The following is a 115,343-nucleotide window of genomic DNA, read 5'->3' as shown; positions in this document are numbered from 1 at the left end:
TTTTGCCTGTGTAACGAGAAGAGTGCTATTTTTGGCAACAGCATCAATCATTTTTGCAAGCTCTTGGCTATCAAGTTCTTTCTGCTGCATCACTTTAACGGCACCTGTTGCCGCGAGCCTCGCAGCATTGGCTGCCTGATCGTGATCAAGTGCGTAAGGATAAGGAACAAGCAAAGCGGGTCGACCGATTGCTGCTATTTCCGACACTGTAGAAGCGCCCGACCGTGAGATAATAAAATGTGCATCGGCAATACGCTTCGGCATATCCTCGAAAAATTCTTTAACTTCGGCTTCGACTTGGAGATTCCGATAGGTTTCCAGGAGTTTCTTATCGTCGCCCCTGACCTGCTGGACAATATGAAGGCGTTTTTTGACATCATTGCCAAGTAGTTTTACCGCCGCCGGTACAACTTCGTTGAAAAATGAAGCTCCCTGACTGCCGCCGAAAATCAAAAGATTGAAAACATCATTGCCATCAGATGGGTGATATGGCTGATTTGAGGCTTCAATCACCGCGTCGCGCACCGGATTGCCGGTTACAACAATCTTGTCTTTATACGGCCCTTCATCTTCAAGAAAACCACCGGCAATCGCATCAACCCGTGCAGCTAAAGCTTTATTGGCGCGCCCCATCACTGCATTTTGCTCGTGGATAAAAGCACGCAAACCGATCGACTTTGCGGCATAAAGCGGTGGCAATGTGGGATAACCGCCAAATCCGACGACAAGAACCGGCCGCAATTTCCTGAATAGTCGCCGTGATGCGCGCACACCTTTCAAGAGTTGCCAGAGCGTTCGTGCAACTGCGAAAGGATTTTTGCTCGTTATGGTTGCCGAGGGAATGACATGCACATGATCATCGTCAAATGTGCGTACAAAGCGTCTCGCCCTGTCATCGGTAATCAAATGCACATCATAGCCCCGCCGGACGAGTTCGCCTTTTAAAGCTTCAGCAGGAAAAAGATGGCCACCGGTGCCGCCTGCAACCAGAACAATTGTTTTTTTATCAGTCATCTCACACCGCCGGCATAATTGTCGGTAACGACGCGGAAAGCCTTGCTTCAGGGCGTCTGCGCGTCAAGCTCAACAAGATTCCCATGGAAATCGCAATGGCCACCATAGACGAACCGCCATAAGAGATAAATGGCAAAGTCATGCCTTTTGGCGGCATCAAGTGCAGGTTCACTGCCATATTGATCATGGATTGGCAACCGAACAGAATAGCCATGCCGGCAATGGCAAAGCGTGTAAACGAATCCCGTTCATTCATGGCAATTTTCATGGATCTGATAACAATGAAGGCGAAAAGTGCAACAATCAGCAGGCAAAGAACAATGCCATATTCTTCCGCAGCCACCGAAAATACAAAGTCGGTGTGACTGTCGGGAACAATCCGTTTGACAGTCCCCTCGCCCGGCCCTTGCCCGAACCAGCCGCCGTGAAGAATGGCTTCACGCCCGACATCCACCTGAAAAGTATCGCCTTCTCCGGTCAAAAACCCGTTGACACGTTCCTGAACGTGGTGAACGAAGAGATAGGCACCAAAACCGCCAACAATTGCAAGCCCGATGAACAGAATGATGATGAAAATCGGCACACCGGCAAGGAAGAACAGGCCGCCCCAGGTGGCACTGATCAGCATTGTCTGCCCGATATCGGGTTCAAGCACCAGAAGGCATGCGCATGTTGCATAAAGAATAATGGCAAGCAAAAAGCCGGGAATGCCATTTTTACGGGTCTGATCGGAAAAAAGCCATGCCGACATAACGACGAAAGCCGGTTTCATGAATTCGGATGCCTGCACAGAAACGCCGAGTACGGAAATCCACCGCCTCGACCCCTTGACTTCAGCTCCGAATAATAAGGTTGCGACCAATAGAACAAGCGTTACAAGCAATAGCAGTGCACAAAACCGGCGAATGTTGCGCGGAGTAAAAAAGGAAACAAAAATCATCGTAAAAAGTGCGGGGAAGCTGAAAATGATGTGCCAACGCACAAAATAGAAGCTGTCTGCAATACCGATTTTGCTGGCGACAGTGGGACTTGCAGCAAAGGAAAGCATAATGCCAAGCCCCATTAACATGAGACAGGCTGCCAAAATTGGCCGGTCTATTGTCCACCACCAATTGGCTATCGGTCCACGGTCGGCACGAGAAACCATTTCAACCCCTTTGTCACTATCATCCAGTCAAGTACAACTTTTGCTCATTCGCCCATGGAAATTACGCCGAAAAGGATTCCGGTTGGTTAACGTCGGCTAAACTTTTTAATTATTGGAGAAAAAAAATGGCTTCAGCGTTCTTAAACCGAAGCCATAAAATATAGGAGAAACAAAAATGGAGATTACAACGCTTTTACAAAAGCCTTGAAGGCATCACCGCGAGCGCCGTAATTTTTAAACTGGTCATAGCTTGCACAAGCAGGCGAAAGCAGAACGGCTACTTCTTCGGCTTTGTCTGCCCCCGCATCCTGATGGGCTTCCTGAACAGCTTTTTCCAGTGTTCCCGACATTGAAATCGGAAATGCTCCGTTGATAGTGCGGGCAAAATCTTCCGCGGCATCACCAATGAGATAGGCTTTACGGATTTTTGGAAAATAATCTTTCAAAGCGGTAATGCCGCCTTCTTTTGCAAGACCACCGATAATCCAGTAAATATGGTCAAAAGTGGCTAGTGCCGGTGCACTGGCCTCGGCATTGGTTGCCTTGCTATCGTCGACATAAAGAGCATGGCCGATTTTTCTGACCTGCTGCATACGGTGCGGCAGCCCGACATAGGAGGCAAAGATCCGCTGCAATTCAACCGGTTTTATTTTCAAAATATCAAGGGTGGCGAGTGCCATTAACGCATTCTGGGCATTGTGGCTGCCACGAAGCGAGGAAATTCCGGAAAGTGACAAACGTGCTTCCGGTTTGCCATTCTTCACACTGAAAAGCTCGTCTTTAACAGCATAATATCCGCTCTTCAATACCTTGTCTTTTGATACCGGCAAAACGTTATGATGGGCGTTTAAAAGCTCTTCATAGATTTTTGTCGAATTTTCATCATCAACGGCAACCAATGCCGTTTTCGCGCCGTTTACCAGCCGTTTCTTGATTTCGCTATAATGCGCAAATGTCCCGTGCCGGTCGATATGATCGGGCGAGATATTAAGAAGAATGCCGACTGTCGGATTGATGGACGGGGTGAGATCAATCTGGAAAGACGAGCATTCGATCACATAAAAACGATTTTTTTCAAACGGCTCGAGCGACAAAATAGCGGTGCCGATATTGCCCCCCATTTCCGACAATTTTCCGCTCTCGTTCAATAGGTGATTGATGAGTGCTGTTGTGGTCGATTTGCCATTGGTGCCAGTAATTGCAATGAATGGCATATCCTCGTCGGAAAGTTTATGATGTTTGAGATAAGCGTTGCGCTCGCGAATAAATAGTTCGATGTCGCCGATAATTTCGACACCGGCAGCTTTTGCAAGTTTGACTGTCCAATGGGGTTCCGGATTGGTGAGCGGCACTCCGGGAGCTAGAACGAGAGCCGAAATTTTTGACCAATCAACGTTATGAAGATCGCTCACCGGTATATTCTGGCCCCGCGTTTTTTCGACGGTCTCCATCTTGTCGTCCCATGCGAGAACTTCCGCACCACCGGCAAGAAGCGATTTTGCTGTTGCAACACCCGAACCACCGAGTCCGAAGAGTGCTACTTTTTTATTTTTGAAAGAATTGACTATAATCATTTTGCTTATCTCAGTTTGAGAGTTGAAAGACCGATCAGGGCAAGTACAATCGAAATAATCCAGAAGCGTATTACAACCTGGCTTTCAGTCCAGCCTTTTTTCTCGAAATGATGATGAATCGGTGCCATGAGGAAAACGCGTTTTCCTGTCAATTTGAACCAGAACACCTGAATGATGACGGAGAGTGCTTCCATAACAAATAATCCGCCGATGACAGCAAGAACGATTTCATGTTTGGTTGCAACCGCAACAGCACCCAACATGCCGCCAAGTGCAAGCGAGCCGGTGTCGCCCATAAAAATCGCAGCCGGCGGCGCATTAAACCACAAAAAGCCTAGTCCCGCTCCGACAACAGCGCCGAGAAGAACGGTAAGTTCCCCCGAACCCGCAACATAATGGATTTGCAGGTAATCGGCAAAATTGATATTGCCGGACAAATAGGCGATGAGCGCAAATGACGAAGCGGCAACCATGACCGGAACAATAGCAAGTCCATCAAGACCATCGGTGAAGTTGACCGCGTTACCGGATCCCACCATGACAAAAGCAGCAAAGGGTATGAAAAACCAACCAAGATTGAGCAAATAATCTTTGACAAAAGGAAGTGCGAGACCTGTTGATTCTGTATGCATAATGACGCCGGAGGCAACAATAGCAATGATAAATTCCAGTGTCAGACGGGCTTTTCCCGAAAAGCCTTTTTCGCTTTGTTTGGTAACTTTGAGATAATCATCATAAAAGCCGATTGCCCCGAACGCCAACATGACGAGAAGCACAACCCAAAAATAGATATTGGCAAGGTTACACCATAAAAGTGCAGAAACCACCGTGCCGCTTAAAATCATCAAACCGCCCATTGTCGGTGTACCGGCTTTTTTGAAGTGGGTTTGCGGGCCATCGGCACGGATTGGCTGGCCTTTGCCCTGACGCACTTTCAACGAAGCAATAATGCTTGGTCCGAACAGAAAAACAATAAGTCCCGACGTTAGCAAAGCCGCACCGGTGCGGAATGTGATATAGCGGAACACACCGACACCGGGCAGAATATCGGTCAGTGATGAAAAATACATCAACATGGAAGCTTGGCCTTTTTAACTTTCAATTGGCTTTCTTATAACGTTCGAGCAAAGCCGACACAACACGCGAAGAGCGAATAGAATTCGATGATTTGACCATGATGACATCACCATCATGAATGTCTTTGAGAATGAGAGGGATAATCTCTTCGACATTTTCTTTCAAATAGACTTTGAGCTTTTTGGTAAGCTCCTCTTTTAGAGGTTCGATTTCACGACCGATGAGATAAACCGGATTGGCACCCGAGGCAAAAACCGGTTCGGCAAGTTCGCGGTGAAGTTTTTCACTATATTTGCCAAGTTCGAGCATATCGCCAAGCACGGCAATGCGCCGCCCGCGTGCACCGGTTTTTGCTTGTTTCAAAAGTTCAAGACTTGCCCGCATGGAAGCGGGATTGGCGTTATAGCTTTCGTCAATCAGCGTAAATGTACCGCTCGATGGCAGTTCCAGATGATAACGTGCACCACGCCCGTTTTCGGCGCTAAAAGTTGCCATTGCCATCACAATATGTGCCATATCGGCACCAACGCAATCACACGCGCCGAGCACTGCCAGACAGTCCTGCACGATATGGCGCCCGGGAGCGGCTACTTTCACCATGGCTTCATCGTTGCCAATCTTCACACTCATACTTGAACAGTCGGCCAACATATGGAGTTTTTCCAAACGGTAATCAGCAAAATCGGCTTCGCCGAAACTCAATATATTTTCAATCCCGCACGCTTTCGCTTTATCGGAAAGAAAGTAGAAAAAATCATCATCGGCATTAAGAAGAGCTGTCCCGCCTTTTACGACACCTTCGAAAATTTCCGCTTTGGCAGTTGCAATTTCCTCGATACTTGAAAAGAATCCCAGATGCACCGCCGCAACCTTGGTGATAATGGCTAAGTGAGGCCGCACCATTTTTACCAATGGACGGATTTCACCAGAATGGTTCATGCCGATTTCAAACACACCATAATCTGTGTCTGCTGGCATACGGGCAAGGGTTAGCGGTACCCCCCACTGATTATTGAAGGAGGCCGGATTGGCATGAACTTTTCCGACAGCTCCAAGACAGTGGCGCAATGCTTCTTTCGTCGTCGTTTTGCCGACAGATCCGGTCACAGCAATAATTTTTGCGCTTGATCTTGCCCGCGCTGCCACTGCAAGCTCATCCAATGCCTTCAGCGCATCATTAACCGCTATCATTGGTACGCCAAGCTTTTGGAGATCCGCTTTGTGGGCTTTTTCGATAATCAACAAGCCTGCGCCGGCCTCGGCAGCTTTCGCCGCAAAATCATGGCCGTCGAGTTTTTCGCCCTTGATACAGAAAAAGATTTCGTTAGGCTTTACGGTGCGGCTGTCTATCGAAACGCCTGACAACTCATCCGGCAAATTGCCGATAACCTCGCCATAAATTGCTTTTTGTAACTCGGCTTTCGTCCATAATGGCATCATTTATGCTGTCCTTCCAAGGCCTCCGTTATTTCCTGATGGTCAGAAAAAGGATGGACTTCGGTTCCGATAATCTGGCCCTTTTCATGCCCTTTTCCGGCAACGACCAATGTATCGCCGCTCTGAAGCAGAGAAATGGCATAACGGATGGCTTCGCGTCTATCCCCGATCTCCTTGGCACCACTTGCTGCTGCCATAATTTCTCTACGGATTTCGGCAGCATTTTCAGTGCGCGGATTATCATCGGTCACAATAACAATATCGGCATATTTGGTAGCGATTCTTCCCATAATCGGGCGTTTACCCTTGTCACGGTCACCGCCACAGCCGAACACCACAATCACTCTTCCGGTGGTGAATGCTTTTACAGCAAGCAAAACCTGTTCCAGCGCTTCCGGTTTATGGGCATAATCAACATAGATTGCCGCTTTATCTTTTGTTGTACCGACAAGTTCAAGACGCCCCGGTGCTCCCTGCAACCGTTCAATTGCACGGAATACTGCTGCAGCAGAAACACCGGTTGCAAGGGCAAGCCCGCCGGCAACCAGCGCGTTGGAAACCTGAAAATCGCCTGCAAGTGGCAAGGTGAACTCGAAAACCTCTCCATCGACAATACAATCGACAAACTGACGTGAACGTTGATGCTCGACATGACGGAGTTTGATAAAATCGCCCTTGCGACCGACGGTCAGAACTTTCCGTTTTGCACGTTTGACATGTTCAATTGCCGCTTCCGAAAACTTGTCATCGGCAAAAATGACGGCCGGTGCATCTTTCGGCAAAAGTGTGTCGAACAAACGCATTTTTGCCCTGAAATAATCCTCGACAGTCGGGTGATAATCCATATGGTCACGACCGAGATTGGTAAAGGCTGCTGCTTTCAATTTCACCCCGTCAAGCCGGCATTGATCTATGCCATGGGAAGACGCTTCCATGGCCACATGGGTCACACCTTCGTCAACAAGTTCGGCCATTGTTTCTTGCAGTCTCACAGGATCGGGCGTCGTGAGTGAGCCATATTCGTTTCTTGTCGGTGTAATAACACCTATAGTGCCGATCGTTGCTGCTGCAAAACCGGCATCCTTCCAGATCTGGCGTGTAAATGAAGCCACTGATGTTTTGCCGCTGGTGCCGGTAACGGCCACAACTGTGTCGGGTTGCTTGCCAAAAAACCGTGCAGCAACAATGGCAAGCTCGTGACGTGCATCGGGAACACGCAAAACCGGCACTTTTTTCGACTTCAGTTTAAAATCATGGTCGGTTAGAATTGCAACTGCGCCCCGTTTTGCTGCATCCTCCGCATAAACGCCGCCATCTCCCTTATTGCCTTTAAGTGCAACAAACAGAAATCCGGGTAATACTTTTCGTGAATCGGCTGTAACACCCTTGATTTCAACCGAAGAAAGGGATGAATCCCATGCTTTTCCCAAAAGTTGATCAAGTTTCATGCGTTATCCCCTTTCGGCCTAATCATTGAACGACGTCTCAGGCAATTTTTGGTTGCCGGAAGAAGCGAGAACAGGCGCATATTCTTCTTTGAAATCCGGTCTTACACCAAGGAAAGTTGCAGACCGGTGAATGATCTTTTCAACCATCGGGGCTGCGTTAAAACCGGCCGTTGCGCCAAACTTTCCTTCTTCCGCCTTTGGTTCATCAATAATTGTCAAAACAACATATTGCGGGTCGTCAATCGGGAAAGACGCAAGGAAGGCGTTAAACCGTTTGGTTTTTGAGTATTTGCCGTTTTCGACTTTTTCGGCAGTACCGGTTTTGCCACCAACACGATAACCTTCAACCTTGGCTCTGCGCCCCGAACCGATATCTCCATTCAATTTATAAAGATAACGCATGTCACGGCTCGTTTCCGGTGAAACAACCTGTTTGGAGTGTTCTTCCGCCTCTTCGGCTGTGCGTTTTAAAAATGTCGGTTCGATAAGCCTGCCGCCATTCATCAAGGCGCTTGCGCCGACCGCGGTTTGTAGAGGTGTTGTCATCATGCCATGGCCAAACGCAATGGTCATGGAATTGACAGTTTTCCAACGTCTCGGCTCGACCGGACGGGCAACTTCGGGAAGTTCTGTCGTCATACGGTCAAGAAGCCCCATTCTTTTTAAAAATTCGCGGTGCCCGTCAATGCCGATTGTCAGTGCTTCTTTTGCCGAACCGATATTGGAAGAAAAGATGAAAATTTCCCAAGCTGTTAACGGACGATATTTACCGTGGAAGTCACGGATGAAATGTCCACGTCCGGCAGCAAGCGGCTTTGACGCGTCAATAACGCTATTCAGCTGGAATTTTCCCGAGTCGAGAGCCATTGCGGTGGTAAAACTTTTAATTGTCGACCCCATTTCGAAAGTACCGGCTGTCATCCGGTTAAGGCGATCTTTTTTAAGTGCATCGACCGGATTGTTGGGATCGAAATCGGGCATGGAAGCCATGGCAAGCACCTCGCCAGTGTGGATATTGATAACCACTGCACCGGCGGCAATTGCCTGATATCTTTGCATGGCGTCTGCCAATACATCACGCATAATGGCCTGAACACGGATATCGATTGAAAGTTTTACCGGTTCAAGTGACGTTTCGTCGGCAAGTCCGGCTGCACGCAAATCGCTTAAACCCGCATTGTCGATATATTTTTCCATACCGGCCGTGCCCTGATTGTCGACATTGACCATACCGAGAATATGGGAAGCCGTTGGTCCACCCGGATAGAAGCGGCGCACTTCCGTGCGAAACCCGACACCGGGAATACCAAGAGCCATAATTTGCTCTTTCTGACTTGGCGTAAGCCCGCGCTGAATCCACGCAAAACCGGTTTTCTTTTTAAGCTTTTTATAGGTTTCCTGCCAATCAAGATTGGGCAGAACCGTTGAAATCAATTCGATTGTTTCATCAACGTCAATGATGCGGCGCGGTTCGGCAAAAAGTGAATAAGTTTTCAAATCGGTTGCAAGAAGCCGTCCGTTACGGTCAAGAATATCTGGACGGGCTGCCGATTGTTCGACCGCCGGCCCTGACGCCTCTTCTATCTCGCCACCTTTGATACCGAAATAGATAAGACGGGCAAAAATAACTGCATAAACACATAGGAAACAGCTCACCACCACCATCAGTCGGCGGCGGGTTCTACGTGAACGATATTCGGCCTTTTGCAACTCTTCATAACGATTGAGAGGTGCCTTCGGTTTACGCTTCAAAAACGGAATAAACTTCATGGCCGGACACTTCCTGTTGCGATATTATCGATATTCGCGTTGCCGTTGCGGGCAAGCAGCGAATTCTTTTCTTCAAGCTCGTCATCCTTAATGAGATTTTCGATCTGGTCTGGCAGCCGTTCCGGTATATCCTGCAACTTGATAATCTGGCGGGGTTCGGTTACCTGCAATCCGAGTTGATCCTGATAACGGGTGGCCAATACCTGCATACGTTCCGGCTCTATCATCATTGCCCATTCGGCATGCAGCAGGTTGATGGTGTTTTTTTCGGCAACAATTTGTCGTTCGATACGCTGGACTTCACCAATGCGTTTCAGTGCGTCGTACTTCACCTTGTAGGTGATACCGGCTGCACAAATCATAATAGCCACCAAGATCATATCAAATGTACGAAAAACTGTCATTTTCTATTACCATCATTTCGGGCATCAGTTCGGGCATTAAATCGGGCTAGTTCAGGAAGTCCGAATATTGATTTATCAAGAGGTGCAATGTCGGCATCTGTGCGGATGCCAAAACGGAAGCGCGCGGAGCGTGAACGGGGGTTGAATTCGAGCTCCGCTTCATTTGCGGTAATGCCACTTTTGACTTTAAGCGTAAATGTCGGCTTTTCTGTTTGTTGAACCGGCAGATAACGCGATTGTGCGTGAGCTTTTGACCGGAGAGCAAAAAACTTTTTGACCATGCGGTCTTCAAGTGAATGGAAGGTTACAACACCAAGCCGCCCGCCTGGCTTCAACACCGCTTCGCCAGCTTCAAGCGCTTTTGCCAATTCCTGAAGCTCGTCATTGACGTAAATGCGCAAGGCCTGAAAAATTCTTGTTGCCGGATGGATATGATCGCCGGATTTCCGCCCCACCAATGTCTCGACAGCATCTGCAAGATCAGACGTCCGCAAAAACGGCTTTTTCTCACGCCTTTCGACAATCATTCTGGCAATGCGTGCTGCATGGCGTTCTTCCCCGAGAATACCGAAAATACGTGTAAGGTCTTTCACCTTCATAGTGTTCACAACATCGGCTGCGCTAAAGCCCGATTCCGACATACGCATGTCAAGGGGGCCATCTTTCTGGAACGAGAAGCCGCGCGCTGCCTCGTCAATCTGCATGGACGAAACGCCGATATCAAGAATAACACCGTCAACTTTATCTTCTGTCACATGACCGAGATTGGAAAATTCTGTATGAACGAGTTTCAATCGCGGACGATACTCTTCAACCAGAGCTTCGCCATCACGGATAGCTTCAGGATCCCGATCAAGTGCAATGACATTGGCACCTTTATCAAGAAGTGCGCGCGAATAACCACCTGCACCAAAGGTACCGTCGATAATTGTTTTACCGGCACAAGCATCCATTCCCGCAAGAACAGGTTCAAGTAAAACAGGGATATGACGTTTAAAAACAGTATCCTTAACAGTTGGCATCGTTATCTTTTAACAGTACGTTTAAAAATCGATTGGCGCATTCCGACTTTTCAATTGGTCAAAATGCGTCAATCTTCTTTATCGCACAGTTATGCTTAACGAAGTGTTAGGATTGGGCTCATCAATCACGAAATTTCCGGTATCAAACCGAATGTCATGAAGAGCAATACAAAATTCAGTATCAAAACAACAATTGCCGAAAGAATGGCAACGATCTGGGTAACAATACCGTTGGAAAATTGCCCCATAATGGATTTGCGACCACTAAAGTAGAGAAGCGCAATCATGGGGACAGGTAGTGATATTGAAAGAATAACCTGACTGACAACCAGCGCTTCGGTCGAGTTGACGCCAAGCGCCACAACGATAAAGGCAGGAATCATTGTAACAAGACGGCGAACCCATATCGGTATGTAGAAGCCGACAAACCCTTGCATAACCATTTGTCCTGCCATCGTGCCGACAACCGAACTTGAAATACCCGAAACAATCAGCGAAACGAGGAAAACGCCTGCTGCACCGATACCGAGAAGCGGTGTCAATGTGTAATAGGCCTGATCGATTTCGGCAATGTCGTTATGCGCACCATGAAACGTACTTGCCGCCATAATAACCATGGCCATATTGACCATACCAGCAATAGCAAGAGCAACAATAACTTCGCGGTTGGAATAGCGCACAAGCTGGCGACGATCCTTGTCACTCTGGACTTTGGCACGTGCCTGCGTGAGGCCGGAGTGAAGGTAAAGCGCATGCGGCATAACCGTGGCACCAATAATGCCGACGGAAATAAGCAAAGCATTGGCATCAGGCATTTCCGGAGTAAAAAGATGCAACCCCGCAGCTTCCCAATCAACCGGCGCGATCACCATTTCAATAAGATAACAAAGACCAATAATCGAAACCAGAATACCGATCAGAATTTCCGTCGGGCGGAAACCGCGGCTATCAATCATCAGAAGCGCATAGGTAACAATCGCGGTGATAATCATACCGACGATGAGCGGCAAATTGAACAACAAGGCAAGGCCAATAGCACCGCCGAGAAATTCGGCAAGGTCGGTTGCCATTGCAGCGATTTCGCTGATAATCCACATTGCCACAACAACAGGTTTTGACAGATTGTCGCGGCAAAGTTCGGCAAGGTTGCGGCCGGTTACAATGCCGACTTTAGCCGACAGTGCCTGAAACAGCATAGCTATAAGATTGGCGAGCAGCACAACCCACAATAATGTATAGCCATAGCCCGATCCGGCCTGAATATTGGTCGCAAAATTACCGGGATCCATATAGGCGATTGAGGCGATAACGGCAGGCCCAACCATGAGAAGAAATGTACGTCCGCCCTTTCGCTTGCCGGCAAGCATTGCAGAAATGCCTTCCGACGTCCGTTCGGTGAGCGAGGACTTACGGGAGAATTTATCATCTTGAAGAGACATGCAACAAAACTTTCTAATTGCGAATGCTTTGCATTAGCTCTAAAGGCATTATTCCGTCAATCGGTTTTAGACAAAAATGTTGTGATTATTCATTCTATAACAAAATAATGAAAAATGTCAGTCGGTCTGTAAGCCGGGTTCTGTATGGCGAAATTTGATTAAAAATTCCGCGTGACAGCCATTCATCTAGTACGGATGTTACCACCCGTCTCGTGCAACCTACCCGAATGACAGGCCCGGAAATCGGCTGCAAGCAAAGCTCGCGTGTCACTCCTATTCGGTCTTGCTCCCGGTGGGGTTTACCTTGCCACATCCATTACTGGATGCGCGGTGGGCTCTTACCCCGCCTTTTCACCCTTACCTGTTTGAACAGGCGGTATATTTCTGTGGCACTTTCCCTGAGGTTGCCCTCGCCGGACGTTATCCGGCACCGTTATTCCGTGGAGCCCGGACTTTCCTCACCTTTCACCTTTCGGTATTGAGAAGGCGCGGCTGCCCGACCAACTGACGGGCTCTTTATAAAACAAAAACAATCGGCTGCAAACCAATAAAAGCTGCTTCATTGCCAAACTCTCCGCGAACTGCTCAAGACACAAAAGCCTACCCCGTTTTATGAAAAGCCCGCAAAAACAGAAATCCCCAAAAACCGAAAGCAATAAAATGGAATTCGGTTTTTTAAAATGCCATGACTTGCAAATGCCATAACGCAGGTTTCCCACGCGAAATAACGACTTATGACATGACAAAAGCTAACCGTTTCTTCCCTTGAACGTCCACTATATATTTTAAAATTTGGCCTGAATATTGGTTAAGCTGTTTTTCCAACTCCGCCAAGGAAGACCGGCTTAAAGAAATTAAAACCATTGATCGTTTTTCGGACAATTGCGCGACCAAGATAAAGCCCGGAGAGCCGTCACCGGACGAATCTCGCCCATATAAAAATCTTAGAAGTACAAAACTTTAAAAATTTTCCGTAAATGGCGCCTTTCTGGAACAATCAGGACAAATCTATTTTCTATGAAAAAAAGACCATCAATCTGAACAGCCAAGATCAGAAACAATTGGACAAGGAAAAGAGCAAAAAGCGCTGCATTTTTTAAAAAATATAGTCAGGCTGCCTACTTCCATTGAAGCATAGCCATTCAATTGTTCCGGCTATATTTTTAAGAACCTTACGCTTCAGGTGAGGCTTTTCAACGTGCCAAGCAGGCGATGAAGTGTGTCAATCGTCGAGACATCCGCAACACCGTCAACCTTTTGTGGTCTGAAATGGCGTTGAAAGGCTTTGGTCACCAGTTGCGTGCGTTCGTCGAAAGAACCGGTGATATCAATGCCATAACCGTAAAGCGCAAGCATTGATTGATAAGCTTCAACAGGTCTGCCACTTTCACCATTGGTCATGAAGCGTCCACCGGAAATTGCGGACGGACGCACAAAATGGCCAATACCGGCCTTAAAAAGGTTTTCCCATGGAAATTTTTCACCCGGGTCACTTTTGCGATGCGGTGCAATATCGGAATGGCCAAGCACATTCCGTTTTTCAATTGAATATTTTTTGATAATCGATTTGCAAAGTTTGATGACCGATTCAATCTGTTTTTCCGGATAATCGGGAAAGTTCAACAAAGGTCCACCATTGACAATCTCAATACCGATAGAATGGGAATTCACATCTGTGACACCGCGCCAGAAACTTTCACCGGCATGCCACGCGCGATAAGCCTCTTGAACCAGTTGCACAACTTTCCCGTCTTCTTCCACGACATAATGTGCTGAAACCTTTGCTTCCGGCGAACATAAAAGGCGTTCGGCACTTTCGGCATTTTCCATGCCCGTATAATGAAGAACAAGAAATTGCGGTTTGGCGCCATCTTTGCGCTCTTCAAAATTAGGCGAAGGGCGCACAGTTGCTCCCTGATAATCCGCTTTGAAAGTTTCTGCACTCATACTGTAACAAACTCCTCACGCACGATAGCCCATGCGTTATTAATAGCCGCCAGACGCTCATTGGCAATAGCCAGGAATTCCTTTGGTAAACCGCGTGCCATAACCCTGTCAGGATGGTGTTCGCGCACGAGATCATGGTAGTGTTTGCGTGCTTCTTCGAAGCTTATGCCTTTTTTGAGGCCCAAAACCAGCCACGGATCACTTTCACCGACAACAGCATGACGTGCGCTGATTACCCTGAACTGCTCACGAGAAAAGCCGAAAATATCGGAAACCTCTCGCAAAAAAAAGAGCTCGTCCTGATGGATTACACCGTCCGATTTGGCAATATAGAAAAGGCCTTCCAGAACATCTTCCAATAATTGTCCCTGACAGTCGGATTCCTGACAAAGCCGAAACAGGCGACGCGCATAAACATCAAAGCCGGCAATGTCCTGCTTGGCGAGATTATAAAGGCGTTCGACATTATGAAACTCGTGGTCGGGAACCGAAAAAATTTCATAAAATGCTTTGACCTCGGCATCGCTTACAACACCATCAGCTTTTGCCATTTTTGCCGATAAAGCAATCATGGCAACAGAAAATGCAACTTGTCTGCGTGTTTCAGGATCCCCTTCAAAGAAGGTACGTACACGTTCAACAATAGCATTCAATGCGTCGCCAGCAATGTTGCTGATAAGCTCGCCAATACGTGTCCATAATGAAGGCATTCCGTTTTCCTGAATTTGAAGTTAATAAGACTGTTCTGTTTGATCGGGCGCCTTAACAACTATTTGGCCAAGGCCGATAATTGATAGTGCGAAGCGATATGAATGAAGTCGACTGTTATTGTTCTTTATCCCCGTCAACCGTGGAAGGACGGTTCATTGCCTGACGGGCAACTTCACCCGCTTCACGTGCAAAATTTTCCGCCTGTTCTTCACTCTGACCACTTTTCAAGGCAGATGCTTTTGCGTCTTCCATCAATTTATTGATGACATCCTGTTTTTGTGCTTGCGTCATATCCGATGGTGTAAGCGGCACTTTTGGCAAACTTATGGCTGAACCTTCAGGAAGGCCCTTTTCCCCATTTATTTCACCGGAATCCTTGAAAAAATATGAATATCCCCACCACAAGCCGGCAATGACGAGGATGAGGAGAATAACAAGACCGATGATGCGGCGCCAACGAAGTTTCTTCATATTTTTTCCAAAAGTTTTTATTTATATGCCATTCTTTTACTATTTTTAGCAATGGTGAACAGTGATTTTAGAGCCCGATAGGTGTCGAATTGTTGTTTAAAGATAATTTAAAAAAAATGGCGCGCACATTACTGGCGTCAATTGCTTCGGCTCTGTTGCTTACAAGCTGCACTTCCTTGTCTTATGATCTTGGCGATATCGTGCCACCATCCGGCACAACACCCAAGGGACCAATCAACGCTCCCCGCTTTGATGATCGCAAGCCTCATGACTGGGCCGAGCTTACCCCATGGCATTACCCCATTCACGGAACCGATGTTTCGAAATATCAACAGGCAGTTGACTGGGCAGCAGTCAAACATAGCGGTATTTCTTTTGCTTTTATCAAAGCAACAGAAGGCGGCGACCGTGTAGACGACAATTTTCTCCACAATTGGGATGGGACAAAAGAAATCGGTATGCCGCGCGGCGCCTATCACTTCTTCTATTATTGTCGGCCCGCTTCCGAACAGGCCAAATGGTATATCAGAAATGTACCGAAGGACCCGACAGCCCTGCCGCCGGTTCTTGATATGGAGTGGAACGATTCTTCACCGACGTGTAAAATCCGGCCACCAGCAGAGACTGTTCGTAGTGAAATGAAGGTCTTCCTATCCATTGTTGAAAAATATTATGGCAAGAAACCCATCATCTATACGACGGTCGATTTCTTCGATCGGAACGGCCTGTCGCAAATCAAAGGTTATTCGTTCTGGCTCCGGTCAGTCGCCGGCCATCCGCAAGAAAAATATGGCACCCATCCGTGGACATTCTGGCAATATACCGGAACGGGGCGTGTTCCCGGTATCAAGGGTGATGCCGACATCAACGTCTTTTATGGCAGCCGCGACGAATGGCAAAAATATGTTTCCGGAAACATAATACCAATTAGATAATAGGCAAACATCGTGTTACTCAAGTGGGCAAATATCGCTTTGACTTGCGAGCGAATTACGCATGCCTCTTTATTTCTGATAAAAAATGGTACAAGACATTTTAAACGTCATAAAGTGCAGGAATGAGAATAAATGTTCAAGACAAGACAAGCAATTCTGGCAGCTTCGACATTCTTGTTTGCGACAGTTTTCTGCCCGCTTTCACAAGCTGAAGAACCTGAAGCGGCAACCCAGACTGATGATGTCGCAACCAAAGTAGCACGCGAGGCCTGCGGCACGCCAATCGAAACATTCAGAGAGAATGTGGCCGATGAAGCTCGCAAAGCAGGTGTAAGCGAACACGCGATCGATGAACTCAAAAAAGCAACGATTGATCAGAAGGTTATTGACCGTGACAACGGGCAGGCCATTTTCAATCTCACATTTGCAGAATTTTCAAAACGCGTCATCCCTGAAGCGCGTTTGAAAAAGGGTAAGGAAAATTTACAAAAATATTCCGACGTTTTTGCCAAGGCCGAGGAAAAATATGGGGTTCCTGGCCCCGTTATTGCAGCCTTTTGGGGGCTCGAAACCGATTATGGTGCGGTGCAAGGCAATTTCGATACTTTGAATGCCCTTTTCACCCTTTCCCATGATTGCAGACGGCCGGAACTCTTCCGCCCGCAATTGATTGCACTTTTAAAACTTTTCGATCAGGGAGTCGTCAATGCCAATACGACCGGCGCATGGGCTGGTGAAATCGGTCAAATGCAACTTTTGCCGAAGGACTATCTGGAACGGGGGGTTGACGGCGATGGCGATGGTAAAATCGACCTTAAAGGGTCTGTTGCCGATGCTGTCATGACGGCCGCCCATATGCTAAGCGATCTTGGATGGCGGCGCGGTGAACCGTGGCTTGAAGAGGTGCGCCTCACCCGTGACGATCTCCCCTGGCAAGAAGCAATCAGGCAAAATCGCAAACCCCATTCACAATGGACCAGTTGGGGCGTTACCGGCATTAACGGCCCGCTAGGGCCTGATAATGGAGATGCGTCACTTATGTTGCCAATGGGCCGAAAGGGGCCCGCATTTCTGGCCTATGACAATTTCGATATTTTTGTCGAATGGAACAAATCGATTGTCTATGCAACAACCGTTGCCTATTTCGCCTCGCGGCTCGCCGGTGCACCGGCTTTTGACATCGGCCATCCCGAACCTGGGTTGAACACCGAAGAAATGAAGCAATTGCAACAAAAGCTTGCAGACCGTGGTTATGATATGGGCAAAGTGGATGGCGTTTACGGTATATTGACACGCGACGCAGTGCGAACCGAACAGCTCCGCTTGGGACTTCCTGCCGATTCCTGGCCGACGAAAGAATTGCTCGACCGGCTTTAGAACTGCATTCCATGTGGTCAAAAAAAGAGTGTACTTAACTCATCGCAAGACGGGTATTTTTGCCCGTTTTTGTTATGACATTTGTTTTTTTGGGGATAGCATTTATACGATTGTCAGTTGAAGGCTTTATGTATTCATTTCCGGAACTATACGGTTCCCCCCTGCTCTTTTCATCTTACAAGCATCTTTGCCGCTAATTGTAATTTCCATGATTCTTCAATAGATGCATTTTGCGTTTTTCGCGTGCTGGACGATATTTTACGTTAAACGACTTTACCTTCTAGTGCCTTTAATGCTCCTTTTGTCAGCTTTGCAAAAAGTAAATTTTCGTCGTCGTCGCATAAAGGCTTGAACCCAATCACTTTTCCCATGGGGCATGATTCCAGCACTTTCACAGCGCTTGCAAAATCGGGTTTTGAATTCGCCGAAATCGATGCCAATAAACTGTCAAATGCCACGAAAAATGCGACACCGGAGGAAAGGAAAAAGCGTCAGCACTTATCCACTTATCGGGAACATTGGCTGCAATAATGACACCTGAAACGCCCTGAACCATTTTAAAGACAAATTCAAAGCTCCGAGAGGATCATTCAAAGAGCAAACAGAATAATTCCGGGTGCCGGGAGCATGAACTTTTTAGCTCAGAATACTTAAAATAAAACCCGACCGGAGCAAGCTCCAGTCGGGCCTCAACCAAGGGAAATCCGTTGCGGGGGGTCTCGGTCTCCCTGGTTGTTAACCAATTTGTTGCACTTTTATAACAGCGCAGGATTGATATGACTGATACAGCGTCCGATAGCAAGAAAGCAGCAAAAATTATCTCTTCATTTTAAGAATTTTTTACTCGTTTTATATCCATTATGATAAAATCATGTCTAAAATGTATTATAATGAAGCAATTTTGTTTAATATAACTCTTTTGATAGAAAATTATCCCATTTAAGCAACAAGGTTCCGGGTTAAACATTGCCATTCGGATGCAACAATCCGGAATGCGAATTTAAAAACCGTTTGAAAAACACTCTTGTGCCTGCAACAGCGAGAAAGCCGAAATACTAACCAAAGTGGTTCGCCGAAATCCGTCCATGCCAAGCAACAACGTGCCAATAAACCCGACACCAGCGGATGAAAACTTGAAAACTGCCGCTGTTATCATGAAATCAGGCAACCGTCATTTTACTGCACCGGCTTTCATTCAATCAAACAGGTGGGGACGGGCGTGCGTCCGCGCCCGACGTTACCGGTTTGCAATAAACGTTTAAACCATGCTTCACTACTTGGCGTTATTTGCCTTAAGCGCAGCTTCAGGCCGTATGCCGATGAGATAACATATAGCATAAACGAGATCGGCACGGTTGAGCGTGTAGAAGTGGAAATCTTCAACACCGTGTTCGACAAGATCAAGAACCTGTTCGGCAGCAACGGCGGCTGCAACAAGATCATGTGTTTTCTGGTCGTTCTCTAGCCCCTCGAAACGTTGTGCCAGCCAATCAGGAATATGCGTGCCATTGCGCGAACAAAAGTTTTTAACCTGCCAAAAATTATGGATTGGCAATATGCCGGGTAAAATCGGAATATAGATACCGGCTTTACGCACTCTTTCTATGTAATCTACATAAAAGTGGTTATCAAAAAAACATTGGGTAATGGCTTTGGTTGCGCCATTGTCGATTTTGCGTTTCAAAAGATCAATATCGGTTGCAAAATCGGGACTTTCGGGATGTTTTTCGGGATATGCCGAAACGGTGATTTCAAAATCCGGATTAATTGCTTTCAAGCCGGCAACGAGTTCAACCGCATTGGCATAACCTCCCGGAGTGGGATGATAGCGCCCGCCTGCTCCGTTGCTTGGATCACCACGAAGCGCAACAAAATGATGAATTCCCATGGAAGCAAATTGCCGTGCCACGCCGTCGACTTCTTCGCGTGTTGCATCAACACATGTCAAATGCGCAGCTGCATTAAGGTGTGTTTCTTTAATGATACGTTCAACAGTTCTGCCGGTCCTCTCCCTAGTCGAGCCGCCTGCCCCGTAAGTTACCGAAACAAATTCCGGCTTTAATGGTGCAAGACGTTTGACCGTTTGCCAAAGCATTTCTTCCATTTTCTCCGTTTTTGGCGGGAAAAATTCAAATGAAACCTTCAGCTTGTCGCCCAAGTCGGGGCGGCGGGAAAGTGATGGGGCAGACATTAAACGGTCTCCGTTAGAAATGTTGTTTTTCTGGCAATCAACAAACGTGGATCACGGGCAAGCCACAGCTTGAGTGTGAGCCCTTTTGTATTGCCATTTTGTTGGGGTTGAAAACTCAAAGTTTTTTCCAATGTCAAGCCGGCCTTATCAAGCCAGTATTCCATTTGGGAATCGGAAAATCCCATACGCACATGAGCATATTTTTCGCGTAAGTATTCAAGTTCATGCGGAGCATAGTCGACAATAATGAGCCGCGCCCCCGGTCGCATGACGCGCGCCGCTTCAAAGATTGCAACTTCAGGATCCGATAGGAAATGTAGAACCTGATAAATAGTAACGAGATTGAACGTTTCTTTCTCGACCGGCAAATTGGCCACATCTCCCAACCTGACCTGAGCGTTCGAAACGCCTGCCTTATCCAGATTGACGCGTGCAACAGCCAGCATATCGCGATTATTATCAATGCCGATCGCCCGTGTATAAAGGGGCGCAAAAAGTTTCAACAAAGATCCGGTACCTGTGCCGATATCGAGCATGGATTGGAACGGCGTTGTTCCGACAAGTTCTACCATGGTTTGTTCGACAGTGTTGTCGGGCACATGGAGCAATCTGAGTTTATCCCAGTCGTGCGCATTTTTGGAAAAATAGGCAGCCGCAGCGCGGCTTCGCTCTTTCTTGACTTCACCAAGCCGCATCAAATCCGCGTTAATAAGATTGTCTTCAACATCAATATGTTGAAGCACTATTTTCAGCATTTCCCGACGTAACGAACAAGAAGATAAAGAAAAATAGGCCCATGCACCTTCCTGATAACGCTCGATCAAACGGGCTTCCGTTAAAAGCCGTAAATGACGCGATACACGTGGCTGCGATTGACCCAGAATTTTTGTAATGTCGGAAACCGTCAGATCGCCCTTATCCAACAAAAACAGAATGCGCAAACGTGTTGTTTCAGCAACCGCCTTTAATACGTCTACCATTTCATTCAACGCCAATTGGCGAACCATGACTCTTCTCCGCTCTTATAGACATAAAGATATCTTTATATATTTCACAAATGTCAAGCAGAGAGATGACTTATGCCCACAAACACCGGAAAATTCCCCTTCAACATATATCTTTTTGCGTCGGGACATGTTTTCTCCGAAGCCGATTTTGCTTGATAAGCGGAATATCAACATGCGATGCAACCCGAGATAATCTTCGCGAAAAAAGAGTCTATACACCTATAAAAAGAAGTTATTCAGCACCGTTTTTTCAATTGTTTTTCTTACCCTGTTTCGGGAAGCGCTCACCGATGTGCTCATAGATACGAAAAAATCCGTTTTAGTACTGTTCGGGCTGTTGATTGGCCCAACATTGTTTTTCAAAAAAGCTTTATCTTAAAAGTAGGAATTGCTTTTCGGGAGTATTGAGAGCAGCAAATCTTCCCTTTGATCAATGGAAAATTGTAACCTGGTTAGCGGGTGCAACTGTTTTTATATTTTGACGTATAAGCTTATATAAACGCAAATGACAAAAATCTGTTTGACAAGAAAACAAGTTCAATTTTTTATTTGTCCATGACAACGAAGAGACAACGCGCTGTTGCAAAAGAATTGACGCTACTGATACCGCAAGCCCCCTATGCCGATAGCGAACCGATCAGGTCTGCATCGTTAAGCCCGCATATGAAGCATCTTCCCCCCTCTATTGCCGTTTGGTTGTCGATTGTTGCTTATATCCGACACACTTACACAAATTATGATGAATTGCGTGACGAGGGATATGATAAAGACTCGGCACGGTTTTTTGTCATTGACGATATTAACGAAAAACTGACAGAATGGCGGGCAACCCGTTTTGTCGACGTAGAAGACAAATTGTAACACACGCTTGAACGACTTCAGCGATATTAGCCAATCGCATAGAGAAAATATGCGATTACACGAAAATCGGCACCAATTCGGACTTTATTCTGTTCGCATCGTGATTTTTCAATCACCTCATCGAAGATAATAAATGCGGCTATCAAAGCTTAAAAATCCGGCCTCATGATTTCATAAGCAAAAATATAAGCCTGCGAACCGATGAGACATGTTTTAAAAAAACAATCGACGTAGGAAAAGAAAAAGGGCGGGAAAACCGCCCTTTCAAATGAACCACTTATGAGGAAAAATTAACGAACAATCACTTTTGAGCCGATCTGTACGCGCTCGAAAAGATCAACAACATCCTTGTTCAACATACGGATGCAGCCTGCTGACACATTTTTGCCGATGCTTGAAGGTTGTGTTGTGCCATGAATACGGAAATAAGTGTCGGTATTCCCCTGGAAGAGATAGAGCGCGCGGGCGCCAAGCGGGCTATGCAAGCCACCGGGAACACCATCGGCAAAACGCTTATATTGCTGGGGTTTACGCTGAACCATATCGGCAGTCGGAATCCAGCGCGGCCATTTACGCTTGAATTGAACCCTCGCTTCACCATGGAAGCCAAGACCGGAAGCACCGACACCGACGCCATAGCGAATAGCCTGACCGTCGCCCGTTATAAGGTAAAGATAGTGATTTTCCGGTTCGACAATAATGGTTCCGGGAATCTCGGTGGTCGGATAAGGAACAACCGTGCGCTCGTATTGTTCAGGAATCTTCACTGTAACCGGTGGAATTTTAAATGGCTCGTCAGGAGTTTGCTCATAACGGTCATAAACCGATTGGGTGCCAAGCAAAGTTGACGTGACAACCGGTTTTGCCGGTGCAACGTTTACATTGTCGTTCGGCACTACTGTTGGAGCAGGTGTCGTTGCACAGCCGACAAGCCCAAAGCCCAAAATGCCGAGAGCCGCTGCAAGCCCCGTTTTTTGTTGCCAGAAGTATTTCATTTGATGTCTAGAAACCTCGTTATTGCGATACGTTTGACCGCTGGTATTTTTCTCGTACAACGTGGTTAATAGAAGGTTAATTAAATGGAAAGTATTTTTAACTTCAAATGCGTTATTAAAAGCTTCTGGCGCGCATTCGGGATAATTTTTCTGTGCAGAAAGACAATTATGCAACAGTAACAGAATCTTTTTTTGCCTTTTCTATCCATATTCCCGTTAAAAATATAAATGCCCCAAGCAATAAATTCCGAATCAATTAGTAGTTGATAAAAAACAATCAACAACGCTTTCACATTATTTTCTCATTTGTTTTATGCGTTTTGTCTTTTTCAGTGCCGAGTAAGCGTCTTTGTTTGATAAAAGTATAATTTTATAAAAATGATTTATTAAATTTCAAGTGGATGCGCTTGGAATAATAGATCATTATTTAATTCTCATATTGTTTATTAAAGCAATTTGTTGAGACAATATATTTCAGCTATTGTCAACTATAGACTTAATTACAAAGGCTGACCGGTTTCCACCACTCTTTTGTGTTGCGATCTTCTTGTTTTAGGTTTTGACCTTTTTGACGGTAAACATTTCAATCTGACCGACGAATAATTTGCCCCACACTTTCAATAAAATATTATCACATTTAATTAGCCGAATAAATAATTCCCCTAAAATGGAAGCTTCATTCGCGGAATTAGGTCTGCTGAGCAACAAAAAAGAGCCATAAATGTTTATGGCTCTTCCATTTCCAAACTTCACTGACCTGGCGGGATCACTCCGGTTGAAGAACAATCGCGATTGTTTTTATTTCACCAGCACCAGAAACAGGCGCGGAAAACGCAAAAGCACTTTACCGTCATATTGTGTCGGATAAAGCTTTTTGATGCGTTCAAGATAAAGAGCAAGGTAGTCCTGCTTTTCCTCGTCGTTCAATGGAGCCAGAAACGGCCGCAAAGCTGCACCTTTCACCCAATCGACAATCGCTTCGTGATTTTCCATAATCGGGTTATAGATTGTCTGCCAAATATCAATATAGCGCACAAGCGGCTTCAAAGCATCGTAATACACAGAGACATTGGGGAGTTTTTCCCGTGCTACAGCACCGATACGATCATTCCAACGTTTGTCTTCGGCAACGTGAATCATTGCCCGATGAAGTGGCTCGAACAGGTTATCCGGCATTTGTACGGCCAGTGCTGCACCGCTTTTCATGGCAGAGACCAACCGTTTCATCTCATCAATATGATCTGGCAGCCATTGGAACACAGCGTTCGAGAATAATAGATCGACATCGCTGTCCGGAGACCATTTTTCAATATCCTGAACCGTAAATTCGATTTTTGGCAACCGCTTCTTCGCACTGGCGATCATCTCGGCAGAAGAGTCAAAGCCCGAAACCTTGGCTCTTGGCCAATGCTCGCACAGAACTTCGGTTGAAGTTCCCGGGCCGCAACCAAGATCGACAATGGTTTTTACCTCTTTCAGAGGAACAGCATTGGCAAGGTCATGTACCGGTCTTAAACGTTCATCCTCGAATTTCAAATAATCTTGTGCTGACCAATCTTGCATAAATTTTCTCCATTGTCTTATCGGGCAGTGAAACCAGTTTACCACTTTTTGCGGTCAAGACACCCATAAAGTCAAAAATTCCCCATATAGTCCGAATTTCTCTTCAAACGTAAAAAACGCTTCGCTTTACACCTCCACCGTTTGTGTTCTTCCGCATCATCTATCTGAAAAAGACCACATCGGGTTGCGCATGTTCTTTCACCGTTCGTCGGGATGGATAGATGTACTTCGAGTGCCTCAACCGCTTTTTTTCACGGCTGTTTTTTAAAACCTTTATCCTGCTTTTAATTGGCTGGTACAGCTTCAATTTTGACGAAACTTATTTCCATCTAACTCATCTCTCATAACCGAGTTTCCAGCCTTCTCTTCGTCGGTTTTAATCAAATAGATTTTTTCATTTTAAAGGAATGGATAAAGCCTGAACGACCGGAAAGCCTGCTGATTTATTTTAACCGGAAAAATTGTTGCCGATCTTTATCGGGATTATATCCGGTTTTTATTCTATGGTTTCGTCTCGCGGTTGAAAATCACACAGGTAAAAATGTTAGCAAAATGGCCGACACCGACATTGGCAGCAATCGATCAAACAGGGAAAAATGAAAAAAGCGGGGAAAACCCGCTTCTTCTCTCATAAAAATCGAAACCCGACGATAATGTTTCTTGAAAGCGTGACGAACCTCAGCGTGTCAAACGTTTGTAAGTGACCCGTTTCGGATTGACGGATTCCGGTCCAAGACGGCGTACTTTATCGGCCTCGTATTCTTCAAAATTGCCTTCAAACCATTCCACATGACTGTCACCCTCGAAAGCCAGCATATGTGTCGCCAAGCGATCAAGGAACATACGATCGTGGCTGATAACAACGGCACAGCCGGCAAAGTTTTCGAGAGCTTCCTCCAAAGCTGCCAGCGTTTCGGTATCAAGATCGTTGGTCGGCTCGTCGAGCAACAAAACATTGCCGCCCTCTTTCAAAAGTTTGGCAAGATGCACACGGTTTCTCTGACCGCCCGAAAGGTTGCCAACCTTTTGCTGCTGGTCACCACCCTTGAAGTTGAACGCACCGCAATAGGCGCGGCTATTCATTTCATATTTGCCTAGTTTGATAATATCGTTGCCACCGGAAATTTCTTCCCAGACTGTTTTATTCGGGTCGAGTGCATCACGACTTTGATCGACATAGCTCATTTTGACTGTGTCACCAATACGGATTGTCCCAGAATCCGGCCTCTCCTGCCCTGTCAACATTTTGAACAATGTTGTTTTACCGGCACCGTTAGGACCGATAACACCGACGATACCGCCTGCCGGTAATTTGAAAGACAGGTCGTCGATCAACATGTGATCGCCAAAACCTTTGCTTAAATGTTCAACTTCAATGACAACCTGTCCCAATCTTTCGCCAACCGGAATGATGATTTGCGCTTCACCGGGACGGCGGTCATTGGCAGCCTTGACCAATTCGTCATAAGCCTTGATACGCGCTTTCGATTTTGCCTGCCGAGCCTTCGGACTTGATGCAATCCATTCCTGTTCACGTGTCAAAGCCTTCTGGCGGGCAGCTTCTTCACGTCCTTCCTGTGCAAGACGTTTGGCTTTGGCTTCCAGATAGGCTGAATAATTGCCCTCGTAAGGTATGCCATGGCCACGATCAAGCTCCAGAATCCAGCCGGTTACGTGATCAAGGAAATAGCGATCGTGGGTGATGATGAGAACTGCACCCGGGTATTCACGCAAATGCTTTTCAAGCCATGCTGTGGTTTCGGCATCAAGATGGTTGGTCGGTTCGTCAAGCAATAACAGATCGGGCTGTTGCAACAATAATTTACATAAAGCAACGCGACGTTTTTCACCACCCGATAATTTGGAAACGTCGGCATCTGCGGGCGGGCAGCTGAGCGCATCCATTGCCATTTCCACCTGTGAATCGAGATCCCACAGGTTGCGGCTGTCGATAATATCCTGAAGTTTTGCACCTTCTTCGGCGGTTTCGTCAGAATAGTTCATCATCAATTCATTATAGCGGTCAAGAATTGCCTTTTTATCGGCAACGCCTTCCATCACATTTCCACGAACATCTTTTGTCGCATCGAGAACCGGCTCTTGTGGCAAATATCCGCAAGTAGCACCTTCGGCAAGCCAGGCTTCACCCGTGAATTCTTTGTCAATGCCGGCCATAATCCGCAAAATCGTCGACTTACCAGCGCCGTTTGGCCCCAGAATACCTATTTTTGCATCGGGATAGAAAGACAGATTGATATTGTCCAAAATTTTTTTATTGCCGTAGGATTTGCTAAGACCAGCCATATGATAGATAAATTGCCGCGCCATATATATTCTTCCATTCCTTGATAGAGGGGGGTTAAAATGCTTTTTTCGCATTTTCCCTTTACAAGCGTTTTATTGAAAACACTGTGTCAAAACCATGTTGTTTCTGTCTTTTAACCGAAAGAGTGGAGGTCGGCAATCTATAGTCAAGGCAAAAAGGTTCGAAATCGCTTATCCTCTTTTATCTTGGGCGGGTATAATACCCCTCTTCCCCCCGACCCGAATAAATCTGCTGTTATTGTTACCTTTTAAAACCAGGCGGATGTGGAACGCGTCTCCCTATTTTCTGTTTTTCAAAAGGGATTTAATGCGCTGCTATCCCCCTCTTTTAAATCGGGTGCTACAATGAAGCTTAGAAAGCTTCGAAACAAAACTTTGCATTATTCGCCCGGCAAGCCGGAATTTTTAAATAATGGCATTGTTTTTTCAAGTTCGACAAATAAGAATATAAAACACAAATTTGATGTTTCGATATCTCCAGCAAAGTGAATGAAAACACGTTGAAAAATGCTTAAGGTCCAGAACCAGCTAACGCTTGGAAAAAACCTGATGCCGCCGGTCGTTTTCGATCGCGATGGCAAGACAGGAAGCTCGGCCGAAAGCGACAATCTCCTTCTTGTGCCCGACAGTTTGTTTGAAATACCTTCAGCATTTTCTGAACAAGAAAAGAAACAGTACAGGATTGGTCGCAATATCTTTCTTGAAAAGGCAAGGCCACAAAACAATTTCATTGTTTACGCACCGTTTCCCTTGGGATTTTGGGCTATCCCCGCACTTGCTCAAGGCCGGTTTGCGAAACTTGTTCTTGATAGGCCGGAAGATTATAGCAACTGGCGATACTTTGCGACACGGCTTTGGTTAAAAAATGAAAAGCGGCGCATGGGGTCGGATGTATACAGTCCACGTCTGATGAGACAATTGCATAAAGTCCTTTCAGTTGCGGATTATTTTTCGCTTACAATCGGGGATTGGCTTTATCTTGCAGAAAAATCGAAACAATATTTGCCTCGATTGGCGAATATGGTTTTGTGGCTCGACGAGAAAACACCGCAGCAGGAAATCTCGACTTTTTTGGGTAGCGGACGGAAAAGTGCCTCTTGACATGACTATTCTTAACTTCATCAGCTGGATAAAATGTTTTTCAAGTTCATATGTCGTTTCAAACGGAACCCCGCTTTCGATCAGGAGACTTTGATGCGTTTTGCTAGCGTCTTTTTTGTATTTGTTCTTTTTCCACTAACTGCTTTTTCACAGGAAACCGACATTCCCTGCAAAGATGTTGCAGAGGTCGGCCGCTCGGTCATGATGGTTCGTCAAAGCGGTGTGCCGATAGAAAAGGCCATGGGGCTTGTTCTTAACGGTTTGAAAGAACAATCTCCCGAGCATCAGAAAATGCTTGAGCCGGTTTACAGAAAAATTGTTACCCTTGCCTATCAGGAACAACAATATTCAACGAATCGCGATCGTATTGACGCAACAGACAAATTCGTCAAAAGCATCTTCAACCGCTGCGCAAGGCGCCTGCCAAGAAGTTGAAATTGTAAAAAAAGTTTTAACCGGAATATCAGCTTTTGAGTGGAACGAGTTGAGGGCATCACCTTTCGAACTTATAGCCCGTTATCATCGAGCTATTCGAGACATCGTCTTACCAAAAAGACATGAGATAAAATTCTATTGTTGTTTCAAACTCTGATGCCAAAAACTGCCCTCTCCTTTTTTGAATTGGAGCACCTTACAAACTTCAACAGGAGGAATGATAAAATATCCTGATTTCACGCCGATTATGCAAATGGGTCGATGAGCCTGAACTATCCTTAATAATCCGGTATGTTTGAAAACAGCTCATCAACAACGAGGTTTCGTCACCGAGCGCTCATTTTCAGCAAGTGGCAATTTCCGATTTTGAAAAACAGACACTTGCCCGATAGACTTAAGCTGACCCGAACAGAATTGCATTATCACGACGATAAGTCAGTGCACTTTACTGAATAAGGAAACTCCACCCCTTGGTCTAAAGTGCACCCATTAGCAGCTCGACACCAGAATCATTCATCGTCTTAAGCATCAGGTCGAGAGAACCGTTAAGATCAATTCCGGCACAGGCGGCAAGAGCGACCGACACTTCAAAGCCGCAATTTTTAGCGTCAAGTGCCGAATAGGCTACACAAAAGTCGGTTGCCAAACCGCAGAATGTAAGCTTGTTCAAACTACGCTCTTTGAGGTAGCCACGTAACCCTGTCGGGGTTTTTCGATCATTTTCAAAAAATGCCGAATAGCTGTCTATTTCCGGATCCATTCCCTTGCGGATAATCATTTCAGCCTTATCAACGGGCAGCGAACCATGGAGAGCCGCGCCATTAGAACCTTGTACACAGTGATCCGGCCAAAGTGTTTGCGGACCATAATCAACGGTAATTGTATCATATGGAGAAAATCCCTGATGGTTGGAGGCAAAACTTTGATGATTTTGCGGATGCCAATCTTGAGTAAGAATGACATGGTCAAAGCGCATCATCAGTGCATAAACCGTCGGAAGAATGAGATCACCATCCGGAACTGCCAGCGCGCCGCCGGGTAGAAAATCGTTTTGCACATCCACAACAATCAGTGCCTCACCAGCCATTTTTTCTCCCCTTATTTCCCCTGGTCGACGGTTGCAGTCACATAAAAACAGTCATATCAAATACCAAGATTAATTTGCAAGGAAGACTTTAATGAAAATTACCATGATCGGTAGCGGATATGTCGGGCTGGTTTCTGGTGTGTGTTTTGCCGAATTCGGTTTTGATGTTACATGTGTTGATACTAATGCTGACATAATCGCGCGACTGAACAGAGGCGAAGTCACAATTTTCGAACCTGGCCTTGACGAAATGATGCTGAGAAACATCAAGGAACAACGCCTATCTTTCTCGACTGATCTCGAAAACAGTGTCAAAGAAGCCGATGTAATTTTTCTTGCTGTCGGCACGCCTTCACGCCGCGGCGATGGTGAAGCCGACCTGCACTTTATCGAGCAAGCTGCCGATCAGGTGGCGGGAGCCATGAAGGATGGCGCCGTTGTCGTTATCAAATCCACTGTTGTCGTTGGAACCAATTCCCGTATACGCAAGCGTATGGAAAAAATTCGTCCGGATATCCATTTTTCTATGGTTTCCAATCCCGAATTTTTGCGCGAAGGTTCGGCAATTGAAGACTTTATGCGTCCGGACAGAGTCGTTGTCGGTGTCGAGGACGAGCGCGGAAGAGACACAATGCGCAAACTTTATCGGCCGCTTTATTTGCGCGAAACCCCGCTTGTCATCACCTCGCTTGAAAATGCCGAGCTCATTAAATATGCAGCCAACGCTTTCCTTGCAATGAAAGTTACCTTTATTAATCAGGTTGCCGATTTATGCGAAAAAACCGGTGGCAATATTCAGGAAGTTGCCCAGGCTATCGGAATGGATAAACGCATCGGTTCCAAATTTTTGCATGCCGGACCGGGCTTCGGCGGCTCGTGTTTTCCGAAAGATACGCGCGCTTTTGCCGCAACCGGTCTTCATTACAACGCCCCCCAGCAATTGATCGAAACCGTTATTTCAATCAATGAAGAGCGCAAAGTAAAAATGGGCGAGCGTATCATAAAAGCGGCAAAAGAAAGAAATGCCGACACTGTTGCTGTGCTGGGCGTTACTTTCAAGCCCAATACCGACGATGTTCGCGAGTCCCCTGCTTTGACGATTATCAAGGTTTTACAGGAGGCGGGCTTGACCGTCCGCGCGCATGATCCCGAAGGTGAAGAGCAAGCCAAAAAGGTTCTCGACAATATTGTCTGGTGTTCTTCTCCTTATGAAGCGGCAAAAGGTGCTGCCGTCTTGACAATTATCACCGAATGGAACGCCTATCGCGCTCTTGATTTGAAAAAACTTGCAAAACTGATGCCAGGTGGAAAAATCATTGATCTTCGCAATATTTACAAAAAGGAAGAATTCGAGGATATAGACCTCGACTATATGTCAATCGGGCGTTGATTAAGGCAAAGATAACCAAAAGAACGGTGCGCACGCCCGTTTATTTGCTGGTATTGTCCAACGATAACGCGTTAATTGATATGCTGCCAAGCAAATTAAGGATGGTGTGATGGCAAATAATAAACCGGATTACGGCACGATTGCTGTTTGCTTCATCATTCTTTATTTTGCGTTCGAAGCACTGTTCGTTACTCTTTTATCGCAAGGTGCCGGTCTTGATGACGCGGAGCTTGCTTCCAATATCAGTTTCTGGAATTGGGGCTATGGCGGCTCCCAACCGCCACTTTATACATGGATTGCCTTCGGCGTCGAACAGCTCTTCGGGCTACATTTTTATTGCTTGCAAATTATCAAATTCGGCCTTCTTGCAACGACATTTCTTTCCGTCTATCTCGGTTTGCGCCTTCTTCATGTGCGTCCTGTCGTTGCCGGTGCATCCATGCTTGCAATGTTTTTGCTACCCCAGATTGGATGGGAATCGCAACGTGCACTTACCCATTCCATCATGGGAACAGCCGGTTCTGCCTATACATTTCTGGCATTCTGTTTTTTTGCGCGGAAGCCTTCCTGGGCACGGGCAATTCTTCTCGGACTTGCATGCGCAACTGCCATTTTAGGCAAATATAACGGTACGCTTTTTCTCGTTGCTCTTTTCGGCGGCACAGCGTTGACAGTCGAATTTCGCAGCACATTGAAAAACCGCTACTTCCCGGCGGCTATTCTGACAACCCTGATCGCGATAGCACCGGCTTTCATTTACATGTTCGCCCATCCGGCAAGTGTTGTTGCACGGGCAAACAAGCTTGCAATGGGTAAAACCGGCAATTTCTTTTCCGACCGGCTTGCGGGACTTGCCGATTTTTTTGTTGCCAGTCTGGGCTTTGTTTCTGTTGCCCTCATTATTGCGCTGATCCTTGCAGGCATCCACACCTTTTCCAATGCAAAAGTTTCACAATTGACCACGAGGCAAGAAAACAAGGCAGAGCATCTCCTTTATCATATTCTGCTTTTCGGAATTCTAGTCATTATCGGCCTTGTAATTGTTTTAGGTATTACCAATGTCAAAGACCGCTGGTTACAGCCATTGCTTTTTCTTGCACCGGCCTATTTTGCCCTCGTTCTTTCGCGGCTTTGCTATTCATTGAAATATGTGCGTGCTTTCGGCATAGCCGGTGCGATTGCGGCACTTGTTGTCCCCTTTGTGCTTTATCTCAATATAGCGACTGCCTATAACCGGTTTGACCCGCCCGAACAGCTATTTGATTATCCAAAACTTGACCGACAACTTCGTGCCGCAGGACCATTTTCAATGGTGTTTGCACGTCATCCGCAATTGCCCGGAAATTTGCGCTTGTTGGACCCGACATTGAAAACAATCCATATAGGTTCACCATTTGTGGCAGAACGGCTTGAAACCCCGCTTATGGTGCTCTGGTCAGGAAACGGTAAGCTGCCGGACGATTTACGCAATGTTCTTGAAAAAGCAGGCTTGCCAACCGAAGGGAAAACCGGACAAATAGAAATCGGCTTTGGTGGCGGAAGCGATGTCAAACGTATTGTTTCTTATCTTTACCTGCCTTGACGATGCTTTAAAAACGGCTTTCCGGATGAAAGAGTCCCTCTCCTCATGCAAATGCTCTATGCATAAAGCATTTAGCACAAGAACCGTTTTCATTTGTTAACGAACATGATCTCGTTTGCTCGTGCTGCAGGTGTAACCGGTATTATGTACCGGCCTGATTTTTTAGGAATTTGCCTGTTTGTGTTTCTTTTCCCGATAAATCAAACAGAGATTACGGATATAAACAATCAGCCCCAAGCCTTGACCGGCGATAAAGACAGGGTCTTTTTGCCGGATTGCATATATGAGCAGAAGCGTGCCGCCGCCAAGTGAAAAAAACCAGAAGGCAACCGGCATAACACTTTTTTTGGCTTTCTCGGAAGCAAGCCATTGCACAACAAAGCGCATCATAAAAAGTGCCTGAGCAATAAAGCCAAGCACAATCCAGCCATCCCATTGCGCAACAAAGACATCATGCAACCATTGGGTAAATTGTGAGAAAATACCGCTCATTTTTCGCCCTTTGCCTTTATTTCTGTCACCTTGGGAACCACTTTGCGCCGCCGACGCAACCACCAGACGCCATAGAGATCAAGAATGCCGCGCAGTCCGCGATCAAGAATGCCGTAATTGGAATGGCCATGGACACGCTGGCGATCAACCACATCAATATGCGTGGTTTTAAAACCTTCACGCAAAACCAGCGCTGGCAAATAACGGTGCCAACCGTCAAAAAAAGGCAATTGTCGAAAAAGCTCTGTACGGATTGCTTTGAGCCCGCACCCTGAATCACGAGTATTATCTTTCAAAATTGCCTGCCGCAATTTATTGGCAAGCTTGGAGGAAAGCTGTTTCAACTTAGTATCGGTGCGTTTCAAACGTTGGCCGGCCGCCAGCCCGTATTCCGGCCCTGCTGCAATAAGTGCATCGGCGAGCTTCGGCAAATAAACGGGATTGTTCTGCCCATCGCCATCGATCGTCAGAACAATATCACCGGAGGCTGCAAAGACACCCGAACGCACGGCAGCACTTTGCCCGGCCGAGCGGTCATGGCGTATATGGCGCAAAGGTTTACCTTCGCTCATACGTTCAAATAACACCTTGGGTGTGTCGTCGGTCGAACCGTCATCTACAACGAGAATCTCGTAATCGCGTTCTTTCATGGCATTATCGACTTCATCAAGCAGAAAGGCCAAATTTTCAGCTTCATTACGACAAGGAATGACGACAGATAGTTTCATTTAAATAACTTTGTTCTAATGCTACGCGAGATTGAATAGCATTGAAAACCGCAAGTGTCCATGAAACGCATCATCACCGGTTGCTGAAACTGTTAAAAAACCTATTTCCCCTGTTTTCCATTCGGGAATTTTATCCTTTCCGGTAAAATTACAGTTTTAAAGATTTTTGCGGGCAAACACCCTTTTCGCCAGCGGAAACGAAGTCTTAAGAGAATTTCCCATAAAACAGAGGCAGGCAAAGACATCATAGCGTGATTGGCACCAATATCCGTTATCCCGATCAACAACTGCAACAAAACAGCGTTTTTCTCGTGGGCTGTTATTTTTCTGCTGTTTATATAAAGTTTTCAAATTGCGACCTTTTACGTAGGGACTACACGTTTTTCAATACGGGTTTTGTCAAGTGCGTTTTCTTTCTCTTGAAGTATGAATTCAGTTTTATGAGCATCAAACAAATAAAAAATATTCAAAGAAGCAATTTTCGATTATTCAAATAGATCCCGAATTGTTCTTGTATATCGATCAATTTTATAGACACAATCCAAAACCTTTCTATATTCTTTTTAAAGTTCATTATAGAGAGGGATACCTAAAATGGCTCTAATATTTTTGATATTAGGTTTTATTGCATCAATTGTGCTTATATATTTCTTCTATTCACTCGTAAGCACCCAGTCACTCTCCGGTCAAAGCCAGTCGCGGCCAACATTATCGAACCTGTCATTTACATTGATACGGCAGAGATTTACCGGCCTGGGTTGGGTCGGCGTTGTGTTGGTGTTTCTCGCTCCACTTGCGACGGCAATCATTGTTTCGGCCAATCTAAAAGCAATTGCCGAAGCCACATTTTTTGACACGCCTATTCCCGATTTCACACTCCTTTACCTTTCCCTAGGCTTTTTGGGACTGATCGGTTTTGTTTTCATTATCATCGGACGTGAATTTTATAGTTTTGTGCCTGCAAATGGCGGTTTAGAAGCCGAAACCGATAGACCCGCACCTCATCCGGCGCCACATCATCCGGCGACCCATAAGCATGCACCCGACCATTCTGTCCATAAACCGGCTCACCCTCAGCCACCTTTGCCGCAAAATCCGGCTCCTCTACCGGAAGCAGAGCCCGTTCCGCGCCCTGAATTTGTGACCACAATGAAGGATGATGTACCTCCGTCAACCAAACTTTAAAGGCAAAAAACTTCGGAACGATATTGCATTTGCAAACCATCGCTTGGATTTTAAAATTGGAGTCGTTCAATATCCACCAACCAAAAAAGTCAAAACGGGGCAATCATAAAATTGTCCCGTTAAAGACTTCGGCAATACCAAAGAGCGTGCCAAGGAGTTTTAGAGTTGGTTACGTTCCGTTCTGTTGTTTTATATTTTTCACCTTCCCACGTTTTTTAAATTTATAGCGCTCTTTGTTGGCCTAAAAACTCGAAGACAGTCCGGAAAAACATAGGTAATGGATTAATATCGGGGGAAGAATATCCATTTGTCTGATCTCTCTTCACCCAATCATCACTTGCTTAAGTTTTACCTCTCACTTTTCAAGATCTATTGCACGTAAGCCTGTTTTAAACCACTTTATAATCTTCATTCTGCCCTCAGCGGTCGTAACTGTTCGAGAGTGTCAAAAACAACCAATTACAGTTATTGGTAATTACCGACGATATCAGAAATCGTTTTGCCTGCTTGTTCGTAAAGTTCAGGTGCAAAGCCACAATACCCCATAAGCAGGCCGTTTTCATGTGCATTCCGGAACAAAAGTAACGGCGCGCCTGTCAACGAGATTACGAATTGACGTAGCGGCAGCAAAGAGGCGCGCATCAGGCACTAATGACGACGAGGAAGATTATACCGCCCCGATTTGGGCAGGCGTTATTCCGGTTACAACAATTATCGGCAGCTTTCAGCCTGACGATCGCCTTAAAAGGTTTAACTTCTTCAAAATCATTGAATGTCTGGTAGCCCGGAAAAGGCGTGACGATGTTTTAAGCGAAACGCACCAACTTTATATGGATCACTTGAAACAGACGAAAGACAAATGAAGCTAATTAATCACCAACAACGGCATTACGAATGCGGGTAACGCCGTTGAACTTTTTTCTCTCGTCTAATCTTTCGGAATATTCAGATGCCAATCAGGATGATTGCGATTGAACCGGATAGAAGAATAAAGTGCGGACAAAATGAACACCATTCCGATAACGCCGGTAACGACTTCCGGTATGTGAATAATAGTCTGCAAATACATAATGAAAGCCAACACCAGAATGGCGTAAAAAGCCCCGTGTTCAAGGTAGCGGTATTGCGCAAGTGTCCCTTTATCAACAAGAAGCACTGTCATTGAACGGACATAGAAGGCACCAATCCCGAGACCGATTGCAATAACAAAAAGATTGGTGGAAAGCGCAAAGGCGCCAATCACACCATCAAAAGAAAAGCTTGCATCCAACACTTCCAGATAGATAAACGCGCCAACACCTCCCTTGTAGACATTTTCCATCGTGTGTTTTCTGGCATCCATCAACACGCCCAAGCCTTCGACAGCAATAAACGCAAGTAAGCCATAAATTGCCGAGACCAGAAATGTATGGTCGTCTTCCGGTTTTACGAGGCTGGAAAAAATGAGCACAAGAACAAGTGTAATGGCAATCTGGATACCGTGGATGGACGCATATTTCTTGGCGCGCCCTTCAAGAAATAAAATCCAATGCGTATCCTTTTCGGGATCAAAGAAATATTTAAGCCCAACCATAAAAAGAAAAGTACCACCGAATGCGGCTATACCGACATGTGCGTTTGTCATGATGTCGGCATAATGTTGTGGTTCCCAAATAGCAAGCTTTAGCGCTTCCCACGGACTTATCCATGCCGCACACGCCACCACAATGAGCGGAAAAACGACGCGCATCCCGAAAACCGCAATGACAATGCCCCAAGTAAGAAAGCGATGTTCCCAAACCGGGCTCATATCACGCAAAATGCGTGCATTGATAATGGAATTGTCAAATGACAGCGAAATTTCAAGAACACCAAGGACACAGCAAATGAACAGATATTCAAATATGCCACTTGTCGAACCTGTTTCGACATAGCCAAGCCACATACCGAGGCTCAGACCGACAACTGTAAAAATAAAAGCGCCGGTAAAATAGCGTAAAACGCTCATTATAATCCCTCTTGTCAGCAGCCTTTTAAAGGCTATTGGCGTTTACCGGTTCATGACTTAAGATCCACAAACAATGTGTATATGGAAACATAACAAACAAAACGCAAGGGGCTTTTTCCCTCAATATCGGTGAAGGTTAACAGCTTGTCTCAAACAACCTACGGTTATTTTCTGTCTTGTTTAAAAAATTTTAAAATATTGCACGCGACAGTACTTTTTAAATGAGCTGCCATCCTTCCCCCCGACTTTCATGAAACGGCTCTCGCCAGGTGGTATTTTTTAAAGATGAATTGTGAAAAAACAGTTTTACCAACAAATTAAATCGAAATTTGCTTCAATATATCATTGATATCGTATATAGTTATTCCATAGGGATATTAATTTAAATGTATTTATAATTGAATGTTAAAAAATTGATATGAAATTTTATATACATTCATATATATTTATTAATTATTTACATAAAAATATCTATGCAAACAAAAATTGAATATGATTAATTTTAAATAGTTTTTATAATAAATATATATCATATTATAATAATTGAATTTTTGATGAAATATTATATTGTCAATGAAACAAAAACATTCTGTCGTAAGTGTTGACACTTCCAACATGTTTCAAAACGGCTAAGCTATCTAAAATAAAAATTTACATATTTACGGAGGCGATATTATGTTTATCAATAAAACAAAAATTGCGGCTGCAATGATTATTCCCGGTATTTTATTTGCAAGCCCTGCAGCAAATGCAGCCAAGCTTGATATTCCGGGCGGTGCCTATGTTTTCGATGCAGCACACACAAATTTATTGTGGAGCGTCAAACATTTCGGCCTGTCCAATTATTATGGGCGCTTTGACAAAATTGAAGCAAAACTTGATCTTGATGCAAATGATGTTGAAAAATCGGTTTTGCATGTCACAATAGACCCGAAATCGGTCGATACAAACTATCCCAAGACTCCGAATGAATTTAATGATGAAATTGCCGGAGAGATGTTTTTCGATGCCGATAAATTCAACAGCATCACCTTCCAGTCGACTGCGATCGAGCTAACGAGCGAAAAAACCGGTAAAGTTACCGGAAATCTGACATTTCACGGTGTTACAAAACCGGTTGTGCTTGATGTGACCTTGAACGGCACGATTGCCTCGCACCCGATAACCAAAAAACCGGCACTCGGCTTTTCTGCAAAAACCGTAATCAAACGCAGTGACTTTGGTGTGAACGAGCTTGAAGGGCCGTTGAGTGACGACGTTAATCTGATTATCGAGGCCGAATTCAAGCCTGCGGAATAAAGGGCTTTCTTCTCTTGATAAAAAGATAAGACTTCCGGTAAATTTGATTGAAACCGGTTGACAGAGAATGGTTGGCTGCCAGCCGGTTCAAGTGAGTAAGATAATTCCTGCAAAGAGAATTGTCACTCAAAGAACAGTCGATTTCTTCACTCGTTATCAGCGAGCGTGAAAGAACCCGACAAACAAAAGCGTCGTTATTTTTAAAAAATTTATAGCTGATACAAAAAATAATACCTATCTAACATGAACGGGGAATGACAAGCGAATTTGAAGGAAAATAAAATGACAATCCGCTCGCGTGCAATTATCGAGACAGAAAATGCCAGTAAATATCTTCAACAACTTGCAAAACACTGGAGTCACAAATTTCCGGATATGACATCTTCTGAAAAGGAAGCCCATATTCCTTTTTCCGACGATGTCACGATTGACATGTTTGCTGAAAAATCCTCTCTTGTGGTGCAAATCATGTCGCCTAACGAGTTTGAAGCGATTAAAGCCGAGGGCATTTTCGATCAGCATATTTTGCGTTTTGCATTCAAGGAAAAGCTGGCAATCGACTGGCACCGCGAAACATTGCCATGATTGCCGAAGCCATATTATTGGATAAAGATAGATCTTCTTCAAAAGAGTGGGCTTTATAAGCCCGCTCTTTTTTGTTGGGAACGTGATGGAAAATCATTGCGCCGTAAGTTTTAAACTTCGGGCAGTTTGTTTTGCCCTTTGATCAAAACTCATGAACACTGATAAACATTACGAAGGCCATATGTTTAGCCTCACCCTTTTATAGGCAATGTGTGTGACGGGGCGTGAGACAAACAACAAATATCTCTGTGACAAGTTGAAGTGTCGCTCCCACCCCTAACGCGGTTTTCGAGGCTTAAAACCGGCCACAATCAGGAAACCGGTTTTTGCTTCTTCAAACATTATCTCCCGGAGAACCGCGGCATCAGTTTTTCCTGTCGCGACCGGAAAGGCGACGCTGCTCATAAGCTTTAACATTTGTGTAAGCCAATGAAAGAAGCGGATGGTTGATACCGAAGTGCTGGGCACGGTTTAACAGATCACCCAGTATGTGATCTCCTTCCGTCTGATGTCCGGCTTCAATATCGCGCAACATAGATGCAGTTGCCAAAGACTGTTTATCCTTGAAAAAAATGCCGATATCGTTGCTTGCACCCTCATGCAGAGGGAAACCGGCCGCCTTCGCTATTTCGCTATTTTTTTCCAGAAATTCTGTCATAGCTTCTTGTCCGCCCGGAGCACGGTTGATTTCTCCAACATTTGCACGCATCAGGCATGTCATTCCGGCGAGCGTAGCAAGGCGAACCCATTTATTCCACATGCGTTGCATTGCATTTTCAACAGCACGCACTTGCACTCCTTTTGCACCGTCAAAAAGATTTGCAAAAATAATTGCCCGTTCGTCCTTTCCCCCTTGTTGGCAGCCGAACAACCCGATTGCATCATCATTCAAATGCAAAACAATTCCGTCTAGCGTCAGTGTCGACTGGATGATAACCGAGCCCGCCAGCACATTTTTCCTGTCAAACTCTTTATTCAGTCGATCAATATGCGCAAGACCATTGAGTGCCGGAACGAGAACAGTGTCTTTGCCCATAGCCGGGCGTATTGAATTGATTGCACTATCAAGATCATAGGCTTTTGCTGTGAGAAAAACATAATCATAGGTTTCACCTTGAGAAACCCTGTTTACGAGTTCTTCATTGGTCAGCGTTTTGACCGGCGTTTTCAAATTTCCGGCCGGACTTTCAATACGCAATCCATGTTCGAGAAGTATTTTTTGCCGTCTTGGACGCACAAGAAAAGTTACATCTTTTCCCGCCTCTACCAAGCGACCGCCAAAATAGCCACCGATCCCGCCTGCACCCAATACCAGAACTTTTGTCATAATCCCATTTTCTCCCGTTTTTCCGGTTCTATGAATGCGACTTTAAAAGCCATAATCAAAAATCGCAAACAAAAACCCGGAGGTGAAACCTCCGGGTTTTCAAGAATCGCAGCAATGATGAAATTACATATTATTGTTTACTGGCGAACCATCACCAAAGTTATGCATTTCCTGATCACTCACACCATGCCGGGAAACAGGAGAGTTCAGATGACGCCCCGGATAGTAGGAGTCTTCAACCGAACCATCGCCACGATAGAAATAGGCCTTGTCTTTCCCTTTGAACTGTTCATTCGCAACATTTGCAGAATGACCTGGAACATATTGGTTAACCCGGCTACCATCACCAAAACCATTGGCAGCAAAAGCACTGCTGACACCTAACAGCAAAGCGGATGCGACAAGCATTAATCTTTTCATTTTAAACTCTCCTTTTTATTCCGGATAGCTCTCATCTGATCAGGCTATCCGGCTTTTATAGAGATCATCCGATTTTGACATCTGAACATCTCTTGGTTTTCACTTATGAAAAGCGGTAGCAGGATACCAATCACATATGCGTTTTATGTTCACGAACATGTGATCTCAGTACAATATCCGTTTCATGATGACGTTTATACAATGTGCAAAGGCCAACCATTTACGATTATTGCGACGGAAATAGTCGTGTATCCGGTTCTGCACGTATTTTCACCTGAATTGCCATACGAACTTTCCAATCAAAAGCCATAAGAGATAATGACGCTGTTTTGTTTATTTGAACCACCCGATATTTCTCTAACGAACCGGCTGACGGCAAGCCCCTCCTCTTCGGCAGAAAATTCGAGGATTTTTTTCGACACCGCATTAAACATGCGATTAGTTATTTGCTTAAAAATCCGGCTTCATGAAAAGACGATTTTACGACAGTTAAAAAGCATTAAAAAATAGCAAGCCTTTAAAACGATTATTCGCTGTCCCGAACGGCGATCAAGTGATCTCTTTTAAAGTTACTTCATTCTAAAATACATGCGTAATGCCTGAAACCTTTAAAACATAATTTATGCTAACCTCAATTGACGTTTACTTTTGTAAATTACGAAACATCAACTCATAACCGCCAAAATAAACCCTGTTTATTATTATTTTCTCTTTTCATCAGTTAATTTCGCGTGCATTATACAGGTTCTGGAAGATGCCCGATGTTCAGGGGGATACATGAATGGGTACACAGCAAATTGAACCGAACGAAGTTATAGAGTTCTGGTTGGATGCCGGACGAAACAAATGGTTCGGTCAAGACGACAGTTTTGGCAAAAATATTCACGAAAAATTTTTCCGGCTTTGGCAAACGGCACTTTCAGGCCGATTGAGAGAATGGCAAAAAACCGATGAAGGTCTTTTGGCTCTCGCCCTCATCTTCGACCAGTTTCCACGCAAAATGTTTCACAATGACCCCCGCGCTTTTTGTAGTGATCATGATGCGCTAAAAATTGCACGGCTTGCTGTCGAGAATGACGCTGACAAGCGTATAGAAAAAGACCTGCGAGGTTTTTTTTATATGCCTTTTGAACATTCCGAAAAGCTTTCCGATCAGGAACAAAGTATTAAATTGTTCAAGTCTCTTAATGATCAAGATTTACTGACTGAAGCGGAAATCCATCATAACATTATCAAGCGTTTCGGTCGCTTTCCACAACGCAATAAAATTGTTGGACGCAAAACAAAGCCGGATGAACAAGCGTTTCTCGATGACAATGATATTGATAGCTGATAGATGGCTTCACCACGCAAATCGAAAAATCGAGTAAACTGGAAATTTTCAATTTCGCTTAAAAAATTTACAAACCGTCATTATTAGAACAATGAGCACGTCTTTCGTCAAGATGACCGGGTCGGCAGTTCATTAAGAACAATATGATGGGAAAAAATGGTTTTCAAAAACCCGTTCCGCCTTCAGTATTTTGCCAAATCAAAACAGCTTCGTTGTTAGACCGTTTTTGTTTCAACTACATCATTGGTTCTGACACCGTAAACATCGCAAGCGTCAAAAGTACGGTCTTCAAACTTTTAAAAAACGGCCAGCGATGAATGAAGTTCTCACCTCATTCATCGCAACTCTTTTGAGCGAAAAAATATGCGGTGCGCAAAAGATCAGAAAGCCTTTGCCACCTCAAACCTGTCACCAAAAATTAAAAATCTGTGATCACAAATGGCGTAAAAACAAGGCTTGTCTCTGCTCATCAGGCTCGGTCGGCCTGTTTAACCGGTTTTCCTGATAAGGCCTTGATATCGGAGCTTTCGCCGCAGTGCTTAAACAAAGTTTTAAGAAACAGTTAATTTCTATGGTTAACAATAAGTTAATAAGAAAACCTGAATCATTTTATCAATTAAGAGTTTACTAAAAAAATATTTCCTTTCAATAAGTTAGAATAATATCTTAAAAATCCCCGCAAAGCGCCGTCAAAAGATACAAATCCCCCCTCCTGTTTTTCTGCATTCAAACCTGAATGAATACATAAGGAGAAAAACAGAAGAGAGAAAAGTTGGTAGAGAAAAATTATTCGGATCGCTTTAATGCAAAGCCTACTAAAGGACTTCAGCCGAGGCTGTGCCCGAGAAAGTAATTGTGTGAACGGATAACACTTTCTCATGTGGAAAAACGAGTTTTCTTGGCGGGTTGAATTGCTCGAGTACCAGTTCTTTATCTGTATGGTGAGAGAACATTTTTACAAATGCTTTCGGTGCCGCCGAATGATCATCTGCAATAACTTGTGCCACCACAAAATCACCTTTTTTCACGCGGCGTGTCGGGTCGCAATAGACGATCTCTCCATCTTGATACCGTGGCCACATGGTTTCGCCCGATACTTCCAAAGCATAAGCGTTAACCGCATGGTTGAGTTGGGGTGGGCATGCAACCTCGTATAATATATTTCCGTCAAGGTCGAACTCGCCATGTTCACCGGCAACAGTCTGTCCATAAACCGGCAAAATGCGGTTTTGTTCGAAATCTACAAGGTTGTCTTCAACATTGTTGAAACGGCTGTCGTTTACAGCCTCGAACGGCGCATCGACAACAAGCGGTTGGTAATGTGTTTTCATAGCATTTTCTTTCGACTGGCTGAATTTTTGTTGTTCATTCGGCTTCCTGTCACTCTTCGGACTATCGGCATTGTCGCCATTTTTTCGGCGGTTCTTGGGGCAAGATTTAGCCGTTTTTTCATTCCGCTTTTTTGAAGCCTTCAGCTTTCCGGTAGATTCCGCATTTTCAGCCGCCAATTCCATAATATTGGCCGCCAATTGGCCGGTTACTATTTCCGGTGGAATACGCACGGTCACGCTTTCATTGTAAGCTTCCTTGCGATTGGCAAGTAACCTTGTGCGCGCGTCCGGCATGGACAAGGCCCAGACTTCATCCGAACGAATAGCTGGCTTGCCGAGGCCGATGAGAATGCGAGCCATTTTTTCTGTAAGTGCGATGGAAAAGTAATCAATTGTATCTTCTTCTTCATCTTCATACTCCTCAAGCTCTTCGGCACTTTGTAGCCCGAGGCTTTTTGCCAATTCTTCCAATGACAAACCGGCGCGCTCACGTAGCTCACGCAATTGCGTGGGCGCAGAAAATAGATCACGTCCCATAAAAACGCCCATTGTTTCCCTTTCTCGGTTGTATTTCGCGCTAACTTGTTTCGCCACATAGGATATTTGTGGAGTGGCAATCGTCGATTGCAGGTTTGCTATCTAAACGGGAAGCGGCAAAATATGTTCCAAACGAGATTATCGTTGGCAACAGCTAAGCTTTTCGAGGCCGAACAGGAAAAGTCAAAACGGCATAACTTTAAAAACAGAATTTTAAAAAACTTTTGTAAAAAATTTCCTAAAAAACCGTTTATAAAGACGGCGGAAAAACACATTTCAACGTCGCTTCTTTGCCGAAAAATTTTAACTACGAGAAGAACAGCCTTCTCTACCCTGTTCAAAGCGAAAGAAAATATAGAAAAATTATAAAAGAAGCGCCGAAAACCGCTTTCCGGTACACCGGCCTTTTAACAGAAAAATTCAAAATCATCATGAAAAAGCGCGATGATGGCACAAGTTGTCCAGTCACAACTATTCCAATGACAACAGTAAAGATAGCGGTGGGAAAATGGGGGAAAGAAAAAAGAGCAACTTCGTGCGCGGCGCATTGTTAAAACCTGCTGCTATCAGACAATGCCGCCTAGAATAAACAAAAAGGCTCCATTATCAGGAGCCTTTTGGATAATTAAAATTAGCGGATAACACCACAGGCGAAACGGGCGCCGCCACCACCCATTGGTTCCGGCTGATCGGCATAATTGTCGTGACCGACATGGATCATCAATGAATGCCCACGCACATCCGAAAGTTTTTTCAACTTTGGTGCGAGAACCGGCAATTTGGCATCGCCTTTTTCGTCAACATAAAGTGGCGGCAAATCACCAAGATGCCCGCTGTCATCCCAAGGTGCGGAGTGATGTTCGGTCTTTTGGGGATCCAGATGCCCGCCGGCTAAACCGGCAACAACAACTTTGCCGTCTTTCTCGCCCAGTCCACAATCCGGATTGGTGTGAACGTGGAAACCGTAAAGCCCCGGCTTCAATTCTTTAAGATCAGGAGTAAACACCAGACCATAGCGATTTTCGGTAATTGTGACTTGCCCTATTTGATGACCAAGCCCGTTTTCTGTGGCTCTGTAAATCTCGACCGATAAAGATTGCGGTTCTTGGGGGGAAGCCTTTTCGCTACTTGCAGCAAAAGCAGCCGTCGATAGCGCGAAAGCTGTCAGTGGCAATGACAGAGCCAAGACAGACATACATCTTTTCATTGAAAAATTTCCTTACACGACTAAAACACCCGAAGGCAGAGAAAAAAATGTAAAATATCTTCAACGCCGCAAAGGGTTCGCGCACTAACACCCCCAGCGCAAGCTTACACAACGTTTTAGCTATATTACTTTCCATCATCATACGAATTATACGTCTAGCGAACAACGTAATCTGACATCTGTTTTATAACGCTTAACGCTATTCATTTCAAATGGCATACAGTCACAACTGCGATATTTTCAACAAAAGTTTTGGATTTCATATTAAAACATGAGCCTGAAAACGTAGTCGATCAGGCAATTTTTTTGTCAAAAACTTTCGAAACCTACTATTTTATTCCGGTATTGTTAGCTTTCTACGTTACATTTTAACTGTCGTATTTTTATAAAACTTTATTTATTTCAAACAGTTAGTTAATTCGCTTGAATCATTTTCATAAATCTTGCCTCTTAGATGGATAACAAAGGAGAATTCCCATTAATCCGCTTTTCCTTTGTGTGAGGCTCAAGACATTTTTTGCGAACCGGAAAATTTGTTTCCAAGAATTTTGCCGATTGTTAAATCGCCTGAAACTCTCTGAAGAAAGATGATGTTTCGCGTTTGTGTTGTACCTTCATGATTTTACGACGAACCTACTCTTAAAACCGAAAGACCGGATGCAGCACTTAATCTTCTCATTTAATCCGGCGCCCCCTACCCCATTTTTCAAAAATTTCCCCCTACCCCGACCGACTGATTTTCATTCAACCGACTGCTAAATAAAAACGGGGAATGCGCGTGAAAGCGATTTGTTTAAAAGCTTATTTGATAAAGATAAAGTTTTTGGCGACGGGATGAAAATAACCGGATTGAAAGCCCGCATACCTCTCCGGCAGGACAGCGGTTTTTTTCAACGCCGGCTTTTATTTCAGAAAAAAGCTTTTCGGTTGTTGATCTGAAAGCCATTCATTTGTCATTAAATGCGGCGATGAGTATCTGCATCAAAAAGCCGATTATAATTGTGCCGCGAGAAGAGATTGATGGAGCGCATTTTTCTTGCCCGGAATTGCGGCAATCAGATCTCTCGTATAGGGGTCGCGGGGGCGCACAAATATCTCTTCCACATCACCACCTTCAATCTCGCGGCCATGTTGTAGCACTGTCACGCTGTCGGATATCTGGCGAACAACCGACAAATCGTGACTGACAAAAACATAAGTCAATGTATGTTCCCGCTGCAACCGGTCGAGAAGCGACAATATTTGTGCTTGCACGGTGACATCCAATGCAGACACTGCTTCATCAAGAACGACAATATCGGGATTAAGAACCAACGCACGGGCAATGGACACACGTTGGCGTTGCCCGCCGGAAAGCCCCCTTGGTAGTCTGTCAAATACGCTTTTTGGCAATTCCACCTGATCAAGAAGCTCCATAACGCGGGCGCGCCTCTTCGACTTATCCTCATGGGGATAGTTCAGCAAAGGTTCTTCGATAATTTTGCCAATCGTGTAATGGGGGTCAAGCGAGCCGAACGGGTTTTGCGAGACAAGCTGGATACGGCGGCGGAAATGGCGCAGTTCCTCACCTTTGAGATGAACCATATCGCTTCCGTCAATTGTAATCGTCCCGCTTGCCGGTTTGATAAAGCCACAAAGCGCGCGAATTGTGCTGGTTTTTCCCGAACCGGATTCGCCAACAATTGCGTGTGTCGTGCCGCGTTTTACGCTGAAAGATAAATTTTCCACTGCGCGGAATGATTGTTTACCCGGATATTCGATTACAAGGTTTTTAACTTCGACGATGGTTTTGTCATTGTTTGTTTTTTTAGAATGTGCCGGAACAAGCGTCAAAGATGGGTCATTGGCGACCAGCTTTTTTGTGTAATCGGCTTTCGGCGATGACAGGACAATCTGGCTTTCACCTGCTTCTTCAACACGGCCACTTTTCATAACAACAATTTTATCAGCCCGGTCGGATGCCACGCCAAGATCGTGCGTGACGATGAGAAGCGATGCACCGGAATTGACACGGATATCATCGATAAGGTCGAGAATACGTTTCTGCACTGTGACATCAAGTGCCGAAGTGGGTTCATCAGCAATAATGAGTTGGGGTTTTAGTGCAATTGCTATAGCAATTAAAACACGTTGCCGCATTCCACCAGACAATTCATGCGGATATTGTTCTGCACGCCGTTCCGGTTCATCAAGCCCGACTTCGCTTAAAAGTTCAACCACGCGCGACTTTATAAGATAAGACGGGCAAGCTTTATGAATGCGAAATATTTCGCCGATCTGCTTGCCTATCTTCATCAACGGGTCGAGCGAAGAAGACGGATCCTGCGGAATAAGGCTCATAACTTTCCCGCGTAAAGCTTGAAGACGGGATTTTGAAAAGCATCCGAGATCCTCGCCGTTCAGAGAAATTTTGCCATTTTCAATGCGTGCATTTTCTTGCAAGAGTCCGAGTATTGCTTGCGCCGTTGTGGTTTTTCCGGAACCGGATTCGCCAACGAGTGCCAAGGCCGCGCCACTTTCGAGGCTGAACGAAACATTGTGCGTTACCTCGTTCCAACGCCCGTTATCAAAATAGGAAACAGAAAGATTTTGAACATCAAGAAGCGACATTTTCACCACCTGCCCTTCGCGCCGAACAAGCGGCTGATGCGATTGAAACTCAGGACCACGGCAATTGTGATCAGTCCCGGAATTGTCGTTAACCACCAACCAGTTGCAATATAATTGCGCCCTTCGGCGATAATGAGCCCCCATTCGGGTGTTGGCGGCTGGACACCAAACCCGAGAAACCCCAGCGTGGCAATTTGCAACAAAGCATGACCGAATTGCAATGCTGCATAGCTCATAACCGTATAAAGTGCATTGGGCAGGATATGACGCCGTATAACAGCAAAAAATGTCGCACCTGAACCATAGGCTGCCTCTATATAATCAAGACTTTTGATACGTGCCACTTCTGCCCGCATAAGCCTTGAAAAACCTGCAACAGAGGTAACGCCGACAGCTACTGCAACCTGTAAACTCCCGAACCCCATTAGAGTTATTACGCTTAATGACAAAAGGAGTGAGGGAATGGATAAAAGTACGTCGACAATGCGCATGATAATTGTGTCGATAAGGCCGCCGATACTTCCCGAAACCAGTCCCAGAAAACCGCCCAAAACGAAGCCGAAGACAACCGCAGCCAAAGCCCCGCTCAATGAATGGACGGCACCGTAAACAACACGCGCGTAAAGATCGCGCCCCAATTCATCCGTGCCAAAGATATGGGCAAAATCAGGCGCACTCAAATGCTCGCCCACTTCGTCAACCGGACTATAAGAGGTAAATAGAGACGGCATAATGACGAACAGAAATGCGACAACGAGAACGGCAATAGCAATGAAAAGACCGGGGTCTTTCCGTTTGATCGTCCAAAATTTTTTGTTTTGAGAATAATTTAGAATGTCAACCAAGTTACTTTTACTCATTTATCGCCTCCAGCTTTTTTGTTTAAGCCGCGGGTCAATCAACGGAAAAAACAGGTCGATGACGAGATTGATAAATACAAAAGCAGCCGACGAGACCACGACAACGGCTTGAAGCACGCTGACATCCTGAGAGCGGACGGCCTGTTCGGTTATTTTGCCGATGCCGTTCAAACCGAAGACCGTTTCAGTTACCACTGCACCACTTATCAATTCGCCAAAAAGCAGTCCCGCAATTGTCAAAACCGGCAGCGCACAATTGCGCAAACAATGGCAAACAAGAATACGAAGACGGGAAACCCCTTTCGATTTCAATACCATTATGAACGGGCTTAATTCGATTTCATCAAGAGAACGCATCAAAATTTGTGTAATTGGAGCAGAAATCGGAATGGCTAAAGCAGCAACCGGCAAAATCATTGCTTCTATGGGACCGGGAACAATGACCGAAATCCACCCCAGATAGAAAGAGAATATTTGAACAAACACGATACCGAGCCAGAAGAGAGGGATTGCGAGAAAAAGACCGGGCAAGTTGAAAAATACGTTGCGCAGCCACTGGAATGGAGAAAAACTGAACAAGAGAGCAATGAGAAAAGCCAGTATCAACGCGGCTAGAAATCCCGAACCGGCAAGTTTCAAAGTCGCTGGCAAATTTGTTACAATGAGATCGGAAACCGGAACGCCAGCCTGCACCGAATAGCCGAAATCTCCGTGTAAAAAATTACCTATCGTTTTGAAATATTGAATAATTTTAGGTTCATCAATGCCGTAATTGGTGCGCAAATTAGCAATTTCACTGGCGTTCAACCCGTATTCCGGATTGAGGAACTTGATTAAAATTGCGTCACCGGGAAGAATTTGCAACAAAATGAAAGTCGCAGTAAAAGCCGCCCAGAGCACTATAATGGCTTGTAAAAGACGATAGAAACCGATTTTTAGCATTATAAACCTTCTTGGTTTTCTGGTCTCGTCCTCTCATCCGGTCTTGGATTTTTCGACGAGAGACGCGTTAAAACGGAAGCCGGATAAAACGCACTGAACCTTTAAATGAGAACCGATAGATAGCTTCAAACACATTGCCTGCACTTTTGTTTTTGGGATGGCCGACTTTAAAACCACCTTTTTCAACAAGCCGCTTTTAAATTTGCCACCCGCTTCAAAACAGTTTTTATGGGTTTTTCAAAGCGGGGGCTTGAGGCGTGGGTAATGTTATTTTTCTATCCAGCTATTATAAAAACTCGGGCGACCAACAGATTCAAAGCCGACCCCTTTGACTTTAACCGAGCCGCCATAGACCTGTGGTTCTTCAAAAATCGGAATGGCATAGGCCTGATCGAGAATATAATCGGTTGCAGCAATTACATCCTCATTGCGTTTGACAGGATCGGTTTCTGCCGAAATATCTTCCAGCTGTTTGTTCAGATTGTTATCAACAAAGCTAACCACTTTGTCACTCAAACCACCTTTTTGTAAGAGCGCGTCGCGATTTTTAGGATAAAACAGGCTTTTTAAAACATCAGGGTCGGCCCGCCCGACCATATGCGGCATAACCGGTGTTTTTTGCGGATCAAGATTGTCAATCACCGCATTGGTGCCGTCATAAGCTTTGACGTTCAAAATAACGCCGACTCGCTTCCACTGTTGGGCAATCAGTTGCAACATAGCTTTGCTTTGTGGCTGCTGGACGGCTTCATAAGCTGCAAGAACAAGCTTCTTCCCGTTTCTTTCACGAATTCCATCCGGCCCTTTTTTGAAACCGGCTTCATCAAGAAGCGCCTCGGCTTTTGCCTGATCGAATTGAAGTTTTGCACTTTGATCTGAATAACCGAACGCATTATGTGCCATAATAGATGTGGCCAACGGATAATTTGAAGAATAAAGCGTTTTGAGAATTTCCGGCCTGTTGGTGGCGAACCGCAGTGCCTGTCTTACTTTCAAATCGGCTACAAGTTCATTATCGGGGCGAAACATAATTGAATTGTTGATGCCGCGCGTGCCAACCGAATAGACAATATTTCCCGACTTTTTCACACGCTCTTCGTCATAGGCTTGCAACTGCCTGATAAAATTGGCTTGTCCGGCAATCAAAGCGCCAATGCGCACGCTGTCTTCCGGAACAGTCAAATATTTCAACTCGTCAAGATAAGCGCGTCCCTGATGGGGCGATTTTTCCGGTGCCCAGTTATAATCCTTGCGAACCTTCAGGATGATCTCTTTGCCTAGCGTTTCACTTTCGACATAAAATGGTCCTGTGCCGATGATTTTCGTTGCATTTCCCATCGCATCAAAGGAAAGTGCCAATGTTTTTGGTGAAACAATTCCTGAATTGATCGTCGAGGTTGCCTGCAAAAATCCCGGTGATGGGCGTTTGAAATAAAAACGCACAGTCAAAGGATCAACAACTTCACTATGGTCATAATTGTTCACCACTTCCGAAACCGGTTGGTGCAAATCTTTATTGCCAAGGCCATAAGCATCGAAGTTTTTGGCAACAATTGCTGCATCAAGCGGGGTACCATCAGAAAAGGTTACACCTTGCCGCAATTTAAATTCATAAACGGTTTTGTCTTCATTAAACGACCATGACGTGGCAAGCCATGGTTCGATTTCAAGCGTTTGTGGATTTTGATAAGTCAGACGGTCGGTAATCTGATTGAGAATGCCGCCATTTGTATAGGTACCGGCAAGAGGCGAATAAAGATTGGTATGCACCTGCTTGTCCAGATAAATCAATGTTCCACCTTCTACCGGTTCTTCTGCCCTAAGCGCCGACATGCCGACGGAAAGGACAGAAACAACAGATGAAGCAATAAGCAATTTTTTTATCAAATTTTTCATTTTGGTGCAGTCCTTCGGTTTGTTGCGCCCTTTTTAAATTTTCACTCTCTCTTTTTCTTTCAACTCCGCCCAAGTGACCTTACATCTTGTTGTTCAAGATAATTTCACACTTATCTCTCACAATACACCTGAACCGTTTGAACATTTATTGGCTCACAAGAATAAAGCCACGGTTGAATTTTTGAACGGATGCCACTTTTGAACTTTTCAAAAAGTTAAAAAATTATTCTTTATCCATTTGAATGATTGGAAATTAATACTCGTGGAATTTGTTCTTAATGAAAAATTGAAAAACATATTTCTTAAGCTCTTTGCATTAAAACTTCCGCCGGTTTGTTTGCGACAAAACGGAAGGATGCGTTCAGTATTGTTTGATCGAATCTTCGCGGACAGGATTGAGCGTTAACGATAAAAAGAAGCGGATAATCTTGATAAAGTGCATATTATAATGACAACACACGCTGCGCTATGACGAGCGCCAATGCTCCCTTTCAAACACTTGAATACCTGTCACGTTAATCGATGTTGGAACCAGATTTTCAGATTTGATTCCAGAATTGTTTTCTGAGAGCCGAGGACGCATGCCTTTCAAGAATTTTGCTACTTTGTCGCACTGGAGTTAGGGAAGAAGCTCGACATTTTCCGGATATAGATTTTTAAAAAACCGGCAACGCTAAGGAAATTTTATCCAAAAACTCGGGCAATTCGGCATTAAATTGGCTCGTTTGCATTGAATTTTCCGTGATAGTTTCGAAAAAAACGGAAAATCAGGATGAAATAATGCCTCACTCACAAAAATCGTCAAAAGCTGTAAAACCGGATGACATCTCAACGCCGGCCGATGGATCATCATCTGCAGCCAATCATCATCCGGTTAAAGGGATAGACCACGTTTTCATATTGGCAAAAAATCTTGAAAAAAGCGCTGATTGCTTTCGCCGGCTGGGTTTTACCCTTTCACCTCGCGGGCTTCATAGCAAAGAACAAGGCACAGCCAATTATACGGTTGTATTTCCCGACGATTACTTTGAACTTTTAGGCATTGTAGAAGAAACGCCAGCCAATCGCGACAAAAAACATAACCTCGAAACATATGGCGAAGGCCTTTATGCTATTGCTGGACGTATCGGCAGCGCACTTGCAACGAAAGAAAGCCTTGCCGAATTAGGTTTTGACATAACCGAGGTGCAAAATTTTTCCAGACCGGTAGAGTTACCTGATGGGAAAACAGGTATTGCTGCGTTTTCCACAGTCGCTTTTAATAAAAGCGAAGTGCCGAATGGACAGGTATTCATGTGTGAACACAAAAGCCGCGATATGGTTTGGCAGCCCGAATTAATGATACACAAAAACGGCGCCATCGGCCTTAAGGCTATAACTTTATTGTCATCTTCACCGGAAGAGGCCGGAGAACGTTATGCACGTCTTTTCAAAGACGGAAAGGTCAAACAGGAAGATGATAGTGTCGTTGTTACAACCGGAAAAAATTCGGCCGACATCCGCATACTGTCAGAGGAAAGTTATCAACACCATTTCCCGTTCTTTGTTATCGAAAAAATCGCTCGCAATGCTTATGCCGGTCTTGCTATTTACGTAAACGATCTTGGTAAGACAAAGCGTGCACTTGAATTAAATGCAATTCCATTCAACGAGATAAACAAAAAACACATTGTCATCGCTCCCGAATACGCAACCCGTACGGTGCTGGAATTTTTTGAAAAAGTACAATGAAATTAAATCCTGCTGATAGGCATTTCAAAATTTATCGGAGTTTACGAGCTGCAAAACTGCAGCTCTTTTCCACAAGCTTATGAAGCACGTGGCCGAATAAAACATATGCTATGATAGTGGCCGCCTATTTTGTGATAAGCGGCCTGCTTTATAAAGTCTATCTCGGAAGAAGACCCTTTCCTCAGATTATAAATGGTGTCTCGTTCAGCCCCTCAAACATTTATCAATCACAAGCTTATTCACTTCCAAAACGTAAAAGCAAACGACAAAGTCACTTGACAAGGGAGGCAAAATATTTAAGTTGATTAAAAATATCATGTATTTTTGTTTTTCCTGAAAGCTTGGCTTTTTGACCATCCACAAACGGGAAAATGGAACCAGAAGGAATGACGGTGACTTCACTTCATCCAGATGATTAAAGAGTAAAAATTGCATTGCGACGGGCAGCAAGTGGCTTGTTAGCTTAAGCGATGTGGAAAATTTTGTGAGATGCGCTGGATGAAAAGAGATGATGGATTGCGCATTGATGACAACGAGCTTTGAAGCGTTACTTGGCTTAGTCTGTTGAATTGTTGCAAAGCAATCAAACGGGGCAAAATCAGGAAGTTCTGTCATTCAACCATGGAAAAACAATAAGACCATGAAAAACAGGATTTATGAAAAAATACTGTTGGTTGTAAAGGATTTTGGCTTCGGCTATCAGACTTGCGAGCTTTCGGGTGCAGCGTATAAATGACGAATTTAGAGACATATGAACCGAATAATCTTCCACTTTGGGTGGGAGCTACTATCCTTGTCCTTTCTGTCTATACAGGTTTGGGCTTTTGGGCGAGTGCCATGCGCGGAGATCCTAATGTTGTAAGAGGTGGGCAAGAGGCAATCATGCTTGAATTTGCCGAAGAGCCGATGGCACCCGAAACGGAAAATGTTTCCGAAGTCATTAAAGAAGAAACGGTTCAGGAGAAGGAAGAGGAAAAGGTAAAGCCGAAAGAAGAAGAGGCAAAGCCCGAACCCGAACCACAAAAATCCGAAATGATAGAAGAGGTAAAAAAGCCGGAGCCAAAGAAAGAAGTCAAAAAGCCTAAAGTTGAAGCGCGTAAAGTCGAGCCCAAAAAAGACGTTAAAAAGGCCGACATTTCGCAAAAGGCCTCGGGGCCTGAAATTGTTGCAAAGAAGGGGCCAACCTATGCAGCGCCCACAACCAATCGCGTATTCGGTGGTAACGGGCGGCTCGTTTCCTCATGGCAGAACAAGGTACAACGTCGTATCGCGCTCATTGCTTCGCGTTCGAAAAAACCGTCCACATCCAATCGTTCGACATCATATGTTACTTTCAGTTTCGACCAGAAAGGCAACATTACCAGCGCCCGCACGTCACGCTCTTCCGGTGATCACGCTATCGATGATCTGGCTTTGCAAATCGTCAAAAAATCAAGCCCTATTCCGACACCTCCGGAGGGTTGGAATAGCTCACTCACCGTGCCTGTCGAGGTTCGCTAGAACGGCGCCCACACAATTTCAAGTGTCAACCAAATTATTTGGCCAAGCTTGAAACGCATCTTTTGCGTTCCACCAATATCTCACTAACGTTGCAAATTTTTGTTTGAGTTGTGAGTTCTGTTATTCGGTAGTTCTACTCTTCCCGAATAATTGATTGTTCCTCCCGCTCTTTGAAGCCTCCTATATTTGTCGGGAACACCTTTTATTTTAGTTTTTCACCTAATTAAAAACGTAGCGAACAAATTACAAAAATATTAATTATTTATCATTATTGTAATAATAAAAATACATATTATTATATTTTTTGTTATAATAAATTAATCAAAATTATTATTATAGAAATTTTACTTAAATTATATTTTATAAAATTTTAATATATATATTTCAATTCTGGAATAACTGGATTGCGTCACTCAGTATCACCTTCCCGAAGTTTTCCTTTTCTTGTTCATTTCTACATTTTGGCTGTGGTATTTTCCACGAATTATCTTTTCTTAAACCTTATTTTCATTTAAAGTATTATGCTGTTTTGCGGGTATAAGCGGGTTTATCAGTGCCGATACGATCATTTGATCGAAGTTTCGTCACTTCTTCCTATCATACGTACAAAACAGAATATTAATATAAAAATACGAATAAAATGGAGTATATAATTTATTTTTACAATTTATAATTTTTATAATTTTTATATTTATAATATTTTTACAAATATTATATTCATATATATTTAAAATTAATTGATAATTATATAAAGTTGTTTATAAAGCAAAACTCACATCATGATTTTCAATTTAGGGAAGAGGGAATAATGGATCTCGTTTCGCGTATTCAACGTCTGCCACTCGGACGTTTTCACTACCGATTATTGGTGGTTACGGGTTTGGGCTGGATGTTTGATGCTATGGACACCGGCCTTATCGCTTTTATCATGCCGCGTTTGTCACAAAGTTGGCAGCTGACAGCTCCGGAAAAGGCTTGGATCGTCAGTATCGGTTTTGTAGGAATGGCAATCGGCGCTGTTTTAGCCGGTGGAATTGCAGACAGGATTGGTCGTAAAACAGTTTTTGCCACGACATTGGTCGTCTACAGTATAGCAACTGCCCTTTGTGGTTTGGCGCCGGATTTGACATGGCTGTTGGTTTTCCGATTTGTTGTCGGCTTCGGTCTCGGTGGTCAATTGCCGGTCGCTGTCAGTCTCGTCAGTGAATATGTACCGGCGCGCGTACGCGGGCGTTTCATCGTTTTGTTGGAAAGCTTCTGGGGACTGGGCTGGTTGCTTGCCGCGTTGGTCGCATTTTTTGTCATTCCGGCTTATGGCTGGCAAATAGCGTTCATTCTCTGCGGCATTCCAGCGCTCTATGTGTTCTATATCTGGCGCAAAATTCCGGAATCTATCCCCTACCTCATCAATCGCGGGCGTATCGAAGAGGCGCATAAAATCGTGTGCCACCTTGAAAAAGAGGCAGGCATTCCGGTCGTAGAAAAAATTGAAGTTGCCCCCGTTGCCGAAAAGCACAACGTATCTTTTACTCAATTATGGTCTAGCGGTCTTGCCAGACGCACAATCATGCTATGGCTCATATGGTTCGGCATTGTCTATTCCTATTACGGCATTTTCACATGGCTTCCGAGCCTGTTGGAACAACACGGCTTCAGCATTGTCAAATCATCAAAATATACTTTGATCCTTATTCTGGCACAGCTTCCCGGTTACATGGCTGCAGCCTGGTTGATTGAAAAGCTGGGACGCAAAGCAACCCTATCGGGCTTCATTGCTGCTTGTGCCATATGCGCTTACTTTTTTGGTCAGGCGTCATCGGATGGCCTCATCATCTTGTGGGGATGTTTGTTGTCATTTTTCAATCTCGGTGCATGGGGCGTTCTTTATTCCTATACGCCCGAGCAATATCCGGCCAATATTCGTGCGTTCGGTTCCGGTTGGGCTTCCGCTATCGGACGGGTTGGCGGCATTGTTGCCCCGATGGTCGTCACGCAAATGATGACAGCCGGTGCAACCGCTTTTTCCAGCGTGTTTATTATGTTTACCGGTGTGCTTCTTGCGGTCGCTATCATTATTATTGTGCTAGGAGAAGAAACGCGTGGTCGCACATTGGAGTCAATCAGTCGGTAGATTAAGAAACGGATAAAAATAGCAGATTTTTCTAAATCGAATTCAGGATAACGGGCATCACAACAAAAAAGGCGGGTAAAAACATCCCCGCTTGTTTGCCCGTTTTCTTTCCCTCAAAAATTTACTTCAAGTGCTCCGGCGAAAGAGGTCAGCAGGTCTTCTGCGTTTACCCTCCTCACCCACATTCTTTTTGCGTTACACAACCCTGTTCATTATCTTGGATCCGGTGACAAAATCCTTAGCCCGATTTACCAGCCCATTTTTCCCGTCAAGCTTGCCCGTCTTGCCACACGCTTTGTGTGAACCTTAATCTCCATGGCGTTTATGAACGCCCCTCATCCTTGTTGTTTTGCGCCTTCTTGTTCTTCTCCTTGAAGCCGTAATGGCAAAAAGGCTTTTAGATCGTCGACAATTTTATCGGTTTGACCGTCCAATAAACGATAAAAACTGTTGTCATGAATGAAAGAAAATCAAACTGCTATCTAAAGCTCGAAACAAAATAATCCCTCGCCAAGTGATGCAATTGGCCGTCTGATCGCGAAAATATTTTCGACACGTGGAATTCAGCAAAAAACGGCAAGCTACTAATCATCCGCTGTTTAAGGTGCAAAAAATCTCATAACCCGTTTTTTAGCGGTTTATAAGACTGTTTTCACATCAACAGGAGAGAAAGCTTTTATCAGAAAGCTTGCCGATAAAGTTCGAGAGCTTCCGCTTCGGTGATTTCCACAGGATTGTTAACGAGCAACCTTGTCTGCTTCATCGCATCGCTTGCAAGCAATGCCAAACTGTTATCGGTAACACCCACTTCCTTCAAATGGCGTGGTGCGCCGGTTTCCCTCATCAATTTTTCCATAAACTCGACAAAGGCTTTTGAACGCTCTATCTCGGTGCCTTTTGTGTGCGTCCCGACAACATCACCCAGTTCGGCATAAAGATGAGCCGCTGCTTTCATATTGAACCTTAAAACCGGCCCGAGCATAAGCGCATTGGTAAGACCATGTGGCAAATGATAATGACCGCCCAAAGGATAAGCCAAAGCATGAACTGCACCAACCGGCGAATTTGCAAAAGCCTGACCTGCCAGATTTGCGCCAAGCAACATCGCCTGCCGCGCTTCCTTGTCATGTCCATTATTGCAAGCCGTTACAATATTTGCCGACAACAATCTTAAGGCTTCACGGGCGAAAGCATCGGAAAGCGGATTCTTCTTCAATTTTCCGGTATAGGCTTCAATAGCATGAACCATTGCATCAATACCGGTTGCTGCTGTTTGAAGTTTTGGCAAACCGATCGTAAGCTCACCATCAAGAAGAACACGATCGGCATAAAGCTTATTGGCAACAACACCCATTTTGGTTGTTTCGCCTGTGGTCAAAATCGTAATATTGGTCGATTCCGAACCGGTACCGGCTGTTGTTGGTATCTGGATTAAAGGCAGACGCTTGCCCTTAACTTTTCCGATGCCGTAAAGATCCTGCAATTTTTGATCGGAACAGATAAGTACCGCTGAAAGTTTGGCAACATCCATAGAGGAGCCACCACCAAAGCCGATAACAATGTCAATGCCTGCCGCTTTTGCTTTTTCAACGCATTCAAGCACAATATTTTCCGGCGGATCGGCAACAACTTTGTCAAACACAGCAACTTTGAATCCTGCCTGTTCCAAAGACAATTTCGGTTGTTCCAGAACGCCCGATTGATGAAGACTGCTATCAGTGACGATAAGAGCTTTGCGCTCTTGATAATGGCGTTCGACAAATTCTCCCAAACGTTGTGCACCGCCCCATTCGACAGTCAGCGAAGGCACCGCATTGAAACTGAACTCTTGCATTTCTTCCTCCTCACCCATTCCCGAATGGCTCTGCAACTTGCCCTTTAAAAAGAGCCACAAGAGTTGACATGTGGCTCTTTTTCAAGAACTTGAAGCCCATTACGGATTAAACCGATAGTCCTCAAAGGGCACTGCAAATATACTTGACTTCCATATATTCTTCTATTCCGTATTTTGAACCTTCCCGCCCGAGGCCGGATTGTTTGACGCCGCCAAACGGCGCAACCTCATTGGAAATCAATCCAGTATTATGGCCGACCATACCATATTCAAGCGCTTCGCTTACTCTGACACCACGGCTGAAATCGCGTGTGTAAAAATAGGCTGCAAGGCCGAAAATTGTATCATTAGCCATACGAATTGCTTCTTCTTCGGTTTTGAACTTGAATAAAGGTGCAACCGGCCCGAAGGTTTCCTCATGCGCAAAGCGCATATCCTGCGTGACGCCGGTAACAATGGCCGGTTCCATAAACAGCCCACCAAGCCTCTTTCCGCCGCAAACAAGCTTGCCACCTTTTTTGACAGCGTCGGCAATATGATCTTCGACTTTTTTCAGTGCACTTTCTTCGATCATCGGTCCGATATCCGTATCAGCTTTGCGTCCATCGCCAATTTTCAAAGCCTTGACCGCCTGTTCGAGTTTCTTTGTGAATGCGTCATAAATACCTTCCTGAACCAGAAGACGGTTGGCGCAAACACAGGTTTGACCGGCATTGCGATATTTGCAAGCAATTGCTCCTTTAACCGCTTCATCAAGATCTGCATCATCAAAGACAATGAAAGGCGCATTACCACCGAGTTCAAGCGAAATTCGCTTGATTGTCGGCGCACATTCGGCCATCAGCGTCCGCCCGACTTCGGTCGAGCCGGTAAAGGATAATTTTCGAACAATATTGCTGTCTGTCAGCACTTTTCCGATTGTAGATGATTTACCGGTAATAATTTGCAAAACGCCGGCAGGAATGCCTGCACGATTTGCAAGCTCGCCCAAGGCAAGTGCGGTAAGCGGTGTCAGACTTGCCGGACGCACGATCATGGTGCAACCTGCGGCAAGTGCAGGCGCAGCTTTACGCGTGATCATTGCAGCAGGAAAATTCCATGGTGTGATGGCAGCCGTTACACCAACAGGCTGTTTGATAACCGTGATGCGTTGTTTGGCTTGCGGGGAAGGAATGGTATCACCATAAGTCCGCTTGGCTTCCTCGGCAAACCATTCGACAAACGAGGCAGCATAAAGGATTTCACCCTTTGCTTCTTTCAACGGTTTACCCTGCTCGCTTGTCATAATCATTGCAAGATCATCGGCATTGGCAATCATCAGGTCAAACCACTTGCGCAAAATTTTCGAACGATCCGCTGCTGTCAGCTTTCTCCATTGTTGAAATGCTGCATTCGACGCCTCTATAGCCGTTTCGACTTCATTAGCTGAAAGCGAAGGGACATTTCCGACAACCTCGCCATCTGCCGGATTGGTAACAGAAATCGTTTCATTGTTTTTTGCCGAAAGCCATTGTCCATTAATCAGGCATTTGTCTTTCAAAAGGCTTTTATCTGAAAGTTTCATCTTGATATTCCTCCTTACCCCCATCTATTGCGATTTTCCCGTTCAACAAGGTTTGAAAGAAAACAATCGCATTATCATAATTGATGGTATGAGTATTTTTGTCCAAGGGCAAGGACATGACTGTTCAACAGATTGTTCGGGTAATCATATCTTTCATCACTCTGGCGTATAAAAAACCTGCGCCACCTGCTCCGGATGATTTTCAACCGATAGCTTTTCTTCCGACGGCCCGTCCGGATATCACCCGCGCTCCTCTAACGGGATTTGATCTATCCCGCATTTTTTACACTCCAACCGGACTATTTCGGGCTGAATGAGAAACTGTTCTCAAAAAACATTGTAACCATTAACACGCATGTCTGAAACAAATATTGTTTAACCGTACCTCCTCCCCATTTCAACGCCGCTCATTCCTATTGCCCAATCATTGAACTTATGAAAGGAATAACGATAACGTGAATGTATTTGTCGATTTATTTTGAACTCCAAATATTATAGCTTCAGTTTCCACTTGTCTTCATATAACGGCCGAATAAATAAAATGACGACCTTGTAAAGAGGATGTAAAGACCAGTAGAACTAACTCGCAAACAGGTTTAACCAACCAAAAGCCAAGAAAAAAATGACGATTTCGGGAATCCTAGAGCTAAAAGATAAACCCCCTTTATTCGATAACGGTCGGCACCGCGTGATATTCCGGCACCCTCAAAATCCCGATCTCATCGTAAAAATTGTGCGTCATCGGTGGGCTGAACGATATGAACGATACAATGCTTTAAAAAAACGCTTCAAACAGCTACGCGAGAATGTCTATAACATTTACGAGTTTCTCGAAACCATGCGGTTGAATTTCGACACCAATCTTAAGACTCCGCATGTGCTGACGACATTAGGCATCGTAAGAACCGATCTCGGCTGGGGCATGGTTTGCGAAATCGAAAAAGATAAGGACGGCTCGCCAGCCAGAACCATCAACGATATTGGCGCCGACATCAAGCATTATGTACCCGAATTGAAAGCGCTAAGCGATTGGGCTGAAACTTCGCCTGTTGTTCTCACGAGCTTTCATGCCGATAATCTGGTTCTGTCATGGCGCGATGACCATTATGAATTTGTCATGATCGACGGATTGGGAGAAAGAAATATCTTGCGCTTAAGAACCTATATCCGTTCACTGAACCACAAAGAAAATATGAAACGTCTTCATAAAATGCTTAATGATCTTCATCTTTATAATGAAGTTCTGGGTAAATAATATTTCATCAAACAGTCAAAAAACGATAACGGTTTATCCCCTTCAAGCGTTAACAGCTTGCTAGTTTCCGACTTGATTGTTGCAAACTTGCTTTTTCCAAACCTGCTTGTTGCAAACGGAATTGCCGCAAACTTGATCGTTGCCAACTCACCTGTCGCCAACGTGTTTGTTATCTGCGTCTTCCTCTTTCACCCGCACTTTTGTACCATTTTTCTGCAAACCTTCAAAAATGGCGCAGTTTATTTTTCATCATGGCAAAAGCAGTTATGCCGCCCTCGACAACAAAATTCGGGATTTTTCAGATAGTTTTTATAAAAATACCGTTCGGGACAATTGCAGAGAAACAGCTTAAAAATCCGAAATTCCCGCAGAACCACAACTGACAATTACAAACTTGAAATGAAGCTTTATTTTCAACTTCAATGTTTAGCAGTCTCATCCGGATTTGAAACGCGCTTGATGCCGATTTTCAACATGAGAAACGAAAAAGAGCGCGAGCCTATTAATGATAGACGCCACGCTCTTTTAATAAACTGACCCCGACATTTTGCATAGAATTTGCGGGCTTCAAATAAAAGGCACCGCAACGGAAAAAGGGGCGAACACTAAAGACTCATTTTACAGGAATTTTCGGTTTCCAACCGCGCCCGTAACCGAATGACATGGCACAGGCAGCAACTTCAACTTGGCGGATGAGCATTTGACGCTCGTCCAAAAGCCTTGAAATCAAGGTTTTAACATCACCATTATAATCAGCAATCAGATGGTCAATTTCGTCTTGTTGATAGTCTTTTTGTCTTAGTTCATTCACTTTTCTGACTCCTTTTGCACGAATGTGATGTTCCCATCAGGAACCAGAGTCAAGGATTTCAACTTCAAATCTGAAGAGAGTCACCGGCTTTTAAAATCGGAGTTTTAGAGACGGGTTTTGATCAGTCAAAGGTTAGCTCAGTTCTGTTTGTTAGGCTGCTTAGAACCAATTTTTTGGTCCGTGACAATTTACATTATGTTGGAAAAACACCACTTAACCAAAGACATTGGTGTTCGAACAACCAAAGAACGAGTTAATAGACTAACACATTCAATCACTGAAGACAGTCTTTCAATTCAAACAAACTAAAACCATAGACTGTTATCGCCTTTGTACGCCCTCCACTTCTAATTCCGCGGAAAAAACGAACTTCACATATATTAGACTATGGAAATTTTTAAAAAGTATCCTGAAAAAAACAGATGCAGAATTTGTATTTTACATTAATGATTATCAAACGTTTTTCAAAAGATGCGGAAAATATGCCGTTTGCTTCACATGATTGGCCTGTGAGGAATTTCGTCAAAGCAACGCTATTATCTAACTTTTCACCTAAACATAAAAATAATTTCCATGTAACAATAATATCGTATTTGGTTAGTGACGGCTTCTGTTGTCTTATATCTCATATAAAACAGCAGCTTTATTGGACTAAATATTTTCAGGGTACTCTGTCAACTTTAGTCTTGTAATATCTGCAAATTCAGATTTTTGAGTTCCGACATAAAATATACGCTCCCTATGAAATTAATCCTTTCAAATAAAGCGTAAAAATTGATACCGTTGAGCCGATAAAGATAAATTCATTGGACGACATCCATCAACTTTTCATAGCTATCGACTACATCATATTTAACTTTGTTAGAAGTGATTTTAGCGAAAAACTTTTTGGCACAATCAATCTTCGCTTTTTCAACAGAACGCAATTCCAATGATGACATTGACCCCTTCGTTTCTGCTACAAAATAAATGTGTTTTACTTTCCCTTCCTTGAAGGCAATGGCCCAATCGGGATTATAGTTGCCAACAGGCGTGGGAATAAGGAAACCATTTGGCAGTTTTGCATAAACGACCACCTCATCGGCCTTATCGAGTTTTTCGACGAATTTGCGTTCGTTGTTTGAATCGGTAAAGACGTAATCATAAATATGCCGTTCAGCCTTATAAGCTTTGGAAAAATCGAAATCAATTTTATTCTGGGTAAAGATATCCGTAGCAAAGGTCTCGCTCAGCGGATCATAGGTAAGATGTTCAACAATTATGGTTGCTTTTTGTTCATTGATTAACTGAGCACCCTTAGCGATGAAATCTTCGGGATTAAGTTTAAACTGATGAAAAACATCTTTATTTATGCCGCGCAAGATTGATGCAATCGTTTTACGTGTTAGATCGGTCGCTTGAACAAGTTTATCGATCAAATCATATTTTACTCTTGAATAGCCAGAGGACTTTTCTTTTTCCGTTTTATTCCCGGAGACTTTAAAAGCTTCACCTTTTTGCAAATCTTCATAACTAGCATCGTCACGTTGATAACCAGTAACAATATTATATTTCAAGGAAGTGACATTCAACTTTGCATTAAGAGTATTTATCGCTTTCTCTACCAATTCTTCTGTTTTAAAATTAACCGTATAAACTGCTTTGTGGTTAATTTGGGCCCACAAGGCCTGAAATTCTTTCTTTGTAAAATTGTCGTTTAACGGATTGGTTTTGCTTTTTCGATCATTGCTTGTGATATTCAATGCATTAGGATCAAAGATACTGTTAACCAGTTTGATTATTTCTTCGCGATTTTCCGCCAATTCTGATGGAAAATCGGCCAAAGTTCCGCTTTCTACAGCCTTATGATAAATTGGTGTGATGTTATCATCGTCATCTACATAATCATTTTTCACAAGATAACGATAAATCTGGTGCGCCATTTTTTTAGTAATGGTAAGATCGCCAGCTTCCAGATGCAATATCTTGCCCGTAAAATAGTTTTCGTCCGCTTTTCTCGGGCGGTCCGACAAACTGTCTGTTATATCAGTCTGCAAGCCCTTAACAAACTGTTCATAGCTTTCACTGGCAACAACAGTCAGCACATTAACGTCGTGAACAATGGACCTATCATCAACACGATCTCCATTTTTGTTGACGCATAGACGTAAGCCACGGCCAACTTCTTGCCTGCGCGAGGTAGTATTATCGCTGTGTTTTAACGCGCAAATTGTAAAAATATTCGGGTTATCCCACCCCTCTCTAAGGGCGGAGTGCGAAAAGATAAAACGTGTTGGCTCCTTAAACGACAAAAGCCGTTTTTTGTCTTTCAAAATCAGATCATAAGCATCGACATCGTCGGATTCAACATCTTTTCTTTTTACTTCAGGATTAACCTCATGCTTGGTCTTTTTATCAATTGAAAAATAGCCATTATGTGTGCGTTCGACCTTAATATCCTTCAAATAGGCCTGATAACTACGATCCCTGAACAAATCTTTGTTATCAAGTTGCTTCTGATATTCTTCTTCAAAAATTCTTGCATATTCGCCTTTTTGAGGGCCATTTTCGTCATAATACCGATATTTGGAAACGTCATCGATAAAGAAGAGCGACAATGTCTTGATACCCCGTTTGAAATTCTCTTCTTCGCGGGCAAAATGCGCGTCAATTGCTTCACGTATCTGGATGCGTCTCAAAGCCGTTTCATTAACATCGCCAATCGCTTCGCCCACTTCTATCTCTATGCCATTTATGAAGCTCACCTTGTTGGTTATCGCATCTATATCGGCAATTACAAACCCCTTATATTGATCCAGCTCGTTAGAAAGCGAAAAGAGGTCGTCACTTTTCTTGAATTTTCGTGTTATACGTTTGATTTGGGAAGCTTGTTTTACCTCAAACTCGATAAGAGCCTGAGGTGCGCTTTTTGAAATTGGTATGTTCTGTAAATAGAGATAAGCATTGGTCCCGCTCAAGTTTTTGATTGAAATGGCGCGCACAGCAATTTTCTTGACTAGTTTTTTCTGGTAGGCATCGAGTGCATCAAGCCGGTAAATTTTATTATGTTCTATTTTATGGGTCGCAGAGTAGCGCAAGACCGTTAAAGGACGAAAATCAGCGAGTGAATCGAGTGTTTTTGCGCCTTCCATCTTCTGCGGTTCATCAAGAATTAGGATCGGCCGGTTAGCACTAATAACGTCAATTGGTACACGGGATTGAAATTCGTCGAGTTCCATACGTATGCGTCGTGCATCTTTTCCTCTGGCATTGAAAGCTTGCACATTGATGATCATGACGTTAATGCCTGCGTCAGATGAAAAATTTTCTAATTGAGACAAATTTTTGGAATTATAGATAAAAACTCTGGCCTTTTTGCCATAGTCCATTAAGAAATGCTCTGCCATCAAGTCGAACGATTGATAAACGCCTTCGCGAATGGCAATACTTGGCACTACGATAATGAACTTTGTCCAACCAAAACGTTTGTTCATTTCAAACATGGTGCGAATATAACAATAAGTTTTGCCAGTTCCTGTTTCCATCTCGATATCAAGATTAACAGATGCAATCTTGTCGCGAACGACTTTTAGTGATGGCGTGAGATTTTGTCTCATTTGTACTCTTTTAATATTATCAAGAAGGGTACTTTCATCGAGGAGCAAATCATTATTTTTGAAACCGACAACTTCAATATCAGCAAGTTTTTGACCTAGCTTATTGACATCTTTGCCTGGATCAACTCGATATTTCAAACCAGTGTCGAAAGGTTGTCCAGCAAAACAATCCGTGACGGCCTTGACAGCGTCTAGCTGATAAGTTTGTTTTTTAAACTTGATCTTCATCACAGTTCCCGTCAAATAGTGCGAATGTCAGTATCCGGCGACATAAGCTTGAAAATTTGAGTAACATTTATTTTGACTGCATCAGAAGTAAAACCACTATCACGAAAGACAACACGTAAAGGTTTGATCTCTGCCACTTCATGAATGAATGTTTCGTCGATACCTTCATCGAAACAGGCGACCAATGCATTTTCATCAACAAAATAGACGGTTTTACCGGAAATCTCTCGTTTCACAATAGGCAGCGTTAGATCCACCCCCCAATCCAGAAGTACTTGAAATAACAAATCCTCAGCCGTTCTGTCGGGCTTTATGTTATTGACTCTAGTAAGAAGATCAGCTTGCTCAGTGTCATCTGGGAGATAGTAAACATCTTCCATATTAGAGGTATCAACTTTTAATACACGAAAACCAATATCAATATCCGCATCAAGATTTTCTTCTTTAATTTTTTTACCTGCACGGCGAATACGTTCTTTCGAGATTTCTGCAATATTTGTGTAACCAGCTTTATAGGCTTCCTTCTTTTCGTCAGTTAATTCTGGTAATTGAATCGAAATACACTGCCTCTTGCCGTCATCATGTGCGTTCAAATTCATGACCGCATGAGCAGTGGTACCGGAACCAGTAAAGAAATCAAGGATGGTATCGTTTTGACACAGACACTGTTTAGCTAAAAATTCTATTAAAGATATTGGTTTTGTATAATCAAAAACATTAAAATTAAATAATTCTTGTATTTTTCTTGTACCTTCACTATTGAGCCCGACATATTCTATCAAAATAGACGGAATTGGATTGTGATCATTTCTCAATTCGTTTTTAAAACGCTTAAGCATAGGTCTTTTTTTATCGTCTTTTGGAAAATAAACTCGATTCTCATCAATTAATTTTTTCATTGATGGAGGATAATACGCCCAAACTCTATTTGGATTAAAAGAATATGTGATGCCTGTTTTAGGATCTACAATATCATATGCTTGATTAGGTCGCATTGCGGCTGTCATACCAACAGTTAAATCGCCCAAAGTCCAAGGCCCACGTTCGTCATTATCTGGATTACTATAATTATTATAATCCTTTTTCAGACCTAAAAATCCTTTAAATTTTCCTTTTTGGTATGTTAATACATAGTCATGATCAGACGAGAAATTATAATTCTCTAATGCGGAAGAAGATCTGCGTTTCCAAATAAAACAACCTAAAAAATTCTTTTCTCCAAACACTTCATCACAAAGACGCTTGAGATTTGCCTGTTCATTATCATCTATTGATATAAATATCACACCATCGTCACGTAGGAGATTGCGAGCGAGTTTCAAACGTGGGTACATCATACTGAGCCAATCTGAATGGAAACGACCATTGGTTTCCGCATTAGCTACCAGTCGATTTCCTTCGTTATCAACTTGGTTCGAACGTTCGAGATAAGTTGCTAAATCTTCAGCATAGTCGTCTTTAAAGATAAAATCCTTACCGGTATTATAAGGGGGGTCTATATAGATCATCTTGACCTTATTAAGGTAAGTTTCTTGTAAGAGTTTTAGCGCAGCAAGATTATCGCCCTCAATAAACAGGTTTTTGGTGTTGTCAAAATCGACGCTTTCTTCGCGTGCTGGGCGCAATGTGTTAGCAATTGGTGCATTGGCAATAAACATCGCCTTATGCTTTCCTGGCCAATCAATTCGATAACGTTCTTGTGGGTCTTCCACAACATGGTCGGACAGTTCTTGCTTTAACAAATCAAAATCAATGGAACTTATAAGTTTTCCATTTTCATCTTTTGATTCTGTTACACAATTAGGAAAAAGCTCTTTGAGTTTTTCAACGTTTTGTTGGCTCAAATCCGGCGAATGCATTTTCATTTTATCCATTGTCTTCCATCTTTCCGTCATTGTGCAAAAGCAGCAACACAGCCCGTTGTCGTTTCAGTTCCTCGTTAATTTCAACTTTACGATTGAACTGCTTCTCATGATTTAGCCGCGACTCCAATCTCGCAATTTCTTTCGTCTTTTTACCAATTAAAGCCCATCTTTCAAGCTGGTCCTTCAAGGTCTCTCCCCGCCGTTGCGGCAGAGGCAAAAGCTGGCGCAGCATAGATTCATAAAGATTTTGCATATCCAGAGCGACAGGTAAAGGCTCGCGTTCTTGATTGATTGACAGCCACCTGCCATCCAGCATTTCACCACAAACCCATTTGGCGTGGTCTGCTTCATTGCGACGCTTAGGTATTGCCACAAGTTTTACCTCGTCACCAAAATAAAGTTCAAAGAAGATAGGAAAAGGAATAGCATTATCAATTGCACGTAATAGATCAATAGAAATGCTCCGTTTTTTCAAAAGAATTTCAAAAATCTGGATTTCGGTTATTTGATCGGTTGATGACAAAAGTAACGTTTCAGGTGCCAATTTATAAGCCCATTTAATCCGCTCTATTTCGTCGATTAATAATCTGCGCGTTTTTGTTCGCACTTGACTGTGTTCAAGTATTCTTGCTTTTGGAACAAGATGGCCAACAGCCGCTTGGTGAGGAAATGCAAACAGCACCTCATTCATGAGGCGTTCCTTACGACCAAAAATGCGATAAGCTCGAAATCATCTAGTCCGGATATGCCATCTAATAAAGCCGTGGTATGCTCGCCTTCAAAAAGACTATCGATATCATTTTTTTCTTTTATACTTATAATTGAGTGTATCGCCTTATCTAGTAGCTCCGAATAGGCTTTCATGTTGCGACCATCATTTGTTTCAGCATTGAAACCTTTATAAACTTCTGGCAATGCTTGAGAATGCGGCTTGCATGACGTACGCAGCAGATCAAGAATTTTCTTCGGTTGCATATGATCTATGAGTACCGTGCCATCTTGTTTCATGTAAACTAAATAGTAGGGATGCAGACGGTTTTGGTGGTTGATATTGACACCCTGATTACGATTACGTAGCGTAAAAATGACACCTGGATAAAGTCCCTTCTTTTCGTCAGCCGGGACTACCGCATGCATACCGGTCGGAATATTGGCAAGGTCGCCATTATCGCGGATGTCGTTTAACAAATCCATACGAAATTCATTCAGGCCCAAATCGGTGATTGAAACACCCGTCTTCAAGTCTTCAAGATCAACGACTTCTTCCTGCAAGCGGCGCAATTGTTCTTTTCGATAAGAAATATCGTTAGGTTTTGCGCTCAACACATTATCGTCACCGGTTGCGGTGATATCGGTGATGATCATGCGATTTTCGACACGTTCTCGCAGGTTGATATATTCGTCTAGCGTTATATCCGGCCAATAATTGACAAGCTGGATCACCTTATTACGTGAGCCAATTCGGTCAATGCGCCCAAAACGCTGGATAATGCGTACGGGGTTCCAATGGATATCGTAATTGATGACCATGTCACAGTCTTGAAGGTTTTGACCTTCAGAAATGCAATCTGTGCCAATAAGCAGGTCAATTTCGGCAGTCTCTTCCGGCAGAATAACCGATTTTTCTTTTGAAATCGGCGAAAAAAGCGTCAAAACACTTTGAAAATCAAGGCTTTTACCGATGGTTGTTTTCGGTTCTGCTGCCCCTGTCACTTTACCGCTATGGATTCCATATTTTTCCAACAATACAGATGACAAATGCTCATAAAGATAGTCGGCTGTGTCAGCAAAAGCTGTAAAAAGCAATATCTTGCGATTACCCGGGTTTAAGGGATTTGCAATCTTATTTCGAATTTGTTGTTTAAGAGATTGCAATTTCGCATCGTATTCTGGCGTAATTTTTTTCATTTCCACCAAGAGTTTATTGATGATTGACAAATCTGTCGTTAAATCACGTTGCCAACTTACCAGATCCATATCAGCCAGGTTCACTTTAACGGTGCCACCAATTTCAAAATCACTCGATTCTGAGATATCGTCGTCATCAATTTCAAAATCATCGCTTCCGGAATGGTCAATAAAGTCGCTATCTTTGCCGGTTTTATTGTATTTATCTATTTTTTTAAGTGTTGCTTCGTAATTCGTTGCAAGATGCGATAGAGTTATACGAAACGCCTCTACTGAACTTTCCAGTCGTTTTAAAAGATTGATCGTCATCAACGCCTGCAAACTTTTCTCTCGGTCGGCTTGACGGAAGGTGCTCTTGCCACCCTTCACTTCTTGATCATAACGGAGTCGGTATTTTTCTACACGGCTAGCCATAATGTAATTAACCGGAGCATAGAAAGCGAGTTTCAAAGTTGTCAGCTTTTTGAAGATTTCATTCAGATCAATTACATCGGATCTGGTCGTCAGAGGACACTGAATAGAAATAGGTTTCAGTCGTTCCGGAAAAGTACCAATCTCGCTTGTGTCATAAAAAGTCTGTATATGTTTGCGGGAACGAGCAATAGTAACACTATCCAACACCTTGAAAAAATCGAAATCTAACGTGTTTAGAATCGACGCTGCCGTACGTTGTTCGGATGGTCGTTTTGACCATTCATTGAAAGCTGCCTGAGCGCGCCGAAAAACTTCTTCAATGGTGGTCCCCAGTCCAAGCTTATCGCTAAGCAGTGATGATTGCCCTTCATAAGCGAGCGCTAGTTGATTACGTAAATCATTAAATCGGTTATTTACAGGCGTTGCCGAAAGCATCAAAACTTTAGTTTTTACTCCTTTCCGGATAACTTCGTTCATCAATTTGCTATAGCGTGTTTCTGTCTCTTTGTAGGCATCATTGTTGCGAAAATTATGCGATTCATCAATGACCAACAGATCATAATTACTCCAGTTAACGCGGTTGAGAGGCATGCCGAATGAATCACCGCTAGTGCGCAAAAGATCAGTGTGGCAAAAAACGTCATAATTTAAACGGTCTTTGACCAGACTATTCGTCTTAAGATTGCCTCTATAGTTCAACCAATTATCAGCCAGTTTCTTTGGGCAAAGAACCATGACATTACGATTGCGTAACTCGTAATATTTGATCACAGCCAAAGCTGAAAAGGTTTTACCCAAACCGACGCTGTCAGCCAAAATGCATCCGTTATAAGTTTCAAGCTTATTAATAATTCCCGAAACGGCATCTTTTTGGAAGTTGTATAGCTTGTTCCAGATGACACTATCTTTATAACCGGTCCGGTCGTTAGGTAGTACATCCTCACTTATATCCTCAAGAAATTCGGAGAAAATATTATAGAGAATGAGATAATAAATATGAGCTGGAGAATTTTCGGAGTAAACCGAGCTTATGTGTTCACAAAGGTAGGAAGTCACATCTTCTACTTGTTGATGGTTATTCCATATATTATCGAACAGATCAAGAAATGTACGCGTCGTTTCTGAATCATCTACTCTAGTAATTATATTGGAAACAGCATCGCCTTTCTGATAACCAAGATCAACTGCAGTAAATCCTTCGATTTGTTGATAAAGACGATGTTCCGAACCATTGGAGATACACCCAAATTTTTGCATTGGTTTACCACTACAATTCGAGCTGAATTTCGCCTTACGCCGAATCCATTCGGCGCATTCTTTTGCAATGGCACGTTGAGTTAACTGATTTTTTAAACGTATTTCAAATTCACTTCCGTAAAAAGAACGTTCTCTTTCCGATTTAGGAATTTGAAATTCGCGATATTCTTTTTTGATTTTATCTGTAACTTTGTCCGGCAAAAAGGTTGGGGAAGTGAAGATGAACTCTAACCATTCTATTTGTTCGAGTTCTTTTTTTAAAGCCTCAAAAGCATAAATGGAAAAGCAGGGGGCTGCTATTCTCAGCTTTGCACCTGGCTTGATTTGCTCTTTAAGATCATCTCCAAGACGTTGATCTATATTGTTAATTGTTTTCATTAGAATATTTCTTCAATGTGCTGTGCAATAAGTTAAGAACCGTTATCTCTAAATCAGCGTGGGAAATTACGATATAAACCACCTAGAATTGTATTTTGTTTCTGCTGCAAATCAAGAAAACATTTTCATTTTATTTATCTTCATATGCAATCACTCTCTAATAATTAAACGCAAAAACAACTGTAAGTAGAATCTCTATTCGCTTTCCCAAAATTTATAAAAATCAACAGATATAAGAGATAATTTTTTGGAATAATAATTGAGTAGAGAAACGTTATCGCAACGAATTACGTATGATGCAAAGTCCACCTCGCCGATTTATGCCGAGATGAATTTGAGAACATCAAGTCATGATTAGCACTTTTTTCCATATTAACATGCCCAGGCTATCAGATGTGTAATTGCATTCATAAAACGTGTTTATGCGTTCTCATTCGCTCATATGCGAAAACCGCACCTAATATGTGCCCAGCCTTATGTGGTATAATTACCTCTTAGCCGATATATCTCATACTACGAATAAAAACGGGGCTTGGTGGTTTATATCTTCCGGCAGTTTTTTAGACATGCCTACCGGTAAAATCGCCCTCACATTGTTTTATCAGCGATCTGTTCATGCTTCATTATAATTGGCACGCAACCCGATGATTTGAGGTCGTGTGTTACAATTTGCTTTCCACTTGTGTCACGACAAAACGCAGGCTACCGGCAAGCTATTGCCAACCAATAATTACAACCATATGTTTCAGCCGAAAGCAAAATACCGTTATTGCGATAGATATTCAGAATTTCACCGCCTTCGTAGGAAATGCCTTTCATAAAAGTACCAGGAGCCGCTCGCAAATACCAATGTAATTGTAACGACTGTAAAAAAAGCAGTTTCCTTAGGTAACCACTCTATCCGCTTTACAGACATTATCACTGGTAGATGCCACAAGTAGATTCCATAAGATATTGTTCCAAGATAATAGAATGGCAACAAAACTTTTCTTATTATCGGTCTTATTTTTAAAGAACACAAAAACAAAAGAATAATTCCTACCGTTACAGCAAGTAATGTCCTGAAAAATATAACAATTAAAGGATAGTCCCAATAGGATCCATGTCTCAAATATATTTGAAGTGTTACAAAAATTAATGCGCAACTAGATAGGAAAAAAATTACTACGTAATTTTTGCGTCCTGATATTAAATTTTGTCCAATATCAGTTTTGATCAATCTCGCCAACAAAATACCTACACCAAATTCATCCAACATTCCCGGCAATTGAGTTGCAGCAACAAACATCTTGTAAGTACCCATATCTTGATCAAGACTAATAAAATATACGACTCCACATCTCCAGATAAAACTAATAGTTAATACAATTACTAATATCTTCCACCACTCTATTTTTGACAACCATCTTGCAGTTATAGCAATAACTACATAGAATTGCATTTCCGCTCCCAATGACCAATTGGAACCATTGATTGATCCCTGATATTTTAAAAATAGATTATGTATAAACAACATATGCGTGATTAGGTTGTTCCGAAAATCTTCAAAAAGAAGGGCTGGCGTCACGAAAACGACAAAGACCAACATCGTCAAATAGTGCAGAGGTACAATTCTCAACAGCCGTCGTTTCATGAATGAAATAAAAAATGGTTGAGGGTCATTTTTGTCTAACTTATTGAACGCAGATAACGTTATTACAAATCCTGAAATAACAAAGAATATATCGACACCCATCCAGCCATAATGAAACCAACATAGAGGCCAACTGGTTGGAAAGGTAGTCCAATTAAAATGAGCGATGCAATGATAAACCATTACAGATATTGCTGCGAAGCCTCTTAGTATATCTATATTATCGAAATAATACGTATGGTTTTTATGCCCTACTCTCTCTTGTTCTAAGCTCATCCTAAAGCACCTAACCCGCTCTAACGGTTATCATCCAGTTATACAGCTATGAAAATATATCAAACGTAACTAACGTATAAGACGACATAAATCGGAAACTCATTAGCATTCGCATCAGAAAAATCCAATACCAAAAAGTCCATTCCCTTTAGATGTGCTTGGTCCTATTCCAACTCCCCATGACGTGGTGTCCGGTAACATTTGCTTGATGATCTATTGTGTGGCCTGTGAACGAAAAACTATATCACTCAATTGATTTTATGAGGAACCAATCGTAATCATAAACGTGTTAAATAATTAGTTTCTTTAATATTATGTATTTTATACATATTATTCATAATAAAAATATATATTATGAATTCTTAAATTAAAATATTGAATTACCCTATATAATTTTCTCTTAAAACGTAAAAATTTAAGACATATATTTCGTTTCTTTACATTAGAATTATTAAAAGAAAAAAATTACATCGTAAGTTTATAATAAAAATGTTGGCTTCAAAAGCACTAATAAAATAATTAAATTCTATTGCTGTCCTTCAAATTATTTAACTTCATGATTTCTTATTTTTCGACGTCTCACTCTAAAAGCGGGAGCTAACCGATTAACGACGATATCACAGCAACAGCGCGGCGAGAATAAAAGAGCGTGAATTAATTAGTAGATTGAGTACTAGTTGGGGTAAAAATCCAATCGAGTTATCTCGTAACATCTCGCAAAGCTAAAAAACACGCTACTGCTGCTCGTCTCAAACCTGCGCCCCCTATCGAATCTCTTCTTGAGAACACCGCAAATGCGATAGCTAATATATGCATCAGAATGATAAAAATCAGATAATCAGAGTGGTAACAAAGCCAATAAAACTGAAAAAGGTGGTGGGCCCGGAGGGACTCGAACCCCCAACCAAGCGGTTATGAGCCGCCGGCTCTAACCAATTGAGCTACAGGCCCCACGGAAGCCCCGCAATAACCTAAAAATTTTGTCAACACAAGTGCCCCCGTGCCAACTTATTCACCTTTTTGAAAAATTTAGCGCTTCAAGCTTTTATCGCGCGTCTAAAACTCTATTTAAATGATAACAAATGATTGAAAACGAGGCTTGGACGACAATGACAAAATTTTATTTTCATTATACAAAAACTGCCGCAATGCTTGCCGGCCTTTTATGTGTTGCCTTGCCGTTCACGCTTCATGCGGAATCTATCAAAATGAACAAAACAGAACCTGTGATTGTCGTTCAGGCAACAGGAGGCGAACAGGCAAAACCCGATATTGCGATTATCAATCTTGCCGTCGAGACTGAAGGGGAAACTGCAGATTCTGCGATGAATGCCAATAATGGAACGATGAACAAGGTTCTTGATGCTTTAAAGAAAGAGGGCATAGAAAATGCTGATCTCATGACTTCGGGGCTTTCCATTTACCGTATCGGGGAAAACGAAAAAACCAAAAAGGCAAATATGCCTCTTTACCGTGTTTCCAATAGTTTGAACGTGCGTGTGCGCGATATAAACAAGGCCGGAAAGATTTTTGATGAAGCGATGAAGTTGGGCGTGAATTCTGTAAACGGCATTACGTTTACAAATGCCGATACAAAACCTTACCTTACGAATGCAAGGAAAAAAGCTGTGGCAGAGGCCATAGCCAAGGCAAAAACATTGGCTGAAAGCGCGAATGTAAAACTTGGAAATGTCATTACCATTGCTGAAGACAACGGAGGCAATATGATGATGCCACGTCTTATGGCGGCTAGTGCCACAGCATATCGGAACGAAACGAATTTTTCTTCCGGCGAACTTGATTATAAGGTCAATGTGACAATGACATTTGCTATCGAACAATAATTGGAGCCGCTTCCGGCGCTGTTCTTTACTATTTATCTTCCGGCATGGCATTTTTCCGGAAGCCAGAAAAACGGCCATAGGGGGCAATCTGTGGCGGGGCTTCACCGTTAAAAGTTTTAAGTTTTGGCGTGACCATAAACGTTGTAGGTCTTACCGGATGGGGGCCACGCTTAACGCATGGGGTACGCCATAAAGATGAACGGCAGTTTGTTGGAAATAAACTTTGAAGAGTTTTAGAAATTAAAAATTTCAGGCGTTGTACAACGCTTGATTTATTACCTTACGCGCTTCTTTAACGCAGAAACAGGAACCAGTCGGGCTTTCTGCGTGAAAATTCCCATGAGTACATTACGCCTTCAACAAATCCTCACTTCAGCCTCCGAAGGTCTTTGTGATTTTCGGAGGTTATGCTCTTTTTTGAGATAGATACGGCTCTTCAAATCGACCTATCTTGACAGGCAGTTGAAAAATTAGCCACCCTCAACTTTTCAACTTTGATCAGTCAGCCATTAATGGAACCAATGATATAATCAAGATAATCTTCTTCAAAGTTAAGGTCGTCTTCATGAACGAGAATCTTATCACGGGCGGAAATATGGGCTTTATGCACGCTGTCCTTGTCGTGCGAAACAAGGTGATGCCAGGACGGTAAATCTTTCCCTTCATCAACCAGCTTATAGGCGCAAGTTTTCGGCAACCAGCGCACCGAGCGCACCATTTCGAAATCAAGATAAAGGCAATCGGGAACAAGCGATTTTCTATTTTGATAATCGCTACATTGGCAGGTGTTGGCATCGAGCAACTGGCAGGCAACAGCGGTCACGTAAATTTCGCCGTTATCTTCATCCTCGAGCTTTTGCAAACAGCACAGCCCGCAACCATCGCAAAGACTTTCCCATTCTTCGGGTGTCATCTCGTCCAATGTTTTTGTTTTATAAAAAGGAGCTTTATCCTTTCAGCCGGTTTTTCCGGAAGTTGACAGCATGATAAACCGGAACCGGTTAGATGGATTGCTAAACCGCCGTAAGATCCATGCCAATTTATGAAACACAAAGCGGATTTATTATTTAAAAATTCGCTCGCCCTGCTCGTCGATAATCTGGCGGCCTTTGATATGGATCATGGCAACGGCATCATCAAGATTGGTAAAACGGTCGGCACGGATAAACCGGTATTCTTTTTTCTCACCATCGATGATTTTTGAAATAACGCCGCAACTTTGTAACTGGCCTTCATTTTTGTAAGGCGTTGCCGAAATAATAAAGCCTTTATATTCGGTTTGTCCGCCGTCGATTTCTGCTTTTTCATCGGACTTCGGCGAAGATTTACCAAAAAGCTTTTGCAAAAATGACATTGATTTATCCCGAACAGTAAAATGAAAAGGCACAGAACCATTCGGGCTCTGTGCCTCTTTAACAATAATCAAGAATCAAGAAAACTTCTCAACTTGCGCGAACGGCTCGGATGTTTGAGCTTGCGCAATGCTTTTGCTTCGATCTGGCGGATACGTTCGCGAGTAACCGAAAACTGTTGGCCGACCTCTTCCAGCGTATGATCGGTATTCATGCCAATACCGAAACGCATACGCAATACGCGTTCTTCACGAGGGGTGAGAGAGGCAAGAACACGGGTCGTCGTATCGCGCAAATTCGCCTGAATAGCAGCGTCAATCGGCAATAGCGCATTCTTGTCTTCGATAAAATCGCCCAAATGTGAATCTTCTTCATCGCCAACCGGTGTTTCAAGAGAAATCGGTTCCTTGGCAATTTTCAGTACCTTGCGCACTTTTTCAAGCGGCATTGCAAGTTTTTCCGACAATTCTTCCGGTGTCGGCTCGCGGCCAATTTCATGCAACATCTGGCGCGAGGTGCGAACAATTTTATTGATGGTCTCGATCATATGAACCGGAATACGGATAGTGCGTGCCTGATCGGCAATCGAACGGGTAATCGCTTGACGGATCCACCATGTTGCATAAGTAGAAAACTTGTAACCACGGCGATATTCGAATTTGTCGACCGCTTTCATCAAACCAATATTGCCTTCCTGAATAAGATCAAGGAATTGCAAACCGCGATTGGTGTATTTCTTGGCAATGGAAATAACCAGACGCAGATTGGCTTCAACCATTTCCTTCTTGGCAATGGCAGCTTCCCGTTCACCCTTCTGGACCTGATTGACAATACGGCGGAATTCACCAATGGAAATAGCAGTTTCCTGTGCCAACATCTGTATTTCGCTGCGCAAATCCTGAATGGATTTTGCCTCACGTGTAGCAAATTCCTTCCAGCCATGGGCAGGCAATGTGGAAATGTAATTGATCCAGTCGGAGTCCATTTCGCGACCCTGATACTGTTTCAGGAATTCCTCGTGACCAACGCCATAGGAATCGGCAAGACGTTTCAACTTGCCTTCGCTTTTTACCAGACGTTTATTAATGTCATAGAGTTGTTCGACCAGCGCCTCGATACGGTTCTGGTTGAGCGACAATGATTTAACAGCCTTGACCAGATCATCCTTGAGCTGCTTATATTTTTTCTTTTGCGCCGGAGTGAGTGCACCTTCATCATGGTCAGCCAGACTGCTTTCAACATGCTGATCCTGCAATTTACGCAATTTTGCGTAAGTATCCGCGATGAAGTCCAATGTCTCCATAACTTGCGGACGAAGTTCGTTTTCCATTGCGGCGAGCGAAAGATTGTTTTCGTCATCATCCTCGTCGTCTTCTTCCGGTTCGACCGTCTCGCCACCAACATCGGTAATGTCGTCATCATCGTGGACAACACGGCGCGGCGCTTCTTCCTTCGGCTTCAAATCCTCGATATGCTCGATGACAGGTGCCTGTTTTGCTTCCGGGCCGGCATAGGTGGTTTCAAGATCGATAATCTCGCGCAAAAGAATTCGCTGTTCGTTGAGCTCTTCACGCCAGATAATCAAAGCCTGGAATGTAAGCGGGCTTTCACACAAGCCGGCAATCATCGTCTCGCGACCGGCCTCGATACGTTTGGCGATAGCGATTTCGCCTTCACGCGACAACAGCTCGACAGCGCCCATTTCACGCAAATACATGCGCACCGGATCATCTGTCCGATCATTCTGGTCGCGTTTTGATGTCGTTGCCAGAGCACGACCACCGGCTTCCACCAGCTCACCGCCTTCAGAGGTTTCTTCCTCTTCCGATGCATTTTCGGCTTCGGCTTCTTCGTCATCCTCGACAACATTGATGCCCATATCCGACAACATGGCCATTGTGTCTTCAATCTGTTCGGAAGTCACCTCTTCTGACGGAAGAACAGCATTCAATTCATCCATTGTGACAAAGCCGCGCTTCTTCGCAGCCTTGATCATTTTCTTTACGACATCATCGGACAGATCCAAAAGAGGACCATCGCCGCTACCTTCGCGCTCGGTCTCTGCATTTTCTGTCTGTTTTACCTTTGTTGCCATTCCGTGTTAACTCCGCTCGGTCACATCGCACACTTGAAAAATTGTGTCTTGCAACTTTCTACTCATTCTTAACCCACAGCCATTTTCCGGCTACTCTTCAAGCCGCCATTTCTGGCTGAATTCGCCCGCAATATCTGCGTCCCGTTACCAATCCTTAAAGCTTCTTAGAGCAGCCGATTTTTAAAAAAGATTAATGTAGGAGAATTTCTTTTTAAGATAATGTCAAATCCTGCCTGAGTTTTCTTCAACACTAATCGTCCCTAAATGTTCCATAGCTCTTGTGCGACCGCCGTTTCACATTTAAGAAACACGTTACCCGCTTTTAGAATCGCACTGTCTTCCTTAACCTGATTTTTCGCTCGTTATAGCATATCTGGGCTTTCGTGGCTGATTCGCGACAAAAAAGCGAATCATTTATTGTTTTTCCGACTCATCCGGTTCTGATTCGTCTTCTTTCCATCGTCCGAAACCATCTATCAAAGCCTCCACGGCCTCGGTCTTTTCGAGCTCTGCTTTTACGTCACCCAACAAGGTGAACATACTGCTATCCGATTTTTCCAAAAGCTCGGCTTCAATGTCACGCAACCTCTTATGTAGGTTATGCGCACGCAGATGCAAGTACACAGCCTGCTTTAAAGCTTCTCTTGCATCTTCAATCGGCGCTTCGGCAAAAGCACAGCGGAACCCAAGATTTTTTAAAAGATCATGAATCCGGTTGAGGATTTGCTCCTGCCCCTTTTGTTTCAAAAGCTTCATCATGGCATTGGCATCATCGGGTTGCCATTCCCCCATTATTTCAAGCATAGCACGATGAAGGCCGATAAGTGCCGGATTTTGCAGCTCAAGCTTTGCCAAAGTTTCAAAATCCTCATACCAGAGCTCGGGATGGGAGGCCAAGGTCATCAGAATGGCCGCTTCCCGCAAGGGAATGAAACTTGTCGAATTTTTGACCAGATTGGAATTGGCAAGGCTGGCACTCGGACCACCGCCAATTATGTTCGTACTCCGCTTACCACGATAATTCTTGCCATTATTCTTGAAAAAAGCCGGACGAAACAGATTGCGCAGCCGGTCGCGTAGATCCTGTAAATAATAATGCCGTAAACTTTCATCCTTGATTGTAAAAATGACCGACTTGATTTCGCGCTCGAGAGCGGCGCGTGCTTCCGGCGTTTCGAATTGCTGGCCGAAAGTGTATTTACGCCATAAAAGTTCGGCAAGCGGAATGGATTTCGACAGTTCGACTTTCAAACTATCCGCCCCACCGTTTTTGACAATATCATCGGGATCTTTGCCACCGGGCAATAGAATAAAACGCGCAGAAACACCCGCTTTCAAAACCGGCAAAATGCGCTCGGCTGCCCGAAAAGCTGCATGAACACCCGCTTCGTCACCATCAAAACAGAAGACCGGATCAGGTGTCATGCGCCATAAAATCCCGATCTGGTCTTCGGTCAAAGCTGTGCCAAGCGGAGCGACAGCAGTGTCAACACCGGCTTTGGCCATGGCAATCACATCCATATAACCTTCAACAACATAGATAGATTTTGAACTTTCTTGCGCTTTCGCCTGTACAGCCTTTCGGGCCGTGGCGGCATTGTAAAGCATTTTGCCTTTATGGAAGAGCACTGTTTCCGGACTGTTTAAATATTTTGCCCGCACATTCTTGTCCATTGCACGCCCGCCAAAGGCAACAATGCGCCCACGTAAATCAGTAATCGGAAACATGATGCGGTTTCTGAACCGGTCATAAGGTGCCGCGCCATCATCGGCTGCAACAACCAGCCCGCAATCTTCCATCTGTTTTAATGAAATATCCTTGGCAATCAGTGCGTCCTTCAAGGCGTCACGTGCATCCGGCGAAAAACCGATATGGAAGCGGTCAATCATTGCTTTCGGCATTTGCCGCCCCTCAAGGTAGCTTCGCGCCAAAGCCCCTTCTTGCGCATACAATTTGCTTTTAAAAAAACTCGCTGCAAGGCTCATGACATCATAAAGGTCTTTTTTGATCTTTTCCTGTCTCTCGGCATCCTTGTCACGTGCAGGCATCCGGACACCCGCCTGATTTGCCAAACGCTCGACCGCTTCGGGAAACTGGATACCGTCAATCTCGGTCACAAAAGTGAATATATCTCCGCTTGCCCCACACCCGAAGCAATGGTAACGGCCTTTCCGGTCTTCGCAATGGAAACTCGGCGTTTTTTCGCCATGGAAGGGGCAGCACCCCCAGAAATCACCACGCGAAACATTACTTTTTTTCGGGTCGAAATTCACCCTCTGGCCAACCACTGTTGAAATTGGCAGGCGTGCACGAATTTCGTCAAGAAAATCGGGTGAAAAACGCATTACTTCTTGTCGTCTCCGGTTCCAGTCCTATTAACTTAAACATTGTTGCAGTTGAATCCAACACCCCGACTGAAAAGACGGTTAAGCATTTGTTTTAAAATGTGATCAAACGGCAGGAACGGAAATTGCCCGAATTTTTAGGAAATATCCGCTTCATTATATCGTTTAGGTCTGGTCACTCCAGAAATATGACAGCCTCGTCTTTCCACTTCAAAAGAGAAATAAAATCAGCCTAACCTTTCCAAAACCACCTCGAATTGGTTTTTCAAATTCCCTTCGCTGATATTTCCATTTGTCACTGCACTTTTGCCGACAAGGGCTTTAAGACAAGAAGAAACCTTCAAGATACTTGAAGAAGAAAACGCGCGCCCTAACCTTTTTCATTAAAATTCATTCCGATTGAAGGAGATATCTATGCATGACGCAAGTGTAGGTTGGATTGCCGCGATCATCATTGGCGGATTGGCTGGCTGGGCAGCAAAAACATTTATGAAAAGCAACACCGGCCTTATTGTGAATATCATTCTTGGTATTGTGGGCGCATCGCTCGCAAGTTTTATATTCAGTCTTTTCGGCGTTACTTTCGCCGGTGGTTTCGGATATCTGATTTCCGGCTTTATCGGTGCCTGCATTCTGATCTGGCTTGGCCGGTTGATACGCTCGTAAAATTTTATTTTGTTTAAAACCCGATCAGGGACTGGCTGATTATTCTCTGCCGGTCTTTCAGGATTTTTAGGAGAAACATGAAAAAAGGCACCTTCGAAAAAGGTGCCTTTATGGAAGTGCTTTTGCAAGTCATTTTCAAATGGCTTTATTTAACGAGTTTGAAAACTCCGGCTGATTTTTTAATCGGCTTGAAAGTGCTGGAATTATTTCAGCTTTTCGCGAATAGTGCTGCCAACTTTTGCAAAGTCCATCTGTCCGTTATAACGATCTTTCAGCCACGACATGACCTTGCCCATATCTCGCAAGCTTTCCGCACCGGTTGCTTCAAGACCATCATTAATTGCCTTTTGAACCTCGTTTTCATCAAGCTGACGCGGCAAAAACTCGCGGATAACAGCAATTTCATCACTTTCGGCTTTTGCAAGCTCCGGCCGTCCACCTTCATTATAAAGCTTTACCGACTCCTCGCGCTGTTTGATCATTTTAGCGAGAATGGATTGCAATTCGGTGTCGTCAACGGCGGGTTTGCCTTCTCCTCGATTGGCAATATCGCGGTCTTTGACGGCTGCATTGATAAGACGAAGGGTTGAAAGCCGGGCTTTATCATGGTCCTTCATAGCAGTTTTCAACGCATTGTTAATGTCATCACGCAACATAATTCTGTTCACTCCTGTGGAAATTTGTCTTGGTCTACAAAATCGCCGTCACTCATGCAATGGAGTGCGTTAAAAATAATGGAAAAAGCCTTGAAAAAGACTTCCATTGCTCTTTACCTTACCGATCAAAGCTCCTATATCACAAACCTTAGCCGAAGATTGGAAAACTCGAACGCCCAGCAGATGCCATTTGCTTGCGGCTTTTTAGTGCGAACAATAAACGCGCCGTTTTAAACCAACGTTTAATTGAGAGTGAGCGATGACTAATACAGCAAAAACGACTTTACCTTGGGGCACCACGAAACCCACTGCGCTTTTGGTATTAGCAGACGGAACCGTCATTGAAGGTAAAGGTTTGGGTAGAACAGGTTCCATTGAAGCTGAAGTCTGCTTCAATACTGCTATGACCGGATATGAGGAAATCCTCACCGATCCTTCCTATACCGACCAGATTGTAACATTTACTTTTCCGCATATTGGAAATGTCGGCGTCAATGCCGAAGATATCGAAGACCTGACACCGGCTCAACGCAGCGGTGCTGTGGGGGCGATTTTTAAAGCCGATATTACCCACCCTTCGAATTATCGTGCGGCCGAAGGTCTGGACAAATGGCTTTCCCAGCGCGGCATCATTGGCCTTTGCGGCATTGATACACGTGCCTTGACCTCGCTTATTCGCGAAAAAGGTCTTGCCAATGCAGTGATTGCCCATGACAAGAACGGCGTTTTTGATGTCGAGGCTTTGAAAGAACGCGCTCGCAAGTGGAGCGGCTTGGTCGGGCTTGACCTTGCAAAGGATGTAACCGAAGGCCAATCATCCGAATGGGATGAAACGCCATGGGTATGGAATGAAGGCTATGGTCATGAAAAGACAAAAGACATTCACATTGTTGCCGTCGATTATGGCGTAAAGCGCAATATTTTGCGCCTGCTTGCCGGACTTGAAGCACGTGTCACCGTCGTTCCTGCAAAAACCACGGCGGAAGAAATTTTGGCTTTGAATCCTGATGGTATTTTCCTGTCGAATGGCCCGGGTGACCCTGCTGCAACAGCCGAATATGCTGTTCCGATGATTAAAAAACTCGTCGAAACAGGCATTCCGATGTTTGGCATTTGCCTTGGTCACCAATTGCTTGCTTTGGCAATGGGTGCAAAAACTGTCAAAATGCATCAGGGGCATCACGGTGCCAACCATCCGGTACAGGATAAAGAAACCGGCAAGGTGGAAATTGTATCCATGAACCACGGTTTTGCAGTTGACGCAAAAACCCTTCCTGAAGGGGTAGAAGAAACGCAAATCTCGCTGTTTGACGGTTCAAACTGTGGTATCAGGCTTGTCGGCAAGCCGGTCTTTTCAGTGCAACAGCACCCCGAGGCTTCGCCGGGACCACAAGATAGCCATTATCTCTTCCAGCAATTTGCAAAGATGATCCGCGAACATAAGAAAGCGGCATAATCAACCGCTTCCGGATTGGCTTTTCAACAGATTTAAAATAATCGAAACCCCGCTGAAAAAGCGGGTTTTTTCGTATTCAATAATGTTTTCGGTAATATTGTTTTGCCGTTTTTAACGGAAAGGCCATAAAAAGCAGCGTTCACTCCCTGTTCTTTCCCATTCCAATTGTCACCTTCAAAACCCTATACTGTTAAAAGGGAACTAAATTCGGACAATAAAACTTGTGAAGCGTTAAAGCGCTCCAATTAAATGCCATTGCAGCACAGTGCATTTTCCGTTCCGCATTTTGCCGTGTTTTACGTGTTTAACGGGTGTTAATTTTTTAAAATCCGGCGCTCCCGCTATTTCCAACAAACGTTTCCGCCTTTAAAAAAAGTCGAGATTTGCTTCGAGTTTTTCCAGAGATTAAGACTATTGCCGTTTTTCAATCGCAGATAAAAGCCTTTGAAACTTCCGGAAATTGATTGCGATATTTCTAGCGGTTTCTGGAATTTTCGAGGTTGTTTTTAACGCAATTACCTGTCTTGTGCTTTCTCGTTATCGCGATCTCTCACAAGTTCATATGTCGTTAAACGCGGGCTTTTATCTTCACGTACAAAAAAGCCGAAAACCAGTGTTGTTGCAAGCAACACGAAAAATGCAGTTGCACAAGGGGCTCCGGCAAATTTGAACGGCGCACTGTCACTGGTGAAATAGCTGAAAACCGACGTATAGAATACCGGCCCGATCATCGACGTAATCGAGGTTATTGATGTCAAAGCGCCTTGAAGGGCACCTTGCGCATTGGCTGGAACTTGGGAGGAAGCAATCGAGCGCATTGGCACGTGGGCGATATATTCCGGCATAGTAAAAAGGTAAACGACATAAAGCATATAGCCTTCAAAGGCGAAGGTGTAGCCGACCATGCCGACGAGCGCGAAGATAAGCCCGATCATCGAGATTTTCCAGTTGCTTAAATGCCTTGTCATATAAGGCAAGAGCAATCCCATTATGATGCACTGGCCGATGCCAAAAACGCCATAGGCGAAACCGATAGAAAATTCACTCCAGCCATAACGTTCTTTCGCCATAAAAGCCAAAGTTGACGGCCAAACCGCCTCGGCAAGCCAATAGAGGAAGAAGGCAAGTGCCACCCAAAGCACAGTGGGATAATGGCGCAATTCCAGCAAAGCGCCTACCGGATTTGCCCTTCTGATCTCGAAGGGGCGGCGCAGTGACATTGGCAGAGTTTCCGGCAGCATATACATGGCAAAAACAAAATTGACGAGCGAAAGTCCTGCTGAAAAATAAAACGGCATACGGGGGCCGATTTCGCCCAAAACGCCACCGATCAATGGCCCTAAAAAGAAGCCGACGCCAAAGGCAATACCGATAAGTCCGAAATTGCGTGTTCTCGTGTTATCGTCGGAAATATCGGCAAGATAGGCTGAACAGGTGGAAAAACTGGCGCCGCTGACACCGGCAAGAATTCTGCCGATAAAAAGCATGGAATAGTTCCACGCAATAGCGCAAATAAAATTATCAATCGCGAAGGTGATAATGGATAACAATAAAATTGGTCGGCGTCCGAAACGGTCGGAAAGATTGCCGATAAAGGGGGCAAACAGAAACTGCATGGTCGAATAGACCATCAGCAGAATGCCGCCATCAACCGAAGCCCGGCTGATACTGTCGCCGGTCAATTGGCTTAAATATTCCGGCATAACCGGCACGATGATCGCAATGCCGATAATATCCAGTAACAGCGTGATGAAGACCAGAACAAGTCCCTTGTGAACAAATTTTGCATCGAGACTTTGCGACATGACGAATTTCCATGCTTTTACAAGAAATTGCTAATAGGACTATTGGTAAAAATAGAAAAGGGAAAAAACGCACCTCAATGAGGCTCTCTATACTATTTCTCAAAAGATCAAGACTTTTCAAATGCTTGAACCGGCAAAATTTGCCGGAATAGTTTTGTTTTTAAACGGTCATGTTTGCCAACAAGCAAAACCGGCGTGCACACCAAAATTTTTCAAAGCCTTCTTCGGATGAAGATGGTTGCTTGCTATTTTCATCACCCCGTGATTTGTGCCGGTCACTTTATGAAAGACACGAGATACCCTTGAGCGCACATGCGAAAACCGGATGATGACGACCACGTCTAGGAGATAGCGCAAAAATACTGAATAGAAAGTCTTTCAACTTCACGAAATCTCTCAAACGTGGATTTTTTAAAATCCGTCACATGATTCCATTTTTCCCAGTTGATAGCCGGTTTTGAAAGCATTGACGCGTTGTGCAGAAGTTCCATGAGTGAAACTATCAGGCACGACATATCCGTGCGTCCGTTTTTGTAATGTATCATCACCGATTTTTGCCGCTGCATTCAATGCATAGCCGATATCACCTTCTTCCAATAGTCCGTCATCCTCGGTTGAATGCGCCCACACGCCGGCATAACAATCGGCCTGCAATTCGATTTTTACCGAAAGTGCATTGGCAGTCGACGTATCGGCGCTTGCCCTTCTCTTATTCATCCGGTCGAGAACACCGGTCAAATTTTGTACGTGATGGCCGACTTCATGGGCAATGACATAGGCTTGGGCAAATTCTCCCGGTGCTTTAAAATGGGTCGCCAATTTGTCGAAAAATTCGTCATCAAGATAAAGCTTTTGATCGGCAGGACAATAGAAAGGGCCAACGGCTGTACTTGCAAGCCCGCATGGAGAATCGATAGCGCCGGTAAAACGCACAAGGATCGGTAGCTTATATTTGGCATTGTGGCGGGAGAAAATCTCGCCCCACGTATCTTCTGTTTCGGCAAGAACCGTTGCAATAAAAAGGCTACGCCGGTCATTGGTTTGAAGCGGAGCTTTTGCTGCGCCAAATGGCGCTCTATGTTCATTCACCAGCGCTCCATCGCCGAATAGAAAACGTGTCGGACTATAGCCGAAGAAGCTGAGCCCCAGAAAAATAACAACAAGAATGAGAATTCCCGTGAAACCGCCACGCGACAACAAGGCAAAACCGATGCCGCTCAAACCTGTTCGAAAAACGGAACTTGCACCGTTCGTTTTTTCGCCGCGACGATCTTCGATATTGTCGCTCTGCCTTCCACCTTCCCACCGCATAAGCCTCTCTCCCAGTGCTTATTTCATTAAAGAGCATATAACTTCTTCCTCCAAGAAGAGAAGGCTCCCCCCGACAGTAAAGCAAAAAAAATTAGGAAAAGCAAAATTTAGGGGGTTACTTTCACGCTGACTTTACCTATAAGGCAGGCTTAGCCTTAAAAAAAGAAATGTTGAACCTGCCAGTTTTTTTCTGCGCGGGTGTTTGCGATAGGATGCTGCCATGCCAAAACGCACAGATATAAAATCCATTCTCATCATCGGTGCGGGACCTATTGTCATCGGTCAAGCCTGCGAATTCGACTATTCGGGAACGCAAGCCTGTAAAGCCTTGAAGGAAGAAGGCTACCGGATCATTCTGGTCAACTCCAATCCCGCGACAATCATGACAGACCCTGATCTCGCCGATGCAACCTATATCGAGCCGATAACACCGGAAGTTGTTGCCAAGATTATTGCCCGGGAAAAGCCGGATGCACTGCTTCCCACCATGGGTGGCCAAACCGCGTTGAACACGGCTTTGTCGTTAAAACGCATGGGTGTTCTCGAACGCTATCATGTCGAGATGATCGGTGCTGATGCCAAGGCAATCGACAAAGCCGAAGACCGTGCATTGTTCCGTGAAGCTATGGCAAAAATAGGGCTTGAAACACCGAAATCCATGCTTGCCAACGCAACCGAAATCAAGGAAGAGGACCGTAAGCGCCACGACGCAATGCGCGACAAGCTTATTGCCGAACTTGAAGGCGATGCGCTTGATAAAGCGCTTGAAAAGCTTGAACATGATTGGCATCTGGGTGAAAGCGACCGCAAGCAGCGTTACATTGCCCATGCCACAGGAAAAGCCGGACAAGCTCTTGACGTAGTCGGGCTTCCGGCAATTATCCGTCCGTCTTTCACACTTGGCGGAACAGGCGGCGGCATTGCCTATAACCGTTCGGAATTTTACGAAATTATCGAACGCGGACTTGAAGCCTCACCAACCACAGAAGTGCTTGTTGAAGAAAGTGTTCTGGGCTGGAAAGAATTCGAGATGGAAGTTGTCCGCGATAAGAAAGACAACTGCATCATTGTCTGCTCGATTGAAAATCTTGATCCGATGGGCGTTCACACCGGTGATTCAATTACCATCGCACCGGCTCTGACTTTGACCGACAAAGAATATCAGATGATGCGCAATGCATCGATTGCGGTTTTACGTGAAATCGGCGTCGAAACCGGCGGTTCCAATGTGCAATTTGCGGTCAATCCGGAAAACGGCCGGCTGATTGTGATCGAGATGAATCCGCGTGTTTCGCGTTCTTCCGCTCTCGCCTCGAAAGCCACCGGTTTTCCGATTGCCAAGGTCGCGGCAAAACTTGCAGTCGGCTACACATTGGACGAATTGGAAAACGACATTACCGGCGGAGCCACACCGGCTTCGTTCGAGCCATCAATCGACTATATTGTTACGAAAATCCCGCGTTTTGCCTTTGAAAAATTCCCCGGTGCCTCGCATACTTTGACCACCGCCATGAAATCGGTCGGCGAAGTTATGGCAATCGGCCGTACTTTTCAGGAATCTTTACAAAAAGCCTTGCGCGGTCTTGAAACCGGCTTGACCGGCCTTGATGACATTGCCATTCCCGAACACGCAGAAGGCGACGAGAAAAATGCCATCCGTGCGGCGATCGGTACACCGACACCTGATCGTTTGCGTTATGTTGCGCAGGCTATGCGCATGGGGATGTCGTTAAACGAAATCCACCAGATCAGCAAAATTGACCCCTGGTTCCTTGAACAGATCGCATCTATTGTCGATATGGAACAACGCGTGCGCGAACAAGGCCTGCCGAAGGATGCAGAAAATTTCCGCATGCTCAAATCCATGGGCTTTTCCGACGCGCGGCTTGGCAGCCTCACCGGCTTGGAGACAGAAGAAGTCACAAAAGCGCGCCATGAACTCAATGTAAAGCCGGTTTATAAGCGCGTTGATACTTGTGCTGCCGAATTTGCTTCACCGACTGCTTATATGTATTCGACTTACGAAGTTCCTTTCGCCGGCAAGATGCGTTCGGAAGCCAATGTATCCGACCGTAAAAAAGTGGTTATCCTTGGTGGCGGACCAAATCGTATCGGACAAGGTATCGAATTCGATTATTGCTGTTGTCACGCAGCTTTTGCACTCCATGATGCCGGCTATGAAGCCATTATGGTCAATTGCAATCCGGAAACTGTCTCGACAGATTATGATACGTCCGACCGACTTTATTTCGAACCGTTGACTGCCGAAGATGTGCTATCAATTCTCGAAGCGGAAAAAGAAAAAGGCGAGCTTGTTGGTGTTATTGTCCAGTTCGGTGGCCAGACGCCGCTAAAACTTGCCGCCTCGCTTGAAAAATACGGCATTCCGATTCTCGGTACCTCGCCGGATGCAATTGATCTTGCCGAAGACCGCGACCGCTTCCAGAAATTGCTCATCAAGCTTGATCTGACGCAGCCCAAAAACGGCATTGCCTATTCGGTTGAACAGGCACGCCTTGTTGCCAATGATCTGGGCTTCCCGCTGGTTGTGCGCCCCTCTTATGTGCTTGGCGGGCGGGCTATGCAGATCATTCATGACGAGCGCAACTTGCAATCCTATCTTCTGGACACTGTTCCCGAACTGGTACCGGAAGAAATCAAAGCTCATTACCCGAATGACAAAACCGGACAGATCAATACACTTCTCGGCAAGAATCCTCTTCTTTTCGATACCTACCTCACCAATGCAATCGAGGTTGATGTCGACTGCCTGTGCGATGGGGAAGATACTTTCGTAGCCGGTATTATGGAACATATCGAGGAAGCAGGCATCCACTCGGGCGACTCGGCCTGTTCGCTTCCGGTTCACACATTATCACCTGAAATCGTTGAAGAGTTGAAACGCCAGACGATTGAGCTCGCCAAAGCGCTTCATGTTGGCGGTTTGATGAATGTGCAATATGCCGTGAAGGAAGGCGTTATCTATATTCTCGAGGTAAACCCGCGCGCTTCCCGCACAGTTCCATTTGTTGCCAAAACAATCGGACGGCCGATTGCCAAGATTGCCGCTCGCATTATGACGGGTGATAAACTTGAAAACGCTGTCAATCGTTATGGCGGTTACCCCAAAGTTCAGAAAAAACCGCATATTGCTGTGAAAGAAGCTGTCTTCCCGTTTGCCCGCTTCCAGGGTGTCGATACTTTACTAGGGCCGGAAATGCGCTCGACTGGCGAAGTGATGGGGCTTGATTACAGCTTTGCCCTTGCCTATGCCAAGGCACAACTTGGCGCAGGTAACGATCTTCCGCGTGAAGGCACATTGTTTGTGTCAGTCAAGGATGATGACAAGATCCGCGTGCTTGGCGCCGTCAAGCGCATGGCGAAACTCGGTTTTTCAATCCTTGCAACAACCGGAACACAAAAATTCCTTGAGGAACATGGTGTGAAAGCCAAAAAGATCAACAAGGTTCTTGAAGGGCGTCCGCATATTGAGGATGCCATCCGCAACCGTCAGGTTCAGATCGTCTTCAATACGACCGACACAGCCAGTGCAATTTCCGATTCAAAGTCGCTGCGTCGGGCAGCATTGATGCAAAAAGTGCCTTATTACACCACCATGTCGGGTGCTGTATCCGTTGTCGATGCAATTGAGGCTTTGCAGAATGGCACGATCGAGGTGCGTTCTCTGCAAGAATATACCGAATAATTTTTTTCCGCGGCAAAAGTGAGAAACGCTTTTGCCGCGGCATTTTTTAACGGCATTATCTTTTTTGTTTTCGCTATTCCGCTCTGTTTTTGAATTCCGCTCTGTTTTCCAGCTGTTTCTTGATTACCAGTCAATCATTCCAAAACACCATTGTTTGATGTCTCAGTCGTGTTTCTACGGGTTAAAAAAATTCATATTTCCCGTTTTTTGAAAACAGGATCGGATAGTCCGAAAATTCTTGTTCATTTTTTTTAACTTTTGCCCTTTTACATTCCGATATCCGTGACGCTTTTCTATTTTTTGCGACTTTTATTTCCGTAACGTAAGTGCATTTACCCCGTCGGCTCCTTTATCGCGCACGAAACATGTTTCAGGTTTTCTCGTACTTACGTCATCCATATCCCTATTCTCAAACAAAAGTGGAATAATCAGTAAACTTGGTTTATTAAAAAATATAGAAATGATATTTTCCGAATTTATCAATTCATGTTTTTATTTTATCAATGATAATTATTTCATAATTTTATTATCAATATTTTCTATAAATTTTTATATTATGATATACGTTTTTCATGACCTAACTATGTCGGCTAATCATTCAATTTTCGCAAAAATTTAAATTAATAAATTAAAATTCACCAGAAAATTTTTGCCTTATTTATAAGTTTTATCAATGAACTTGATAATTTTGGTAAATTTTGAATTTGCGCTTTCAATAAAAGATGATATATATAGTCATGTTTTATTCTGAGGGATATATCATGCGTTTAAACAAACTTATTTTAGCTACTTCCTGCACTCTATTTGCAACACCGGCTCTGGCTGTGGAATACCCGATTGGCGAGCCACAGCATTGCGGAGGTTTGGAAATTGCAGCTGTCTATCTGCAACCGATCGAAATGGAACCGGAAGGCATTATGCTCGCGGCGGCCAAGTCGGATATCCACCTCGAGGCCGATATTCATGCAACAGAAGACAACAAGAACGGCCTTCCGGAAGGTGCATGGGCACCTTATCTTCAGGTTTCCTATGAATTGACCAAGGAAGGTGCAAAAGAGCCTTTGAGCGGCCATTTTCACCCGATGGTTGCCAATGATGGCCCGCACTATGGAGAAAACATCAAGCTTGATGGCGCAGGCAAATATCATTTGAAATACACGATTTTGCCGCCATCAAAAGAATCAATGTTCGGCCGCCATGTCGACAAGGAAACCGGCGTTGGCCCATGGTTCGACAAATGTGTGGTTGAATATGACTTCACTTATGCAGGAACCGGCAAAAAAGGCGGTTATTGATTAATTTTGAAACAGGCAAAAACGTTTGCCTGAAACTAACAGCGGATAAGGTCTTTTTTCTTGACCTTATCCCCAAAGATCGGGACCTGTTTGTCAAGTCGGGGTTTACTTTCGATCGTCCACAATTACAAGTAACCCTCCGAGCAGACCGGCCGTTGTGACCTCCACAGCCGGTCTTGCTTTTTAACGGGGTCGTTTTAGCAGGCAATAGTCTTGTTCTTGAAAGGCAAGCGTTAGATCGACAAGCCTGTTTCGGTTAAAAAGGGTTTTATTATGCGTGCAATATTGGTTCTGTTGTTCTGTCTTTTTCCCCTCTTTGCCGGAGCGGATGAAATGTCGGTCTATAATGTCACCATCAAGGATGGCGTTTTCGAACCACAATCAATCGAGGTTCCGGCAGGGCAACGTTTCAAGATTTCAGTCAAAAATGTCGGCTCCGGCCCCGCGGAATTTGAAAACCTGTCCATGCGGGTCGAAAAAGTTTTAGGTGCAGGGGTGGAATCATTTGTCGTCATTCATCCGCTCAAACCCGGCAGCTACCATTTTATTGACGAATTTCACATGGATATGGCCGGTTTCGACATTAACGTAAAATAGGAGAGCAGAAAATGGGTGCACCTCTTTTCATCGTCTGGCGTGAAAGCATTGAAGCGCTACTCGTTATCGGCATCCTTTATACGTGGTTGCGGCGCGAAAATCTTTTAACCCTTAAAAACCGGTTGTGGACGGGAACAGCTTTGGGGCTGGTTCTTGCCGGTCTTCTTGCCGTTCTCTTCTACGTTGCAGGCACATGGTTTGCAGGCCCCGGCGGGGAATGGTTCTTCACCGCCATGATGGCGGTTGCCGCCCTTCTCATTATGCAAATGATTGTCTGGATGCATCACCACGGTGCTTCGATGAAACATACTTTGGAACGTGAAGCAGCCGAAAGCCTGCAAACTTCCGGTGGTTTCGGCATTATGCTTCTTGCCATGATTGCCGTTGCCCGTGAAGGATCGGAAACGGTGGTGTTCCTTGCCGGTGTCGGTGCGCAACAAAATGGTGCGTCGCTCGGTATGTTCATTCTGGGTGGTGTGCTCGGCTTTATTCTGGCACTATTCACTTTCTGGCTGTTGCAAAAATTTTCCAAAATCATTCCGTGGAGATGGTTCTTTCTGGGAAGTGAATTTGTTCTTCTCCTCATCGGTGGCGGTTTGTTGATTACTGCCTTTGACAAAGCGGCAGCCCAGATTTCGGCTTATGATTTACCCGAATGGCTATACAGCTTTATGGATGATCCGCTATGGAGCACAAGCTGGCTCATTCCCGATAACAGCACATTGACAGGCCTTACAGGTTACCATGCGGAACCGTCTTTGATGCAAGTCGTTGTATTGGCGATCTACTGGGTTGCAGCCATTGTTCTTTGCAACAGGAAACCGGGGAAAACTGTCGCCCGTCCAACGTTGAAAACTTCCTGAAACCAAATTTTTAAAACAAATGTCACGCATTCTTTCCACTGCCATTTATAAACTGGGCACTTCTATGCAACGTCATAGAACAGTGATCCAGTCTATCCAGTGGTGTGTTGTTGCCATTTATCTTTTTTTGCTTGTCATCCCGCCATTCCTGCCGCTGCCACCACGTCAGGAACATATCATTTGCAATCTTGTTCTTTTTGCCCAATTCGTATTTTGGGGAATCTGGTGGCCATTCGTTATTCTTTCCATGCTGTTCATCGGACGTTTGTGGTGCGGAGTTTTTTGCCCGGAAGGTGCTTTGGCCGAATATACCAGCCGCAAGGTCGGGCGTAATTACAACATTCCGCGCTGGCTTAAATGGCGTGGTTGGCCGACTGTCGCCTTTATTCTCACGACACTTTATGGGCAATTGATAAGCGTTTACGATTATGCCGAAGCAGCGCTTCTCATTCTGGGCGGCTCGACACTGGCAGCGATGGTCATCGGCTTCTTTTTCGGTAAGGGTACGCGTGTCTGGTGCCGGTATCTTTGCCCCGTTAATGGCGTTTTCAACTTGCTTTCCCGCCTTGCTCCTATTTCTTTCAAAACCGATCAGGAAAGATGGGCGCATTATTGTGGAGCCCGTCAGGAAAACCCGAATTGCCCGCCAATGATCAATATTCATCAGCTTCATGGCGTCAACGCCTGTCATATGTGTGCGCGTTGTGCCGGTTTTCGTGATGCTGTAGCTCTAAAACCGCGCTCGGTCATGGAAGAAGTCGTCGTCTATGGTGGCGATAAACACGTCAATCCATGGGAAGCAAGGCTACTGCTTTTCGGCATGATCGGCGTTGCGATCGGTGCGTTTACGTGGACCGTAAGCCCGTGGTTTGTAACCTTCAAACAGGCGATAGCCGAATGGCTCGTCAACCATGATATTTACTGGCCACTTGACCCGACAGCTCCGTGGTGGATTTTGACAAACCACCCTGCCAATAATGACAGCTTCAACTGGGTGGACGGTTTTTGTGTTGCAAGTTACATTCTGGGAAGCGGCGTGCTTTTTGGCACATTTTTAACGCTCATTCTGTGGGCTGTTGCCTCGCTTATGCGTTCGCCAACACTCTTTCACCATTTGGCACAAGCGTTTTTGCCACTGGCAGCAGCTGGCATATTTTTGGGGCTTTCAGCAACAACAATCAAGCTTTTGATGTATGACGGTGTGACCTTTTGGTGGCTTTCCGATGCACGTGCTTTCATTCTCGCTTTGACATCACTTTGGAGCCTTTACCTAGCGGCACGAATTTTACAAAGAACACCGGCGAATCTGTTGCGCAAATATTCAAGCTTTGCTCTCTTTGCTCTTTCTTGTGTCCCCATTGTCTATGCATGGTGGCTGATGTTCTGGGGCTGGTAAGTTTTAAAAACGGAAATGAAGATATTATCCGGCACTATGAAAAACTCCCTCACCCGCCACCTCGTCTTCTCCCCGCGAGCCAGCATCCATAATTCTGTGCATGATTTACAGCACTCTCCATGGTTTATAATGTTATTCAAGGAATAGCCTGCTTATCCAAAAGTTTCCCGTTCGATATCCCCCGCTTTACTTCGAGACTTGTTTGATTTCTGCCTCAGGCCTCAATTATGTTTCCAACACCTTTCTCGGGATAACTTGGGCTTTGGTGCTCTTTTGCCCCCCCCAAAATAGCCGAGGCTGCTTCCGGCAGCTCCGGTCTAAAAGCCTGTTGGCGCATTTTTAAAACCGCATAGCGCTTGATGTCGCCGGTCTTCATTGCATTCTTGATAAGCGGCCAAAACACAACTTGCCCGAGCGGACTTTTGCGTCTCCCTCCTTTTCAAGTTTGATTCGAAGTTCATGAAAATATACGGGCGCGGCCCTATTACACGGGGCCCGCTTGAAACGCTAAAAGCATTTCTCTTTCAAAATAGCTATCGGGAAAGAACTTTACTTGGACAAAATTTCACTAAAAAGCATTTTTTAAAAAAAGCGTTTTTGAATACTGATCGTTGAGTTGCCGCAATCTTGCCGCTAAGTTATTTTTGCGTGATGTTGAGGCTGCTCTTGAATGAGTAAAAGGCTTCCCATTGGTTAAAACACTGCTATCCGCAACGGACACTTCTACAAAACCACCGCACATAAAAACAACGACTAAAAAAGAAATGGTTTTTGCGTTCTTACCCCCCCACAGCGGCTTTCCGTTTTGTTTAGCAGCAGTCAAATCTCCAAACTTATTTTTTTGGCTCTTCATCTGTTTCTTTTGCAGGCGAAATTTCTGAAGCCTTTGTGGTCTTAATGCCCGTTGTTTCAGTGTCTATTGTTTGAGCTTCCGAAGTGCCATCCGTCGGCTCACTTTTTGGCATTTCTTTTTCACTCTTTGACAAAGCCTGTTCGGAAGGTTCGAATTTTACTTCCACAATCACGTCGAACAGATAACTTTCGTCATTGCGACGGCTGATATAGACAAAAGTTGTATTTTTCAAATGCTGGAAGACAACCGAGGCAATACGTTTGCGCACAGTTTCATCAATACCGTCCATCACCTGATTGGCAACAATCCACTCGGGATCTGTCAGAAGCACGCGTGCAAAAGCAATCGAACGGCGTTCAACATCATTAAGACGTCTCTCCCAATCCACATTTTCCTCATCAAGCGCGGAAAAATAATCACTCAAACCGGTGATTTCGAGAGCGCGTTCAATTTCTTCATCTGTCGGATTTTTATTTGTTGCCGGATAGAGAAGAACCGTGCGCAATGTGCCCGGCGGAATATAAGGTGCGTCGGGAATGTAATTGGGTAAACCTGAATTGGGAAGCCCTACAGTGCCCTGCCCCCACGGCCAGAGCCCTGCAAGCGCATGGTATAGAATAGTTTTATCAACATCTTGCGGCGCATAGATCAGCGTGTTTTGCCCGCGCTTGATTGCCAGATTTTCCGGTGTCAAAGTCAATTTGCCATTGGCTGTGCGGATCAACAGATTGTCGAAGGTCATAATATCGGAATCATTGGTTTTGACCGTGATATGCTCGCCCTTCAGGCGGTCGACACCATCCATTTGCACAACAGCCTGCCTGAATGTTGCAACACGCAGCATTGTTGCGCGCCAATCGGCCAGAGCACCATAATTGTCGACAAACCAGCGCAATGATTGGTGCGCCTGATTGAAGGCCTGAACAGCAGCCTGAAGACCTCCAAGATCAATGCCTCCACCAAAATAGATCGGCGAAGCAATTATATAGGGAGCAACATTCGATACCCAGCCATAACCGGCGGTAATGCCTGTCAGTTTTGTCGTTGCGACAACGATATGCCAAATAGCGTTCAAAACATTTTGCACACGGCCATCAAGATAGCGTTTCTCGTCCTTTTCCGCCCCCATCAGAGTTATCGAATCAATCGAGCGGTTGGTGTGCATCAAAGCGGCACGCAAATCTGCCTCGCGCGCATAACGGTTGGCGTTGATCGTCACCAGATTACGCGCAACAAACCATGTAAGGAAAGATGCCGCACCGACATAGAGGAGCACTGCCCAGATCATGTAACCGGGAAGCGGAAAACTATAGCCTGAAAAACTGAAAACAAAACCCGCCGTTGTTGCCCATAATGTCGGAATGAAGATGATCAATGTGACACTCGCTTGCAACAGGTTGATGCCAAGATCAGCGGTTGATTCAGCAAGATGACGGGCATCTTCATGGAGTTTCTGGTCGGGATTGACACCAACCTCGCCAGCCATTGTCAGACGAAATGCGCGTTTTGGTTGCATCCATTGACTGATAAGATCGTCGGTCAAACCTTCACGCAATTTCATTTTGAGATATTGGTTTAAAAAAGTCTGGATAATGTTGAAAATCAACAGAACCGAGGCAATGACAAAGAACACACCGAGCTGGAAAACGAATTCGTGCAAATCTTTGCGGCTGATCGCATTCCAGAAATCCTTTGTCCATTCATTGATTTGCAATTGCCCGCGGCCGATTAAAATAATCAGCACGAGTATACCCAGAAATGTAGCAATCAACGTATTGCGTGTATGCGAATGCCAGAAAGCAATATAAAGGATCTTCGCCTGATGGGAAAAACGGGTATTTTTGACAATGCCTTCACGCAGTGAACCGGGAGCTGCATCAACCGGATTATCAGGCATGTTGTCGTCTATATCGCTGCCTTTTTTGGCCATTCACTCAAATCCCCTTTTACGACAATCGCGACATTCTGACGACAATTAAAAAAATGACCGCCCTTTATACACCAGATAGTGTCGGCAATCAAAATAGCAAAAGCGACAACGCTTTCAAATTTAATATTAATTCAACTTGCTTTCTTTTTCGAGAGGGTCTAATGAAGCGCCAATCGAATTTTCGGTTGTGCGACTTTCTTAACCGTGCAGCAAGCACTATTTAACGAAACTCCCCTTTCTAAATTTCGATCTATCCAAAGTATCAACATAAGACGTGTTGATGCAATCATTTCTTATTACAGGAGTTTCCTATGGCTACAGGAACAGTTAAGTGGTTCAATACAACAAAAGGCTTCGGCTTCATTCAACCTGATGATGGTGGTGCAGATGTTTTTGTCCACATTTCAGCCGTTGAACGCTCAGGCATGAGCGGTCTGAATGAAGGCCAGAAGGTCTCTTATGAAGTTGTACAGGATCGCCGTTCCGGCAAATCTGCTGCAGGTAATCTTTCAGCTCTTTAATATCTGTAATTGAAATGCTTGTCTAAAACGGCAGAACGTTTTATCGGCATTTCATAACCGGATATAAAAGAAACAGGTTTTTAAAAGCTCCACTTTTTCGAGGTGGAGCTTTTTCCATTTTAGCTTTATTTTTATCGTAAGCCTGATGCATTCGCCACACACCTATTACAATTTCCGGTGGGCATGATTTTGCCCCTATTCAAAACGTCTAACTCCCTTGCCGATTATTCAAAGAATAAGTTCAAAACCCGAAAAAAATAGGCATTATCGTTTCGGGTTTTATCTTTTCCGGCGTTTATGCCCATGGCTCTTTTTCCCCCTTTGCCACACTTTTTACCTTTTTCTGATGCCGCTTCGTTCCGAATTTATTCTTTTTTTTAATCCGGAATTCAGACACTCATTCAATCATTCAAAGATGACCCGAATGGCACATTTAAACTATTTCCCGTTCAACCGAGGAAATTCAACAACACGCTTGCACTTATATTTAGATAAGTTATAAATTTTATTGACGGTTCCCCTTCACGATGTCTTCAAAAGGGGAATAATAGGGAACACGGAAAAATTGACCTCACTCAAGGGATTTCAGCCGTGGCTGCCCCCGCAACTGTAAACGGCAGCACTTTTTTCAGGGTTTTACCCGGCCACTGCGAAAGCGGGAAGGTGAAAGGTGCATAAAAATGCCGCGAGCCAGGAGACCTGCCGTCAATCATGGGCTTTTTAAAAGCCCGTTAATAAAATGCCCTAACGCACGGTGGGTGCAAAGGAAAGGTCATCATGGCAATCCAATCAGGCGCCATTTTTGTCGCCTCTCGCACGCTCATCCGGATAATCTTGTCCGGTTTGATTGCTCGAGCAAAACAATTGTTCCGACAGAGTTTTTTCTTTTATCTCTTGTTTTATCTCTTGCGGCTTTTTTCAAAACAAAAAAGTTTGGAAGTGTTTTGCTCGCATTTGCTAAAGCGGAGAGAAGATAAAAATGACCTATTGAAACAAAAATATTCTGATTGTGAAAAGACCCGAAGTAAAAAGTCAAAAACAGAAAAGGCCGGAACCGAAAACATTTGTAACTTTAGAAAAGTGGTTACAAATGCGTTTTTTAGACGGACTTTTTCCAAGGCATTTTCTTCAAGTCTTTTCCGCCAAAGAGTGCTTTTTTCGTTTTGCAGTTGCGCTTTTTCAGACGTGAAAATTTTCCCAATCCCCGCCGTTAATTACTTTAACTCCGTGACATGGCAGAGCCCTCATAGCTTTGCACCGGCTTTAAACGAGAAGAGTAAACTCATGAAAACCATCCATTTGAAGACGATCATTCTGGCTGCGGCAATAAGCTGTTTTTCCATTGCTGTCCATAGCAATGCTTTTGCTGACGAAACGCATTATCCGTTAACGGTAAAAAATTGCGGCCGCACACTTGTTTTTAACAAAGCACCGGAACGCGTTGTTTCGGTCGGTCAAAATACGACGGAAATACTTTATGCTTTGGGTCTTTCCGACAAGGTCAAAGGTACAGCGCTCTGGTATTCGCCGGTTTTGCCACAATTTACCGAAGTCAACAAAAACGTCAAAATGCTTTCCCATGATGTTCCAAGTTTCGAGAGCATCATTGCCGAAAAACCCGATCTTGTCGCAAGTCATCAGGAATGGGTTATAGGGCCTGCGGGAAGTGCGGCAACCTATGACCAATTTAAAGATTTTGAAATTCCGGTTTATACAGCGCCGGCCGATTGCGTAGGAAAAGACAATCTTGCCGGTAGCGACGGTTTGCGCACAGCCCCCTTCACAATGGATCTGATCTATCAGGAAATTTCTGAACTGGCATTGATTTTCAATGTTCAGGATAAAGGAGAAAAACTTGTTCATGACTTGAAGGGGCGCGAACAAGCTGCAATCGAAAAAGTAAAAAACTTGCCCAAGGGCAAAATCAGCGCAGTTTTCTGGTATTCCAGTGCCGATCTTGATATTGACCCCTATGTTGCCGGAGACCTTGGTGCACCCGGTTATATTATGAAAATTCTTGGCATTAAAAATGTTATAAAATCCAACTATGAATGGCCGACTGTTGGGTGGGAAACCATTGTGAAAGCAAATCCTACCATTATTGTTCTTGCCGAAATGGATCGCCGTCGTTTTCCTGCGGATGATGTCGTTGTGAAACGTGATTTTTTAAAAAAAGACCCCGTTACAAAACTTCTGCCGGCTGTCGAAAATGATCGCCTTGTCAGCATCGACGTGCAATCCATGAACACAACCATGCGCACGATTGACGGTATTGAAAAACTGGCAAATGCCATTGTCGAACTTGGTCTTCTAAAAGAGTGACACAAAAGAGTGACACATTTGCCCCGCACCATTATCATCTGGCTTTTCTGCATATGGCTTTTGCTATGCGCAATTGTTGCAGGTGCAGCAATTGGCGAGATTGCGATTCCGTTTTCGTCTTTTTTGAAAACCATTGCCAATCATTTGTTCAATAGCGGTTATGAAGTGGATATATTCCACAGTCGGGTTATCTGGCTGTGGCGCCTGCCGCGTGCAGTCGTGGGCGCCTGTTGTGGTGCCGGTCTTGCCATGTGCGGGGTTATTTTACAGGCCTTGTTGCGAAATCCCCTTGCCGAACCTTATCTTCTCGGCATTTCGTCGGGTGCGGGAACAGGTGCGGCACTGGTTACCGCTTTCGGCATGAATTTGAGTATTCTGTCACTTTCAACGGGTGCATTGATCGGTGGTCTGTTATCGTTTTTCTTTGTTGTGTTCCTCGCCTATCATTCCGGCCGCAATGCAACCGCCATTATTCTGGCGGGTATTGCGAGCGCTATGTTGTTCAATGCTTTGACGGCACTCATATTGATGATTTTTACACCGCTTGAAGGACGCTCGAATATTTTTGCCTGGATGATCGGTAATCTTTCCGGCGCAAGGTGGAGCGATGCGGCGCTTGCTTTTCCTTTGACATTGGTCGCATTTTTAATCTTCTTTGCTTTTTGCCGTGTTTTGGATGCCTTTGTTTTCGGCTCGCGTGCTGCAAAATCGCTCGGCATTTCTGTCCATTATGTAAGCATGTTACTTATTACTGTCGTGGCACTGGTTACGGCCGTCATGGTTTCGATTATGGGTACAATCAGCTTTGTGGGACTGGTGGTGCCGCACGCTGCCCGTCTTATTGTCGGTGTGCGCCATCGGCTGCTGATACCGGCTTCCGCTTTTATCGGTGCGCTTTTCATGATTGCGGCCGATGTTATTTCGCGCATTATCGTGCCCGGTCTTGCTTTTCCGGTCGGTATCGTCACCGCATTGATCGGAGCACCACTTTTTGCCCTGTTGCTTTTGCGGCAGAAAGGAAATTGATATGCTTGTCGGAGAACACATATCACTTGAAATCGACCGTCACACTATTCTTGATAATGTAACGCTCACATTGAAAGACCAGGAAATTTTAGGCGTTATCGGCCCGAATGGCGCGGGAAAAAGTTCGCTTCTATCCGTTTTTGCAGGCCTCATCACACCGACAAAGGGGAGTCTAAGCCTTGACAATATTGCCTTTTCCAACTGGTCAAGGCGCAAACTTGCCAAAACAATTGCCTTTGTCGAACAGCAGGCCGAACCGCATGAACGCATCGACGTACGCCATGCTTTAGAAATCGGCCGCACACCACACAAACGCCTATTTTCACCATGGCTTCCGGAAGATGAGGAAGCGTTGCAGGATGCACTTTTGAAAGTCAATATGAAAGGCTTTGAAAAGCGTTTCCTGAACAGCCTTTCGGGCGGCGAAAAACAGCGCATCCATATTGCGCGTGCATTGGCACAAAAACCACGCATCCTCATTCTGGACGAGCCGACAAATCATCTTGATATCGGTTGCCAACTGGAAATTCTGTCCCTCATTCGAAAACTCGGACTTTCTGTGCTGATTGCCCTTCACGACCTCAATCATGCCGCCATGTTTTGCGATCGCATTGCTTTGCTTCAACACGGACGATTGATAAACTCGGGAAAGCCGGAAGAGGTTTTGACAAAGGAAACAATATTGACCAATTTCCATGCCAATGCTGAAATAGAGATGCTTGAAAACGGTAGGCCCCATATACGCTACCTGCTTTAATTTTCCTTGAAAGGATAAAAAATGAAAAAACTGTTTGCCTTTGTTGCTCTACTCGCCTTCATCTCGACTGCAAATGCCGAAACCTATGAGGTGAAAATGCTCAATCGGGGAGCAAGTGGCGCCATGGTTTTCGAGCCGGATTATCTAAAAATCAAACCGGGTGATTCCGTAAAATTTATTGCCACCCAAAAAAGTCATAACGCTGCAACGATTGATGATATGATACCGGACGGGGCAACACCCTTCAAAGGCAAGATTGATGAAGAGTTGCAAGTGACTTTGGATAAACCCGGTTTTTATGGCATCAAATGTATTCCCCATTATGCCATGGGTATGATTATGCTGATTAAAGTGGGTGACGATCAGGCTTTGCCGCAATCCTATCGCGACCATAAGCAGCCGGGCATTGCAAAAAAGCGCTTTGATGATATTTTTTCCCGCGTCGATAAAGGGGAATAAAGCGGGAATTTATTTGCAAACGCTTGTTCCGCACAAAGGGGAACGCGTCGTTCAGTTGCAGCAACGATTATGCGGCAAGGATGAACAATTTTAAAAAAATAAAGGTGCAGGAAATTATCCGGACTTTTAGCGAAACTTGCAAAAAATACACCGGTTTCGATAATAGTTCTGTGCTCTCTACAATAAATTGATGAAGAGAATTCTTGCACTTTCAAGGCGCATGAGACATAGATTTACCATTGCTGGTATAATGTTCTTCAAATGCAAGAATCAGTGCATTGCTTATTCAATCTGAGGAGATAATAGAATGGCATTCATTGGCGATACGCTATCCCGTATCAAGCCCTCTGCAACTATTGCTGTTGCTCAAAAAGCCCGTGACCTCAAGGCCACTGGTCGTGATGTGATTTCACTCGGTGCCGGAGAGCCTGATTTCGACACACCTGATAACATTAAAGATGCTGCTATCGAGGCAATCCATCAGGGCAAAACAAAATATACTCCTGTTGCAGGTATACCGGAGCTTCGCCAAGCCATTGCTCAAAAACTGAAACGTGAAAACAATCTTGATTACAAGCCGCAGCAGATCATCGTTGGTACTGGCGGCAAGCAGGTTCTTTTCAACGCTTTCATGGCAACACTGAACAAGGGCGATGAAGTTATTATCCCTGCCCCATATTGGGTAAGCTATCCGGAAATGGTTGCTGTCAATAATGGCACGCCGGTTTTTGTCGATGCAAAAAAAGAGTTCAACTATAAACTCCAGCCGGAAGATCTTGAAGCTGCCATTACCGATAAAACAAAATGGTTCGTTTTCAATTCTCCTTGCAACCCCTCTGGTGCTGCCTACACCCATGATGAATTGAAAAAACTGACCGATGTTCTTTTGAAATATCCGCATGTCCATGTCATGAGCGATGACATGTATGAGCATCTCACTTACAACAATTTCAAATTTGCTACGCCTGCAGCGGTAGAGCCCAAGCTTTACGAGCGCACATTGACGGTAAACGGCGTTTCGAAAGCCTATGCAATGACCGGTTGGCGTATTGGCTATGCCGCAGGTCAGGTCGAGCTTATCAAGGCTATGGAAACCATCCAGAGCCAGCAGACATCCGGCACAAGTTCGATTTCGCAATGGGCTGCTGTTGAAGCCTTGAACGGACCGCAAGATTTCATTGCAAAAAACAAAGCGATCTTTCAGGCAAGACGCGATCTCGTGGTTTCCATGCTCAATCAGGCAAACGGCCTTGAATGCCCCACACCGGAAGGCGCTTTCTATGTCTATCCTTCCTGTGCAAAACTGATTGGTAAAAAAACACCGGAAGGCAAAGTCATCAAGACTGATGAAGATTTTGTCACGGCTCTTCTTGAAACAGAAGCCGTTGCGGTTGTTCACGGTGCTGCTTTCGGTCTTGGACCGGCTTTCCGTATTTCCTATGCAACTTCTGAAAAACTTCTGGAAGAAGCTTGCCGGCGCATTCAACGCTTCTGCGCAAGCTTGCGCTAGAGGTTTCCACCGACATAAAACGCTCAAAAACCGCCTTTTCCGAAGGCGGTTTTTTTTGAATGTAATGCCAAGCTTCTCCCCGAAAAAAAACTATTTACCGGTTCAAGCATGGAAGGTTGAAGACCTGTCAAAGTAAACGCCGAAGGCGTGAAGATACTATCATGATAAAATACGTTATCGCATTGTCCCGAAGCAATGAAGCAATCGTATGGAACGGTGCTTTGATCGTCGGTAAAGCCTCAAAAACAACCTGCTATAACGAATGCAGGGGGTTATGTTTTCGTTGAACAGTTTCCTTTAAAATGCAGCGTTGGATGAAAAAGCCAATATTTTTCCCCCCCTTGCTTTAAGTGTGATTGATAATCAGCGCCATTCGCGAATGGTAATATTGTAGTACGCGAAACAGTCACCTCTTGATATTTCTTTACCGGAAAATACCATTACCACTTTAACATTGTTGTCCCGTGGAAAACGGACTATTGCCGCTTGTCCAAGTTGAAACAACACCTATCGGGAAATAAGCCGAAACTGCCAGTCTATCCGCGTTTTAAAGTCTAGCAGTTAAAAGCACCTGCGTAGCGTTATTTTCTTTGGAAGTTTAACTGGAAATAGTCGCGTTCACTGTCTCTCACTGACAAAAAGAAACGCCGATGCAGACCAGCCGAAAGAATAAAACAAAAAAAGCAAAAAAAAGCCGGACAAATGTCCGGCTGAAGTTTGAAGGTTTCAGAGACTAAAGTCGATCTGACAAAACCTCCAGAGGGGAACACTCAAGAAACGCAATGGGAGGAGACGTCTTCTTGAGATGCTTGTAATATGCACTTTTTTTAGGCATTCAACAACCAAATTTTAAGCACAACAGCTATGCGCTGAGTGCATAGCTCAGCCTTGAAAATGCCACAAAAAAGCAAACCTCTATTTTTTATGATTGAAAAACAACAGCTTATTAACTCACGTTCATCGATGTGATCACAAATGGCATAAATAGTGCGGCTAGACGTCCGACACAAAAATATTCAGAATATTGCATAGAAAACAATCAATTCAAGCTTAAAGAAGCAGCACGTATCAGAATGGGTTCATTGCTATTTCTTTTTACCGACAGCGATTTTTAAGAATATACACTTCACAAATAACAAGCCCACTCCCTTCCAAAATTAAAACATTACCAAATCAAAAATAGTCACGGAGCGCGAAATTATTTCGCTCTTATGTGGATGAAGGATTTTCAAGAAAATTGCGGAGATTTTTCTTGGAACACATGTCTTATAATGGAATTCGGACTGCCCGGTTAAAATGACCAGTTACGCGATTTTGCAAAGATGTAATCGCGAAATGCGTTAAGCTTGGCCGAGTTTTTGAGTGCTTCCGGATAGCAGAAAAACGTGTCAAAGGAAGGTATTTCTGTTAGATCGGGGAAAAGCCTTATCAGCCCGTCATCAGGCGCAATGATGTAATCGGGCAAAACCGCGATGCCAAGACTTTTCATAGTCGCCTTTTTGATGGAAATCACATTGTTGATTTGTAAAGAGGGAATGCGCTGCGACCCGTCGTTACGGCCGGCACTTTCCAACCAGTTCAAACCGGCAAGATAACTCGGCGCCGATTCACCAAACGACAGAATGCGATGATTATCAAGTTCTTCCAACTGTGTCGGTTTGCCGTGATTGGCGAGGTAATCGGCCGAAGCATAAACATGCATATGCACGGTAAAGAGCCGCCGTTGGATGAGGTCCGGCTGTTGAGGCTGACGCAAGCGCAAAGCGCAATCGGCGTGGCGCATTGTTAAATCGAGTTCCTCGTCATCGAGCAAAAGCTGAATCTGGATATCGGGATAAAGATTGACAAATTCCGGTATACGCTGGACAAGCCATCCGGAGCCCAAGCCGAATGTCGTTGTCACACATAAATGGCCAGTCGGCTTTTCGCGACTTTCACTCAACTTGGAGCGGACATTTTCAAGTTTCATCAACACATCATGGGCGGTGCGATAAAGAATTTCGCCCTGCTCTGTCATGATAAGTCCGCGTGCGTGGCGCTGGAAAAGCGGCACGCCAACATCCTGTTCAAGCGCCGAAACTTGCCGCGAGATCGCCGATTGAGACATATGCAGCGTTTGCGCAGCATGTGTAAACGAACCCGCTTCGGCGGCGGCGTGGAAAATTCTTAACTTGTCCCAATCCAACGGCGCAGCCACCGACATATCTCCTCAATTGTTAAAACCGCTTCTCAATGTTTTAACGGTTACATCTGCTAATCTTAACGGCGTGAGCGTGACTACCACCCACCCGACCAGACCTATTTTCCGGCCACTTTCAAATCGGCTTTCCCGACCGCCTTCAAATCGGCCTGTTCATCCAGAAAACGTTCCGCTTCAATGGCAGCCATTGCCCCGCGGCCGGCAGCTGTCACCGCCTGACGGAATGTATCATCGGCAACATCGCCGGCGGCAAAAATGCCTTCGACACTGGTTGCCGTTGAATCCGGTGCTGTCCATAAATAACCACCGGGTTTCTGGCGCAATTGTCCTTCGAAAAGCTCGACCGCCGGCGCGTGACCGATAGCAATAAAGACGCCTTGCGCTTCAATTTCGCTGAATTTTCCGGTCAAAGTGTCTTTAAGACGCACACCGGTAACTGTTGCCCCCATAGGTGGTTTTGGCGGATTACCGACGATTTCGTCGACCACATGATTCCAGATCACCCGTACATTATCACGTTTTAACAAACGCTCCTGCATAATTTTTTCGGCACGGAAAAAATCCCGCCGATGCACTACAGTTACGGTTTTTGCAAGGTTTGCAAGATAAAGCGCTTCTTCAACGGCTGTGTTGCCCCCACCGACGACAACTACATCTTTACCGCGATAAAAAAAACCGTCACATGTTGCACAGGCTGAAACACCACCGCCCATAAAAGTTTTTTCGCTTTCCAATCCCAGCCAACGGGCTTGTGCACCGGTTGCAATGATGAGCGCATCACAAGTGTAGACAGTGCCTGAATCACCGTGAAGCGTGAAAGGACGCCTTGAAAGATCGGCCTTGGTGATAATGTCATAAACAAGCTCGGTTCCCATTTTTACCGCCTGTTTGGCCATTTTCTCGACAAGGTCGGGCCCGCCAATCGGATCTACAAAACCGGGGTAGTTTTCGACCTCGTCGGTAATGGTCAATTGGCCACCCTGTTGCAGACCGGTGACAATGACAGGTTTAAGCATGGCACGTGCCGCATAAATTGCAGCCGTATAACCGGCAGGGCCTGAACCGACGATCAAAACAGGAATATGGCGCGCTGACATGAAACTCCACTTTCATAAATCGATTTAGGAAAAAGCCGGGAACTAGCGTTTCTCCGAAGTTGTTTCTGCCAATTGATTTATGGTTTAAAATCGACTTTTGCAAGGCGGTCGAGAAGATTGACGAATTAAATCACAACGCATGACATTTTGTGAAACTTAGCGATTGTCAGTCGGGGTAAAGTTTATATAAAATAGTAGACGATTGCATAACACACTTACTTAAGCTTCATTTCAGTCCCGAGGTTTGCCATTTTTCGATTTGTCAGCAATGTCTGCGCACGTTTTGCGCTGATCCTGGGTATAACCATGTTACTCCCTGCTCTCGCCGATTTGCGGGCAGGAAACAGCGACTGGGTTGTATTCATCCGGTCGGCTGCAACAACCATTGCCTTTGCAACGCTGATCCTGCTTGCAACCAATGGCGCGAATTGCCGCTTTTCGGCACGACTCGGATTTTTGCTGACAGTCTGCTTGTGGGTTACCGGCTGTGTGCTCGGTGCGATGCCACTTTATTTTTCTCGACTGCCCTTGTCACTTGCAGCAGCCATTTTTGAAGGCGTTTCCGGCATTACCACCACCGGTGCTACCGTGCTTACCGGACTTGACCGGCTGCCGCGGGGTATTCTTCTATGGCGTTCACTTTTATGCTGGATTGGCGGCATCGGGTTTATCGCCTTGGCCTTACTGCTTTTACCTTCGCTCAGAGTTGGCGGTATCCAGCTTTTCAATATGGAGTCATCCGACCGTGCAGAAAAAGTTTTGCCACGCGTCAACCAGATCGCCAATGGCATTATCATTGCCTATCTCGGGCTCACGCTTTTATGCATGCTATCTTATTTTGCAGTCGGCATGACTATGTTCGACGCAGTCAATCACGCAATGACAACAATTGCGACAGCCGGTTTTTCAACCCATGATGCGTCTCTGGGCTATTTTTCCAAAACGCCTTCGGTGCTGGTCATTGCGACAATTTTTATGTTGCTCGCTTCGCTCCCCTTTATTCTTTATGTCAAACTTGTTTTGCCTGAACGTTCAAGGCGTTTGGCCGACCCGCAGGTTGTTGTTTTTCTGGCCATCGTTCTCGTTGCAAGTTTTGCACTTGCAATCTGGCTGCGCTTCCAGTTCGGATTTTCGTTTCATCACGCATTTCTTGATGCGATTTTCCATTTTGTTTCGGTGATAACCACCACCGGTTACGCCGCTGAAGACTACCTGTTGTGGGGCCCCTTCGCTATCGGCCTTTTCTTCATCGCATCATTTATTGGCGGTTGTGCGGGGTCAACATCAGGTGGCATCAAAATTAACCGTCTTATAATTCTTTGGCGTTTCACACGCGTCGCCATGACGCGGCTTCTCTCACCGAACACAGTTGTCAAAGTGCGCTATGGCGGAACCGATATTTCCGGTGACCTTGCCCAGACGGTTTTACTTTTTTTAAGCCTCTATATGGCTTCGCTTGTGATCGGAGCCATGTTGCTTTCTTTCACCGGCCTTGATTTTGTTTCGGCTTTTACCGGCGCATTGACCGCCCTTTCCAATGTCGGTCCCGGTTTTGGTGATAGAATTGGCCCTGACGGGAATTTTTCCACAGTCGGAGACGCCGCATTGTGGATTTTAAGTGCTCTTATGTTTGCAGGACGCCTCGAAATTGTTACGGTTATTATTCTTTTCACGCCGGCATTCTGGAGAAAATGATTTTATCACGTGACGTTTTTCCTAACCGGTGATAGACAGACACTCAATTGAACAATAGTGAAGTAACGCCCAATGCAGATTAAAGCCGATCTCGATTCAATCGATTGGAAAATACTCAAAGAACTCCAGAGCAATGGCCGCATGACAAATGTCGAGCTTGCTTCGAAAGTCGGTATTTCGGCACCGCCATGTCTGCGTCGTGTCAGACGCCTTGAGCAGGACGGCATTATCAAAGGCTATCAAGCTATTCTGAATGGTGCCATGATCGGTCAGGATCTCGTGGCTTTTTGCTTTGTCGGCTTGCACCGCCAGTCCGATGCGGATTTACGTGGTTTTGCGGCAATGGTCTATCAATGGCCTCTTGTCAGAAAAGCATGGATGGTGTCAGGTGAATCGGATTTTCTGCTTCACTGTGTGGCACCCGATCTTAAAAGCTTCCAGACTTTTGTCATTGAGCAACTGACAGCTGCCTCCAATGTCGGTTCCGTGCGCACCGCACTTACCATTCGCGTCATCAAAGACGAGCCGCCGCTTATTCTTTAAAAAACGCCAAGCGACACACGGAAAACATCACTTTTCTTTCTCATGCAGCGCTTGAGGCTATTTTTCAGGCTATAGTCCCGTGAATTTCAGCGCGAACTAAAGAACTATTGCATTATTTTTGCGTGAAAACTTCCTGATAAACTTCGTCTATCGAGCTTGCTTCTTTATTAAGCGGAAAATCTTTTTGCACATGCTCTAAGGCTTTTTCACCCATAGCAATTGTCTTTTCAGGATTTGCCAGATAGGGCTTTATCGCTTCTGTCAAAGCTTTTCCATCACCGGCCGGAACGACTGTTCCCGTGCCTTCTGTGACAAGTTCCTGATAAGCCCCAGCATCGCTTGCCACAACAGCGGTTTTGGAAGCCATAGCTTCAAGCGGTGTCAGCCCGAACCCCTCGTTCCTCGATGGTGCAACGTAAAGCGTTACGCGCCGATACCAGACGCGGATATCATCAACCTCGCCCAATATGAGAATGCGCTTTTGAAGACCGGCGGCGGCAATTTTACGTTCCAGTTCTTTTTCAAAATCTTTGTGTTCGGCAGTGGTGCGGCCGGTAATAATAGCTGTCCAGTCAGGATAATGGGGCAACAATTCGATCATCGCATCAACAAAAAGATCGGTTCCCTTCTGATGGCGTACGCGCCCGAAACAACCGACTGCATATTTGCCGGGAAGTTTTGTCGATTGGAATGTATCTTCAAATGTTGCAGGCGGGGTAAACCGGTCAAGGTCTATGCCATGCATGATGACCCGATAGGGCACCTCAAGAAACGAACCGGAACGGGCACTTGTCGCGATAACCCTGTCCATTCTTCTGATAAGCCAATTGGTAAAAGGCTTATGATGGCGTTGCGCGGCAGAAGTAAAAATAAGCTTCAGCCTCATGCGCAAAAGGTCGCGCAGCAGAATACCCGCCACCATTTCGACATTGCGCCGCGCATGCCAGATGCGAAACGGTTTGCCATCAGGCCGTTTCCAGAGTTTCAGTAAGCTTGAATAGCCAAGAGATGGCAAACTATCCGGCAGACCGGGTCCAATGGTAGAAATGCGTATGCCTTTTTTGCGCTGCAAGGGAATGAGTTGCACAATTGTCGATGTCACACCCGACAAACGCTTTTTGAAATTGGGCGCAATCACGTCCGTTTCGTCAACCGACACACGCATTGAACAACCGATCAGATAAACTCGATGGATAAAATCTCGTAAGAGCGTGAACCACCCGGTGCATTCACTTCTATAGAATCACCTTTTTCCTTGCCGATCAATGCACGGGCAATCGGCGAAGAAATAGAGATTTTGCCCAATTTTACTTCGGCTTCCTGTTCACCGACGATCTGGTAGGTTTTTTCCTCTTCGGTGTCTTCGTCAATCAATTTGACAGTTGCACCGAATTTGACTTTGTCTCCGGTGAGTTTTGAAACGTCGATCACTTCGGCACATGTAACATAGTCTTCAAGTTCTGCTATGCGGCCTTCATTATGGCTTTGGGCTTCTTTTGCAGCATGATATTCGGCGTTTTCCGAAAGATCGCCATGGCCCCTCGCTTCGGCGATTGCTTCAATGATACGGGGGCGTTCTTCATGTTGACGCCAGTGAAGCTCTTTTTTCAACTTTTCATAGCTTCCGGTCGTCATCGGATATTTTTCCATTGTCGTATCCTTTCCTTCCCGCGTTTTTGCGTCGAAAACAAAAAGAAACGGCCTCCGGAACTCCTCCCGGAACCCGTCTCTAAACTTTTAGCTTCTTATTATATAGCATAGGAAAAAGATTTTTCATCCAAAATTTTCTTTTGATTGTGCCCTGATTATCGCCTCGCCCGACACCATATAAAACAGCTATTGCTTGCGGCGGAATAAACATTTCTTAACAAAACTTGATTTTCAGATTTCCTGTCGGGCACTTTCTCTTCGCTACAATTTCGCTTAAATTAGCCTATAATAGTCGGCGAGGAAAACGCCATGACAAATTCACCCCTTGAACGTGAGGGTAAAATGCGAAAAATACTCGGTTCCTTGCTGTTTGGTACTTTCTTGTTAACGACACAGGCAGCGCAGGCATTGGATGCACTTGTAACCGCGCCTTTGAATTTCAGAGATGGGCCAAGCACAGCCTATGCTATCCGCGGCACAATTCCGCCGGGTGAAATCGTCGGCGTGCGCGGATGTTCGGGCAATTGGTGTGAAATCAATTATGGCCCGCGTATCGGTTGGGCTTCTGCCTCATATCTTGCGTTCCGCAACGGCGAGGCTGTTTATAACAGCTATAATCGTCCTTCTCCGACATATAATGTCATTATCGGTGGTGGTTATTTTGACGACGATGATGACTGGTATTACCGTCATTATCGCAGGCATCACTGGCATGGAGATCATCGTCCGCCGCCGCCTCCTCCACATTGGGGATTTGACAGGCCGCACCGCCCGCCTCCGGGCATGCGACCGCCACCTTTCAGACCGGGACCGGGGATGCCGCCCCCGCCTCCTCATGGCGGTCCAGGTGGGCATTACCCCGGTAGCAGACCGGGAGGCCACTTTCCGGCAGGTGGGCCTGGTGGTGGCTCCGGTGGACCAGGCTTCCCGCCGCCTTCTCATGGTGGATCCGGTGGTGGTTTTCCCGATATCAAACCTGGTGGGGGTAGACCGGCAACTCCACCGCCTTCTCATGGCGGAGGCTTCCCCGATATCAGACCCGGCGGGGGCGCACCTGGTGGCGGGTTCGGGGAAGATTTTCCCGATATCAAACGCTAGGTTTATCCGTTACGTTGATTATACCGGCCGTTTTGGTGACAAGCGGCCGGTTTTTGGCGGCCGGTTTTTTACCGGCCGCTTTTTGGCGACCTGATTTTCCGTGAGGGTCATTGTTTACCCTCATGTCAAACACTTTGGCGCTTATCGTCATTCAACATCCGATCTTGAAAACACCTGTTTTGACCATCTTACCTAAGCCCGATACAGTAAACGGGAGCGTGGAAAAGAAGCCCCTTTATGGTTTCATCCTTTATTGTTACCTCTTTGAGAGCAGCAGATATCCCACTTACCAAGCGCGGTCTGCACCAAGCGCGGTCTGAAGGAATTCTAATTAAACTTTACTTTGGCTGCGCTTTACCCAAGCCGCATTTTACAGGACTATTCAAAGTTTATTGTTACACCTTGTCCTGCAACATCCGGTTTTGGCAAAATTCGGGTTCTTATGAACCGTGTTCAATTTTGATGGAAGTGAAATAAGTCGTCTGAAAACTTCACAGCGCAGAAACATGGAACGGAATTTCTTTTTGCTTCAAGAAAACAAAACATGTTCCAGCCCGCTTTTGATTGTTAAATATCAAGAAAATCAAAAGGTAAAAAATTGTATGAACAAAACAAACAAAATTAAGCTATTGCCTTTTATTTTCCGGCTGAAATACCATATTGTTCTATCATGACGTCATCAGCTAAAAACCATCAATCCGCAGGGGCAAAAAAGTCCCCCACGAAAGCCGGCAAGCAAAATATTGCAGCGGCAGCAACCGGGTCTATAGCAGACTGGGCAGCCGATATTAATAAGGCTGCCGAAAAGCCAGTCAAAAAACCGGTAAAGGCCAAAAAAGCCTCGACAAAGGGGGCCCGTACAGCGCGCGGCACTTCGATTGGTGGCAAAGCGACAGCCAAGCAGCGTGCTGCGGCCGGCCTTAACCCCGTGGCCGGACTTGATGTCGGGCTTGAAGACGCGTCAAAAATTTCCACCGGCGGTGCAACGGCGACCGTCGAGGCATTGTCCAAGCTCATTTCTTCAGGAAATCCGCTGTTTAAAAACGGCAAATTGTGGACGCCACATCGCCCTGTCCGTCCGGAAAAATCGGAAGGCGGGATTCCGTTCAAAATGGAGACATCGTTTCTTCCTTCCGGCGATCAGCCAACCGCGATCAAAGACCTTGTGGAAGGCATCAAAAATGGTGACCGCACACAGGTTTTACTCGGTGTGACCGGCTCGGGTAAAACTTATACAATGGCGAAAGTTATCGAAGAAACACAACGCCCTGCCCTTATCCTTGCACCGAACAAAACTCTGGCAGCACAACTTTATGGCGAGTTCAAGAATTTCTTCCCGCACAATGCCGTAGAATATTTCGTTTCCTATTATGATTATTATCAGCCGGAAGCCTATGTGCCGCGTTCCGACACCTATATCGAAAAGGAATCGTCGATCAATGAACAGATAGACCGGATGCGCCATGCGGCAACCCGTGCGGTTCTTGAACGTGATGATGTTATTATCGTCGCGTCTGTTTCCTGCATTTACGGTATCGGTTCGGTTGAAACCTATACGGCAATGACATTCCAGATGCAGGTGGGCGACCATCTCGACCAGCGCCAGCTTCTCGCTGACCTTGTTGCGCAGCAATATCGCCGGCAGGACATTAATTTCGTGCGCGGCTCGTTCCGGGTGAGAGGCGACACAATCGAGATTTTCCCTGCCCACCTGGAAGATCGCGCATGGCGCATTTCCTTGTTCGGTGACGAGATTGATGCAATTACCGAATTCGACCCGTTGACGGGGCAAAAAACCGGTGATCTGAAATCGGTTAAAATTTACGCCAATTCGCACTATGTTACGCCGCGTCCGACACTTAATCAGGCCATCAAATCCATAAAAATAGAGCTTCGTGACCGTCTGGCCGAATTGAACAAGGCAGGACGTCTGCTTGAAGCCCAAAGGCTTGAGCAGCGCACCACATTCGATCTTGAAATGCTGGAAGCCACCGGTAGTTGTGCGGGCATTGAAAATTATTCGCGTTATTTGACAGGTCGGCAACCGGGTGAACCGCCGCCAACCATGTTTGAATATATCCCCGATAATGCCATAATCTTTACCGATGAAAGCCATGTCACCATTCCGCAAATCGGTGGCATGTATCGCGGAGACTTCCGCCGTAAAGCAACATTGGCCGAATATGGTTTCAGGCTTCCTTCCTGCATGGATAACCGTCCTTTGCGTTTCGAGGAATGGGACGCCATGCGCCCCCAAACCATTGCTGTTTCGGCAACGCCGGGGGCTTGGGAAATGGAACAGGCGGGCGGCGTTTTTGCCGAACAGGTCATTCGCCCGACAGGGTTGATAGACCCTCCGGTAGAAGTGCGCCCTGCCCGCAATCAGGTTGACGATGTGCTTGGTGAAATCCGCAAAACCACAGAACAAGGCTACCGTAGTCTGGTAACGGTTCTTACCAAACGTATGGCGGAAGATTTGACCGAATATCTTCATGAACAGGGTATCCGTGTTCGTTATATGCATTCCGACATTGATACATTGGAAAGAATCGAGATTATACGCGATTTGCGTCTGGGCGCATTCGATGTGCTTGTGGGCATCAACCTGTTGCGTGAAGGCCTTGATATTCCGGAATGCGGGTTTGTTGCTATTCTTGACGCCGACAAGGAAGGGTTTTTGCGTTCGGAAACGTCGCTTATCCAGACTATCGGCCGTGCTGCAAGAAATGTCGATGGCCGCGTTATCCTTTATGCCGATAACAAAACCGGCTCGATGGAAAGAGCGCTGGCTGAAACAGAACGCCGTCGCGAGAAACAGCAGGCTTATAATATCGAACACCACATTACGCCATCAAGCGTGAAGA

87 protein-coding genes, 1 tRNA gene, 1 other RNA gene, 1 pseudogene and 1 riboswitch (2 of these 91 only partly in view) are annotated in these 115,343 nt (G+C 44.8%); of the genes and pseudogenes, 35 read left to right on the top strand and 55 right to left on the bottom strand.

What is annotated here, in order from left to right:
* The 14 genes from murG to H3V12_RS01445 all read right to left on the bottom strand — a co-directional run.
* Nucleotides 1–1,014: the 5' portion of an undecaprenyldiphospho-muramoylpentapeptide beta-N-acetylglucosaminyltransferase gene (gene murG / locus H3V12_RS01510; RefSeq protein ID WP_198212305.1), read on the bottom strand. It extends 111 nt beyond the left edge of the window; 1,014 of the gene's 1,125 nt are visible here — the first part of the coding sequence; its start codon is at nucleotides 1,012–1,014; its stop codon lies beyond the left edge, outside the window.
* Between the two features lies 1 nt (nucleotide 1,015).
* Complete coding sequence (locus H3V12_RS01505; RefSeq protein WP_075916732.1) at nucleotides 1,016–2,161, bottom strand: putative peptidoglycan glycosyltransferase FtsW; 1,146 nt, start codon at nucleotides 2,159–2,161, stop codon at nucleotides 1,016–1,018.
* A 182-nt stretch (nucleotides 2,162–2,343) separates the two neighbouring features.
* Entirely contained in the window at nucleotides 2,344–3,735 is a 1,392-nt protein-coding gene (gene murD / locus H3V12_RS01500) for a UDP-N-acetylmuramoyl-L-alanine--D-glutamate ligase (protein WP_198212303.1), read from the bottom strand.
* Between the two features lie 5 nt (nucleotides 3,736–3,740).
* Nucleotides 3,741–4,811 carry a phospho-N-acetylmuramoyl-pentapeptide-transferase gene (gene mraY / locus H3V12_RS01495; RefSeq protein ID WP_075868714.1) on the bottom strand — a complete coding sequence of 357 codons (1,071 nt, stop codon included), beginning with the start codon at nucleotides 4,809–4,811 and terminating at the stop codon, nucleotides 3,741–3,743.
* Nucleotides 4,812–4,833: 22 nt separating this feature from the next.
* A complete protein-coding gene (locus H3V12_RS01490; RefSeq protein WP_198212301.1) occupies nucleotides 4,834–6,252 on the bottom strand; it encodes a UDP-N-acetylmuramoylalanyl-D-glutamyl-2,6-diaminopimelate--D-alanyl-D-alanine ligase in 1,419 nt (472 codons plus the stop codon).
* Nucleotides 6,249–7,697: a UDP-N-acetylmuramoyl-L-alanyl-D-glutamate--2,6-diaminopimelate ligase gene (locus tag H3V12_RS01485; RefSeq protein WP_198212299.1), complete on the bottom strand. Its 1,449-nt coding sequence runs from the start codon at nucleotides 7,695–7,697 to the stop codon at nucleotides 6,249–6,251. The genes H3V12_RS01490 and H3V12_RS01485 overlap by 4 nt, the downstream gene beginning before the upstream one ends.
* 18 nt (nucleotides 7,698–7,715) lie before the next feature.
* Nucleotides 7,716–9,467 (bottom strand): penicillin-binding protein 2, encoded by a 1,752-nt coding sequence (locus H3V12_RS01480; RefSeq protein WP_075868718.1) that lies wholly within the window; start codon nucleotides 9,465–9,467, stop codon nucleotides 7,716–7,718.
* Nucleotides 9,464–9,871 carry a hypothetical protein gene (locus H3V12_RS01475; protein ID WP_075868720.1) on the bottom strand — a complete coding sequence of 136 codons (408 nt, stop codon included), beginning with the start codon at nucleotides 9,869–9,871 and terminating at the stop codon, nucleotides 9,464–9,466. Before H3V12_RS01475 ends, H3V12_RS01480 begins: the two co-directional genes overlap by 4 nt.
* Nucleotides 9,868–10,893 carry a 16S rRNA (cytosine(1402)-N(4))-methyltransferase RsmH gene (rsmH, locus tag H3V12_RS01470; RefSeq protein ID WP_198212297.1) on the bottom strand — a complete coding sequence of 342 codons (1,026 nt, stop codon included), beginning with the start codon at nucleotides 10,891–10,893 and terminating at the stop codon, nucleotides 9,868–9,870. The genes H3V12_RS01475 and rsmH overlap by 4 nt, the downstream gene beginning before the upstream one ends.
* 125 nt (nucleotides 10,894–11,018) lie before the next feature.
* Nucleotides 11,019–12,260 carry an Nramp family divalent metal transporter gene (locus H3V12_RS01465; RefSeq protein WP_225867840.1) on the bottom strand — a complete coding sequence of 414 codons (1,242 nt, stop codon included), beginning with the start codon at nucleotides 12,258–12,260 and terminating at the stop codon, nucleotides 11,019–11,021.
* Between the two features lie 185 nt (nucleotides 12,261–12,445).
* Nucleotides 12,446–12,840: RNase P RNA component class A (gene rnpB, locus H3V12_RS01460), an RNA gene on the bottom strand.
* A gap of 671 nt (nucleotides 12,841–13,511) precedes the next feature.
* Nucleotides 13,512–14,279 (bottom strand): N-acetylmuramoyl-L-alanine amidase, encoded by a 768-nt coding sequence (locus H3V12_RS01455; protein ID WP_198212295.1) that lies wholly within the window; start codon nucleotides 14,277–14,279, stop codon nucleotides 13,512–13,514.
* Nucleotides 14,276–14,989 (bottom strand): DnaJ family molecular chaperone, encoded by a 714-nt coding sequence (locus H3V12_RS01450; RefSeq protein ID WP_075914208.1) that lies wholly within the window; start codon nucleotides 14,987–14,989, stop codon nucleotides 14,276–14,278. The genes H3V12_RS01455 and H3V12_RS01450 overlap by 4 nt, the downstream gene beginning before the upstream one ends.
* A 115-nt stretch (nucleotides 14,990–15,104) precedes the next feature.
* On the bottom strand, nucleotides 15,105–15,461 hold the full coding sequence (locus H3V12_RS01445; RefSeq protein ID WP_198212293.1) for a hypothetical protein: 357 nt from the start codon (nucleotides 15,459–15,461) through the stop codon (nucleotides 15,105–15,107).
* A gap of 116 nt (nucleotides 15,462–15,577) precedes the next feature.
* Between H3V12_RS01445 and H3V12_RS01440 the strand changes: the two genes are divergently transcribed.
* Nucleotides 15,578–16,396 carry a GH25 family lysozyme gene (locus H3V12_RS01440; protein ID WP_198212291.1) on the top strand — a complete coding sequence of 273 codons (819 nt, stop codon included), beginning with the start codon at nucleotides 15,578–15,580 and terminating at the stop codon, nucleotides 16,394–16,396.
* Nucleotides 16,397–16,528: 132 nt separating this feature from the next.
* Nucleotides 16,529–17,773, top strand: coding sequence for a lytic murein transglycosylase (locus H3V12_RS01435; protein WP_198212289.1), 1,245 nt, complete (start codon nucleotides 16,529–16,531; stop codon nucleotides 17,771–17,773).
* A gap of 1,273 nt (nucleotides 17,774–19,046) precedes the next feature.
* Here H3V12_RS01435 and metF read toward each other — a convergent pair.
* Both metF and H3V12_RS01425 read right to left on the bottom strand, forming a co-directional pair.
* Complete coding sequence (gene metF, locus H3V12_RS01430; protein WP_198212287.1) at nucleotides 19,047–19,964, bottom strand: methylenetetrahydrofolate reductase [NAD(P)H]; 918 nt, start codon at nucleotides 19,962–19,964, stop codon at nucleotides 19,047–19,049.
* Entirely contained in the window at nucleotides 19,964–20,971 is a 1,008-nt protein-coding gene (locus H3V12_RS01425) for a metalloregulator ArsR/SmtB family transcription factor (RefSeq protein ID WP_198212285.1), read from the bottom strand. The genes metF and H3V12_RS01425 overlap by 1 nt, the downstream gene beginning before the upstream one ends.
* 549 nt (nucleotides 20,972–21,520) lie before the next feature.
* Here H3V12_RS01425 and H3V12_RS01420 point away from each other — a divergent pair.
* Nucleotides 21,521–21,832, top strand: a complete 312-nt coding sequence (locus tag H3V12_RS01420; RefSeq protein WP_075914203.1) for a DUF2293 domain-containing protein — start codon at nucleotides 21,521–21,523, stop codon at nucleotides 21,830–21,832.
* A gap of 290 nt (nucleotides 21,833–22,122) precedes the next feature.
* On the opposite strand, the gene H3V12_RS01415 is transcribed toward H3V12_RS01420, so the two are convergent.
* The 3 genes from H3V12_RS01415 to ettA all read right to left on the bottom strand — a co-directional run bounded on the left by H3V12_RS01415 (nucleotide 22,123) and on the right by ettA (nucleotide 26,718).
* The gene (locus tag H3V12_RS01415) at nucleotides 22,123–22,827 is read right to left on the bottom strand and encodes a L,D-transpeptidase (RefSeq protein ID WP_198212283.1); all 705 of its coding nucleotides are present in this window, start codon (nucleotides 22,825–22,827) and stop codon (nucleotides 22,123–22,125) included.
* A 798-nt stretch (nucleotides 22,828–23,625) separates the two neighbouring features.
* Nucleotides 23,626–24,390, bottom strand: coding sequence for a trans-aconitate 2-methyltransferase (tam, locus tag H3V12_RS01410; protein WP_198212281.1), 765 nt, complete (start codon nucleotides 24,388–24,390; stop codon nucleotides 23,626–23,628).
* 678 nt (nucleotides 24,391–25,068) lie between these two features.
* Entirely contained in the window at nucleotides 25,069–26,718 is a 1,650-nt protein-coding gene (ettA, locus tag H3V12_RS01405) for an energy-dependent translational throttle protein EttA (protein WP_198212279.1), read from the bottom strand.
* 546 nt (nucleotides 26,719–27,264) lie between these two features.
* Here ettA and H3V12_RS01400 point away from each other — a divergent pair.
* Both H3V12_RS01400 and H3V12_RS01395 read left to right on the top strand, forming a co-directional pair.
* Nucleotides 27,265–27,816, top strand: a complete 552-nt coding sequence (locus H3V12_RS01400; RefSeq protein WP_198212277.1) for a hypothetical protein — start codon at nucleotides 27,265–27,267, stop codon at nucleotides 27,814–27,816.
* Nucleotides 27,817–27,909: 93 nt separating this feature from the next.
* Entirely contained in the window at nucleotides 27,910–28,251 is a 342-nt protein-coding gene (locus H3V12_RS01395; protein WP_143238461.1) for a hypothetical protein, read from the top strand.
* Nucleotides 28,252–28,726: 475 nt separating this feature from the next.
* Here H3V12_RS01395 and pncA read toward each other — a convergent pair whose 3' ends face one another.
* Nucleotides 28,727–29,338 carry a bifunctional nicotinamidase/pyrazinamidase gene (gene pncA / locus H3V12_RS01390; protein ID WP_198212275.1) on the bottom strand — a complete coding sequence of 204 codons (612 nt, stop codon included), beginning with the start codon at nucleotides 29,336–29,338 and terminating at the stop codon, nucleotides 28,727–28,729.
* Nucleotides 29,339–29,429: 91 nt separating this feature from the next.
* On the opposite strand from pncA, the gene H3V12_RS01385 reads away from it, so the two are divergent.
* Entirely contained in the window at nucleotides 29,430–30,728 is a 1,299-nt protein-coding gene (locus tag H3V12_RS01385; RefSeq protein ID WP_075868755.1) for a UDP-glucose/GDP-mannose dehydrogenase family protein, read from the top strand.
* A gap of 109 nt (nucleotides 30,729–30,837) precedes the next feature.
* Complete coding sequence (locus tag H3V12_RS01380; RefSeq protein ID WP_198212273.1) at nucleotides 30,838–32,310, top strand: glycosyltransferase family 39 protein; 1,473 nt, start codon at nucleotides 30,838–30,840, stop codon at nucleotides 32,308–32,310.
* A 162-nt stretch (nucleotides 32,311–32,472) separates the two neighbouring features.
* Here the strand turns inward: H3V12_RS01380 and H3V12_RS01375 are convergent, their stop codons facing one another.
* Nucleotides 32,473–32,802: a lipid-A-disaccharide synthase N-terminal domain-containing protein gene (locus H3V12_RS01375; RefSeq protein WP_075868759.1), complete on the bottom strand. Its 330-nt coding sequence runs from the start codon at nucleotides 32,800–32,802 to the stop codon at nucleotides 32,473–32,475.
* Nucleotides 32,799–33,530 carry a glycosyltransferase family 2 protein gene (locus H3V12_RS01370; protein ID WP_198212271.1) on the bottom strand — a complete coding sequence of 244 codons (732 nt, stop codon included), beginning with the start codon at nucleotides 33,528–33,530 and terminating at the stop codon, nucleotides 32,799–32,801. The genes H3V12_RS01375 and H3V12_RS01370 overlap by 4 nt, the downstream gene beginning before the upstream one ends.
* 594 nt (nucleotides 33,531–34,124) lie before the next feature.
* On the opposite strand from H3V12_RS01370, the gene H3V12_RS01365 reads away from it, so the two are divergent.
* Nucleotides 34,125–34,715 (top strand): hypothetical protein, encoded by a 591-nt coding sequence (locus H3V12_RS01365; protein WP_198212269.1) that lies wholly within the window; start codon nucleotides 34,125–34,127, stop codon nucleotides 34,713–34,715.
* 563 nt (nucleotides 34,716–35,278) lie between these two features.
* Nucleotides 35,279–35,578 carry a hypothetical protein gene (locus H3V12_RS01360; protein ID WP_198212267.1) on the top strand — a complete coding sequence of 100 codons (300 nt, stop codon included), beginning with the start codon at nucleotides 35,279–35,281 and terminating at the stop codon, nucleotides 35,576–35,578.
* A gap of 65 nt (nucleotides 35,579–35,643) precedes the next feature.
* On the opposite strand, the gene H3V12_RS01355 is transcribed toward H3V12_RS01360, so the two are convergent.
* Nucleotides 35,644–36,702, bottom strand: a complete 1,059-nt coding sequence (locus tag H3V12_RS01355) for a DUF475 domain-containing protein (protein WP_198212265.1) — start codon at nucleotides 36,700–36,702, stop codon at nucleotides 35,644–35,646.
* 675 nt (nucleotides 36,703–37,377) lie between these two features.
* Between H3V12_RS01355 and H3V12_RS01350 the strand changes: the two genes are divergently transcribed.
* Together H3V12_RS01350 and H3V12_RS01345 are read left to right on the top strand one after the other, a co-directional pair.
* Nucleotides 37,378–38,001, top strand: a complete 624-nt coding sequence (locus H3V12_RS01350; protein ID WP_198212263.1) for a YceI family protein — start codon at nucleotides 37,378–37,380, stop codon at nucleotides 37,999–38,001.
* A 282-nt stretch (nucleotides 38,002–38,283) separates the two neighbouring features.
* Entirely contained in the window at nucleotides 38,284–38,586 is a 303-nt protein-coding gene (locus tag H3V12_RS01345) for a DUF2218 domain-containing protein (RefSeq protein WP_198212261.1), read from the top strand.
* Nucleotides 38,587–38,950: 364 nt separating this feature from the next.
* Here H3V12_RS01345 and H3V12_RS01340 read toward each other — a convergent pair whose 3' ends face one another.
* Both H3V12_RS01340 and H3V12_RS01335 read right to left on the bottom strand, forming a co-directional pair.
* Nucleotides 38,951–39,913, bottom strand: a complete 963-nt coding sequence (locus tag H3V12_RS01340; protein ID WP_198212259.1) for a ketopantoate reductase family protein — start codon at nucleotides 39,911–39,913, stop codon at nucleotides 38,951–38,953.
* A 123-nt stretch (nucleotides 39,914–40,036) separates the two neighbouring features.
* Complete coding sequence (locus H3V12_RS01335) at nucleotides 40,037–40,333, bottom strand: hypothetical protein (RefSeq protein WP_075868783.1); 297 nt, start codon at nucleotides 40,331–40,333, stop codon at nucleotides 40,037–40,039.
* A gap of 781 nt (nucleotides 40,334–41,114) precedes the next feature.
* Here H3V12_RS01335 and H3V12_RS01330 point away from each other — a divergent pair.
* Nucleotides 41,115–41,666, top strand: coding sequence for a DUF924 family protein (locus tag H3V12_RS01330; RefSeq protein ID WP_198212257.1), 552 nt, complete (start codon nucleotides 41,115–41,117; stop codon nucleotides 41,664–41,666).
* An 815-nt stretch (nucleotides 41,667–42,481) separates the two neighbouring features.
* Here the strand turns inward: H3V12_RS01330 and H3V12_RS01325 are convergent.
* The 6 genes from H3V12_RS01325 to H3V12_RS01300 all read right to left on the bottom strand — a co-directional run bounded on the left by H3V12_RS01325 (nucleotide 42,482) and on the right by H3V12_RS01300 (nucleotide 51,049).
* Nucleotides 42,482–43,534 (bottom strand): S24 family peptidase, encoded by a 1,053-nt coding sequence (locus H3V12_RS01325; RefSeq protein ID WP_246787461.1) that lies wholly within the window; start codon nucleotides 43,532–43,534, stop codon nucleotides 42,482–42,484.
* 631 nt (nucleotides 43,535–44,165) lie between these two features.
* The gene (gene sodC, locus H3V12_RS01320) at nucleotides 44,166–44,741 is read right to left on the bottom strand and encodes a superoxide dismutase [Cu-Zn] SodC (RefSeq protein ID WP_281432013.1); all 576 of its coding nucleotides are present in this window, start codon (nucleotides 44,739–44,741) and stop codon (nucleotides 44,166–44,168) included.
* 993 nt (nucleotides 44,742–45,734) lie between these two features.
* Nucleotides 45,735–47,351, bottom strand: a complete 1,617-nt coding sequence (locus H3V12_RS01315; protein WP_198212255.1) for an ABC transporter ATP-binding protein — start codon at nucleotides 47,349–47,351, stop codon at nucleotides 45,735–45,737.
* Nucleotides 47,352–47,353: 2 nt separating this feature from the next.
* Entirely contained in the window at nucleotides 47,354–48,211 is an 858-nt protein-coding gene (locus tag H3V12_RS01310) for an ABC transporter permease (protein WP_198212254.1), read from the bottom strand.
* Nucleotides 48,212–49,153: an ABC transporter permease gene (locus H3V12_RS01305; RefSeq protein WP_198212252.1), complete on the bottom strand. Its 942-nt coding sequence runs from the start codon at nucleotides 49,151–49,153 to the stop codon at nucleotides 48,212–48,214.
* A gap of 267 nt (nucleotides 49,154–49,420) precedes the next feature.
* Entirely contained in the window at nucleotides 49,421–51,049 is a 1,629-nt protein-coding gene (locus tag H3V12_RS01300; protein ID WP_198212249.1) for a TIGR04028 family ABC transporter substrate-binding protein, read from the bottom strand.
* 780 nt (nucleotides 51,050–51,829) lie between these two features.
* On the opposite strand from H3V12_RS01300, the gene H3V12_RS01295 reads away from it, so the two are divergent.
* The gene (locus H3V12_RS01295; protein WP_198212248.1) at nucleotides 51,830–52,780 is read left to right on the top strand and encodes a VOC family protein; all 951 of its coding nucleotides are present in this window, start codon (nucleotides 51,830–51,832) and stop codon (nucleotides 52,778–52,780) included.
* Between the two features lie 204 nt (nucleotides 52,781–52,984).
* Here H3V12_RS01295 and H3V12_RS01290 read toward each other — a convergent pair whose 3' ends face one another.
* Nucleotides 52,985–53,395: a hypothetical protein gene (locus H3V12_RS01290; RefSeq protein WP_198212246.1), complete on the bottom strand. Its 411-nt coding sequence runs from the start codon at nucleotides 53,393–53,395 to the stop codon at nucleotides 52,985–52,987.
* Nucleotides 53,396–53,512: 117 nt separating this feature from the next.
* On the opposite strand from H3V12_RS01290, the gene H3V12_RS01285 reads away from it, so the two are divergent.
* Both H3V12_RS01285 and H3V12_RS01280 read left to right on the top strand, forming a co-directional pair.
* A complete protein-coding gene (locus H3V12_RS01285) occupies nucleotides 53,513–54,280 on the top strand; it encodes an energy transducer TonB (RefSeq protein ID WP_198212244.1) in 768 nt (255 codons plus the stop codon).
* A gap of 808 nt (nucleotides 54,281–55,088) precedes the next feature.
* Nucleotides 55,089–56,411, top strand: a complete 1,323-nt coding sequence (locus tag H3V12_RS01280) for an MFS transporter (RefSeq protein WP_198212242.1) — start codon at nucleotides 55,089–55,091, stop codon at nucleotides 56,409–56,411.
* A 679-nt stretch (nucleotides 56,412–57,090) separates the two neighbouring features.
* Here the strand turns inward: H3V12_RS01280 and H3V12_RS01275 are convergent.
* Nucleotides 57,091–58,245: an iron-containing alcohol dehydrogenase gene (locus H3V12_RS01275; RefSeq protein ID WP_198212240.1), complete on the bottom strand. Its 1,155-nt coding sequence runs from the start codon at nucleotides 58,243–58,245 to the stop codon at nucleotides 57,091–57,093.
* A 121-nt stretch (nucleotides 58,246–58,366) separates the two neighbouring features.
* Entirely contained in the window at nucleotides 58,367–59,809 is a 1,443-nt protein-coding gene (locus H3V12_RS01270) for an NAD-dependent succinate-semialdehyde dehydrogenase (RefSeq protein ID WP_198212238.1), read from the bottom strand.
* A 116-nt stretch (nucleotides 59,810–59,925) separates the two neighbouring features.
* Between H3V12_RS01270 and H3V12_RS01265 the strand changes: the two genes are divergently transcribed.
* Nucleotides 59,926–60,126 carry a hypothetical protein gene (locus H3V12_RS01265; RefSeq protein WP_075916660.1) on the top strand — a complete coding sequence of 67 codons (201 nt, stop codon included), beginning with the start codon at nucleotides 59,926–59,928 and terminating at the stop codon, nucleotides 60,124–60,126.
* A 305-nt stretch (nucleotides 60,127–60,431) separates the two neighbouring features.
* Nucleotides 60,432–61,064, top strand: a complete 633-nt coding sequence (locus H3V12_RS01260; RefSeq protein ID WP_198212236.1) for a YrbL family protein — start codon at nucleotides 60,432–60,434, stop codon at nucleotides 61,062–61,064.
* Between the two features lie 613 nt (nucleotides 61,065–61,677).
* On the opposite strand, the gene H3V12_RS01255 is transcribed toward H3V12_RS01260, so the two are convergent.
* The 7 genes from H3V12_RS01255 to H3V12_RS01225 all read right to left on the bottom strand — a co-directional run bounded on the left by H3V12_RS01255 (nucleotide 61,678) and on the right by H3V12_RS01225 (nucleotide 74,381).
* Nucleotides 61,678–61,875 carry a hypothetical protein gene (locus H3V12_RS01255; RefSeq protein ID WP_075868817.1) on the bottom strand — a complete coding sequence of 66 codons (198 nt, stop codon included), beginning with the start codon at nucleotides 61,873–61,875 and terminating at the stop codon, nucleotides 61,678–61,680.
* Nucleotides 61,876–62,678: 803 nt separating this feature from the next.
* Nucleotides 62,679–65,699, bottom strand: coding sequence for a DEAD/DEAH box helicase family protein (locus H3V12_RS01250; RefSeq protein ID WP_198212234.1), 3,021 nt, complete (start codon nucleotides 65,697–65,699; stop codon nucleotides 62,679–62,681).
* An 11-nt stretch (nucleotides 65,700–65,710) separates the two neighbouring features.
* Complete coding sequence (locus tag H3V12_RS01245) at nucleotides 65,711–67,573, bottom strand: site-specific DNA-methyltransferase (protein ID WP_198212232.1); 1,863 nt, start codon at nucleotides 67,571–67,573, stop codon at nucleotides 65,711–65,713.
* The gene (locus H3V12_RS01240) at nucleotides 67,566–68,255 is read right to left on the bottom strand and encodes a DUF4391 domain-containing protein (protein ID WP_198212230.1); all 690 of its coding nucleotides are present in this window, start codon (nucleotides 68,253–68,255) and stop codon (nucleotides 67,566–67,568) included. The genes H3V12_RS01245 and H3V12_RS01240 overlap by 8 nt, the downstream gene beginning before the upstream one ends.
* Complete coding sequence (locus H3V12_RS01235; protein WP_198212228.1) at nucleotides 68,252–71,521, bottom strand: helicase-related protein; 3,270 nt, start codon at nucleotides 71,519–71,521, stop codon at nucleotides 68,252–68,254. The genes H3V12_RS01240 and H3V12_RS01235 overlap by 4 nt, the downstream gene beginning before the upstream one ends.
* A gap of 790 nt (nucleotides 71,522–72,311) precedes the next feature.
* Complete coding sequence (locus H3V12_RS01230) at nucleotides 72,312–73,430, bottom strand: acyltransferase (protein ID WP_198212226.1); 1,119 nt, start codon at nucleotides 73,428–73,430, stop codon at nucleotides 72,312–72,314.
* Between the two features lie 874 nt (nucleotides 73,431–74,304).
* Nucleotides 74,305–74,381, bottom strand: a tRNA-Ile gene (locus H3V12_RS01225).
* Between the two features lie 158 nt (nucleotides 74,382–74,539).
* Between H3V12_RS01225 and H3V12_RS01220 the strand changes: the two genes are divergently transcribed.
* A complete protein-coding gene (locus H3V12_RS01220; protein WP_198212224.1) occupies nucleotides 74,540–75,274 on the top strand; it encodes an SIMPL domain-containing protein in 735 nt (244 codons plus the stop codon).
* Nucleotides 75,275–75,776: 502 nt separating this feature from the next.
* On the opposite strand, the pseudogene H3V12_RS01215 reads toward H3V12_RS01220, so the two are convergent.
* The 4 genes and pseudogenes from H3V12_RS01215 to dnaG form a co-directional block, all read right to left on the bottom strand.
* A pseudogene (locus H3V12_RS01215) lies at nucleotides 75,777–76,223 on the bottom strand (YcgN family cysteine cluster protein); the annotation flags it as partial.
* Nucleotides 76,224–76,337: 114 nt separating this feature from the next.
* Nucleotides 76,338–76,628 carry an HlyU family transcriptional regulator gene (locus tag H3V12_RS01210; protein WP_198212220.1) on the bottom strand — a complete coding sequence of 97 codons (291 nt, stop codon included), beginning with the start codon at nucleotides 76,626–76,628 and terminating at the stop codon, nucleotides 76,338–76,340.
* A 68-nt stretch (nucleotides 76,629–76,696) separates the two neighbouring features.
* A complete protein-coding gene (gene rpoD / locus H3V12_RS01205; RefSeq protein ID WP_075868825.1) occupies nucleotides 76,697–78,721 on the bottom strand; it encodes an RNA polymerase sigma factor RpoD in 2,025 nt (674 codons plus the stop codon).
* A gap of 414 nt (nucleotides 78,722–79,135) precedes the next feature.
* Entirely contained in the window at nucleotides 79,136–81,067 is a 1,932-nt protein-coding gene (dnaG, locus tag H3V12_RS01200; RefSeq protein ID WP_198212218.1) for a DNA primase, read from the bottom strand.
* Between the two features lie 414 nt (nucleotides 81,068–81,481).
* On the opposite strand from dnaG, the gene H3V12_RS01195 reads away from it, so the two are divergent.
* Nucleotides 81,482–81,733: a GlsB/YeaQ/YmgE family stress response membrane protein gene (locus tag H3V12_RS01195; RefSeq protein WP_075868829.1), complete on the top strand. Its 252-nt coding sequence runs from the start codon at nucleotides 81,482–81,484 to the stop codon at nucleotides 81,731–81,733.
* 203 nt (nucleotides 81,734–81,936) lie between these two features.
* Here the strand turns inward: H3V12_RS01195 and H3V12_RS01190 are convergent, their stop codons facing one another.
* Nucleotides 81,937–82,389 carry a GatB/YqeY domain-containing protein gene (locus tag H3V12_RS01190; RefSeq protein ID WP_198212216.1) on the bottom strand — a complete coding sequence of 151 codons (453 nt, stop codon included), beginning with the start codon at nucleotides 82,387–82,389 and terminating at the stop codon, nucleotides 81,937–81,939.
* A 259-nt stretch (nucleotides 82,390–82,648) separates the two neighbouring features.
* On the opposite strand from H3V12_RS01190, the gene carA reads away from it, so the two are divergent.
* Nucleotides 82,649–83,845 (top strand): glutamine-hydrolyzing carbamoyl-phosphate synthase small subunit, encoded by a 1,197-nt coding sequence (carA, locus tag H3V12_RS01185; protein WP_198212214.1) that lies wholly within the window; start codon nucleotides 82,649–82,651, stop codon nucleotides 83,843–83,845.
* A 515-nt stretch (nucleotides 83,846–84,360) separates the two neighbouring features.
* On the opposite strand, the gene H3V12_RS01180 is transcribed toward carA, so the two are convergent.
* Both H3V12_RS01180 and H3V12_RS01175 read right to left on the bottom strand, forming a co-directional pair.
* On the bottom strand, nucleotides 84,361–85,650 hold the full coding sequence (locus H3V12_RS01180) for a TCR/Tet family MFS transporter (protein WP_198212207.1): 1,290 nt from the start codon (nucleotides 85,648–85,650) through the stop codon (nucleotides 84,361–84,363).
* 411 nt (nucleotides 85,651–86,061) lie between these two features.
* Nucleotides 86,062–86,961: a neutral zinc metallopeptidase gene (locus H3V12_RS01175; RefSeq protein WP_198212205.1), complete on the bottom strand. Its 900-nt coding sequence runs from the start codon at nucleotides 86,959–86,961 to the stop codon at nucleotides 86,062–86,064.
* A gap of 220 nt (nucleotides 86,962–87,181) precedes the next feature.
* On the opposite strand from H3V12_RS01175, the gene carB reads away from it, so the two are divergent.
* The 5 genes from carB (at nucleotide 87,182) to H3V12_RS01150 (ending at nucleotide 94,818) form a co-directional block, all read left to right on the top strand.
* Nucleotides 87,182–90,667, top strand: a complete 3,486-nt coding sequence (gene carB, locus H3V12_RS01170; protein ID WP_075868841.1) for a carbamoyl-phosphate synthase large subunit — start codon at nucleotides 87,182–87,184, stop codon at nucleotides 90,665–90,667.
* A 761-nt stretch (nucleotides 90,668–91,428) separates the two neighbouring features.
* A complete protein-coding gene (locus H3V12_RS01165) occupies nucleotides 91,429–91,962 on the top strand; it encodes an iron transporter (protein ID WP_075869835.1) in 534 nt (177 codons plus the stop codon).
* Nucleotides 91,963–92,235: 273 nt separating this feature from the next.
* A complete protein-coding gene (locus tag H3V12_RS01160) occupies nucleotides 92,236–92,559 on the top strand; it encodes a cupredoxin domain-containing protein (protein WP_198212203.1) in 324 nt (107 codons plus the stop codon).
* 11 nt (nucleotides 92,560–92,570) lie between these two features.
* Nucleotides 92,571–93,422 (top strand): FTR1 family protein, encoded by an 852-nt coding sequence (locus H3V12_RS01155; RefSeq protein WP_198212201.1) that lies wholly within the window; start codon nucleotides 92,571–92,573, stop codon nucleotides 93,420–93,422.
* Between the two features lie 64 nt (nucleotides 93,423–93,486).
* Nucleotides 93,487–94,818, top strand: a complete 1,332-nt coding sequence (locus H3V12_RS01150) for a 4Fe-4S binding protein (RefSeq protein ID WP_246787460.1) — start codon at nucleotides 93,487–93,489, stop codon at nucleotides 94,816–94,818.
* A 214-nt stretch (nucleotides 94,819–95,032) separates the two neighbouring features.
* Here H3V12_RS01150 and H3V12_RS01145 read toward each other — a convergent pair whose 3' ends face one another.
* The 3 genes from H3V12_RS01145 to H3V12_RS01135 all read right to left on the bottom strand — a co-directional run bounded on the left by H3V12_RS01145 (nucleotide 95,033) and on the right by H3V12_RS01135 (nucleotide 97,601).
* Nucleotides 95,033–95,194 (bottom strand): hypothetical protein, encoded by a 162-nt coding sequence (locus H3V12_RS01145; RefSeq protein ID WP_198212197.1) that lies wholly within the window; start codon nucleotides 95,192–95,194, stop codon nucleotides 95,033–95,035.
* A 192-nt stretch (nucleotides 95,195–95,386) separates the two neighbouring features.
* Nucleotides 95,387–95,671, bottom strand: a complete 285-nt coding sequence (locus H3V12_RS01140) for a hypothetical protein (RefSeq protein ID WP_198212195.1) — start codon at nucleotides 95,669–95,671, stop codon at nucleotides 95,387–95,389.
* Nucleotides 95,652–97,601: an ABC transporter ATP-binding protein/permease gene (locus H3V12_RS01135; protein WP_075868853.1), complete on the bottom strand. Its 1,950-nt coding sequence runs from the start codon at nucleotides 97,599–97,601 to the stop codon at nucleotides 95,652–95,654. Before H3V12_RS01135 ends, H3V12_RS01140 begins: the two co-directional genes overlap by 20 nt.
* Before the next feature lie 311 nt (nucleotides 97,602–97,912).
* Here H3V12_RS01135 and H3V12_RS01130 point away from each other — a divergent pair, with 311 nt between their 5' ends.
* The 6 genes from H3V12_RS01130 (at nucleotide 97,913) to H3V12_RS01105 (ending at nucleotide 104,196) form a co-directional block, all read left to right on the top strand.
* Nucleotides 97,913–98,122, top strand: coding sequence for a cold-shock protein (locus tag H3V12_RS01130; RefSeq protein ID WP_075868855.1), 210 nt, complete (start codon nucleotides 97,913–97,915; stop codon nucleotides 98,120–98,122).
* 495 nt (nucleotides 98,123–98,617) lie between these two features.
* A riboswitch (cobalamin riboswitch) is annotated at nucleotides 98,618–98,844 on the top strand.
* Between the two features lie 562 nt (nucleotides 98,845–99,406).
* Nucleotides 99,407–100,444, top strand: a complete 1,038-nt coding sequence (locus H3V12_RS01125; protein ID WP_198212193.1) for an ABC transporter substrate-binding protein — start codon at nucleotides 99,407–99,409, stop codon at nucleotides 100,442–100,444.
* 9 nt (nucleotides 100,445–100,453) lie between these two features.
* The gene (locus H3V12_RS01120) at nucleotides 100,454–101,470 is read left to right on the top strand and encodes an iron chelate uptake ABC transporter family permease subunit (RefSeq protein WP_343211698.1); all 1,017 of its coding nucleotides are present in this window, start codon (nucleotides 100,454–100,456) and stop codon (nucleotides 101,468–101,470) included.
* A gap of 1 nt (nucleotide 101,471) precedes the next feature.
* Nucleotides 101,472–102,227, top strand: a complete 756-nt coding sequence (locus H3V12_RS01115) for an ABC transporter ATP-binding protein (protein WP_198212191.1) — start codon at nucleotides 101,472–101,474, stop codon at nucleotides 102,225–102,227.
* Between the two features lie 21 nt (nucleotides 102,228–102,248).
* Nucleotides 102,249–102,686 (top strand): pseudoazurin, encoded by a 438-nt coding sequence (locus tag H3V12_RS01110; protein ID WP_246787459.1) that lies wholly within the window; start codon nucleotides 102,249–102,251, stop codon nucleotides 102,684–102,686.
* A gap of 307 nt (nucleotides 102,687–102,993) precedes the next feature.
* Entirely contained in the window at nucleotides 102,994–104,196 is a 1,203-nt protein-coding gene (locus H3V12_RS01105) for a pyridoxal phosphate-dependent aminotransferase (protein ID WP_198212189.1), read from the top strand.
* Nucleotides 104,197–105,487: 1,291 nt separating this feature from the next.
* On the opposite strand, the gene H3V12_RS01100 is transcribed toward H3V12_RS01105, so the two are convergent.
* A complete protein-coding gene (locus H3V12_RS01100; RefSeq protein WP_198212187.1) occupies nucleotides 105,488–106,393 on the bottom strand; it encodes a LysR family transcriptional regulator in 906 nt (301 codons plus the stop codon).
* A 101-nt stretch (nucleotides 106,394–106,494) separates the two neighbouring features.
* A complete protein-coding gene (gene trxB / locus H3V12_RS01095; protein WP_198212185.1) occupies nucleotides 106,495–107,493 on the bottom strand; it encodes a thioredoxin-disulfide reductase in 999 nt (332 codons plus the stop codon).
* Nucleotides 107,494–107,799: 306 nt separating this feature from the next.
* On the opposite strand from trxB, the gene H3V12_RS01090 reads away from it, so the two are divergent.
* Nucleotides 107,800–109,188, top strand: coding sequence for a TrkH family potassium uptake protein (locus tag H3V12_RS01090; RefSeq protein ID WP_198212184.1), 1,389 nt, complete (start codon nucleotides 107,800–107,802; stop codon nucleotides 109,186–109,188).
* Between the two features lie 72 nt (nucleotides 109,189–109,260).
* The gene (locus tag H3V12_RS01085; RefSeq protein ID WP_077972104.1) at nucleotides 109,261–109,731 is read left to right on the top strand and encodes an Lrp/AsnC family transcriptional regulator; all 471 of its coding nucleotides are present in this window, start codon (nucleotides 109,261–109,263) and stop codon (nucleotides 109,729–109,731) included.
* Nucleotides 109,732–109,843: 112 nt separating this feature from the next.
* Here the strand turns inward: H3V12_RS01085 and H3V12_RS01080 are convergent, their stop codons facing one another.
* Complete coding sequence (locus H3V12_RS01080; RefSeq protein ID WP_198213714.1) at nucleotides 109,844–110,908, bottom strand: glycosyltransferase family 4 protein; 1,065 nt, start codon at nucleotides 110,906–110,908, stop codon at nucleotides 109,844–109,846.
* Nucleotides 110,908–111,381: a transcription elongation factor GreA gene (gene greA / locus H3V12_RS01075; RefSeq protein WP_075868874.1), complete on the bottom strand. Its 474-nt coding sequence runs from the start codon at nucleotides 111,379–111,381 to the stop codon at nucleotides 110,908–110,910. The genes H3V12_RS01080 and greA overlap by 1 nt, the downstream gene beginning before the upstream one ends.
* A gap of 309 nt (nucleotides 111,382–111,690) precedes the next feature.
* On the opposite strand from greA, the gene H3V12_RS01070 reads away from it, so the two are divergent.
* Entirely contained in the window at nucleotides 111,691–112,479 is a 789-nt protein-coding gene (locus tag H3V12_RS01070; RefSeq protein WP_198212182.1) for an SH3 domain-containing protein, read from the top strand.
* A 670-nt stretch (nucleotides 112,480–113,149) separates the two neighbouring features.
* Nucleotides 113,150–115,343: the 5' portion of an excinuclease ABC subunit UvrB gene (uvrB, locus tag H3V12_RS01065; protein ID WP_198212180.1), read on the top strand. 554 nt of this gene lie beyond the right edge of the window; only the first 2,194 of its 2,748 coding nucleotides appear in the window; it begins with the start codon at nucleotides 113,150–113,152; its stop codon lies off the right edge, out of view.

Origin of the sequence: Bartonella sp. W8167 (genome assembly GCF_016100335.1) — a bacterium.
Taxonomy (GTDB): Bacteria; Pseudomonadota; Alphaproteobacteria; order Rhizobiales; family Rhizobiaceae; genus Bartonella; species Bartonella apis.
The sequence above is the reverse complement of the archived record's forward strand: the minus strand, read 5'-3'. Positions and strand labels throughout refer to the sequence as shown.

Excerpts from the sequence above, each read along its gene's own strand:
- H3V12_RS01195 (WP_075868829.1), top strand. The coding sequence starts at position 81,482 with ATGCATGACGCAAGTGTAGGTTGGATTGCCGCGATCATCATTGGCGGA.
- H3V12_RS01325 (WP_246787461.1), bottom strand. The coding sequence starts at position 43,534 with ATGGGACGTGATCTATTTTCTGCGCCCACGCAATTGCGTGAGCTACGT.
- H3V12_RS01350 (WP_198212263.1), top strand. The coding sequence starts at position 37,378 with ATGTTTATCAATAAAACAAAAATTGCGGCTGCAATGATTATTCCCGGT.
- trxB (WP_198212185.1), bottom strand. The coding sequence starts at position 107,493 with ATGTCAGCGCGCCATATTCCTGTTTTGATCGTCGGTTCAGGCCCTGCC.
- H3V12_RS01270 (WP_198212238.1), bottom strand. The coding sequence starts at position 59,809 with ATGAAACTTTCAGATAAAAGCCTTTTGAAAGACAAATGCCTGATTAAT.
- mraY (WP_075868714.1), bottom strand. The coding sequence starts at position 4,811 with ATGTTGATGTATTTTTCATCACTGACCGATATTCTGCCCGGTGTCGGT.
- H3V12_RS01295 (WP_198212248.1), top strand. The coding sequence starts at position 51,830 with ATGCCTCACTCACAAAAATCGTCAAAAGCTGTAAAACCGGATGACATC.
- H3V12_RS01265 (WP_075916660.1), top strand. The coding sequence starts at position 59,926 with ATGACTGTTCAACAGATTGTTCGGGTAATCATATCTTTCATCACTCTG.
- H3V12_RS01380 (WP_198212273.1), top strand. The coding sequence starts at position 30,838 with ATGGCAAATAATAAACCGGATTACGGCACGATTGCTGTTTGCTTCATC.
- H3V12_RS01245 (WP_198212232.1), bottom strand. The coding sequence starts at position 67,573 with ATGGATAAAATGAAAATGCATTCGCCGGATTTGAGCCAACAAAACGTT.
- H3V12_RS01480 (WP_075868718.1), bottom strand. The coding sequence starts at position 9,467 with ATGAAGTTTATTCCGTTTTTGAAGCGTAAACCGAAGGCACCTCTCAAT.
- H3V12_RS01145 (WP_198212197.1), bottom strand. The coding sequence starts at position 95,194 with ATGAAGACCGGCGACATCAAGCGCTATGCGGTTTTAAAAATGCGCCAA.
- H3V12_RS01090 (WP_198212184.1), top strand. The coding sequence starts at position 107,800 with ATGTTACTCCCTGCTCTCGCCGATTTGCGGGCAGGAAACAGCGACTGG.
- H3V12_RS01490 (WP_198212301.1), bottom strand. The coding sequence starts at position 6,252 with ATGATGCCATTATGGACGAAAGCCGAGTTACAAAAAGCAATTTATGGC.
- H3V12_RS01475 (WP_075868720.1), bottom strand. The coding sequence starts at position 9,871 with ATGACAGTTTTTCGTACATTTGATATGATCTTGGTGGCTATTATGATT.
- H3V12_RS01445 (WP_198212293.1), bottom strand. The coding sequence starts at position 15,461 with ATGAAGAAACTTCGTTGGCGCCGCATCATCGGTCTTGTTATTCTCCTC.
- H3V12_RS01395 (WP_143238461.1), top strand. The coding sequence starts at position 27,910 with ATGCGTTTTGCTAGCGTCTTTTTTGTATTTGTTCTTTTTCCACTAACT.
- H3V12_RS01135 (WP_075868853.1), bottom strand. The coding sequence starts at position 97,601 with ATGGCCAAAAAAGGCAGCGATATAGACGACAACATGCCTGATAATCCG.
- H3V12_RS01345 (WP_198212261.1), top strand. The coding sequence starts at position 38,284 with ATGACAATCCGCTCGCGTGCAATTATCGAGACAGAAAATGCCAGTAAA.
- H3V12_RS01070 (WP_198212182.1), top strand. The coding sequence starts at position 111,691 with ATGACAAATTCACCCCTTGAACGTGAGGGTAAAATGCGAAAAATACTC.
- H3V12_RS01290 (WP_198212246.1), bottom strand. The coding sequence starts at position 53,395 with ATGACAGAACTTCCTGATTTTGCCCCGTTTGATTGCTTTGCAACAATT.
- H3V12_RS01310 (WP_198212254.1), bottom strand. The coding sequence starts at position 48,211 with ATGAGTAAAAGTAACTTGGTTGACATTCTAAATTATTCTCAAAACAAA.
- metF (WP_198212287.1), bottom strand. The coding sequence starts at position 19,964 with ATGTCTGCCCCATCACTTTCCCGCCGCCCCGACTTGGGCGACAAGCTG.
- carB (WP_075868841.1), top strand. The coding sequence starts at position 87,182 with ATGCCAAAACGCACAGATATAAAATCCATTCTCATCATCGGTGCGGGA.
- H3V12_RS01435 (WP_198212289.1), top strand. The coding sequence starts at position 16,529 with ATGTTCAAGACAAGACAAGCAATTCTGGCAGCTTCGACATTCTTGTTT.
- H3V12_RS01235 (WP_198212228.1), bottom strand. The coding sequence starts at position 71,521 with ATGAAAACAATTAACAATATAGATCAACGTCTTGGAGATGATCTTAAA.
- H3V12_RS01105 (WP_198212189.1), top strand. The coding sequence starts at position 102,994 with ATGGCATTCATTGGCGATACGCTATCCCGTATCAAGCCCTCTGCAACT.
- tam (WP_198212281.1), bottom strand. The coding sequence starts at position 24,390 with ATGCAAGATTGGTCAGCACAAGATTATTTGAAATTCGAGGATGAACGT.
- H3V12_RS01485 (WP_198212299.1), bottom strand. The coding sequence starts at position 7,697 with ATGAAACTTGATCAACTTTTGGGAAAAGCATGGGATTCATCCCTTTCT.
- H3V12_RS01335 (WP_075868783.1), bottom strand. The coding sequence starts at position 40,333 with ATGAAAAGATTAATGCTTGTCGCATCCGCTTTGCTGTTAGGTGTCAGC.
- H3V12_RS01085 (WP_077972104.1), top strand. The coding sequence starts at position 109,261 with ATGCAGATTAAAGCCGATCTCGATTCAATCGATTGGAAAATACTCAAA.
- H3V12_RS01110 (WP_246787459.1), top strand. The coding sequence starts at position 102,249 with ATGAAAAAACTGTTTGCCTTTGTTGCTCTACTCGCCTTCATCTCGACT.
- dnaG (WP_198212218.1), bottom strand. The coding sequence starts at position 81,067 with ATGCGTTTTTCACCCGATTTTCTTGACGAAATTCGTGCACGCCTGCCA.
- H3V12_RS01505 (WP_075916732.1), bottom strand. The coding sequence starts at position 2,161 with ATGGTTTCTCGTGCCGACCGTGGACCGATAGCCAATTGGTGGTGGACA.
- H3V12_RS01275 (WP_198212240.1), bottom strand. The coding sequence starts at position 58,245 with ATGCAAGAGTTCAGTTTCAATGCGGTGCCTTCGCTGACTGTCGAATGG.
- pncA (WP_198212275.1), bottom strand. The coding sequence starts at position 29,338 with ATGGCTGGTGAGGCACTGATTGTTGTGGATGTGCAAAACGATTTTCTA.
- H3V12_RS01425 (WP_198212285.1), bottom strand. The coding sequence starts at position 20,971 with ATGGTTCGCCAATTGGCGTTGAATGAAATGGTAGACGTATTAAAGGCG.
- H3V12_RS01440 (WP_198212291.1), top strand. The coding sequence starts at position 15,578 with ATGGCGCGCACATTACTGGCGTCAATTGCTTCGGCTCTGTTGCTTACA.
- H3V12_RS01455 (WP_198212295.1), bottom strand. The coding sequence starts at position 14,279 with ATGAGTGCAGAAACTTTCAAAGCGGATTATCAGGGAGCAACTGTGCGC.
- H3V12_RS01180 (WP_198212207.1), bottom strand. The coding sequence starts at position 85,650 with ATGTCGCAAAGTCTCGATGCAAAATTTGTTCACAAGGGACTTGTTCTG.
- H3V12_RS01125 (WP_198212193.1), top strand. The coding sequence starts at position 99,407 with ATGAAAACCATCCATTTGAAGACGATCATTCTGGCTGCGGCAATAAGC.
- H3V12_RS01315 (WP_198212255.1), bottom strand. The coding sequence starts at position 47,351 with ATGTCGCTTCTTGATGTTCAAAATCTTTCTGTTTCCTATTTTGATAAC.
- greA (WP_075868874.1), bottom strand. The coding sequence starts at position 111,381 with ATGGAAAAATATCCGATGACGACCGGAAGCTATGAAAAGTTGAAAAAA.
- murD (WP_198212303.1), bottom strand. The coding sequence starts at position 3,735 with ATGATTATAGTCAATTCTTTCAAAAATAAAAAAGTAGCACTCTTCGGA.
- H3V12_RS01175 (WP_198212205.1), bottom strand. The coding sequence starts at position 86,961 with ATGCGGTGGGAAGGTGGAAGGCAGAGCGACAATATCGAAGATCGTCGC.
- H3V12_RS01240 (WP_198212230.1), bottom strand. The coding sequence starts at position 68,255 with ATGAATGAGGTGCTGTTTGCATTTCCTCACCAAGCGGCTGTTGGCCAT.
- H3V12_RS01365 (WP_198212269.1), top strand. The coding sequence starts at position 34,125 with ATGGCTCTAATATTTTTGATATTAGGTTTTATTGCATCAATTGTGCTT.
- carA (WP_198212214.1), top strand. The coding sequence starts at position 82,649 with ATGACTAATACAGCAAAAACGACTTTACCTTGGGGCACCACGAAACCC.
- H3V12_RS01415 (WP_198212283.1), bottom strand. The coding sequence starts at position 22,827 with ATGAAATACTTCTGGCAACAAAAAACGGGGCTTGCAGCGGCTCTCGGC.
- sodC (WP_281432013.1), bottom strand. The coding sequence starts at position 44,741 with ATGAAAAGATGTATGTCTGTCTTGGCTCTGTCATTGCCACTGACAGCT.
- H3V12_RS01280 (WP_198212242.1), top strand. The coding sequence starts at position 55,089 with ATGGATCTCGTTTCGCGTATTCAACGTCTGCCACTCGGACGTTTTCAC.
- H3V12_RS01220 (WP_198212224.1), top strand. The coding sequence starts at position 74,540 with ATGACAAAATTTTATTTTCATTATACAAAAACTGCCGCAATGCTTGCC.
- rpoD (WP_075868825.1), bottom strand. The coding sequence starts at position 78,721 with ATGGCAACAAAGGTAAAACAGACAGAAAATGCAGAGACCGAGCGCGAA.
- H3V12_RS01450 (WP_075914208.1), bottom strand. The coding sequence starts at position 14,989 with ATGCCTTCATTATGGACACGTATTGGCGAGCTTATCAGCAACATTGCT.
- H3V12_RS01250 (WP_198212234.1), bottom strand. The coding sequence starts at position 65,699 with ATGAAGATCAAGTTTAAAAAACAAACTTATCAGCTAGACGCTGTCAAG.
- H3V12_RS01285 (WP_198212244.1), top strand. The coding sequence starts at position 53,513 with ATGACGAATTTAGAGACATATGAACCGAATAATCTTCCACTTTGGGTG.
- H3V12_RS01150 (WP_246787460.1), top strand. The coding sequence starts at position 93,487 with ATGCAACGTCATAGAACAGTGATCCAGTCTATCCAGTGGTGTGTTGTT.
- H3V12_RS01385 (WP_075868755.1), top strand. The coding sequence starts at position 29,430 with ATGAAAATTACCATGATCGGTAGCGGATATGTCGGGCTGGTTTCTGGT.
- H3V12_RS01400 (WP_198212277.1), top strand. The coding sequence starts at position 27,265 with ATGCCGCCGGTCGTTTTCGATCGCGATGGCAAGACAGGAAGCTCGGCC.
- H3V12_RS01260 (WP_198212236.1), top strand. The coding sequence starts at position 60,432 with ATGACGATTTCGGGAATCCTAGAGCTAAAAGATAAACCCCCTTTATTC.
- H3V12_RS01375 (WP_075868759.1), bottom strand. The coding sequence starts at position 32,802 with ATGAGCGGTATTTTCTCACAATTTACCCAATGGTTGCATGATGTCTTT.
- H3V12_RS01370 (WP_198212271.1), bottom strand. The coding sequence starts at position 33,530 with ATGAAACTATCTGTCGTCATTCCTTGTCGTAATGAAGCTGAAAATTTG.
- H3V12_RS01130 (WP_075868855.1), top strand. The coding sequence starts at position 97,913 with ATGGCTACAGGAACAGTTAAGTGGTTCAATACAACAAAAGGCTTCGGC.
- H3V12_RS01230 (WP_198212226.1), bottom strand. The coding sequence starts at position 73,430 with ATGAGCTTAGAACAAGAGAGAGTAGGGCATAAAAACCATACGTATTAT.
- H3V12_RS01300 (WP_198212249.1), bottom strand. The coding sequence starts at position 51,049 with ATGAAAAATTTGATAAAAAAATTGCTTATTGCTTCATCTGTTGTTTCT.
- H3V12_RS01465 (WP_225867840.1), bottom strand. The coding sequence starts at position 12,260 with ATGCTTGCCGGCAAGCGAAAGGGCGGACGTACATTTCTTCTCATGGTT.
- H3V12_RS01160 (WP_198212203.1), top strand. The coding sequence starts at position 92,236 with ATGCGTGCAATATTGGTTCTGTTGTTCTGTCTTTTTCCCCTCTTTGCC.
- H3V12_RS01115 (WP_198212191.1), top strand. The coding sequence starts at position 101,472 with ATGCTTGTCGGAGAACACATATCACTTGAAATCGACCGTCACACTATT.
- H3V12_RS01165 (WP_075869835.1), top strand. The coding sequence starts at position 91,429 with ATGCGTTTAAACAAACTTATTTTAGCTACTTCCTGCACTCTATTTGCA.
- ettA (WP_198212279.1), bottom strand. The coding sequence starts at position 26,718 with ATGGCGCGGCAATTTATCTATCATATGGCTGGTCTTAGCAAATCCTAC.
- H3V12_RS01305 (WP_198212252.1), bottom strand. The coding sequence starts at position 49,153 with ATGCTAAAAATCGGTTTCTATCGTCTTTTACAAGCCATTATAGTGCTC.
- H3V12_RS01155 (WP_198212201.1), top strand. The coding sequence starts at position 92,571 with ATGGGTGCACCTCTTTTCATCGTCTGGCGTGAAAGCATTGAAGCGCTA.
- H3V12_RS01355 (WP_198212265.1), bottom strand. The coding sequence starts at position 36,702 with ATGAGCGTTTTACGCTATTTTACCGGCGCTTTTATTTTTACAGTTGTC.
- H3V12_RS01340 (WP_198212259.1), bottom strand. The coding sequence starts at position 39,913 with ATGACAAAAGTTCTGGTATTGGGTGCAGGCGGGATCGGTGGCTATTTT.
- H3V12_RS01210 (WP_198212220.1), bottom strand. The coding sequence starts at position 76,628 with ATGTCATTTTTGCAAAAGCTTTTTGGTAAATCTTCGCCGAAGTCCGAT.
- H3V12_RS01190 (WP_198212216.1), bottom strand. The coding sequence starts at position 82,389 with ATGTTGCGTGATGACATTAACAATGCGTTGAAAACTGCTATGAAGGAC.
- H3V12_RS01330 (WP_198212257.1), top strand. The coding sequence starts at position 41,115 with ATGGGTACACAGCAAATTGAACCGAACGAAGTTATAGAGTTCTGGTTG.
- rsmH (WP_198212297.1), bottom strand. The coding sequence starts at position 10,893 with ATGCCAACTGTTAAGGATACTGTTTTTAAACGTCATATCCCTGTTTTA.
- H3V12_RS01140 (WP_198212195.1), bottom strand. The coding sequence starts at position 95,671 with ATGAAGAGCCAAAAAAATAAGTTTGGAGATTTGACTGCTGCTAAACAA.